Origin of the sequence: Prochlorococcus marinus str. MIT 9401 (assembly GCF_000760095.1) — a bacterium.
Classification (GTDB): Bacteria; Cyanobacteriota; Cyanobacteriia; order PCC-6307; family Cyanobiaceae; genus Prochlorococcus_A; species Prochlorococcus_A marinus_I.
Window position 1 is genome coordinate 1 of sequence record NZ_JNAR01000015.1, and the last position, 86981, is coordinate 86981.

Below are 86981 nucleotides of genomic sequence, written 5' to 3' on the forward strand. Positions count from 1 at the left end.
TAAAGCTAAAAGGGAAGCAGATGCTAAGAGGAGAGAAGAGGCTAAAGCTAAAAGGGAAGCAGATGCTAAGAGGAGAGAAGAGGCTAAAGCTAAAAGGGAAGCAGATGCTAAAAGGAGACAAGAGGCTAAAGCTAAAAGGGAAGCAGATGCTAAGAGGAGAGAAGAGGCTAAAGCTAAAAGGGAAGCAGATGCTAAAAGGAGACAAGAGGCTATTCAACCCAGATCGACTATTGATTATAAATCCAGGTCAAGTATTGAATTTTCAGATGATAGCGATTCAAATTTAATAGATTACTAAAAAAAAAGATCTGTCGTAATGACAGATCTTAAAATTGCTTGACTTAGGCTTTTATTAGAAACTAAATGATGTCTTAACCATTACACCGGTTTCGTCTTCAGTTCCTGAAGCAAACTCCTTTGTATAAATTAATGGTGTAACTGTCATTCCATCATTAATTTCGTAGGAGTAATATGCTTCATACATCAAGAGTTCATCATCAACTGCTGTTGAGTCAAAATCAACAGTATGTTGCTTTGTACCAACTGCTATACCAGCAGAACCTGGACCAATCTCATCCCATGAAAGGCCAACAAACCAAGCTGATGAATCAATATTAGTTGTAGTACTTAATTCTGGAATATCACTATTTGCAGTTTCATAACCAGCACTTATGGATGGCAAACCTGATCCACTAGGGATGAAATAAGCATTTAATCCATAAATATCTGTGTCAGTAACTGTTTGGGTGAAGGTTGGATTCTCTTTATAAGCATAAGTTAGAGATACACCGTAGTTATCGCCAGAGTAAGTTACTTGCGTTGCGTATGCGTCATCTCCCTCTTCAGTCATCAAACCAGTCGGACTACCTGTATAACCGAAAGCAGCAGTGAATCCGTTACCAATATCATAGCTTGCACCGAAGGCTGCTCCACCACCAGCATTTATAGCCGAGTAGTTATTACCGCAATCGTCTAGTGTGTTTGATGGACCTCCGTAAACACAAGCAGTGTCAAAAAGTAAGCTTCCATCTGTATTGTCTCCAAAGAAAGCTGTAGTTTTTGTTCCAATGGGGAAAGTATAAGAAACCCCATCTACAACAAGACCATCTCCACTACCATTGCCATCAAATTCAGCAACACCAGCTGAGCCAGAGTTACCAGCATCTATTGAAATATCAAGTGAATCTTCACCAGTAAAGCTAGAGTTTAAGTCGATTTGAAAGCTGTAAGCACCCATTACTGATTGCCCACCATGGCCTGTATTGCCAGTATCAGCTGTTGCTTCGTTATCAATAGCACCTAACATGAAGTCTGTGCTGAATGAAGCAGTTGTAGTCTCTGAGAAACCTCCATCATGACTACTACTTTGATCAACTAAGCCTTCTCCACCAGCAAGAAGAGTGTTTTTCTTTGAATCCTCTTTATTAAAAGAATTAGCAAAATCTATACTCTCTACGTCAGAGTAATTTGAAATCTCATTTAAATTTACTTCAGAAGCATTTGTAGATAATGGTGCTAAAAAGCCCAAAGCTGCTGGAGCCAATAGCAAACGCTGAAAAAGTTTCATAAAAATTCCTCACACAGAAATTAAATATAAACTAGCTTAAGCCATTGAAATTTAATTTTCAACCTACTGTAGACGAAAAAAAAGTTGTCATCAAAAAAAAGGCCTGCATATATGCAGGCCTTTCGTTGTGTATAAGAGGGTTTCTAAATTATTTTTATAAAATTTAGAAGCTGAATGATGTTTTAACCATTACACCAGTTTCATCGTCAGCACCTGCTGTTGAAACTTCTTTGATGAATACTAATGGAGTAATTGTCATACCATCGTTAACAGGATATGAGTAGTATGCTTCATACATGTACTGCTCATCTGTGTCTTCAACTGTAGGTGTTTTAGTACCCATAGCAATTCCAGCAGAACCTGGTCCTACTTCATCAAAGGTTAAACCAACGAAGAAACTTTCAAGTCCGTCAGCAGAAGTAGTTACACTACCATCTTCACCAGTTTCATAACCTACGCTAATTGAAGGGAAACCTTCAGGAGTGTAATAACCGTTGATAGCAGTAAATGTATCTTCCTCAGTACCTGTTTCAAGAACACCGTAAGTAAGTGATACACCATAGTTTTCACCAGTGTAAGCAGCATTAACTCCGTATGCGTCATCTGATTCTTCAGTCAAGATTCCACCTTCAGGACCTGCATAACCTACAGCAGCTGTAAATCCGTTACCGAAGTCATAGCTAGCACCTGCCATTGCACCACCGTTAGTGATAGCAGCATTTACATTACCGCAATCATCAAGTGTGTTAGATGGTCCGCCGTAAGCACAAGCTGTTGTAAAAAGTGCACTACCGTCAGTATTGTCACCGACCATAACAGTTGCATCACCTACAGGGAAGCTGTAAGAAACACCATCAACAAGAAGGCCATCTCCACTGCCATTGCCATCAAATTCAGCAACACCAGCTGTACCAGCGTTACCAGCATCTAAAGAAATATCAAGTGAATCATCACCTGTAAAACTTGTATTAAGGTCGATTTGGAAACTGTAAGCACCCATTAAGGACTGAGAACCTTCACCGGTATTACCAGTATCTGCAGTTGGAGTGTCATCAACAGCACCTAACATAAAGTCAGCGCTAAATGAAGCAGTTGTAGTTTCTGAGAAACTACCAGCTTCCATATTGTTCAATCTTGCTTCTAATCCATCAACGCGACTGTTAGTAACAGCAAGCTCTTTTGGATAGAATTCGCTGATGTTCTGCACTTCTTCAGAAGAAGAGTAACCAGATACTTCAGCAAGGTTAAGCTCATTAGCTGATACAGACATTGGTGCTAGAAGACCAAGTGTTGCAGGAGCTACAAGCAAGCTTTTGAAAAGCTTCATAAATTTCCTCACACGAAATTTAAAGGACACTTTAAGATAGTGTATTTTTACACACAAAATCAAGTATTAACCGATACATTTTTAGAAAAATTGTGCCAGTTTTTTTATTGCTACAATACTAATAACGAAATTATTAATGAAAAATCTGTATAAATATTTATTTTTAAATAAATTTAGTATTCAAAAACTTTCAACTTTTTTAGAAATTTTGAAAGAAACTTTTTTGGTTTTGTATTTTTTAGATTTGGTGTTTCCTATTGAATCTACGTACCATCCAGAAGCTAATCTTGAATCAATTTCCTCATAACTTTCAATACGGTTCATTTTATTCAAAGATTTTTTTTTGTAATCCATATCTACCTCCAAAGGAAAAACCTTCTAAAAATATAGCATTAAAAAAAAATATTACACTAACTTCTTGAAGTAAAACTAGGGAGTAAATTATCAAGTTTGTTATTTTGCAAAATTCAAACTTTTGAATTCTTTAGAAAAACGGAAAATTTCACTTTTTAAACCTCAACAAAAAAAATTATTAGTTATATTTTTAAAAATTTCATACCTGAGGAGCACAAGGTTAAATGACTCAACTAAATTTATTTGTCAATTCACTCCCAAGAGATCTAACTGAATTTGCATTTTTCTTAGTAGTTGGTTTTACAGCAGGATCTATTGGTCTAATTTGATTTTTAAAAGTTATTCAAATTCAGTCAATATGTAGCATACTAGGGAGATTTTATTGTTTTCCTTAAATTCCCAAAACAATGTAAAAAAATCCCTGTAGATAACAAAAATTCAAAAATTTCTTGATCGTTTCTAATTTGCTCGGTAGTTGATGCCCAAGAGATATCAAAATAAAAATAAAAAAGAGCGACAAATAAAAAATATAGAGACATTTCTTTTGGAGGGAAAGCGTCAATCCTTTTAAACTTTCTCCAACCAAACCAACCAAGGAAGATACAACCTATTTCAAAAACTGGGTCTAATAAGTAATTATGAAAAAAAGGTAAATTATGAAAATTAGTTTCACCCTGAACATTCAACTCAGATATGCTAGCAATTCCTAATCCAGTTAACCTCTCTCCCCAACTTATTTCCTCCCCTGCGACTAATAATGATAATAAAGCTATTAAGAGCCAAAAAAGAGAATTTATTTCCTTTTTTTTCTTTCTCCCTAAATAAATACGAAATGCAAAAAGTGAAGCCAAGGTATATTCAAAAAACTGGAGCCATTCAAGAGGGCCATCTTCACTCCTAAGCCAGTCAAACCAACTTACTCCTATCAAATTTTTTCCATACGGAATTATATATACAAAACCATATATAAACATTAAATAATAGATGGGGAATAGACTCACCTTTGGAGAAATTCTTCCGAAAGGTGTATTTATATCTTGATTCATTTGTTACTAAATAAAGTTAGAAAGTATTTGATTTCTAATTTTAGATTAAGCATATGATCTAGCCAAGTTTATATAAATATTAAAATTTATTTTAAATCAAATAGATATAGATGACTCAACTGGAAAATTAAATTTACCTCTTCCCTTCAATGAGGCTAATTCAACAACAGTTATTAACCCCAAAATTTTCTTGCTATTTCTTTCAAGTATATTTGCTACACAATCAACTGTTCCTCCAGTAGCTAGTAAATCATCCACAATGGCATAAGAATTATATTTTTTTAGAGATTTTTTTTGAATTGAGAGAGAATTTTTACCATACTCTAGATTATATTCTTCTGCCACTAACGCACCCGGTAGCTTACCTGGCTTTCTAGCTACAATCATTGGTTTGAAAGATTGGAGGGCAATTGCAGCGCCAAAAATAAATCCCCTTGCATCTATTGCAATTATTGCCTCAGATTGTTTTATGATTTTGCTGGACGACATTTTAGTAATCAATTTATTAAAAACTTCAGGCTCCTGAATTATTTCGAGTACATCTTTAAAATTAATACCTTTTCTAGGAAAATCTTTATAGGTCGATATAAGTTCTTCTAACTTTTTCATAGGCCTCATTTATGTTTTAAGGATAATCATCTAAAACAAATGTAATATCAAAAGTAGGAAAATAAAATAATTTATATTGTTAAAGTATTTTTAAAGGATTTATTTAAACGTTTTTGTATAAATTAATATATTAGATTAAAATTCTTACCGAGGCGTTTAGCAGCTTAGAAGTACAGGTGGTTTGGGAGTAACCGAATATCCAAGCCAAAAGAATTGCAAAGACTAGGAAGTATATAGTTTATTACAATCTGTTTAGCGAGCATTAGCGAGATTTTTTAAATATGTAGGGTGATTTCATATAAGCCGAACTTTTATTTACCAGTCAAACACTCATAACCACTATATTTTTCTCATGTTTAATGTTATTGCTATTCAGCCATGTACTTGCTTGCTCATTACTATACTTGCTTGCTCATTACATTGAGCCATACTTTCCATTTCAATCTTTTCAATCTCTACTCCTCCACTAATGTCAATTTCGACTAATAACCAATAACTTTAAGCATTAACAGCATTATGTAAAGCATGGGAAAGAAACTATTAGTGCAATTAGTAAGCATTTCATTTTCTTGTTCAGTCTTCATAATCCTGACAAAAACCGCCTGGGCTTTGGACATCTAGTTTTTCCTGAGCCTCTCGATAGCTAATTAGACCCCTGCCCATGAAGCACAGATATCTTTTTTAGTTTGACAACTATTCAAAAGTAATAAAATTAAAGGTGCAAGCAGTAATCTTTTCATTAAAAAAGAAGGTTTTTCCCTCTATGTTAGATCGACTGTCAATCAATATAAGTATTGGGTCGAGGTCTATTTTCTTCAATTAATAAATTCATCTAGTAAAGAGGGAGTAAAAGAGATTCCTTATTTATTCAAAAATCATTTAGCGACTGTTTAGCGAGGAATTAGAAAATTTTTCTTAAAAAATAGTTTTTTATCAATATTTTTAAAATTTGCTCTTTAACAGATGCATGTTATGAACTAAGATCTTATGAGCGGGGCGTGGCGCAGCTTGGTAGCGCGGGTGCTTTGGGAGCACTAGGTCGCAGGTTCGAATCCTGTCGCCCCGACTCTCTAAAACCAAGTCATAGACAGCATTCCCAAGCTGTCTTTTTTATTTTGTAAGTAGTCTCATATTTAGATTTGCCCCTCCAGTAGCCCCTCCTGAGCTATAGCTTGCTATTACTTGCACCTATTGGTGCTCCTTTTGCCCCTCTAGTCGTAAACTTTCTCCTGGTCTAATATCTCCCTCTTATATCCTTCCGATAGTTCATCATCATATCTACATTGCTCAATTATCTGGACTATCTCGGAGATAGCTAAATAAATTTTATTTAAAGTATCTACATGCACCTTCAAGCATTGCTTCACCATTTGAATTACGGACAACTGGAATCATTTCAACTTTATGTTCTGTCCCAGGATAATACTTGTACCACATTGGATGGTCTTCATTATCTAACTTTATATATTTTCTATCTGGCTTATTTTCCCCTACTGAACTATCTAATTTATCGTCATAATTATATTTTTCGGGATATCCATCAATTATCCTCTCAGGTGGATAGTATGAGCCGCTACCTCCCGTATATGCAGTAGCGCTAGTTCTATTCCTGCAATCATAGTATTGATCAAGGAAACTATAACCATAAATCCTCATTTGCGAGGGGTCTTTTTTTAATTGATATGAATTTCTTAGAGATCTCTCAATAACAACTACTTTAATAAGATTAGAACTTATTCTTCCTGACTTAGTTTCATTATAAAAAAAAGATCTATCATACTCTAAAAAATTAAACCATAAGTTATTTTTCCTTAATGCCCCTTCATACCAAAAAGCTCTTTTATATATCCCGCTATGTTTTGGAATCGCTCTTTCAGGAATTATTAATTTTTTTGGAGCAGAAAAAACTTCGTTACTATAAAATAATGTACTTAGTAGTATAAAAATAAATATATTTTTACTTGGTTTAAGTTTCATAAATATATTATTTTTGACAGATAAATTTAACAATTTTTTTGGAGCTGTACTTTATTTGATCTTTACCTTGTGTAATTGTGTTGTGAGAGAAACTTGCGTACAGTTCATCTCTATTGTCTAGGCTCTCTAATTTTTGAAAGCTTATCCATTTAGGTTTTGAACTTATTTGCCTTTTGGTATTTATATTATCTAAAAATAATTTTTTATTTTCGCAATCTAAAATGATAAATCTTTTACCATTTGAGAAATAATTTTTTCTTTTAATGAATTTATATGGTTTAAAGGTTGCTTGATTTTCTTCAAGAGGGAGAACTCTATAAATTCCAAATTTATACTTTCCAAAAGTAGTTAATGAAGCTTTATCAACTTGTGTAATAACTTTTTCATCATTATTTTTAAAACTTGAAATACTCTCCCATAATTCTGCTTGTGTGGGTAAATTACCTAACAGAAAAAAAATAGTAGAAGTATAAAAAAAAATTACTTTGCTTAACTTTCTTTTTAAAGACATAATTAATTAAAAAGATTTCCTGAATGATCTTCGCACATATAATTAAACCAATTTTCAATATGTTCGCTTACTTCTATTTCTATATCTTTTGATAATTTTTTACTTTTCAATAAATCATTGCAAGCCTGATTTCCGTCTCCCATTGTGTACCAACTATTAGCTCTGATTTCATAAAAACTAATCAATTTTTCAAAATCTTTTCTATGTTGAGGGTTTTGGATCGATTCAATTGCGGCGGTATAGTCAATAATACTTTTACCATCATTTTTGCTGGCTCTGTTTATACCTCCCCTAAAAGCATATAAGTCATAAATTTTTGGGGTTTCTAAAACAATTTCTCTTACTGCTCTATGGAGCATATCATTTGGATATGGAGAATGATTATTTTTTAAATTTAAGATTGCTTGGTCTAAATATTCTAAAGCAAGTTTATAATTTTTATCCCCATACTCTAAAGTTGCTAATTTATATGGAGCTATAACACTATTTGGTACAAGCTCTTTAAATTTCAAGACATCCAATTTAGATCCAAATACATCTCTGCTATATTCCTTTGCTCTAGACCTTCTTAAATAAGCTAACGAATATGAAGGATCAACTTTGATCGCTTTATCATAAAAGCCTATAGATTTTGCAGGATTAACTAAACTATAGTTTGCAACCCCAAGTAAGAGATAATTTTTCGGATTATAAGGATCTAGTTCTATAGCTTTTTTAAAATCAGATATAGCGGGTTCCCTAGTTATCCCATATTTTTTACCCTCTTTAAACCACAAGAAATAATTAGCAATGCCTCTATATGAAAAGTAATTCGCTTCTTTAGGATCGAGTTCTATTAAATAATCAAAGACTTCTTTTGCTTTTATTTGCTGATCTAAAAGTGAAAATATTTCCCCTTTTGTTTGAAGGTATTTTGTATTCTTAGGACTCATCTCAAGAGCTTTATTGAGGTCATTTAGAGCAGAATTATTTTCTCCAATATTGGATTTAGCGAGAGCCCTTACATAGTAAGCTTCATGATCTTCTTTTTTCAGAAGTGCAAGTGTTGATAATAAAATTACCTTTTGATCATCACCACCAAATTCAACAAAATTTTTGGCTCGTTGCAAATCCGAAATATTTTTTACATCTCTCTGTTTATTAGTATTTAAGTTTTTAACTGGAATATACTTACTCAAAAATCTAGAAGTAACCTTGCTAGAAATCGCAAAATTTAATCCTACGGAATCCTCTAGCTTAAAAGTATTTACTCCTACTACACAACCAAATTGATCAATCAAAGGTCCACCAGAGTTACCAGGATTAAGAGCTGTATCAGTTTGAATAATATTAGCGCTATCTCTCATACTGCTAATTACACCTTTCGTTAAGGAGAAATCAAACCCTTCAGGGGATCCTAAAGCAATAACATCTTCGCCAATTTCTGGTGCTGTTTCTTTTAATGGGAGCACTGTACCTAAAATACCTTCTACTTCAAGCAATGCTAAATCAGTTTTTTCAGTTCTTCCGCCTGCATTTAGAATAACTCTTGCAATGTCTTCATTACCATCTTCCCAAGATATAAGAACTTTTTTTTGAACCCCAATTACATGACTATTTGTGATAATTTGCGTTTTACCATCAAAATGACCAACAACAAAACCACTTCCACTAGAGTCTTTAGTTTTAATTACAACCACTCCAGGGAAAATTGATTTACTAATATTTTTTATTAATTTACCCGTACAAATTTTATTTTTGAAACTTGAATTTTGATTACTTTTTTTTCTTAAAAATAAATTTGGAAAACTAAACCCTTTGTTCTTTGAGTTGAATTTTATACATCCTGAATAATCGGCAGCTTTTAAACATTTCTGATGTAAATCATCTTCAATAGTGGCAAGTATGGGCAAGCTGTTAAATAAAATTATTGGAATTATTAATAACTTAGATTTCATTTTCTGCTGGTCTCAGAAACATCTTAATTGAATATTAATCAAATGTTTTATTATTCATAATTAAAAAAACAAGTAATCTTTTATCAAATCTTCTCAACTTTTATTTTAAGTAAAAAGATTTAAGCAGCTAAATTTCTATAACGTCCGAATTGTGGTTCAAACAACATTTTTACAGTCCCAACTGGGCCATTTCTATGTGTGGTGACAATCAACTCGGCGATACCCCTATCCTCTGTATCTGGATCATAATATTCATCTCTATAAAGCATTACGATGATATCTCCATAATCTTCAAGCACTTCAGAATCTCTAAGGTCAGATAACATTGGTCTGCAATTGTCTCTTTCTTCAACTCCTCGCGATATAGGAGCAGTAATTAAAACAGGTACATTAAGCTCTTTTGCTAAACTTTTAAGCTCCCTAGTATATGTATTTAATTGAGCTTGATAATTATCTAAGTTTAAACACTCCATCATGTGATAAGAATCAATTACTATTAGCCCTAAATTTTTCTCATCATTGGTCAAAGATATATTCCTACATCTATTTTTTATTTCATCAATTGAGATGGCTTTTTTATCCTCTAAAAATATTGGAAGAGCTTCAAGTTTTTTATTCTTTTTATGAACTAGTTCCCACTCCTCAGAAGTAAATCTTCCTGTTCTTATTCGACCAATTTCTATACCAACCTCCATGCCTAATAACCTGTATGCCAATTCTTCTTTACTTAAATCAAACCCGAAGAAACAAACTGGAAGATTTTGACCTGAAATATTTCTAGCTAATTGCAAAGCTAATGAGGTTTTCCCCATAGATGGGCGTCCCGCAAAAGCGATCAAATCTCCTCTTCTTAATCCTTGAGTCATCGCATCAAAATCTAAGAATGAGGTAGGTATACCAGCCGAAGCATTTCCTAATGAAATATTCTCAATTTCAGTAAAGTTTTTTTTAAGAAGATATTTTAAACTAGTTGTATCGCTAATTTCCTCTGAGTTTTCACTAGATTCTTCAGCATGCTTAGATTTGGATTTATCAGTTAAGTCTCTTAGTTTTTGTATATATTTAATTTCAATTAATTTCGCCTTACTAATTTCAATTCCTAGTTTTAATGCTATCTCCTTAAGAGTGAGAGGCTCTTCGCCATCAATTCCAAACCTCAATTTCACTACTTCTCTTTCTTCTTTAGACAAACTATCAAGCCAGGTAGTCAAATCTTTTTTATCCATTATTATTAAAATCTGTTTTACTTTTATAATTGACTTCTAGAAAAAAACAATAGCAATTATGAAAAATTATATTATTTCGGGCCAAGTCGATACCTACAGAGTAAAAGTAAATCTATTTGCTGGATCTCCAAATTCTGCCATAAATATTTTTAAGCAAAAATACCCCAAAGCAGAAGATATTTTCGTTATCCAAAATCTCTTTAAAAAAGGATAATTTAAATCCTAATTTCAAAGTGGCACTAGGTCGTTAAAGAGCCCCTCCGAGAGCCCCTCCCGACTAATATCATGCTATTTCAAGCAATATCAAGCCCCTTTTTCTGTCTCAAAAAAGATCAAACAACAAATAATTTTCTAGTGATACCAATGTTTCTTATCAATCTCTAAAAAAAATCTCTTGTGCTTTGGGAGCACTAGGTCGCAGGTTCGAATCCTGTCGCCCCGATCAGTTATAGCAGTAAGTCTCAGCTAATAATAAATTACACCAAAAAAGTCTGCACCCAAAATGCACCCAAAAGAATAAATTTTTTTAAAAAATAATGCGTTTTTACAATATAAATCTGTTTGAATAAGCTCATTTACAAAGTCTCACTTTAAAAAGTAGTGATAATATTATCAAAAATATTTTTTAATGAAAAAGCTTTTACTTACAACTTCTTTCTTATTAACTTCTTTAGCAGCCCCATTACTAGCTGAAGAATCAAAAAGTATATATTTATCTATTGGAGGAGGTATAGCTTCCCCAAGCGATGTAGAAGGTGATACTACTCTTGGTGGAACAAAATATGATGCAACCTTTCCTACCGATAATACTGGTTTCTATTCAGCCGCAATAGGAAAAAAATTCAATGATTTCAGAATTGAGTTTAACTATGCTCAAGCAGATGTAGATACAGATTCAATAACACTAACTACTGGAGGAAATGGAGTAACTGCTTCCATCTCACCAAACCTAGAAGTAGAAGTAAAAAGTTATATGTTTTATGGGTATAAAGATTTCCCAAATGAATCAAAATTCACTCCATATATCGGATTAGGCTTAGGTTCTTCAACTTTTTCTGCTAAAGATCAAACAGCAACAGTTTCTGGAACAAGATACAGTTTAAAAGGTACTGAAGAGTCTGTATTCTCATATGCAGCAAAAGGAGGTGCTGACTATGAAATATCAGATAACACTTCATTATATTCCGAAGTTACATATCAAAAATTTGCCTCATACGACGTTACAGAGCCTGGTTACGAAACAGTCAATTATGACTCACATGACTTGTTTGCTGTTTCTATAGGTTTAAAATTTAATTTCTAAATTTTTGCACCCAAAATACACCCAAAAAGAATAATTTTATTCTGATTTAGTCGATACTCTAATCGCCAAAACCCCTTCTTATAAATATAAGTCTCAGTCATAGCCATATTTTAGCGGGTTCTTTGGGAGCACTAGGTCGCAGGTTCGAATCCTGTCGCCCCGATCAGTTATAGCAGTAAGTCTCAGCTAATAATATATTTCCCTCAAAAATACTTTCCCTCAAAATTCCCTCAAATGACTTTTTAAATTCACCAACAAACTTATTTAATCTAAATTCCAGTTGATAATATTTTGATAATTTCTTTATTGTGAATATAAACCGTAAAGAATCATTGAAGGAATCGCAGCAACAATCGTAAGTAAAAGACCAATAATAATCGATTTAAATACTCCTATTTCTTTTTTATTACTTTTAAGAAAAAGCCATCTTTGATAAGGGAATGTATATCCATAAAACATACCAATTCCAATTCCTAAACCAGTATTTACATCAATATTAAAGGGTATAGCTACAAAAATATCTAAAAGAAAAGCAATTATTCCAACGAACCAAAAATAGCTCCAATGCCTAATTTGAGTGGCTAATGCAAATGGAAAGAAAAAAGCAATCCAAGAGAAACCTACAAGTGGATCATCGCCATATCTCCTACTAAAAGTATTTATCGATTTGCCTTGAGGTGAAATTAAATTGGGTATTAAAGTTCCTAATTGAGTTTTTAAACCATATCCTTTATCGATTAAAGAATCTATCTTCTCCATCTTCAATTTCATTTGAGGAGACAACGTCATATATAAAAAACAATTGAACTAACTCTACTATTTGATGTGGCTGGTTAGTTATTAGATAACTCTTGAAATAAAAGAACTAGAGTCCTGAATAATTTTATTTATCTTTTTCTTCAGAGTATCCTCTTTCTCTACCGTACTCTAATGATCCTATTGTATCTCCAGAATTTCTATAACCTTTACCTGTTACGTTACCAGCTATCGGATCAATAAGTGACTTGTTAGTGGGCCATACCGCCCATATAAAAGCTGCAAGCCAAGGTACTCCCGCTGCTATTGCAAAAGTATTTATTCCCAATATTACCCATTTGTAGGTATGCCTTCTCTGGAAAGCAATAAAAGTTGGGATAAAATAGATAGCTAATAATATTAAACCTACTATTAAAAATTCCATATACTTAAGCGTTTTATTGATTTTACAAAATTGTTTAAATATAGATGAAATTTGTTTAATTCCAAAACTTTAATTCCCTCAAATTTCCCTCAAATGAATCTCAATTAGACCGAATTAGTCCATACTTTATTCCTTAAAAGTCTTGATATAGCTATAAGTCTCAGTTATAGCCTTGTTGATGCGAGTGCTTTGGGAGCACTAGGTCGCAGGTTCGAATCCTGTCGCCCCGACTCTTAAAAACCAAGTCATACTAGCGAGTTACCCAGACTCGCTTTTTTAATGGGAAAATTGACATCACTCTCTTGATGTCAGTTTGATGTCAAAATTCCGCCAAAATATATATAAAAAGTTCTTTTTACTAGCTCCATTCAAAATAATTGTTATTACTTTAAACTGGGGGTCCCTTATATTTTCAAAATTTTGATAAGGATAAGTCCTAAAAAGAAAGTTTATGGAATAATTGAAGTTTAACTTTGCATTAAATTCGTCTTAGTAACTCACTGTGTGTTAGTTTAAGATCTGTTTTTTTTAATAAATTGTCTGATACCACAGAAAAAATTCTAAACTTTTCCAAAAAATGTCTTAAGGAAAGCCTTGTTTTTTATAAAGAAAAATCTATCTCTTTTTCAAAAAAATTTAATAAGTTAACTCCACCTAAACAACTAACCTTTTTCATTGGAGTTATTCTAATCTCCTCATTTTCGGGTTACTATTTAGGACAAAAAAATAGCACTGCTTATAGGAGAGTAATTCCAAATTCAGAGATAAATAAAAATTCATCTGTATCTTCATCTACCTCTAGAAATTCTTCAAAATGTGATAGTGAACTATGGGCACAAGCGGGTTATCGATGCAAGGGAGATAGAGACTGTCAAGGTAGAGTCTATGCCTCAATGGGTGGTTCTCTTAAGGGAATGACTGATTGCAATTTGAAAGTCTATAAAAGAAACATGGACGCTATTGATAATCTATCAATAGAAGATTTCACAGGTGGTATTAAAATTGATCCGAATTGGTAACTTCCAAATCAAATAAATGATTATGTAACTTTGAGTATTATTGAGGATTTTTAAATAAAAACATAGTTTAGGCTGAGAAATTTAACTTCTCAATATTAAAGATTTAAGATGTCATTCTGATGTCAATTCTTCTCATTTTTGATATAAGCAATAACGCAATACTATTCAAGATATGATTTATAGCTCGAAACCGTAGTGCTCGCTTTAGTATGTCGAGTGCTTTGGGAGCACTAGGTCGCAGGTTCGAATCCTGTCGCCCCGACTCTAATAATCCAAGTCATAGACAGGTTTCCCAGCCTGTCTTTTTTATTGATTGAAATATGACATATTCGTATTTATGTCATATTTATGTCATATTTATGTCATATGCGCGTATTTGCAAAGATATTCGTGGATATTCTTAGTTCTTCGATACGTTTTTCAAAGATAAATATTTTAAACGTGAGCTAACAGGATTCAAAGTGAGTTCTTCAAGTGGTTTAGGTGCAGCTTTACCCATCTTTTTTTTGAATATAATTATTTTATGGAATTTTTAACTAATCTCTGGAATAGCCAACCAACTACAGTTATGGGTGTTGGTGCAGCAATAGTTGCATTAATAGGAATTTATATATCTTTACTCCAAAAATATCAGTAAGTGGAAAAATTTACTCTAATAAATAAGGATAGATCAAGAATTAAGGTCTTTGAAACATTTGAAGATGTTTCCAAGCCTTCGCCAAGCATTGACGCAATGATGATTAGTTACGGCTGCATTTATAAAAGAAGTAGTAAACCAGTTATGAAAGGTAGTAGGGTAGAAACTATTGAAGCTGCAAGAAAAGAATATGCGGAGTTATTAAAAGAAGGTTGGAAGAAAACCAGTATTTTTAGAAGTTATTTTTAAGCGGTGCAATTAATAAGCGTTTCATTTAAGGATTAAAGTCTCTACATTTTGATCTTTCGCTTTCATAATCTTTTATCGCAGTATCCAATTCTGATAAATCTGCTTCTTTTCCAGAAATATATAATTCCATTTGTTTCGCATAGTTTGCTGATTCAATCCGACTATTGAATGAAGTACGACAAAAAATTATACTTCCAAATTTCTCATAGTCCGTATAATCCCTATTCGCGGCAAATTCTGCATTCGCCCTTTTCTTATCTAATGCTTTATATTCCAAATCCTCAATACTAGGTTTTGGACGGAGTAAGAATGCTTTATATTCCAAATTTTCAATACTAGGTTTTGGACGGAGTAAGGATGATTTATTTTGTGAATTTAGATATGCAATAAGGAAAAAACAAATAAGAACAACAGAAAATGCTCTAATTAACCAAGTGTTAATTTTATCCATTAATACTTAATAGCCATATGCCAATAAGAGAGCGGTGCAAGTAGTAAGCGTCTCATTTTATTTAAAAATCATCAATAATACTTAAAGTTAGATAATCATTTAATTGATCTACATTAACTAAATTTCTTGATGTAAAAATTTGAGGAATAAAGACGCAAGTTATGATTAATGAAGCAAAAGTTAGTCCATATACTTTCGGTTTTAAACAAAAACCTTTTAGCCTTTTTTGTAAAAAATCTAAGTTAAAATTTTTTGATTCTTGCTTATAAGAAAGTGCATTCTCAATCATTTGATTAAGACGTTCCTTTTTTAATTTAGACATACAGTAATTCCTCCAATAAATCCTTTGGCAAAATAATTTTTAATTTTTTGCGAGCCCGTATAATTAGGCTTTCAGTAGCTTTTTCGGTTTTTTTTAAAATATTAGACACTTCATTCTGTTTATAACCACAAAAATAATGTAGCAGGATAGCTTCTTTTTGATGTGTAGGAAGTTTTTGAATATTATTCAATAGTATTTTTCTTAATTCATAATTACTGTTGTTATTTGTAATTTCTAGATTGGAATAATTAACTTTAAATTCATTGGAGCTTTTATGTCTTCTAAGGAAATCCATACAAGTTGAAAAAACTATCTTATATACATATCCTTCAACACTTCCTTTATTTACCCAACGAGGAGCTGATTGCCAAATTTTAATTAAAGAAATTTGTACTACATCATCTGCATCGTCAAAATGCGATGAACCCAAAATTTTAATTGCTGTTGCATGCATTTTGTATCCCAAAGCATTTGCTATGAAACGGAAGGATTCCTTATCACCCTTAGCCGTTTTAACCATGTAAGAATTTAATTCCTCGGACATTCTTTACTTCTCTTCATTCCTAAATTTATTTATCCTTTTTCTTAATTCATACTTAAGTGCACGTAATTCTTTTTTTGATAATTTACTATCACCATTCTTATCAAATTTCATAAATATTTTATCTATTCGATCACTTTGAGCTGACATCATTTCGTCTTTTGAGAGAAGTCCATCACCATTAGTATCTATCTTTTGAAAACGCTCTCGCATCTTCATAAAATTATTCTTCTCATAAATTGGATTGGCATAAGAGGGCAGAGCAATAAAAAAGCTTAATGCCAAAATTAAAATTGAAGAGTTTTTCATAAAGGTAATTAATATCTATAAATCATTAACGCAGAAATTGATAAAATCCTTCGCGAAATCAATTAAGGCGCTAAATGCCCCTTATTTTAGATCGACTGTCAATTTTTAAAACTATCAACTTTCCGTTGCCATATCAATAACACCTATTTTCGCACAATAATTTAAAACAGCTGTACCTTCTAAACCAGAATATTCTTCTAATTTTTTTACCTTTTCTAAATTTAATTGGTCATTTTTAAGAGCAAGACAAAGCTGTTTCCCTTTAAAATTTTTATAAACAGGTGTCAAACCAATTAAGACAACTAAGCATAACGAAGCAAATAAGCGTTTCATTTACCCAATCAAAGAAATAATTAAAGTCATTATCTTTTCAGCAATAAATCTTTTATCCATTAAAAAAAAGAGGGTTCTATCCCTCTATGTTAGATCGACTGTCAATCAAAAAAATTATGTCATATTTATGTCATATGAGGGTATATTTGTCAGGATAAACTACGCAAGAGTACGCAAGAAAATAGATATAGCTTGAAAACGTAGTGCTCGCTTTGGGGTGTCGAGTGCTTTGGGAGCACTAGGTCGCAGGTTCGAATCCTGTCGCCCCGACTCTTAAAAACCAAGTTGTACTAGAGAGTTTCCCAGACTCTCTTTTTTTTGTTTACATTCTCACATGAGAAAGGGGCTCTAGGGGAGGCTCTAGGATCTTCGAAGATCTAAAAAAAGGCTTACCATTTAGGTTCAGTTACTTGCCATCCTGCTGTGATTAATTGTTGATATTCTTTCCTGGCTTCTTCTATTTTTATCTCTTTTCTTGTTTTCATAAGTGGTGGAGATTCGCCATTAGAACCAACAACAATTCCAGAATCTACAAACATATACTCAAAAAACTTATCTTTATTATTTTTATTCTTGATAAATCTTCTTACCTCAGTCCAGTTAGGACATATTAACCATGCTTCCTCAGTTACTTGCTTAGAATATTTATCCATACAGTTTTCATTTACTTAGTAAGGATTTGGTCAAAATATTTTGCATATAAAACATTATTCATTTGTTGGCTCATAGGAAGATAGGTCAAATACATTAGGATTTCCTTCTCATCGTTTTTTGTGATTATATATTGAGAATTTTGTTTCCTAATCCATAATTTACATTCAGCAAATGAGGGATAATTTGGTTCTTTATCAATAATCCAATCCGCTAGACCGTTAAATAATTTTTCTTTAACTTCCTTGTTCAAATCAAACACAAAATCAATACAGTTCCAATACTAAAATTTATGTCCCAAACCTGTGAGTTAATCTCCAACTAAAAAGTTTTATGCTCCTTTTATAACTACGTGCGAGGAAATAAAAGAAGCAATCTAAATCTACATTCTTTTTTGAGAAGTATTTATCACTTTTTTTACTTAAAACTATATCAAAAAGTTCAATATGAACATTTTGAGATGAATAAATTATATTTACCAACCCTATTAATCTTTATAACTTCATAGAAAAAATTTTAGTAAGGAAATTTGTATAAAGCACCTTAGGTTGTTTTATCAACAGCAAGAACAATCACCTTCTGATTGTGGGTGCACTGAAGTTAAAGCATCTGCGATATCTCTCAACATATCAGCGACATATTCTGGAGGGCATCCAAATTTATTTACATAAGCAACGCTTTGTTTTGCCATCTCCGTATATGCTGGCAAGATCATGCTATCAAGCTGTTCCTTTGTGGGTTGCCACTTTAATTCACAATTATCTGACATTATTTTTGGATATAATTACTTTCAATTTAATGGTTGATAGGATTAATAACAATGAAACTATTTACTTTTAAATGTATAAATTAGTAATTAAATATAAAGCTCATTTAAAAATGATTTTCATTTTCAAATATAGTTTTAGTATTTGCTAGAATATATTGAAGCAATTGACTTTCAGCAAAAAAATCTTTATATTTATAGAAGCTAATTTATCTTGTCATGTTTACTTCTTTTTTTAAAAATATTTATCTAAATAATTTATCTATTTCTGACAATAAAGTATGTAGTGGGTGTGGCTGCGCCTGTCCTTGCGAATGTAAAGATTGCGAAGAATGCTCAACTTGTGGCGGTGATTAAATATATTAACTTTGAAATGGAGGGGGCTCTAGAGGGGGCTCTAAGTTCTATAAACATCTTGTAGAATCTTCGAAGATTTAGCAATAAGCTGTCTCAAACTCGTTCCACCATCTATAATTAGTCTAGGCTATAACTAAAGACTCAAGGTTTTCTTAAAAATAACGCCCAGTGCTTTGGGAGCACTAGGTCGCAGGTTCGAATCCTGTCGCCCCGATCAGTTATAGCAGTAAGTCTTAGCTAATAATAATTTTCCCTCAAAAATTCTTTCCCTCAAAATTCCCTCAAAAGGGTTATTTACTGGTCTGGAATTAATTTTCAACTTTACATAAATATTGCAGACACCGCCCGACTTATTAGTATTAATACAGTTAAGTCTGATATGGACTTGGCTTCCCTCTAGTTGATGGAGTCTTAGCGGGGCAACTCATAAAAACTGGAAGAGAAGGCGGTAGAGCCATTATCGGAAAGGAGCTAGGAGACCGACCTATTGAGTCTGAATTTCAGACAATAAGTTGTAAGCATTTTTTATTGTTCTTAGTGCTTGCTTAGTGGTCATGTAGGAAAAGGATTCTTCTGCCCTTTTCTGAAAGAAATCATTTGATTCTCAGGAGTCATTAATCACATTCCCCAGAAATGGGGTTGCTTGTCGTCAAACTATTCACGCTAATTCCTAAAAAAATTAGAAGTTTGCAGGGCGTGCGCTAGAGGGAAAAAGTGAATCACATTCAACCTTTTGGGTTTGCTGTAATTTCACTTCTTGGCCATGTCAGATTTATTTGGACGTTTTGCAACGACTCGGCAAATTGAGCCGTTAATTGGGATAAAAGAAAAAACTTTATATCGACTTAGATTAAATGGTGTATTAGTAAAGGGTAAACATTACCGATTAAAAAATCCTTTAAATCCTAAATCTCATATTCTTTATGACGTTGAGGCGGTCATTGCAGAATTAACAAGAGCAGATTTAGAGGAGAGATTAATTGAAAAAGATAAATTAGAAAAAAAGCAGAAAAAAATTACTAAAAAGGAATTTGTAGCATGAAAAAACCCGCCATTGAGGGGCGGGCTAATTCACTTCGTACTGATATTCTACCCCAATTATGTTTGCTTGCTGATTCAGCCCAAGCGTTATGGATGTTGGATTTACTAGGCAAAAACGAAAGCACCGCCAGAATTAGAGCTATTGGTTTTAAAGGTTCAAAGTTACCAGTAATTAAAGGAAATTTTGCAGAATTACCAATTTTTACACAATGGAACGCCAGTAAGAGAGGAATTTATTTAGTTATTGGTAATGGCCATGATACTGATGACTCTATATATAATTGCCCTGCATTTTTTGTTGAATGGGATGATCTATCAGTAGAAATTCAGATTCAACAATGGCAAATATTAAAACTACCAAAACCCACTTTCCAACTTAAAACTAGCGGGAAATCGGTTCACTCATATTGGGTAACAAATGAGCCTGTAGCAAAGGAAAAATGGCAGCCAATCCAAACACGCTTAATAGATTATTGCAAGGCTGATAAGAATAATAAAAACCCTTCTAGGGTAATGCGTTTAGCAGGGTTCTACTACGTTAATAAACTTGGTGAAATTACTAATAAATCTAAAATTATTAATGTCTCCAATAGACGTTATTCTTTAACAGAATTTGTTGGTTATCTACCAGAACCAGTTAAGCCAACACCAAAGCCAATAGCTAAAACTATTGCTCCAGAACTAACAACTAATAGAACTCTTATTGATATAGAGAAGGCATTAAATTGCATACCCCAAAGAGTTGAAGGGTCTAATACTTATGACAAATACAGGAACATTGCTTGGGGTCTTAAAAAAGCTGTAGTTGCTGTTGGTCATAGTGAAGAAACTGCATTAACACTATTAGAGAATCATTCTCCTAGTAGTAGCTGCGGTTGGAATATTCCTCAGATATTAAGAAGTGGAGGAGAGAGTATTGGTGAAGGCACATTTTGGTATTGGGCAATGGAAGCGGGATATAAACCTAAAACTAATAAACCATCTAAAGACTTTTGTTCAACATTAAAGGGGTTCTATGAATAAACTCACTCAAATAATTATGGCCTATGAATCTGGTTGGAAGGCTGTTAGTAGAAATGGTGATGTTAAACAAGTAACCTCAAAACTTTATGTTGGGCAATGGTCGGCAAGGTTAAAACAAGACTTGGGGAGTCGGCTTAAATTTAATGATCTAACTATGTTGGCTGAAATAGATGGCCAACCAATCAAAGGGGATGAAATAAAAAACGTATATATAGACCTTTGTGAGAGAGGTTGGGAAATTAGTGATACTGATGCAAGGAATGGATTTATTAGGGCTGCTAAACACAATAGATATAACCCGCTTCAAGAGTATTTATTAAGGATAGAAAGTGACCCTAATGTTGTAGCTGCTGACATTGATAAATTATCCACTAATTACTTAAAAACAGAGAAAAAGTTATATGACTCAATGCTTGCAGCTTGTTTAATTGGTGATGTTAATAGAGCCTTTGAACGTGGCTGTCAAATGGATTATTTACTAACACTAAAGGGCGAGCAAGGTATTGGGAAAAGTACGTTCTGGCGTACATTGGCGGGTGATTGGTTCTGTGATAGTTACCAAGAAAGTGATAAGGATTTAAGGTTGGCTATTGGTACTTGTTGGATGTTTGAAATACAAGAATTGGAGACAATGACTACTAGAAAAGTTGCGGGCAAAGTTAAGGCATTAATAACAACTAGAGAAGATGTTTTTAGACCTCCATACGGAATACTTACTGAGAAATTTCCCAGAGGTTCAATATTTGTTGGTTCTGTTAATAGTGATGATTTTCTCAGGGATGATACTGGCTCAAGGCGGTACTGGATTATAGAAGTTGAATCAAGAATAGATATTGAAAAAGTTAGAAGTGATAGGGATGCTATTTGGAAAGCTGCTGTAATAGCTTGGCGTTCTGGAAGAAAACCTGACTTAGAACGTAAGGAGTTAGAAGAGTCAGAACAACTTAATAAAGGCTATGAGTCAGAACATCCTTTTCAAATGCCATTAATGGATTGGTTGGATTCACCAAAGGGGCAAAGTGAATTTACTGCACATACAGCACTAATTGAATCTGGTATTAGAACTCAAGAGAAAGTAACTAATCAAGATTTAAGGCAATGCCATATAGCTCTTAGAAGAATTGGCTATGAACCTGATAAAAACCAGACAAGAGTTGGAAAAAGTAGATTCAGATTATGGAGAAAGACTCAGACGACTCACTCATAATTTTTCTTCTGTGACACTCACACTCTCTCCCTTACAGTCGGTTTCACCATTTGTCTCATTAACTCAGTTAATTTTTTATATAAAGAGAGAAAATATTTTTTTCTATATATATAGTAATTTTTTAAAAGTGCCGAGACAAAACACTAAAAACCACAATGCGGAACTGTCGGCTAGGCAGAGTATCAGGACAGTTTGGGTGAGACTATGAGACTTGGTTATGTACTCAACTAAGGTTTTAGCTAGTGAGACAACAAGTGAGACAACTTTTTATAAATTTGGACAGAAAATAATTTTTGGACACGCCCCTAATCTCAATAGTTTTATAAGTCTTAGTGAGATTGGCATATTATCCTTTGTAATTCCCATGATAAGGATTTTTCTTTTGGGGTCGATCTTTCAAAGTCATTTCCCACAATAGGCGATATGCACCGACTGCACTAGCATACTGGCCATTTTGCTCAGCTAAAAATCCTAGACGTTGGACTCGGTTCAGCATCCAACCCATAACCTCCTTATTATCTGCTGTTTCCCATGCCTTTATTAGTTCTTTGTCAGCCCAACTCAAGTCCGACATAGCACTCCTTCGGCTGAGATCGTAGTTGCTGACTAGATAGTCTATTAAATCACCCCTACTCCGCCCATTTTTCATCTGTTGGAGAGCATCCATACGCCTTCTTTTACGTTCAGCCCTAGAAGTTGTTGCCATGTTGTAGCTCCATTTGATCTTCAGCTTCCCAAAGATAATTTTCCCAAATATCTCTATAAGTCCAAACAAAACAGGTTGCAAATAGTTCTACTGTTAGTGGGTTAGCTGCCATTAATAAATCATCATTAGCAATAATTGAAATAGCATCTGCCATAGCTTGAACCTCCTTAGAAATAGTTGGTTTATCAGTAATCATTCAGAACTAATAAGACTAGTTAAGTTGGTTTTTTTCTCCTCAAGTTCAGTTAATTTTTCCGATAGATAAGTATTATTTAGTTGCCTTCTAGTTGCTTCGATTGTTAATTCAAGTTGGTTTAAATGTTCTTGTATTTGTTTGGCATAAAAAGGGTCATTAGCTTTACTTTTTAAATCTTTCCAAGCCCAATCTCTAAAGCCTGTGGGCATACCCCCTGACAGGTTGCCCGCTTTAACATCATCATCACGCATTTCACAAAGTTTATTAAAAATGGTTCTGTAATGATCGGCCTGACAATGTAAATATCCAAAAGCGGGATGAAGTTTGCTAAATCTTGCCATTATTAATACCTCCTATGATCTACACCATGAGTTTGATTCCAGAGGATTCTTTTCTCTCTAGCTAATTTTTCTTGTTGGTTTAATTCTTTTAGTTTTTCTGTCTTTTCCTTAAAGGCATTTAGGTATGCTTCCCTCTCCTCCATTTCTTTATTTTTTTTACGCCAATAATCTAAGTCCAGACCTAAGAAAGCTGCTAATGGTTTATCACCTCTAACTATTAGAGATTGAACTGTTAGCCCAAAATCTTTTCCTTTATAAGATTGGCCATATTGTCTCTTTGGTAAATATTGTTTAGACATTCCAGGCACTTTTAAAATTCTTTCTTCAAGTTGCCTTGCAGTCTCCTCATTCTTTTCATAATCGAAGTGGGTTTTATCAATAAGTTCGTTTAAATCAGCCATTAAGAAACCTCCTTAATTAATCTTCTGGACTGTGGTGAAGAAAGACTATTTAAATTAGCCAATAGTAGGCAGTTATAGTCTTGACTTTTTAAGCCTAATTCTCTTTTTAATTTGGTCTTAATTAAAGTCACTAAATAATATTTAATTACTGAAATTATACAATAAAAATATAAATTAAGCTATTATTAAAATGTGGCAACACAATAGGTAACTACTAGGGAGTTGAGGGGTGCAGCCTTGACTCTCTTTTAATTTGACCAAACTTCCTCAGTTCTTCTCCAACCTTGCGAAATTAGTTTTTTCCATATCTCTCTAGCTTCTTCTAATTTAAATTCTTCTCGCCTTTGGAGTAATGGTGGCTCTTTGCCAAAAACGCCAACTATTTTTCCAGAGTCAACAAAAACATATTTATTAAATTGATCTTCACTAGCTCTATTCTCAGTAAACCTTCTAACTTCTGATCTATTGGAATTAATAAGCCAATATCCTCTAGCCATTATTAAATAAGCAATAAAAAAACAATAATTGATCCAATACTAAAAATTAAGCTCCACTCTTGGGATCTAATTTTCATTTAAAAAACTTGATTTTTCTTCCATTCTTGAAACCACTTCCACATTAACTTAGATTTTTCTTTTTCAGTCCTTTCCTCTGGTGGCCATTGATGAGGAACTAGCCCACCTAATGCAGCAATATTTCTTGGAGTATCTTTCCAGAATCCCGCATCACAATTTCTACAGCCCCAAGTTCTATCAATAGGCATATCTGGAATACAGCCAATTAAATAAATATTCTTATTATTAAAATCTTCTGGACTTGGATAACCTAAAACAGCTTTTCTCACTTCCTTCTTTTTGCATCTGGGGCAAATAGTTGGTTTTCTATCAGTAATAAACCAATCTTCTCTTTCTGGTATTGGGTTGCATTTCATATTGAAACTAATCCATTCGAGTTAATAAATAATTCCAATCAACAGTTCCACCATCTTTCTTTGCAGCTTGATCTTCTTCTCTTAATGCCTTACGAGCTATTTGTAATTCTTTAGGATATTTTTTATCGTTTGCCTCGTCTGGGTCAGAGGTGTAATTAATAATATTGTCTTTAGTCCAGATGTTCATTTTTTACCTCCTAATAATTGAGACATTGCATTAGCAAATGCAGCTTTGTTAGTTTTCTTGGTTGCCTTTTGGTAGGCTTCTTCGTGGGTTCTTTGTTCGTGACCCATTGATGCAGCAAGTGAACCAACATTAATATTTCTGGATGTACCTCTAACGCTATAACTATGTCGGAGACTATATAAACCAAAGTTTTCTCCTCTAGCTTTAACTATATTTTCAAGACTTACCCAAGCAACAACACTTCTAAGCAAGTCTCTAAGAACACCCGCAGCTCCTCCACTAGTTCCATGTAATGAGGGTAATTTAATATCTTTGAGTTGCCATCTTGAAATCATGTTCCATTCTTGAACATTTCCATCATCATCAATCAAAGGTAACTCATAAATTACTCTTGGTTTAGTCATACCTTTACTACTTTTCTTTTGATAACTACAGAACCAGTAAGGCTCACCATTTTCATCTTTTTTAACGTCTAAATGTAATAGCTCTACAGGTCTTAATCCAAGTAAAGAAATTAATTTAAGTGCATCTTTCAGCATTTCTCCACCATCAAAATTATTTATTAAATTGATAATTTCTTGATCGCTTACAGCGTGTTTCTTCTGGCTTTGCCAATTAGATGGTTTCTTACCAACGTGTTCTTTTTTATCAGTTTTAGGAAGCCAACTTGCAGGGAAATCCTCTCTCTTAAAGCAATACTCTAAGAAGGCAAATAATGAATTAACTTTTATCTGTCTTGATCGGCTGCCCGCTTCAAAATTAATAATGCACTTATCAATTAATTTTGCAGGGTCGTTTGGTGGTCTATTAGAAGTTAATAATTTAACAGCATCAGTTAAAACTGGTTCATAATCTTTTTTCCAAGTCTTAGGACTAATTGCATTATCAAATTTTGTTTTATAGATTTCAAAGTTATTTTTTGCTTCCTCCCAATTTAATTTTTCTACTAATTTTGGTGCATCACTTTCAGCTAATTTTGCAGCCTGTTTTAATGTATGCTCTCCATCTACCATTAAGGCACGAATATTTCTAACCCTTGCATAACCTTTACCAATTTGATCTTCTGACCACTTAAAAGGTAAAACTATCTCTTGAAATGGTTTATTTGGTTCTCTAATAACTAATGAAATTTTGTCGCTTTTTGATGCTTTTCTAATCGTCCAACCTTTGCCAAGTTTTCTTACTTGCTTCCTAGTAGTAGTTTCCCAATCCTTTTTGTTACTAATAACTGGCAACTAATTTTCCCTCAAATTTCCCTCAAATTCTACCAAACTAGTCCGAATTAGTCCACACTCTAAACCCTAAAAGTGTTGATATAGCTATAAGTCTCAATTATAGTCTTAATCTTGCGGGTGCTTTGGGAGCACTAAGTAGCAGGTTCGAATCCTGTCGCCCCGACTCTTAAAAACCAAGTTATACTAGCGAGTTTCCAGACTCGCTTTTTTATTGCCTGTCAGTCTCATAAGCCAAAAGGGATCTGTAGGGGGATCTAGAATCTTCGAAGATTCTAAAAAGGTGCTTGATTTATAGCAGCAGTGCAAGTAGTAAGCGTTTCATTGTTTTATCTCTTTTCTAATCTTTTTTGTCCTTCTTTTCTGGCGTTTTCGATTCCTTTTTTTGCAAGTATTGGCGTGGCCACTAATCCAATTAATGTTCCAGATTTTTCTAACTTCTTCTCATCATAATTTGGATTTACTATCGCAACAATAACTCCATAGGTAAATCCAATCGCAAAATTACCCAAAAAAACGAACAATAATGGTGTAGTAGTTCTGCGGGTAATGGCATAATATGGCCCTACAAAAGGTACTACATGAGCTATTGCATAACCCCATCCAACATCTTTTTGCCTGTTTTGAAATCCTTCTAATTTAGTTGTCATAAGTATTTAATTGATTTCCAGAGTTTATCTAATTAGCTAATTCCTATTTATTTTAGATCGAATGTCAATTATTTCTATTTATCATCAACAAAAAAAGGTACTCGGTCGCAAGGGGGATCTGTAGGGGGATCTAGAATCTATAAAGACCTTATATAATCTTAGAAGATATCCCTATATTGAATCTCAACCTAGTTCCACCTTCTACAAATAATTAAGACTATAACTAGGATTTTAAGTAAATCTTACTTGATAGATCGAGTCCTTTGGGAGCACTAGGTCGCAGGTTCGAATCCTGTCGCCCCGACTCTTAAAAACCAAGTTATACTAGCGAGTTTCCCAGACTCTTTTTTTTACTGCCAACTATAAGAAAAATAAGACTTAGCGATTATATAGCGATTATTTGCTATACCTTGCATAACCTTGCTGTCTTAATCGCTGGACATAATTAGGGGTAGCTCCTAAATATAGAAGTCTTTTTACACCCCTAATTCAAAAATTTTTAAATTCTCTTCGTTTAGCTTTAGAAAGTTTAGAAGAATTTAAAACTAGAACTACAGTTTTCTTTTATCCATTTTTCATTCTCTACGCTTTTATAACCAAGAGACTTTGCTTTTCTAGCATCTGTACAAGCACCTTTAATATCTCCAATTTCTGTTTTTGATATACTGCGAGCTAAGAAGGCATCACTATATTTCTTATTAATTAGTATGGCTTTACTGTAATCAGAAATGGCCTCGTAGTACTTACTCAAATTGTGCTTTTCAAGACCTCTGTTATAAAAAGCATTACCATTGTTTGGATTCAATTTAATGACTTCTGTATAGTCAGCAATTGATCCATATGAATTCCTAATCTTGCTCTTACTCCAGGCACGACCAAAATATGCATCCTCATATGAGGGATTTATATTCAATAATTGAGTGTAGTCTGCAATAGATCCATAGTAATTTCCTAATTTACTTTTGCTCAAACCAAGACCATAAAGGGCTTTCTCAAATGATGGATCAATATTTACAGCCATTTGATAATCCAAAATTGCTCCAGAGTGGTCATTAATCCGAGCTTTTGCCCAGCCGCGATTGTAGTATGCATCTACATTATTTGGATTTAATTCAATGGCAGATGTGTAATCATAAATTGATCCAAAGTAATCACCTTTCTCCCCTTTTTCAAAGCCTTTGTCAAAATATGTCTGAAAATCATTCGCATAAACTGCAGAGTAAGGAGAGCTAAAAAATGTAAAACCTGCAGTTATTGTTATTGGTTGGATTAGTGGAACTAACGATATTAATCTTCTAGTTGTTCTTTGAAACTTTTTGATCATCTTGCAAATATAGTTAGATTCAATCTTATAAAAATTGCATATTATCCACGTGAAACATAACAATTCCGAAACCTATAATTTTGGAAAAACTTCATTTTCAAAGACTAAATTGACGAGATGGTAAGATAAATTTTCAAACTAAATATCAAAAAATTGAATGACTGATAAAAAGAGTATTTCATCAGCTTTAGCTAAAAGAGATAAAAAAGAGAAATATATTATTTATTTCGTTGGTGCGGCAGTATTACTATTTGTGCTTGTAGGACTTAAAGAGATTAGCCAGTCAAACCCTTATTTATCTGCTCCTGCTTGGTTTGGATTTTTAGGTGGAATTTTTACACTTTGGAGATTTTGTAAAAAACAAACAGAAAATCCATTTGCATCTATTTTTAGAACATTAAAAGATGATTATGCCTTTGATAGATACATAACATTGCAATTGTTCAATATTTTCTATGCTATTGGTCAAGGTCTAGGCGTAGGAGCTGGATTTGGATTCTTCGTAGATTGGATTCATGCTTTGATATCTAATTCATACTTAAAAGGTGTTTACTTCTCAGGCTTCGTTGTTAGTCTTCTTTCCGTAGTAATTTTAAGAGTAACGATAGAAGTCTATTCAATAATTTATAAAGCAGCTATAGAATTCAGAGACTATATGAAAGCAAAAAAATAACATTCTTTTAATAAGCACTAGGTTGCAGCTTAGCGATTATTTAGCGATTAAATGCTTATCTTTGCAATACCATGATGCATTATCATTATGAGACTTAAACAAATCCCTGCAATACAAACTCATAAGCTATAGCCTTACTTGTTTCTTATGGGCATTGTCGCAAATTGCGTACTGGGTGCTTTGGGAGCACTAGGTCGCAGGTTCGAATCCTGTCGCCCCGACCATTTAAACCCAATTCATACTAGCGAGTCTCCTAACTCGCTTTTTTATTTCTCATTTGTCTTAAAATCTCTGCGGGCGAGGAATGGGCGAGGGTTTGTATTAGCTTTGGACAACTTTGGAAGGTACGTCGCCCGCTTTAACTACCATTTTGGCTCAGTAACTTGCCACCCTGCAGTAATTAATTATTTATAGCAATTAATCTAAAAATTAATGATTTGAATTATAAACCTCTAATCCTTAACACATATTTAATTGCGTTCTTAACATATTCTGGATCGTCCGTTTCCCATAACTTAGGGAACTTTTTTTTGAACTTTTCATCATCAAGTATCGATCTTTCTCCTGCCACATCGGCAATAGTTAATAACTCGTCATAAGCCTTTTCAAGATTTATGTGTCTGTAGGCATTCTGTACAGAATCAGAAGTCCATTTACCCGATAAAACAATTTGATCGTCATCATAGCAATGGAAGCTTTTCATAGATATAAGTATTGGTTTCATATCATTCCAACTAAAATATTCTGAATACACTTTCTGAAAGTTCTCAAAAGCTCTGAAATTTTGATCTTCTTGAATAATCTCTTCTTGAATAATCTCTTCTTGAATAATCTCTTCTTGAATACTCTCTTCTTGAATACTCTCTTCTTTGTTATTTGTATTTAAGGTCAATGTAGTAAAAAATTCACTGAATCTTTCAGCAGCCGCAAGTTTTAGTAATCCAATTTTTTCTGATAGAAATTTATCATCATCCTTATATTTTCGAACAGTAATTAAAGTTTCCCATGAACCAGGACCATTAATTCTAAATTTTGTACCACTACTTGGTGCTAGGCTACAATCTGATTTTTTCTCAGCAAATAAAGATCGAGTATTTAATGGTAAAAGCAAAACTAATCCGACCATTATTGAAATCTTGAATAAGCTTAAATATTTATTTGAATATTTATAGAATTTCAAAACCATGTTCTAATATTAATCTTTACTTTAATGGAAATACTTTAAAAATAATCTTCTACAAAGAATCATTCATTAGATTTAAATTTTTTGTTTAGATTAATTTTCTAGTTCTTTAAGAGCACTAAGTCGCAGGTGGGCGTCAAACGGGCGAGGATTTGTATATTTATAAAAGAATTTATTGAATGCTTAAGTTAATTTTTTACTTTGTCTTTGGCTTTAACTCAACTTATATGGTAGTAGTTCAATTAGTATCAAAAATTAGTAGATTTAAAATCATCTTAGTATCAAATCAACTACCTTCTTAAAACAAGAACCCCCTCCAGAAATTCCAACTACTGAAAGGGTTATTAAATCGACTCGCAAACTATATTGAATCAATCTATGTCTTGCAGCAAACGTAGAGTATGCTCACGAGGTTTGGCCTCATTTAATTTATAGCAAAAAATTTCAAACTCCCGCTACTTTTTTTTTCTCTAGTCTTTTTTTTAGGATTGAATAATTTTGTATAGCCCATTTTCGAGAAATATCTAATTCAAGATCTAACTTTTCTCTAAGTAATTTGCCAATTTTAAATACTTCTACGAAGCCTAGATAAATTATTACAAGCACCTTAATTATATTTATTGCTGAAGTTATTATCTTTTCAATTCTTTGATCTTGCATTTGAACTTATTAAAGCCAACTAAAATTAACAGAGTTAAGAAATTATGCAAATGCAATTAGTCATTGAGGGGGGGGGGTAGCTGTGGAGGTAGCTAGAGTATATAAAATACCTTATAAGATCTTCGAAGATGTCCCTATATTGAGTCTCAAACTCGTTCCACCCTCCACAAATAATTTAGGTTATAACTAGGCTTTTAAGGAAATGGCCTTTGATAGATCGAGTCCTTTGGGAGCACTAGGTCGCAGGTTCTAACCCTGTCGCCTCGACTCTTAAAATTCAAGTCACAGACAAGTTTCCCAGCCTGTCTTTTTTAATATCCATATTATGACCGCGATGGTTGAGGTCTAATTGTGGTCAAATATGCCTAATTGAAAGGTGAAGTGTTATTAGTAGGAGCTATTAGTAGGATTTCAAAAACAATTCCAGTCAAAGCAATAGGCAATACCCAAATACCAATAAATCTATGATCAAAAAATCTTAAATGATCTTCACCTCTGAAAACACTTCTTAAAGAAGTAAATAGGGTTTCTGGTTGTTTATAAGATGGCCCATTTACAGAAGGAGAATATGGCTTAACAAAGGCTGAAGAAGCAGAAAACTTTGCGATTTTTCTTAAAAAATAAATAGGTAAAACCCATATAGCAACGAATCTTCCACCAAGCCACTGTCTCGCATTAGGCAGAGCATACTCTTTGATAGATTTATTCTCTGGCATTCCAGATTCCAAATTATTATAAATTTTTTCTAATGTAGATTCATTACTTGATTTATTGATCATTTGATTTTCAGAAAAATTTCTTTAAAAGATGGAATAAATAAAAATATTCCTAACTACTAAAATAACTAAAACGTAGTTAGGAATATTTTCGTTGGCTAGGTTCATAAAGACGGAATCTATACCGTTGCAGATTCGCCAAATATCTACATATTCTTTATAAATAAAAAACTCTTTTTTAAAAAGTAAATAATATACATAAGAAGGAATAATATTTAATAATTTAGAGTTTTAATTAAGAATTTAATTTAATATTCATGACTATTAAAAAATATTTAAACCTCATTTTCTAAGATTGCGAAAAAAGAAAATGAGGTCAAAGGGAGGTTCTCATTACGAACCGCTTTATCAAAGCTAGCGGTTAGTAGATTGCCCTAATATCTACTTATATATTTATATAATGAGTTTTAAAATACAGGAAGATTAATTTTATACAAATAAGTGTTTAATATTTTATGTGATTGTTGCTTAGGAGAAGCTAATTAATGTACTTACTATAGTTATTGAAAGGTAAAAAAATGCATAAAGAGAAACTGCAAAAAACAAATATTGTTCTATTGGAATCATGAGAATGTATTAATTAAAAGGGTAAGTAAATTTGATTAATTTTTTGTTAAAAAGATATTCTCTAAAATATAACTTTGTTCTATTGATTCATTTTTAAGAGAAATATTTTTTGGCAAATTATTATTCGTAGAATTAAAAGCACCCCATTTTTTTAACCAAAATAAGGTATAAAAAAATGCGATTAAAAATGGTGCTCCAACAATTAAAAATCTAATGTCCATTAAAATTTCCTATTAATAAGTTTTAAACTGCATTGCCAATATTGCCCCAAGGAAGAAAACGGTTGGAATCCCTAGTGCATTGACTGCTGCAGTTCTTACAGTAAATACTGGATAACCTTCTGCTGGTCTACCAGTATCAGGAATTAATGCTGAATCTTCCCATACTTGATAATTTTTAAAAGGAGCTACTCCCTTCTTTGGCAATCCTAGTGGTGTTAATCTAAATACATCCCACCTACCTAACCAAAAGACTGTGAATATCCATGAGAATATTATTGGAGTAATAACAAGCACAATCCTAAAATCCATTTCAAAAAAGTAATTAATAAATGTGATTATTATTTTGTCTTTTTTAGTTAAATAAATGATTCGATCATTAACTTATATTTAAAGAAAAACTCCTAATAACATTGTCTCTAATCATTAGTAACATCATGAAATGATTAATTGATTTATTTCAAGTATATTTTTTTGGATTGCGATTTTTAGATATTTTTTCTGATGTAGATTTTAGTTAATTAAAAAACAAATATGGAAACCTTTAGATTCTTACTTTTTGGTTTTGCAGGAGTTAGTGTAGTTTTTTGGGTGGCAATAATAGCTTTATGGCATGCATATATGTTTCCAAGATTCTTCAATGAAGATAAAGGTTTAAATACTGTTATCAATCAAGAAATAAAAGTTTCAACAGATCCAATTTTAGGCAGTTTGGTTAACAGCAATAATTTCACAAATAGAGACAAATATTCAATGAAAAATTTGGTTATTGCAGACTTTTCACCAGCAAGTAATAATTTCAAACTAAATAAACTCTATACAACAGTAATGATTGGAGTTACTTTTGCAAGTTTTATTTTTCTCACTTATGGATTAAGTAGTTCAATAACAACTGTAAGTTAGATGGAATCTTTATATGTCATTGTTTTTATTACTTGCTTTGTTTATTTAATTTTTGACTCATTCAAAAATATAAATATGAAATAAATTACTAATGTTTTTTGCCAGCTAATAAAATTTTTCTTCTTATATAAAAAAATACTAATGTAGTTATTATCATTACAGGCGGATGAAATGATATTGAATTTAGGTATTCGAAGTAATCAAAGGATTCCAAAATTTTTACTCGTAATTTCCAAAAACTATAATCCAACTCTTTAATTTTTATTGATTTAAATAGATCAATATCTTGTATAAAATGCTATTCAAAATTTTCTTAACTAATATTTTGCGGACAAATTGTGGGCAAATATTACTTTATTTGTAACTATGAAACTCGCAGAACTAAGCAAGAAATTAGATATAGCTTGAAAACCTAGTGCAGCAATATGGCTGTTAAGTACTTTGGAAGCATTAGGTCGGGAGTTCAAAACTCCCCGCCCCGAGTGGCTTTTCAGAGCAGGTCAAAACCCACCTTGGAAAAAATTGGGGAAAAATGAAAGAAACTACTTACTTTTAAACCTAGATTGATTTAATTTAAATCAAAACTTTCTAAAATTTTCCAAAGATTAATATCCTCATCTACTTCAACCAATGCAATCTTAGACATTCTTATGGGTTGATTTAGTTCAGGTAAATTCGAGATCAATTCTTTTTTTGCTTTTATTTCATGATTTCCATAAGACAAACTAATGTGTGGAGAATAATTATTGGCCAAATCAAAATTATTTAATTCATAAATATTTCTTCTTAGTTCTTTTAGCCCTCGTGAGTTTTCAATTGAAATATAAAATGATTTAAATATTTCTTGTTTAAAGTCGTATCCACCAACATTCAATGTAATCGCAGAATTATTTTCAGCAAAATTTTTTAATTTATTTAAAAAAATATTATCAATATTTAAATAAGGCCCTGTAAGAGTTATGTGTGTCTCAAAAAATGGGCTTTTTAATTTACTTTGAACTTTAGCTTTTATTTCATCCAAAAAAAACTTCTCTACAGATGGGAATAATCCCCATAACCAATAACCTTTACTTATTCTCATTACATTAATTTAAGTAATTTTAGAACATATATATTTAAAAGTTGAAAAAAATAACTTTATTAGACCAAATTGGGAAAAATTTGTCCACGCCTAAAGTATACAGATAGTGGACAACTTCAATTCTGCTTGACGGTAATTTTCTTGCTTTTTTCATATATCTTCGTAAGTATGCGTATATAGGCACTAATTTGCTCTAAATAGGTCTATTACTGCCTTATTTGGGCTTATTTTCCTCTAAAAATGTCACATGGGGGTTGACGATTATGAAAAATTTAGACGAGATCATCAAAGAAATTAGAGAAAATGGATACAATCAAGAGCTTGTAGACAACTACATAACAGATAAAAGATTTATGAGAGAGCTTGTAGATAGGGATAAAGAATATGATTAACTTTACAATGTTTATAGAAGGTTTATTAATCCCTTTATTAGGTTTAGGAGTATTTGTTGTTTATAAAAAATCAAAGAGAAAGAAAAGAAAGTTTCATGCACCGCCCACCTATCAACTACCTAATTAGATAAAGTAGCTTTCCTTAGTTATTTATTTAAAGGTTATTATTTTTAGTAACTAACACTATTTTAAAAAAGATTAAACTTGCTATCGTTTTCTAACCAATAGTCTTTGTAATTATTTGGATGCTTTTCATTGGCCTAAATATAAATCAAATAAAAAAATTAATTATTAATTGATTTACAGTCGATCTAACATAGAGGTATAAAAGCCTCTTTTTTAATGGTTATGTTCATGCATACTGCATGGCATCCATTTATCTCCCATTTGATGAGCGCCTTCACAGTCAAATTTATAAGCTTCTTTTTCAGCCTGTTCTTTTGTATCAAATAACATTGGCATTTTCATTTCTTTTTTGACGGGTTTATTTGAACAACTTAACGAAAGAATTGACATGAAAAAAAAAGGAAGAAAAGAAATAAAGTGTTTCAAAATTTATTTATAAAACATAGGCAGCTTAGCATTAAATTTCTTTCGAAATATTTAAAAAATTGATTTCTTTACTTATATATTGATTGACAATCAAACTAAAATAAGGGGCAATAAGTTCCTTTTTTTATGTCTTGTTCAGTTACCTCCGTGTTTACTTTTAAAATTGAAAGCACTTTTGATGAATGGGCTGCAATATTTGATAGTGCAGAAGCAGATAAAAGGCATTCAGAATTTGATATTAAGCCGCTTTTCAGAGGAGTAAGCAAAGATGACCCTCAAAGAATAATTGTTATTCATCAAGCTCCAGAAGGTAATGTTCAAAAGTTTGTGGAAGCAAATGGTGAGTGGATGGCAACTCATAGAGTTGACTTATCAACAATGGAGGAATCCTCTTGGACTGCTTCATTAACAAAGGACGATTGCTGTGATTAACAAATGAAAAGACTGCTATTCCCACTAATATCGGCAATAACTTTATCTATTTATATTCAAATAAGAGCTCTTTATTAATTGAATCTTTTGTTTCATCCCAATTTTTATAGATAATTTTCCATGCTTTTACTGTTTCTTTTCCAATCTCATTAATTCTGAGACCTGTTGAACCATAACTAGAAATCATAATAAATGCCTTTCCATTTATAATTGGATAATCTGCTAAAGCATTAGCAACGGTTTTATTAACATCAAAAACACCATCGCATCCATTTACAACAACATAACTTCCATCATTTGTTAATAAGGCTAAGGAGGTGACATCATTTGAGCCTGTAGTTGATCTCCCTCCTAATCTTCCCTGAAAAATAGATTGTTCAGAGATTCTTATTTCGCTTCTGCCGAAAAATGATGCAACTCTAAAAGTTTTATTATAGTTCCTATCAAATACTGCTAATGTTTCTCCTTTAATTGGATTTTCAATTATTAAAGGTTCTGACAATGGGAATTCATCACTATCTAGCCCTTGTGTTCTCCAGTCTTCATCAATAATAAATCTTTGAATATTTGGGAATTTTCCATCTAGTTTTGTCTGTTTTATTTTTATGTATTCTTCTCTTCTTGTTGGAGTACATAAATGCAAATCATTTTCCTTCCCAAATATTTCTGGACCAGTTTCATAAGCAAACGATAAAGGAATAATTGATTGCAAAGCAATTAAAGTTAATAATTTAATTTTCATTAAGAAAAAATATTTTAGAAAATTATATACAAACTAGAATGACTTATTTTGTATAAATAAAGATGATTTAATAATTGAAATTTAATTTTTGTAAGGTGAGAAAAAAAATTTCATGATAAAAAAAGTCTGAGCTCCTCATAATCTATTTTACCTTTTTAGTTTATAGAATATTCGTATTTCAAATTTCTAAATAAATGGTTGATTTTAAATCCGAAAACATGTCAAGCCAAAGCTATTTTCCAGATAGCGATTTCTACAATCAAGACAATACCCCTGAAGAGAATACCCTTTCAGAAGGTCAAATATCTAATATTGAGGAAACTTTTGAATGGCCAAATAGCTATTGGTTTATTGCAGAAAGGACTAATGGTAGGCTTGCAATGATTGGATTTATGGCTGTGATTATTAATTACACCTTATTTGGTTGGATAGCATATCCAATTCTTTAAATGAGCAATTCAGATATTGAATAAAATTGGGTAAATAAGTCTGGTTTGCATTGGCTTCAATATGCAGCTTTATTTGTAACTTCATTTGCTATTTATTTTGATAGGGCATTTTTTAATTACGCTAACTTTAATTACTTTCTGTAAAAATATTTAAGTTCTGGAACTGCAATGGATATAACCCTTTAAGTTATTGCGTTATGCGTTGGGAAGTTGACTTACATCTTTAAAATAACTTTAGAATCTGAACCCATTTTTTTTACTACTTTGTGGCGTATTTAAAATCTTATTTAGTATTAGTTAAATTTTAGGGAATATTTTTGGAAAATCATTGGAGATACTTAAAATAATTTAGAAGAAAAAATAAATAATAACTCGATTTATAGATTCAAATCTTAGATATAGCTACTTTTGAGCTAGTGATTTAGGAGTTCTAGATCACAGGTTCAAATCCTCTCATACCGAATCTTATGAACTAATTCATCGATGATAGGTTTCTAAATTTTATTGTTTATTGGCTAATTATGACGTGATCGATTGCTGTAAGAAATTCTTCAAATGAAAAAATTTCAATCTAAAAAAATGAATTTGTAATTAGTCAAATGTTTTTGAAGAGTTTTCAAGTAATCTATTTAATTTCAAGAGTTCTTCTGTGGTAAATTCGCGATATTTTCCTGTTGGCACGTCTAATCTAATATTCATAATTCTTATACGTTTTAATGTTTTTACTTTGTACCCTAAGGAATTGCACATTCTTCTAATCTGGCGGTTAAGTCCTTGTGTAAGTATTATTTTGAATTTTTTCGGCCCTAATTGTTGTACAAAACAACTTTTAGTTATAGTATCTAATATTTTAACTCCATTACTCATGCTGTGAATAAAACCTTCACTAATAGTACGATTAACGCCCACTATATATTCTTTTTCATGGTTATTCCTAGATCTGAGTATTTTATTAACGATATCCCCATCATTAGTTAAAAAAATTAAACCCTCACTGGGCTTATCCAATCTTCCAATAGGAAAAACTCTTGTAGGATATTTAATAAAATCAATAATATTATTGGTTTCTACTTTTCTATCGGTGGTACAAACAATTCCTACAGGTTTATTAAAAGCTAAATATATGTTTTTTTGCTTAGTTGATTTTTCTATCCTTTGACCTTCCACTTCTACTTGATCACCTTCCACTACTCTGGTACCCAATTCTGAAATCTTTCCATTAATGGTTACTTTCCCTTGTTCAATTAGTTTATCTGCTGCCCTTCTTGAACAGTATCCGACTTCACTTAAATATTTATTTATTCTGGCAGACATTTTGTCAAATTAACCTTAATCTATTTTAAATTTAGTTTGCTTCGGATTAAAATCATAATAAAGTAATGCTAGTTGAATTTTCTCACTTAAAACAAACTCATTTGATCAGTTTCTTTTTTCTTTACGTCCTCTACTAGCCAACCATCAGGTGACCAACTCATCATGATTGGAAATAATCCTTTTAATTCATCTGAATCTTTAACTTGCTCTGTCCATTGTTCTTCATATCCATTGGGTACGATCACAGGCATACGGTGATGTAAAGGTTTAATTAAATCATTTGGTTCAGTTGTTAAAACACAGCAACTCTCAAGCTCTGCTCCATCTGGTGAGGTCCACTTACTCCAAATTCCTCCCAACCAAAAAGTTTCATAATTTACTTTTCGAACAAGATATTTTTTTTCAAAAAAACCACTCGCAGGTATTAGGCATCTTTTATGTTTCCAACTTCCACTAAATAATTTTTTTTCTTCTACGGTTTCTGATCTTGCATTAAATGGTCTTGGTCTCTCTTTATCAAATGGGTCTTTCGACCATGGGGAAATAAAGCCCCATGTCATAAAAGTAGTTTTAATTCTTCCTTCGTTTTTAATTACAAGCACAGGATCATTAGGTCTTATTAGATTTTGAGTCTCGTATTTAGAATCAAGTCCACTTGGATAGTCTTGTTTCAAAACCTTTGGCAACTTCTCAAATTTAGTTTTCAGCTCAAATCTTCCGCACATTGATTTTTGAAATATTTTTAAAACTCACATAAACAGCAAATTTTCCTTATTTTATATCTACTTTCAGTTTTCTCAAATAAAAAACAATTTTTGATCGTAGAAATTTTTTAATCTAAATAATTAAAAGAAAATATAGAAACTGAAAAGTTTCCTCAAATTTAAATTGAATGTTTCAAAATTGAGCTATGACAGATCCAATTCTTTATTTATCTATGTTATTGGCACTTGGAGGAGTATATGTATTAATCTCTTCCTTTCATGATGATGATGATGGTGATGATGATGGAGAAAAATATATTTATAATCTCGAAGCCACTAACTTAGCGAGATAATTAATGTGTTTGTGAATCTAAAGTTTTTGAAAGAAAGTTGTTAGCCGAAACAGGCGGCTTATGAATTTAGATTTTTACGTTAGTAGCTGAAATATTGTCTTATTTTCAAAATCATCCTAGTAATTATATTCATTTTTTAATTAAGTTGTTGGTCCTCTATCCGTATATGTTTGTGCCTTAAACCGTACTTCTTGATTAATCGGTTGATAAGCATCCCTAGTTAGAACTAAGTGGTAATAGGAATAAATTAAATGCCTTCAACACCGATAAAATCTTGTAATAAATATGTGTTGAGTTACAAAGATTCAACAAATAAAACACATGAAGTTGGTTTCTACGCTCGCGATGCATACGATTGCCTAATGCTTGCAAGAGAATTCAACTCTTACGTACATGACAATCCAGGATCTGTAATCAGAATCCAACAAAAATTTTAAGGAAATTAATTATGAATTTAAAAAGATCACCATTCGCAATTCAAGATAAAAATGCAAGAGATCTTGATAGTGCAAATGATTATCCAACAATTACAGATTTAATGAGAGAACAGAAAGTTCCACAAGAGGACTCAAATACAGTTCACCATCGTAGAGATTTAGACTCACTCGGTTAGTTTACGAGAGTGGCTATTTACTAATTTTTAAAATTAAAGTTCATGGTACATGGTATCTGCGATTTATTCATAAGATAATATTTTCTTCCTCAAGTTTTTTTTAGCTCTATTTGTATATATGCAATATCATTCTTTATTGAATTAATTGCGTCTATATACTTTTCAGTTTCAGCAAAAAACTTTTTTATTAAATTTATTGACTTTCAATTTCTTCAGAAGAAAATTTTCCCATAAAAATAGGAACCCCCTTTTATATTAAATCAACAGTCAAACACTAAAATGATTAACTATTAGTTAGAGGCTGCTGCAATTTCTTTATGGACAGAAAGAAACTCTTTATCGGTTAGAACTGGTGTAACTTCAATTTCTACACCAAAATTATCGACCCAGATACTACTCCATTTCCAAATGTTCTGATGATTTGAAGATTCAACTATTGCCCAACCATTAGCTCCCTCAGGATTTACGACTCGATTAAGAACTTTAAACCCATCAAATTCATCACCTTCGCATCCTCCTTCAACAAAACCAGCAAAAGCTTCGGCCCCTTGCATATGACTTTCTTGATCTGGGAATTGCCAATGTACTATGTAAGTTTGCATGAATAAAATTATTTTTTTAATTATTAATTATCGAATTTAAAAATTAAATAAAAAGTCTTTAAACACTAATTAAAAAGGGCTTAAGCCTAGAAGGGAAATAGCAAAAAAAAAAAGACTCTTTCGAGCCTAGGTGATGGGGACTCCTATAATGACAAATTAAACAGAAACAAACAACCCCATCAATAGGTAATTTTTAATACTTACAAACACCATATGTAGTGCTAAGATTTTTAAAAAGCTGGGTGGTGGGGATTATCCCGCTTTTTGATGGGGGCGAAGCTAACGCCCTTTTTTTATGGAAAAATTTACTTTAATCAATAAAGTCAGATCAAGGATTAAAGTATTTGAACCTTTTGAAGATAGTTCTAAGAACTCTTCTTTGGATAATGCAATTTTAATCTCTTAGGTTGCGTTTTTAAGCGATCAAGTAAGCCAGTTATGAAAGGCTCATGGGTTGAATCTATCGAAGAAGCGAGAAACGAATATAAAAAACTTTTAGTGGAAGGGTGGGAAAAAACTTATAGATTCAATAGTTTTTTTTAAATGGGGAATAGGTACTTTACCTAAAATTTGACATGATTAAAAATTAATTGCTAGATAAGCTTCAGAATGGAAGATTGAACATGAAGAATGATATTTATTCAAATATTAAAGATTCAGATGCTTTGGAAAATTTTTTTGAATGCATAACTTCTTGTAGCATCAATAGTGAGGGAGTAGATTGCACAACAGCATGTTATGTAAAACATTTAGAACCAAACAATATCGATTACCCTTTAAAATTTTCATAAACAGAGCTTAATGATAATTGTTATATTTCATTAATGTTATTCCCACCTCCTCAAGTTATTTTTGGTCTATTGCTTTTATCTATAGCAGTAGTTCTCATCTGGGATATTAGATACAATCCTTTTGGAGAAGACGAAGACGGATTTTAATCTTTAACTAGGAAGCTGATTTATAGGTGGTCCGTGAAATTGCCTTTTCTTTCTTTTGAGTATTTTGTAAGCGACTAAAGTGTCTAATAACAATGTAATAGCTATTGAGTTAATCATATCGAGAAGTTTTACATATATAAAAATAAATATGTTCTAAATATCAATGACTAAAGTTATTTTTTTAAAAAGTGATTAATTATGGACTAATTTTTAATATTTAGCTTTTTCATTAGGTACATAAAATAACCAAGACAAGTTACTTATCTGACCAAAAGTAATTGCTATGCAATAAGAATCATTTTTTCTTATTTCTCATTTGGTATTGCAGAACAGCTTTTAGATGTTGTACTTCTTTTTCTAAAGTCTCAATTCTTTTTTCTAGTTCTTCATTAGTTGCCATATTTTTTTTAGAGATAAATTCTTTGATATTTATAATATTAAAAAAGCGACTCATAACTCATGGTAAATGTCTAATAAGTAATAGAACCTATTGATGTGCATAATCTCTCTAGATAAATTATGCAGAGTATAAATTTAGGGGCAATTTATGAGCGGAGATTATGAGACACTAGAAAAAAATCAACCTAAAATTACATACTTTAAGAAAAGATCCGAAAATAATACAGAATGGTTAAATGAATTAATCAACCAGATTGAAGAATTAAAAAACAATATATCCAAATCTGCTTAATGACAGAAAAAGAGTTGAAAGAATTAGAGAAACTCGCAAAAGAAAATGGACACAATGAAGAGCTAAAAGATATATATTTAAGGGAAGTTATTGACGGAAATAAAGTATACGAATGAGATCAAATTTTCGACCAAATATTAGACTAGCAACAAATATCCTTCTAGTTATTGGTACTTTTAGTATAGCTTTCAAGATCACTCCTATAAGCAAGATATATCGTGAAAAAATTCTATGTATAAAATATTTAAAACATCAAATAGATCGAGACAAACTTATCAAAAGACTAAAAATAGTTAAACAAGCAAATCCATCTAGTATTTGTGACTCTATCCTTAAAAGTTAAAAATGAAGATTAAGTCATTTACCCCCTTAATTGCAGTCTTTGGTACTTCATTTCTGATAACCATTTCATTGCTTAAAAGTTTCCAAATTTTTATGGGGATATCAATTTGTCTTTTGGCGATGCTCAAGCTTATGGATATTGAAGCTTTTGGAACAAGTTATAAGAAATATGATTTAATATCTTCTAAATTTGATGGCTGGATATATATTTATCCTTTTTGCGAATTATTAATTGGAATAAGTTTTCTTAATTCTTCTCCACCCTCTTTAATTATTTTTATTGCCCTAATTTTAGGAATTTCTGGAATGATTTCAGTATTTAAGGCTGTTTATTTGGATAAATTAAAATTAAATTGTGCATGTATTGGTGGATATGCAAAAACTCCTTTGGGAATTATTAGTTTTATCGAGAATCTTTTAATGGCAATTATGAGTGTCTTAATTTTGATTAAATAGCAATTTAGTTAATTTTCATTATATGAATAACTTAAATATTAAATTTTATCTTCGAAATTAATGGTAATTAATAATATATTTATGAAAAGAGGATTTTTAAATTATCTAATTTTTTCTGGAATTTTTTTTACAAATTTAATTAATCCAAATAAGAGTATTGCTTTAACTCAAGAAAATATTGATATCCCAAAAGTTGTTTCTTACAGATCAACATCATGTGGTTGTTGCATAAAATGGATCAACCATTTAAGAAATAATGGATTACAAGTTATTGATAATATAGCTGAGGATGTTTCAGTAATTAAAAACCAATATCAAATTCCCAATAATCTGAGATCATGTCACTCTGCCCAAATAGCTAACTATATCATTGAAGGACATGTCCCGATTGAATCAATCAACAAACTTTTTAAAGAAAAACCAAATATCAATGGGATAGCAGTTCCTAGCAAGCCACTTGGCTCTGCAGGGATGGATATACATTCCCACAATTCGCACTCTCATGATTATGAAAACTACAAAGTAGTTTCATTTAGTAAAACTGGCAAAACAAAAATATTTGATAGAATCTCTTCTTAATACAAATACTTAATTTGAAATAATGCATATTTTTCTTAGAAATTTTAAACTTTTTATTTTTTTATTTTCCTTATCTCTAAATTTCAATAGTTATTCTCATGCACATATGAGGGGGACATTTCTTTCTGAAGAGGACGCCGAAAATAGATCTTTAGAACTTGGTTGCGAAGGTATACATAAGAATCAAGATAAATGGATGCCATGCAAAAACGAAAAAGAATTACATATCTTTTTGAGGAAATAGATGGAAAAATCAAAAGCAAATCAAAGAAAAATTCACAGAAAAATAACTGCAATTTCAGCAATACCTTTACTAATTACTATTGTATCTGGGACTATTTATAGTATTCTTCAACCATTAGGAATAGATGCTTTTTGGTTAATAAAATGGCATACAGGTAATTTTGGCATTATTAATTTGCAACCTTTTTACACAATATCTCTTGGTATATCTTCAATAATCTCAATAATATCTGGCGTTAAACTATTACAAAAAAAAGCTTAGATATATTCTAAGCCAAGCCAAAATCTAACTAATTAATACTATTTGCGCCCCCACTTACTAAGAAAATTATTGCTCCTAGTGCCATTGTTGCTACACCCATATAAGGATATTTCTTAATTCTTGATTTCGTAATTGGAAGCCATGAAAGGTATCTATCAGATTTATTTAATTCAACTTTTTTTCGTCTAGGTGGCAATCCTAATTCTTCTCTTCTTTTAGCTTCACCCATAATTTTAAATTTGTTTATGTATCAATATTAAAAATTATGTTCTACACCTGCGAGTAAACCTTATTAAAAACAGAGGTACTTTAAAGCTAAACAAATTATTTCAAATTTATTTGGCCTTCTTTAAATATAGATTCTTTGTGTTTGCCTGATCTGATGTAAATAACAAAATTAATATAGTTCCAACTAGAAATGAAAAAATCATTGTTAAACCAACAACTTCAACCATTTCACTAGGCAGATAATTTAGAAACATTAATGAATAAATCTCTTTTCCTAAACTTAGCAATTCTATTTTTTATGTAAAGTAAGTATTCCGCCTTAAAATTAATAAAGAACTTTGTTAGAGTTTATAATCTTTAATTAATTCTCTTTTTAGGAGAAATATTGTCCTGGTCCATTACAGTTTTTTTACTTTGCTATTCCTATTTTCTTAAGCAATTTCAGGTAAGGTAAGGCCCAATTACCAAAGGTAAAAGAGATTGTCATGTTTTTTGTAGATGACGATACCGTTTTTAAAAGTAGTGAGTTTAAGTTAGAGAATTTCTTAAAAGTCTCTGCTTCAAGATTATCCATATACAATTTTTTTTGAACACCTCTATCTTTCTTCTGGGGCAAATAATTTTCTATAAACCATAAGACTTGATCTAACTTTGATTTATGGGGCAAGTTATTAAATTGTTTATATTTCTTTCTAAACATTTTTAATTTAACTACTTAGTTAAAAGTGCCATTTATATACCTTATCGCAATAGTAAAAAATTAAAATTGTGTTCTTTTTAATAATCGATAATCGAGAAAATAAATTAATAATTACGTTGTTTTATAAAAAAAAAAAAAAGAGAGGGATTAAACCCTCTCGAATTAATTATTTTCAAAAAAAGAATTTAATTTTTTGAGTCCTTAAGTTTCATTTCTTTTTGTGTTTTCCTGATTCTTTCTTCAAAGACGGATCTTCTATATGGAGTAACTTCTCCACCTTTAGTTGCCAAAAGCTGGGCTTCATGTACCCTATTGGCTCTTTTGATTTTTTCTCTTATTTTTAAGAGGTTATTCATAGTCTTTTGCAGTTAATGAGAATCCCGTTCCCTACTCCCATGTCATGCGTCCAGAGATATAAACTTGGATGAACGTTAATGAACGATAACATCTTAAAAAAAATTCCGTGAGAGTATTTTTAACTAATTTTTCTCAAAAAAATAAATAATGAAAAAATAGGATAAATAATCTTTTAATACTTCGTAAATTATGATAAGAAAATTGTTTGCGACCCATCATTATTATCTTGAATCACTATTTTTTTATTTGGAAAAATATCTGATAATATTCTTTTCAAATTTGAATTATCTGAAGAAATTATATTACTCATATTTTTTGAATTAATTTTCCAATTTTCATCTACAAATAGTTCTTTATCATCACCTTTTTTATTCTCGAGTGATGTCTTATTTAGAATCTTAAGTAACAGTTCTGAATCATAATCTTTAAATTCTTCAGGAATCTCTTTTAGGTTTTCAATCATTATTTAGAAATCAAATGTTTCTAAATTTTGCTTGAGAAATTACCAGAATACAAGGTATTAATTACCTAAAAATTTCTTTCAAAATAAAAAATTCGTATTAAATTAAAATATTTTGCTTTAGAAAATTTAATTTAAAAAAATTAATTAATCATTTACAGAATTTATTTTCTTGTTAAGTTGCAATTAAGAAGTTCAGGAAAAATGCCAAGAGTAATTAACAAAAAAATTAGACTTTTAAGATGGTTAAACTCAGGCATGATATTACCATTTATCTTTATGGCTGCATCCTCATCTATTATTCTTTATTGTGTTTTATTTATCCTAATAAAATAGCTTTCTAATTTAAGCAGCTAAGTTTTCCTCTGATTTAGACATAATAATTGCAGCTTTTTTTAATAAACTAACGACTTCTTTTCTTCCAACTGCATTATCAGCTTGACGCATTATTTCAGCATATTTTTTATTTATTTTTTTCATAAAAAGTTTTGATTTACTCTAAAATTACAACACCATATGATGGTGTCAATCGTAAATAATTCACATATATCTTTTTTTTGATTATTTTTGCACAATAAAAATTTCTCATTTATTATCCTTCAAGTTTTTTAATTGATAATGCCAAAAAATTACAAATATAAAATTAATGATCCTATTAATTAAGCTACATTGAAGAATTTGAAAACATAAAATAAACCTCCGATTAGGATCAATATTGCAGCTCCATAAAAAAGAAAAGGGATAATTGGATATTTGTACAATGTAGACCTTACTTTTTGTTGTATGGCTTTTTTATCAAGTTGAGGCAACTTTATATCTTCAATTTTTTCTCTAGGCGGAATACCTAAATTTTTTCTTCTCTTTGCCTCTCCCATAATTAATCCTGAGGTATTCCCATACATTTTAAATAATTGTTATCAGCTAAATCTAAAATTTGATTCCATTCTTCATGAGATGTTTCCAAATTATTTTTAAAATCTTTTTCAAATTTAAGAATACATCTTTTTTCTATATTTTCAGGAGAATTATAATTTCTTAAAAAAGAAACACTCAAATAAGATAATGATGAAAAAACTACAATTATTTTTGCAATCCTAAAATTATTCATATCTTAGATAATATTGCCTCATAAATAAAAAAGGTACTTGTTGGTTTTATAATTAATTTAATCTATTAAAAACAATTATCAAATGATAAAATCGGTGAATTTTAACCATTTGCCTATTCAGGATTTGGTCGTTTCAGGGTTGATAATATTTATAATGTCGACGATAATTGCCAATATTTATGACCCATTATTAGGAATAACTTATGCATTTGGGAATATACTTACTCTTACTTTTTTGAGCTGGTTATACGAAGAGACTTGGAATGATCCAAGTAAATAAGAGCAATTAAGAAAAGATTAATATATATTTTCTACTTTTGTATTTTTAACTTTGAAGAATACTTTAAATTCACAATGTATGAAGCAACAAGAGATAGTATCAAGAAAAATAATAAGCTCTCTAAAGTAGATTGAGGCATAACCATAATTAGTACCAAAAATAATACATTTCTAGAAAAACGAATTCTGAAGAAAAATCAACCCTTTAATTATTTTTTATTTTCAAATTAATAAATCCCAATCCCAAAGAATGAATTTGCAATAAATAACAAACTAAATAATGTTAAGAAAATTAATCCTATCCAACTTATTGTTTTTAGAAATAATCCATATCTATTTTTAATTGGTACTAATTTGCTATTTATAGTATCCATTGCCATCCATGCAAATAAAGGTGCGGTTAGAAAACTTCCCGTCATTGCAGCAAATACAAAATCTTTTACCCCTATACCTCCAGACTTTGCAATCAGCAAAGCTATTAATGATGCAAATATATGTACAATCATCCAAAGTTGAAATCTATTTCGCTCTACCTTGGAATCCATATGTCCAAAATCAGTTCCTCTCAATAAACCTTGAATAGCAGAAATACTTCTTGGATATGCATCTAGGCAAGTAATTGTGGTACTAAACATTGCGGCAAATGCTGCAGGTATAATGATCCATTTAGCCCAACTGCCAATGGATTTAGTGTAAAGGAGTATTAACTTTTGAGCAAAGGAGACTCCACTTCCAGAAAGCATTCCATCGCCGGTACCATACATTGTTATGGCGCCAAGAGTAAGGAAGAAAATAGCAGTAACTACAGTTATTAAGTAACCGAGATTAAAATCAAATTCTGCTTCACTAATATTTGGTTTATAGTTTGAATCTTTTGCTCGAGAAAACATCCATAACGAAGGCCAAACACATAATTCTACTGGGCATGGCATCCATCCCATTAGGGGGATCAAAAAAGCTAAATTTGTTAACTTCCATGGACTGATTTCTGGTTGAAAAAAACTCATATTTAGAGACTCATTTATTGAACCTTTAAATAAAAGAGATAAAACTGCAAATAATGTTAAAAAAGTTAGGAGAGATACTAAAAATTTTGAAATTCTATCAAGGGCTTTATATTTACCAAGAATTAATATCATTCCAGAAACAATAAGGATTCCTATAGACAAATCCATGGCTGGAAAAGCTTTAAAAAAGGGAATATTAGTTAAAAGGACACCAGAAACAAAACTTACAGCCGCTATTGTGAAAGTACCAGTAATTAGACTAACTATTAGAAATAAAGGTAGATACAAAGAATTCCGCTCTTTGAAACCTTCTAATAATGATTTACCAGTAGATGCTGTAAATCTAGTCCCAACCAACAAGAAGGGATACTTTAAAAGATTAGTAAGAAGGATAAGGCCAACTAATGAAAATCCAAATCTTGCACCAGCAGTAGTAGATGACAATAAATGAGAACCTCCAATAGCCGCTCCAGCCAGCAAAATTCCTGGACCCAAACTTTTTTGTATTCCTTTTGTTAAATTCATGTCTTTAATCAAATGATTTAATTTACTTTTTGAGCACTTCTAAATTTATTTTTTAATACTTTTTTTTTAAACGCAAAATTAGATAATGAGTGAAAAATAAAAAGTATAATTAGTAATCCTATTCGAACTTTCATAAGATATCCCCTTCAAATATGCTTTTATCAGATATTTATTTTGTATTCGACCTCTTTTCTCCATAAGATCCTCAAAATCCTATCTAAAACATCTAATTCTTTTTTTTTAAAACTTTTTATTTTCTTTTTTTTTTGTTTTTGCATAAACTGTTACATAGGTATTTCAACTTTAAACTGAGCTAAAAAAAACACAATAAGCAAAACTTCTTAAAACTCAACGAAGTTTGGATTATTTTTAAATTGATATATATTTTTCTGCCCTTCTCAAGGCTTTTATTGCACCTCTATAGTCAAGATTTTTTAATTTTTCCTCACTTTTGCATTCCAACATTTTCACTATTTTATTGATCTTTTTTTCATCAATTTTCAGTTTATGATCGAATATAAGATCAAATTTTGATGAATACAAACTAGATAATTCTTTTCTATATTTTTGAATCGTTTTTTCATCACAAGATTTAGATTTCAATATTGCATTAGCCTTCATTTTGTCATCTAATGCCCCTTTAAAATTTCCAAGTTTAAATTTCTTTTCACTTGATCTGGTTAGCTTAATAAGATTTCCCAATATCAATCGCCCAGAATCTTCCATTTTTTTTGCTTACCTAAAATCAATACTATCAGCATAAAGATAAAACAACTTAATTTTTTAATACTCAAGTAATTAAATAATTAACCAATAACAAGTCCTTTTTCAAGAAGTAAATCGAAAACCTCCGCACTTTTCGTTTTCCCAAATTGTGGGGGCTTATGTAAATCTAATATTTCAGCAAGGCACATTATCCAATAAGTATCTTTTTTTAAATTAAGACTTTCGCAAATATGAGAGGGAGCAGATTTAAAACATCCAAATTCTGTTGATATATTAATGTTCATTATTTGAGTTTCAAGTTCAAGACTTAAGAGTTCTATTTCTTGCTCAGTAAGGGCTGAACCAAATGAATATGATTCAATTAAAAGTTGGTAATTCATTAAAGAATTATTTTTTTAAGAAACCCAGCGTGTTATTTTTGTACCCTCATAAATATGTCCTGAAGCTTCAACTATAGGTTTTGTTTCAGGATTCATAAAAATATCATATAAAACATTTTCTGGTCCTTGAAAAATTACAGTTGCCCTTTGAGGATCATCTAATGATTTACCAATATAAAATGTTTTAACTCCCATTTCTTTAAACATCGTCTGCTGTTCTTTTGCATTCATATGTGATTCATACTCCTCATAGGTATTACTTAGTTGAAAATCTAAAATAGTCGTTTCAATAGTCATAAGAATAATTAAATTTTTTTAATTCTAAATCTTTATCAAAAAAATTAATCTAAAAAAATTAGTTTTTATTAAGCAAAGTGTTAACTAATTTTCATTTATGAGTTATAAATCAACTATAAAAAACGATTTTAATTTTGGACTCAAAAATTTCTCAGAGAGAACAATGGACTAGTAAGCTAGGATTCATTCTCGCAGCTGCTGGTAGTGCAGTAGGTCTAGGCAACCTTTGGGGTTTTGCTTACAGAGCATCTCAGGGTGGAGGTGCGGCGTTTGTACTTTTATATATATTGATCGTTTTAATTGTATGTCTTCCAGTATTTGTTGCTGAAATGGCTCTAGGGAGAAACGCAATGGCAAGTACATTGCTTGCTCCTGTAAAGCTGGCAGGGAAGAATTGGTATCCATTAGGAATTCTTTTCTTTATAGCTCCTTTAGGAATAGCATCATATTATTCAGTGATAATGGGATGGACTGCAGATACCTTGTTCCATTCTTTATTTTTTGGATTACCAAAGAATTTAACTGAAGCAGAAACCTTCTTTGGCTCGATTAGTAGTGGCAGCAGTGTTTTGTTGGGCCACCTATTAAGTCTTGTACTTACAGCAATAATAGTTTCATCAGGTATAAAAAAAGGTATAGAAAAGGTTACTAGATATTTCATGCCAATCCTTTTCATAATTATTGTGATTCTTGCTATTTGGGCTACTTCACTTTCAGGTGCATGGGAAGGATATAAAACATTTCTACTTAAGTTTGACTTCAATGAATTGAGAAATCCTCAAACAATAAGAAACGCTTTTACACAAGCATTCTTTTCATTAAGTTTAGGGATAGGAATTATGGTTACCTACGCATCCTATTTAAATAAAAAAAGTAATCTTCCAAAATTAAGTGTAGGAGTTGCATCATTAGATACTTTGGTTGGACTAATGGCTGGATTTATAACTTTCCCAATAGTTTTAACATTCGGTTTAAGTGACGCTATTTCTGAATCCACTGTTGGTGCTTTATTTATCTCAATTCCAACAGGTTTAGGTTCATATGGTGCGGCAGGAAGAATTGTAGCTGTTGCATTTTTCGCATTAGCTTATATTGCAGCAATAACTTCCTCTGTTTCATTATTGGAAGTTCCAGTTTCCTCTTTAATGGATAAATTTGGTTTTAAAAGAGAAAAATCTGTTTGGCTGATAACTCTTTTCTTATTCTTAGCAGGCATTCCTTCTGCATTAAACTTAAACATTCTTGGAACTATTGATTCGATTTTTGGAGGTGTATTACTTATCTTTGGTGGATTCTTGGTTACTTTCTTTATGGGATGGGTAGTACCTGGAAAGTTTAATGAAGAACTTAGTGATTCAAAAGTTGGAATCAAAACGACACGTTATTTGAAATTCATGACAAGATGGGTTGCGCCACCAATTATTGGTTTTGGACTATTTATTAGTGTGTTTGATTTGCTTAAAGGTTGGGTAAGTTAAAAATAAATAAAATTATAATTTATAAAATTGAATAAATTTACTGCGATATAGTGCGGAAATAAGGGGAGGGTTGCAAGTCTAAAAAAGATAAAATAGTTTAACTTTTTCGCATTATTTTTGATCAAACTCAAAAAAATATTAGTCAATAATTAAGTATTTGCAATGGTTATTAATTAAAAAATTGATATGAAGACTAAGTGCTTTTTTCTATTACCAAATTCTAAATATTTTTCTCAAGAAAATGTTTTACTGCGGAACTTTTTTTTAATGAAGTATTAAAATTTAACTTATATTAAATCTCAAACGTATCGGCAAAAACCATCCCTAATAGAATCTATATAAAATAAATTTAGGTGTTTAATTTGAAGGAATTAGAGCGCCTAAAAGAATAGATAACAAATTTGATGTCAACCAAATCTGATTCATTAAAAGGAAAGCTTACAGAAAATTTTTCCGAATTTTCTCAACTATCTGACTATTCTTTTATGAATTCTCTTAAAGCAGATCCTCAATCAACAAAAGATGGAAATGATCATAAGCCGCGTTCAGTATATTCAGGTCATTACGTACCAGTTGTTCCAACTGCTATTCCAGAACCAGAATATATTTCCCATAGCAACAAACTTTTTAAAGAACTAAGGCTAAGCTCAAATCTTACTAAAGACCAGAATTTTTGTCGTTTTTTCTCAGGTGATATTTCTGTTGCTAATTATCCAATGAGTCCTGTTGGTTGGGCAACAGGTTATGCATTATCTATTTACGGGACTGAATATACCCAACAATGTCCCTTTGGCACAGGCAATGGTTATGGCGATGGCAGAGCAATTTCTGTTTTTGAAGGTTTATTCAATGGGAAAAGAATGGAAATGCAACTTAAAGGAGGAGGTCCAACTCCTTACTGTCGTGGAGCAGATGGTAGAGCTGTCTTAAGGTCTAGCGTACGAGAATTTCTCGCACAGGAATTAATGGATGCCTTGGGAATCCCTACCTCAAGATCTTTAACACTTTATGTCTCACGTTCAGAAATAGTTAGAAGACCGTGGTATTCCAAAGGGTCCAGATATTTTGAACCTGATATCATGATTGATAATCAAGCAGCAATTACTACGAGAGTCGCTCCATCTTTTTTACGTGTAGGCCAGATTGAACTTTTTGCAAGAAGAGTTCGCGATAATGCGCATGATGAGGCCCTCAATGAACTAAAGATGATAGTTCAACATCTAATTGATAGAAATTATAAAGATGAAATTGAATATGAGATTTCGATTCAAAGTAAAGTAATAAAACTGGCTTCTTTATACAGATCAAGACTTATATCACTCATAGCCAACTGGATGAGAGTTGGTTATTGCCAGGGTAATTTCAATAGTGATAATTGTGCTGCTGGAGGTTATACCTTGGATTATGGCCCCTTTGGATTCTGTGAATTATTTGATCCAAGATTTCAACCATGGACAGGTGGAGGTGAACATTTCTCATTTTTTAACCAGCCTTCTGCAGCGGCAATCAATTTTAAAACATTCTGTTCCTCTCTTAGTCCGTTACTTTCAAAAAGCAAACAAGATCAAGAAAAGTTAGATCAAATCGAAAAAGACTTTTCTGAATTAATGAATAAGGAATTAATGAAAATGTGGGCAAACAAGCTTGGTTTAGAACATTACAACGAAACTCTAATAAATGAATTTTTTAATCTCATGGTTATTTCAAAAGCAGACTATACAATTTTGTTCCGTAAACTCTCTGAAATCCCTGATAACTTAGATTCTTTAAAAGACTGTTTCTATTTACCAATTAATGACGAGCTCAATAATAGGTGGGAAGTATGGCTTGAAAACTGGCAATCAGTGTTGAAGAAAGAGGGAAATATTAAAGCAAAATCGGCATCAATGAAATCCCTTAATCCAGTCTATACTTGGCGCGAATGGATGGTCGTTCCTGCATATGAAGAAGCTGAAAAGGGAAATTACAAGAAAATAAAAGAGTTACAGGATATCTTTAGCAATCCATATGTAGAACAACCCGCAGAAATAGATCAAAAATATAATCGACTAAAGCCAAGCCAGTATTTTAACTATGGAGGAGTATCTCATTACAGTTGTTCTTCGTAAAAGGTAAATCCTAAAAATGCAGATTAAATAACTTAGAGAAAATTTTATTCATTTATGGCCGTAGGCATTCCAACTACTGATACAACTCCCACATGAAGTATGGCCGGCTTCTTCCCAACATTTTTCACATAGTGGGGCCCCCCATTATTACTCTCTATAAATGCATCACCCGCTTTAAAGAAATTAATTTCTTCACCCCTAACATGTTTTAATCTTCCTCTGGTGACATGAATCAACATTGGGGAAGGATGAGTATGAATTGGAGTTTTCAAGCCAACTGGAATCTTGACTTTTAAGAGTCTTAATTCAGGCTTACCCTCGAGATAATTAAAATTTTTACCACTAAGTCCTTTTGAACTTTGAATAATAGGTATAACTTCAATTTTTTCTTCAGCAAGAGAAGGTTGTGGTAAAGCTAAAGTCCCAATAAAAAGGAAACAAAATGGAATAAATGTTTTTATTTGCATTAGATATTTAAGTTTCACTAATAATAGGTAGTTTGCAAAAATAATAAACTAATTTATTTCTTATATAACTTTTCTAATTGCTTAATTTCCTCTCTTAAATCCTTACCTCTCCTATTTAATTTATTATTTTTAATAACTATTGGAATAATCCACCAGGCTTGAAGACCTAAAAAGATAAATACTAGGATCAATAATTCAAAAGTACCAGGCTGCATTTGATAAATAACCCTTCTTTGTTAGTAAAACTATTCTAAAAGTTGTTAAACATTCCTGAGATATTCAATATTTCTAGGCTGCCTCTAGTTCAATATTAAGTTCAATTCCCTTTGAAATAATTGCTTCTTTAAATTCAATAAGTTTGGAAATTATTCTTTGCTTCTCTTGATCAGTTTTATAGATATCCTCAACAACTTCCTGCATTGCAAGTATTACTTTTTGTAGTTTGATTTCTAAATCTTCTCTGTAATTCATAAGCTGAAAGAAATTGCCTTTTTTATTAAAAAACAAAATCATTACAAGTAAATAAGTACTTAACCTTAAAAGGATTGACAGTTAAACATGCAGGATATAATTTATAGTACAAATGTATTAAAATCAGTTAGCTTTTAACGGAAACCATGGGGCCCAAGTACTCATTTGGATGTAGCACTAGCAAACCAAACGGCTGCCTACTAAATCCCGAAGGCAGCAGAATGATCTTTTTCGAAGAATGCGGAAATACTCCTAAACCTAATCCAAAAATTCATACTCATCTTTTTTATGTAAATCACCTTGGAGAACCTGGAGGGTACAAATCCTCAGAAAAACTAAATATATATGCAGCATGGGAAAAGTGGCACGAACTTCACCAAAAAGGTTGGACGGAGGTCTATTTCCATTACGGATGAGTATTTCCCGTCAAGAAAATACTCAAAATATCAATTATTTGATCCTATGTAACGAAATTGGTACATACTTGCAACATATATCTTGAAAATAACTTATTTTTGACTAATTACTTTACATTTGTTAATAGTAGTGTTACATTAATTAACAATTACACAACCTCAATGGCTAATTCAAACGTTACTAATGAATCAGGCGGCAGACAGAATATGTTTCCTACTGAGACACGTCCTTACATAGATGAGTCTGTTTCTTACGACAGCTACCCACAAAATGCAGAAAAAGTTAACGGTCGTTGGGCAATGATTGGGCTTGTTGCGTTAGTAGGTGCTTACGTTTCAACCGGACAAATTATTCCTGGCATTTTTTAATGAGTCCACTTTCAGGTTTCTTAGCCGTAATTGTATTCTTTACAGCCATCCTCGTTGCTTATTTAACCAAGCAATTTCAAAACGAAAATTTAAACTATTCATCTTCTAATCAAATGAAAAACACAAACACAAAAGTCAAAACAATCGAAAAAGAAAAAGTTGTTGCTGAAACTCTTAACGGCAGATTCGCAATGCTTGGATTAATTGCTGCTGTTGGAGCATACCTAACAACAGGTCAAATAATTCCTGGTTTCGTTTAAAAACCTACAATTTAACAATTCTACAAATCAGAAAAATGGAAAATTCAAAAACAACTTATTGGCAAAACGCCGAGAGAACTAATGGAAGAATGGCAATGATGGGCTTATTTGCATTAGTTGTAAATTATGGCTTATTCGGATGGATAATCCCAGGAATTTTTTAAAATGAATTTAGGCTTACTTTTTCTTAAAGTAAATACTTTGGGAGTTATAACTCTTTCTGAACTTGATTGGATAACTAACCATCAATCTGAATTTTCAAGGTTAGATATGGCTTTAGTTATAAAGATCGGTCGTCTTATGGATTCTGGAGTGGTAGAAATTGATAATAGATTGCCTGTTTAATTTTTAAAAAATGATCATTATGAATGTTTGTCAATAGGGATACTGACAAACACTTTTTTATGAGAAAAAATATTCATAAAAAAAAAGAGATCGTTTATTAGCTAAAAACAATCTCTCAATTACCTAATTCTTACATGAAAACTTCAAGTAAGCTTTTAGATCTTAACTGATTTATTTTTATAGTAAATCCGTAAAAATGCTTTTGTAATTTATCTTTTTAAACCACCTCTTTTTATCCAAAGGAACCATGTAACCCAAATAGGTGGAAGGAATCTGATTAAAAAAGAAATTTTATATATATAAAATGGGGCATTTTCACGTTGAAATAAATTCATCAAAAAGGAAGATATAGTTACCCAAAGTAAAATTATGAATATATTTGCTCCCAACAAAGCGAACTTATTTTGTTTGAATATTTTTGGCATAAAGTAAATTTTTTATATCCTTAATTTTAAATAATCTTGGGAAATTAATTATACATTTTCAAAAAAACTTCAAATTTAAAATCCATATCCAAATAAAAAAAGTACTGAATTTCAATCCCTCACCAAATAACAATCCAAAAACGATAGGAGGAAAAAATATTAAAAAAAGAATAGATAATAAACTAAATAACGCAAAAGATCCTCTTAGAAAAAAATTCTTTCTTTTTGTTCTTCTTAAATTTTTTAAAGTATTCCACTCCCATTCGATAAACCTGTAGAACTTTTCCGATAATAAAAAAAAATACTTCATTAATATAATTAATTTCTATCGGCTTTTCTTATTTATAAAATTAATTTCACCTGCTAGCAATAAACCTTATCCCCTTCTTCAGAAAGATAGTAAATTTTATTTTCTGAACTTACGAAGAAAGTTAATCCCTTATATTGTGATCTTTTAAATTTATCTAATCTAAGTTTGTGTAAATCCCAATTATCAGTACTTATGTCAGGATTAAATTCTTGTTCTTTTAAGAAAGGTACATAAGTTGGACTAATTGTTGTTTTTTGGGCTAACCCTCTATTTCGTTTTGAATAAAAAAGTAATAAAAATAAAAGTACAAAAAAAAGAATTAATAATATATTTGTCATTGTCAATTTTTCTAATTTGAAAAAACTTTATTTGGAGAATCAAGAACTTTTCACAATAAATTTCTTATTAAGTAAAAAATCCTATTTTTATATTCTTGTATTTTTGAATACTTATCAAGGGGTTACCTAAATCAGATTATAAAATGAGTCGCATTTTCAACATGACTCAAAATTCCATGAACACTCCTTATGCAAAAAGAGTAGCTGAAAAATTTAGAGAGGCTCAAAACTATTTAAAAACTAATGGTTTTAGTAGATCAACTAAACATTTACTGGAAGATATTGAAAATTCTGTTGAAAAATAATGCCAATACCTCCTCACTTACCACAACTACAATATGGCTACGATGATGGCTTTACAACCATTGTTTTTGGGTTAATAGGAAGTTGCTTAGGATGTATCTTAATTTTATTAATTTCATTTTTTGAATTTAAATTCAAAAAGCAAAATAGTAAGCCTTAAGAGACTTACTAAACGTTAAATAAGAACTCCATTACATCACCTTCGTTAACAATATATTCCTTACCTTCACTTCTTAAAAGACCTTTAGTTTTTGCATTGGCAATTGAACCTGAATCAATTAAATTTTGATACGAAATAGTCTGAGCTCTTATAAATCCTTTTTCAAAATCAGTATGAATTACTCCTGCTGCCTGTGGCGCAGTCATCCCATCTTTTATTGTCCAAGCTTTTGTCTCCTTTTCTCCGGTAGTGAAATAAGTTTTTAATCCCAATAATTTATATGTTGATCTAATTAATGAACTTAATCCCCCTTCTTCTACTCCTAAGCCAATAAGGTAGTCTTTTTTATCTTCTGGTTCTAACTCTATTAATTCAGATTCGACTTGCGCTGATATTTTTATACATTCTGCATTTTCATTGCTTGCAAAACTCTGAACTTTTGATGAAAAATCATTACCTTCAGCTAAGTCATTTTCATTCAAATTAGTTGCGTAAATAATTGGTTTAGCAGTAAGGAAGCCTAATTGCTTAATTATTAAATTTTCTTCTTCATTCAAAGATATTGATCTAACTGAAAGGCCTTTCTCTAGCTCTTCTTCAATTTTTTCTAGTAAGGTATCTTCTTTTGCTGCCTCTTTACTAGTTCTAACCTGTTTTTTAATTCTTTCTCTTCTTTTTTGGAGTTGAGATAAATCAGCTAAATTCAATTCCAGATTAATTATCTCAATGTCATCCAGGGGATCTACCTTTCCAGAAACATGAATTACATCACTATCTTCAAAGCACCTCACAACATGAACTATTGCATCAACCTCCCTAATATTTGATAAAAATTTATTTCCCAAACCTTCGCCTTTACTAGCTCCTTTTACTAGTCCTGCGATATCTACAAATTCAATTTTTGTTGGGATAATATTTTGGCTAGAACTTAAATTACCTAACTCTTGCAACCTTTGATCTGGGACTGAAACTATGCCTTTATTAGGTTCTATAGTACAAAAGGGAAAATTAGCCGCTTGGGCCTTAGCATTTTCTACAAGTGCATTAAATAGAGTTGATTTTCCAACATTTGGTAATCCAATAATACCTGCTTTTAACATTTGAAAAAACTTATGGAAAAATTATCAAGAAAACATCTTCTAGTAATATAGTATTTACTTAACCAATCTTGGATAAGTTAATTATAATCGTCTTGATTATTTATTTAGTTCCTAAATATTCTCTAATTCTGCTTTTAAAAAGAAATGTTTGATTTAATAAAAAAAAATATAAATCTAAGAAGTGGAATTATATTACTTTCTTTAACTATATTTTTCGCTTTCATAACTAATTCCTTCAAGAAAAATAAATCAAGAGACATTTCTGATTTTGTAGTTCAAGTTAAAAAAGGAATCCTCTCAGATTCAATTAATACAAGTGGTGAAGTAAAAGCAATCAGGACAAGCAATATTGGACCTCGGAAGCAAGGTTTAATAAAAGAAATCAAAGTAGATGAGGGCGATCTTGTAAAAAAAGATCAGGTTTTAGCTTCACTTGATGATGAAGACTTTATCTATAAAATTGAAGAACTTGAATTAAATGTAGAAAAACAAAAATCTGAATTTTTAAGAAGAGAATATTTATATCAAGAAGGTGCTGTAAGCAAAGAAGATTACGAAAGTTATAAAAATAACTACAACATTAGTAGCGCCAAACTTAATGATGCAAAAGCTGAAAAAAGTTTCTATCTAATTAAAGCTCCTTATGGAGGAAAGATAACTGCAAAATATGCGGAGATAGGATCTTATGTCACACCAAGTACAAACTTAAGTTCAGACTCTAAAACCAAAAACTTTATTTTTGAACTATCAGAGGGCCTAGAAATTGTTGCAAAAGTTCCTGAGAGTGACATTGGCAGAATAAAAATAGGTCAAGAAGCCTCAGTAAGAATTGAGGCTTATCCCTCAAAAAAATATAGTGCCATAGTTAAAAAAATAGCTACAAGAGCTGTAAAAGATAATAATGTAACCTCATTCGAAGTAACTTTAAATTTTAAAGATATTTCTGAAGAAATTAAAATTGGAATGACTGCTGATCTTGAATTTAGAGTCGAAGGTAATGAAGAAAAAATCTTAGTACCAACAGTTTCTATTGTCACTGAAAAAGGTGAAAAAGGAATTTTGAAAGTTGATAAAAACAATTCTCCCAAATTTGAAAAAATCGAAATTGGTATTAGTAGTGGAAATAAAACTTCAGTAATTAATGGATTAGAACCTGGAGAGCAAATCTTTATTGATATTCCACCTTGGGCTAAGAAGAGAAAATGAGTTTAAAATCTGAAAACTCTAAAAAACCAATTTTACTTTTAGTCGATGGCCACTCACTTGCTTTTAGAAGCTTCTATGCATTTAGCAAAGGGATTGATGGAGGTTTAACTACCAAAGAGGGATTTCCAACAAGTGTCACTTATGGATTTCTAAAAAGCCTTCTGGATAATTGTAAAAATATTAGTCCTGAGGGTGTTTGTATTACGTTTGATACCGAAAAACCTACTTTCAGACATGAATTAGATCCAAATTATAAGGCCAATAGAGATGTAGCACCAGATGTTTTTTTTCAGGATATTGAACAACTAGAAATCATTTTAGAAGAAAGCCTTAATTTACCAATTTTTAAATCTCCAGGATACGAAGCAGATGATCTCCTAGGCACAATTGCAAATGATGCTTCTTCTAAAGGATGGTGCGTGAATATTCTTTCTGGAGATAGGGACTTATTTCAATTAGTAGATGATCAAAAAGATATTTATGTACTTTATATGGGTGGTGGTCCATATGCGAAAAGTGGAAATCCAACTCTTATGGATGAAAATGGAGTAAAAGAAAAATTAGGTGTTGCGCCAGAAAGAGTAGTTGATCTCAAAGCCCTAACTGGTGATAGTTCTGATAATATTCCAGGTATTAAAGGAGTAGGGCCAAAAACTGCAATTAATCTACTAAAAGAGAACGATACGCTTGATGGAATCTATCAGGCTTTGGACAAGATTCAGCAGAACAACGATAAGAAATATAAAGGATTCATCAAAGGTTCAGTTATAGAAAAGCTCAGAAACGATAAACATAATGCTTTTCTTTCCAGGGATTTAGCAAAAATAAATACTGAGGTGCCTTTAATTTTAAGTAACGGTTATGAATTAAAAAATATAAATCAAGAACTACTTTCAGAGTCACTGAAAAAATTAGAACTATCAACACTACTTAGACAAATTGATATTTTCAATTCAACTTTCAGCAAAGGTGGTTTTGACAAAAATAATGTAGCTAAAGAGGAGGAGAAGGCACCAAAATTCGCAGGCAATAATAAATTAGAAAATAGTGAAAATAAAATCCCTAAAATCAAAGTAACTGTTGTAAATGATTTCGAATTACTTGATAAATTAATTCAGAGATTAGACAAGACTAATCAAATAGTTTCTTTAGATACAGAGACCAATAGTTTGAATCCAATCGATGCGGAACTTGTTGGGATAGGGTTATGTCTTGGAGAAGAAAATGATGATTTATTTTATATACCCCTTGGTCATCAAACAAAAAAGGAGACCCCCAATCAATTATCAATTGAAGATGTTTTCTCAAAGCTAAGAAATTGGATAGAAGATCCAAAAAAAGAAAAGGCACTCCAAAATTCTAAATTTGATAGGCAAATATTTTTTAATCATGGACTTGATCTTAAAGGCGTAACCTTTGACACCTTGTTAGCAGACTACCTTCTTAATAATCAGGAGAAACATGGGTTAAGTGAAATTAGTTTTAGATTATTTGGATTTAAGCCTCCCTCATTTAAGGAGACAGTTGGGAAAAATAAAGACTTTTCATTTGTTGATATTGATGAAGCAAGTATTTACTGCGGTTATGATGTTTTTCTAACTTTTAAGATTGTCAAAATTTTTAAAGAAAGTTTTTCAAAGGAAAAAGATGAATTAATCAAATTGTTCGAAGAAATCGAGCTACCTTTAGAGCCGGTATTGTCCCAAATGGAGATGAATGGCATTACCATCGACATCCCTTATTTGGATAAACTCTCAAAAGAATTAAAAAGTACCTTAGAAGATATTGAAAGTAAAGTTTATGAGTTAGCAGAGGAAAGTTTCAATCTATCTTCACCAAAACAACTTGGTGAGATCTTGTTTGAAAAATTAAATTTGGATAAGAAAAAATCACGGAAAACAAAAACAGGATGGAGCACAGATGCAGTAGTTCTGGAAAGATTAGTCGACGAACATGAAATAATCCAACATTTAATAAAACATAGAACTCTTAGCAAATTACTTAGCACCTATATTGATGCTCTTCCAAATCTTATTAACGAAAAGACAGGAAGAGTTCATACAAACTTTAATCAAGCTGCTACAGCGACTGGGAGACTAAGTAGTAGCAATCCTAATCTTCAAAATATCCCTGTTAGGACTGAATTTAGTAGGAGAATCAGAAAAGCATTCTTGCCTGAAAAAAATTGGAAACTTTTATCAGCTGATTATTCTCAGATCGAATTAAGAATACTCGCTCACTTAGCGGATGAAGAAATACTAATAAATGCATTTCATAAAAATGATGACATTCATTCTTTGACCGCAAGATTAATTTTTGAGAAAGAAGAAATTTCTACTGATGAGAGGAGAGTTGGGAAAACAATAAATTTCGGAGTTATCTATGGTATGGGAATTAAAAAGTTTGCACGTTCTACAGGAGTTAGTACTCCAGAAGCAAAAGAATTCCTAATAAAATACAAAGAAAGATATTCAAAAATTTTCAAATTTCTTGAACTTCAAGAAAGGCTTGCCTTGTCAAAAGGTTATGTAAAAACAATTTTTGGTAGAAAGAGAGAATTTAAGTTTGATAAAAATGGACTTGGAAGACTAATTGGAAAAGATCCTTACGAAATTGACTTGCAATCCGCAAGAAGAGCTGGCATGGAAGCACAGTCACTAAGAGCTGCAGCCAATGCCCCAATTCAGGGTTCAAGTGCAGATATTATTAAAATTGCAATGGTTCAACTAAATAAAAAATTCATAGAAATGAATGTTCCAGCAAAAATGCTTTTACAAGTACATGATGAATTATTGTTTGAAGTTGAACCAGATTCTTTGGAAATTACTACGAAATTAGTAAAGAAGACTATGGAAGATTGTGTAAAATTAAATGTGCCTCTTTTAGTTGATATTGGAATTGGAGACAATTGGATGGAGACAAAATAAACCTTATGAAATACTTATTTTAAGATGATCAAACTTTTTAATACTTTAAGCAAAAAAGTTGAGGTTTTTAAGCCTATTGATGATGTAGTAAAAATTTATTGTTGTGGGGTAACTGTTTATGATTTATGTCATCTTGGTCATGCCAGAAGTTATATCGCTTGGGATGTATTGAGAAGATTTTTAATTTACAGTGATTTCAAAGTGAAGTATGTTCAAAATTTTACAGATATTGATGACAAGATCTTAAAAAGAGCGAAAGAAGAAAGCAGTTCAATGAAGGAAGTATCTGAAAAGAATATCATTGAATTTCACAAAGATATGGATTCTTTAGGGATAATGCGTCCGGATAGCATGCCAAGAGCAACGAATCATATATGCAATATCTGTTCCTTCATAACAATCCTTGAGGACAAAGGTTATGCATACTCTAGGGATGGAGACGTTTATTATTCTGTTTTCAAAAATAAAAATTATGGAAAACTAAGTAATCAAAATTTACAAGAACAAAATATCAATCAGCAAGGAAGAATGGTTAATGAGGAAAATAGTAAAAAACTTAATCCGCAAGATTTTGCACTATGGAAAAAAGCTAAAGATGATGAACCATTTTTTGATTCGCCATGGGGTAAAGGTAGGCCAGGATGGCATATTGAATGTTCGGCGATGGTTAAAGATGAATTAGGCGATACTATCGATATCCATTTAGGTGGTTCTGATTTGATTTTTCCACATCATGAGAATGAAATCGCCCAATCAGAAGCAGCCAATGGCAAAAAGCTAGCGAACTATTGGTTACACAATGGGATGGTCAATGTAAATGGACAAAAGATGAGTAAATCCCTCAAAAATTTTAAAACTATCAGAGAGCTAATTAAGTCAGGTATAAGCCCTATGACTTTGCGATATTTTGTTATGACTGTGAATTATAGAAAACCACTTGATTTTACTGAAGAAGCCTTAAGGAGTGCTTCAGAAGCTTGGAAAAATATTAATATAGCCCTTTCTTTTATTGACCTTACAAAAGATGCTTTTAAATCTATTAATAAAAATGAATCTATCGAAGAAGAATATAAAGAGAAAATAAGTTTTGAATTATCTCAAAAAAAGCTTAAATTTTCTGAGGCTCTGGGAAATGACCTTAATACAGCAGGTGCAATTGCTATTATTTACGATTTAGCGAAACCATTAAAAAACTTTTTAAACCAATTTCAAAGGGTTGAAGGTTTTAAAATAGACCTAAATCAAAAATTCTTTCTACTTGAGAATTTTAAAACCCTTGAAAAGTTGACTGAGGTGCTTGGTCTTAAAAAAGAGGTTTTAGTAAAAGAAAGTAGAATAACAGAAGAAGAAATATCATCGCTTATTAATGAAAGATTGAAAGCAAAAAAGGAAAAGAATTATGCAAAGGCTGATGATATCAGGAATTTATTAAAAGAAAAAGGTATTGAACTTATTGATCAATCAAAGGAAATAACAACATGGATAAGGGTCTAAATTTTAAGAAAAAAACCAATTTGATATTTTTGTTTTTTAAATACACCTTTAAATGGGAAGATATTAGAAATATCAGCGAAAATTGAAATACATTACTGTGCTCGGTTCTACTGGTTCAATAGGGACTCAAACTCTCGAAATTGCTAGTGAGCAGCCTGATAAGTTTAAAGCCGTAGCTCTTTCTGCAGGAAGAAATATTAATTTATTAACTGAACAAGTTAAAACACATAAACCAGAGGTAGTTGCTATTGAGGATGAAAGTCTTATAGAAGATTTAAAAGATAATATTAATAACTTAGATTTGGATGATGCTCCCTTGGTTTTAGGTGGAAAGCAGGGGATTAACGCAGTTGCAGCATGGGAAAAGGCAGATACTGTGGTAACAGGGATAGTAGGCTGTGCAGGCTTAATTCCAACAATGTCAGCAATTAATGCGGGGAAAAATATTGCACTTGCTAACAAAGAAACTTTAATTGCGGCAGGACCAATTGTTATTCCTGCATTAAAGAAACATAATAGTAGGCTTTTACCTGCTGATTCAGAACATTCTGCTATCTTTCAATGTTTACAAGGATTACCTAATTATGAAAATGCAGATTTTTCAACAGGAGAGATGCCTAAAGGTTTAAAAGCCATACATTTAACAGCTTCTGGTGGTGCTTTCAGAGATTGGGCCGTTGAGGATTTAAAGCATGTCACAGTGGAAGATGCGACTTCACATCCTAATTGGGATATGGGAAAAAAAATAACTGTAGATTCTGCAACTCTCATGAATAAAGGATTAGAAGTTATAGAAGCGCATTATTTATTTGGGACCTCTTACGAAAATATCGAAATAGTTATCCACCCTCAAAGTATTATTCATTCAATGATTGAGATGGAGGATTCTTCAGTATTAGCTCAATTAGGTTGGCCAGATATGAAGCTACCTATTTTATATGCGATGAGTTGGCCTGAAAGATTTAAAACAAATTGGAAAAGATTAAACCTAAGTGAAATTGGAAAATTAACTTTTAAAGAGCCAGACGAGTTTAAATATCCATGTATGGGACTTGCCTATGCCGCAGGAAAATCTTCTGGAACTATGCCTGCAGTCTTAAATGCTGCTAATGAAATGGCTGTTGAACAATTCCTAAAAGAAAAAATTTCTTTTCAAGAAATTCCAATATTTATAAGTAAAGCTTGTGAATCACATATGGAGAATTTGAATTTGAGTCCAGAATTAGAAGATATTCTTGAAGTAGACAATTGGGCCAGACTTTTTGTTAAGCAAGAAATTAAAAAAGGAAAAAAATACGTAAGTATTGGATAAAAGTGAATATAAAAAAACATCTTCTACTATGCGCAACACCCACAAAACAGAAATGCTTTAAAGGCAATGAAGGTCAAAAAGCATGGGAATGTCTGAAAAAGACTTTAAAAAAATTTGAGAATGATCCCTCTACAAAAAACGTTCATATATTAAGATCAAAAGCTGACTGTTTAAGGGTATGTAAGAACGGTCCAATTCTTCTTATTTGGCCTGATGGTATTTGGTATGAGAAAGTTTCTCCAGAAAAAATTTCAGAAATTTTTACCTCACATATTATTAACGGTAAGCCAATAGAAAAATGGATTTTTAAAAAAACACCATTTTTAAATAGTCCTAGATACTAATAAACCAGTTTTTTACGACTTCGTCTGACCAGCAGCCATTAATCGAGTGAAAACCATTATGACCTCCTTTTTCAGTTATAAAAATAGTAAATTTATCACTAAATTTTCCTCTTAAATTCAAAGTTGCATTATATGGGACCCAAGGATCATCCTTGGCATGAATAAAAAGCATTTGAGGTAATTTTTTTATTGATTTTTGGATTCTAAATATTGGAGAAGCTTTAACATAATAATCTTCTAAAGAATTAAATCCCCAACTAGGAGCTGTAAATTTCTGATCAAATTCCCTTATACTTTTTAAATTTCTAATTTCTTTTCTTAATATCTCATTATTAAAAATTTTGCCTTCATCATTAAGTCCCTCCCATAACTGATTTTTTAAGCGGTGAAGTAACCATTTTTGGTATATGTAATTTCTAGATTTTTCAATACAGAGACTACATGAAGATAAATCTAAAGGGCTACTCACACAGGCTAGGCCATCTAATAGTTTTTCTCCTTTATTTTCATCGTAATCTAAGCAGGCATTTAAAAGAATTGTTCCGCCTAAAGATAATCCAACTCCATAAATTGGAAGATTATTCATCTTCATGAGATCTTTAAACTTTAAATTAATCAATTTTTTAAAATAATTAATTGCTGAAATAACATCACTGGAGCACCTAGCACAATAATTTCCTTTAGCTAAATATCTCGCAGATCCAGATCCTCTTAGATTTAATTTAAGAACTCCAAAACCATTATTTGCTAATTTCCTAGAGATTCTTCTTAAACCAAACCGTTTAGTTGAGCCCCCTAAACCATGTGTAACGATTACAAAACCCCTAAGTGAGTCTAAGTTTTCAGGTAATTCTAAAAACCCTAGAAGATAATCACATTCAAATTTTTTAGAAAGAATTTTATTAATCGGAAAGAATATTTTTTTATTTTTTTTTGATTTACCAAAATCAATAACAAAAGTATCTCTCAAAGTTTGTAAGTCGCCACCTATCCAAGGGAAGACTTCTCGAAATGGCTTATTTTTTAAGTAATCTGAAAAACTTAAAGATATACTATTATTTCTCCCCAACTCCAAGATCCTTTAATTCTCCAATCAAATCATTCAGTACCTTTTTTGCATCACCAAAGACCATTGAGGTATTTGGCAGATCAAATAAGTCATTTTTTATTCCGGAGTAACCTGCACTCATACCACGTTTAATTACAAATACCGTTCTTGCTTCCTGCACATCAAGAACTGGCATGCCATATAAAGGAGAAGAGCTATCATTTTTAGCTTGAGGATTAACCACATCGTTTGCTCCTAAAACTAAAACAACATCCGTTGCTGGAAAATCAGGATTTACAACGTCCATCTCTTTAAGTTGTTCGTAAGGAACATCTGCTTCTGCTAAAAGTACATTCATATGTCCAGGCATCCTCCCTGCTACGGGATGAATTGCGTAAACAACTTCAATACCATTTTGCTCTAGTTTTTTTGTCACTTCCCTTAAAGTATGTTGAGCTTGAGCTACTGCTAGACCATAACCAGGAACAATAATTACCTTGTTGGCTGCCTCTAAAGTCAATGCACATTCTTCAACACTGCAAGAAGTTATATTTGTATATTCTCCTGAACCAGAAGAGGCTGTACTTTGTGCAGATAAAGATCCTCCAAAAAGAACTGAGACCAATGATCTATTCATACCCTTGCACATTACTTGAGTAAGTATTAGACCTGCCGCTCCAACCATTGCGCCAGCTACTATCAAAAGCTGACTATCTACAACAAAACCTGCTGCTGCTGCTGCAATCCCTGAATAGCTATTTAATAAAGATATAACGACTGGCATATCAGCTCCACCAATTGGCAAAGTAACTCCAATACCTAATAAAGAAGAAACTATAACTAAAAGCCAAATAGAACTTGTATTGCCGTTTATTAAATCAAAAAAGGCTATTAAGGAAGCAACTGCAAAAACAATATTTACAAAATGTCTAACTTTGCTCTGAGTCCATCCTGGAGTTGACAGCCAACCCTGTAACTTTGCCATCGCCACAATTGAACCTGTGAAAGTTATAGCACCAACAAATATAGAAACAGATATTGAAACTTCGTTAATCAGTGACTTAAAAAAATCAAAATTTTCTTGGCCACCAGATATAGGGAAAATAGCTACTCCTAAGGCCACTAAAAGTGATGACATTCCTCCACAACCATTGAATAATGCCACTGTTTCAGGCATGGAGGTCATAGGTACTTTTTTTGCAAGTATTGCTCCGAATAAACTACCTATGATTGATCCAATTAATATCCAAATCCAAGACTGAATAGCAATTCCAGAAGTGCCTAAATAATAAGAAAGTAACCCTACTACTGATAGCGACATTGCAAATGCAGCTAATCTATTAGCATCCCTTGCCGATTTTACTTTTGACAATCCTTTTATTCCCAAAGCCAGCAAAAGTACTGCTAGAAGGTCAATAACGAATTTAATGATTACAGGTAGATTCATGTTAAAAATTACTTCTTATTTGATGGTTTACGACTAAACATAGCGAGCATTCGATCAGTTACAAAGAAACCACCTACAACGTTGAAAAGAGCAAATCCAAGAGAAACTGAACCAATTATTAAAAGTGGTACGTTACCTTCTGCTTTTACAATTAAAGTCAAGGCTGCAAGCATTGTTATTCCTGAAATTGCATTTGCTCCACTCATTAGAGGTGTGTGAAGAGTAGGAGGAACTTTTCCAATTAACTCAAGGCCTAATAAACTACCAAGTAAAAGAACCCAAAGAAGACTTATAAAAGACATAATTTTAAAACCTCAATTTTCAAAAACTTTATTTTGAAGAACAACTCCTTCATCGCTTAATAAACATCCAGAAATGAGTTCATCTTCCCTATCTAATTTAATTACACCATCTTTTATAAATGGTGTAATCAAAGATGTTAAGTTCTTAGCATAAAGTGAACTTGCATCATAAGGAACCGAAGAGGGTAATTCGCCCGCTCCAATAAGTTTTACACCATCTTTGATGATAGTTTCATTTGATTTTGTTCCTTCGCAGTTCCCTCCCTGAGAAACTGCTAAATCAATAACTACTGCACCAGGTCTCATTTTTTCAATCATGGGAGAATCTATTAAAACAGGTGCCTTTTTACCTAGAACTTGTGCAGTACATATAGCAACATCAGCTTCAGATAAATATTTAGTTAAAGTTACCTTCTGTTTTGAGAGAAATTCAGGTGTTACAGCTTTTGCATAACCTCCTGACTCTCCAGGCTTTTCCTCAACTTCAGGAAGTTCTATAAATCTTGCTCCGAGGGACTCTACTTGTTCTTTAACAGCAGGTCTAATATCAGATACAAATACTATTGCTCCAAGTCTTTTTGCTGTCGCGACTGCCTGTAATCCTGCAACACCTCCACCAAGAACCACTACTTTGGCAGGTTGGACTGTCCCTGCTGCAGTCATAAGCATTGGGAAATATCTATCTAACTCACTTGCAGCCAAAAGAACTGCTTTATATCCAGCAATATTGGCCTGTGAAGAAAGAACATCAGAAGATTGAGCCCTACTAATCCTAGGAAGCAACTCTAGTGATAAAGCTGAAATCTTATTACTATTTATAATCCTAAGAAGCTCCTTATTACCATATGGGTTAAGAAGACCAAGAAGAACAGCGCCTTTTTTTAATTTAGTTAAATTATCCTCTGATGGAGTTTGAACACAAAATATTAAGTCCGCTTCACCCCAAATTTTTTGATCTAAGTAATTTATTATTGTTCCGCCCGATTCTTCATAGGATAAGTCACTAAATCCTGATAATTTTCCTGCCGAACTTTCAATATAAACATCACAACCAAGGCTTTTTAATTTTTTTACCGCTTCTGGTGTAGCTGAAACTCTCCTTTCACCAGAGCTTGTTTCGGAAGGAATAAGTATCTTTGTCAATTTATTTATTTTTTAAACATATTAAATATAGGTTGAAGAAAGTCAAAAGTCTTGGAATTTTGTTAAAAATATATTTTCTTTTCTATAAAAAATAGCTATCTAGAATATATAAGTACTAAATAATCAAATGAGTATAAAAGCAATCGAATGTCCTGATGGAGTATGCCACAGCCACCATGGTGGTCATGCCGTTCCAAGGCAAGCTATGCAGAAAAATCTAGAAAAGCATGGAAAAGACTGGTGCGAGAAATTAGCAGAGAGAATTTATGAAATGTCCGTCGATACTTATTCACAGACAGTTATGCCCAGCCTCCACTCGGCAGGTTGGCAAAGGCGACACTTAGATTGGGAATTTAAGCTGGCAGAAAACGATTCTGAACCTGATGAAGCTCTTGTTGAAGGAATTATTAATGCTACGGAAAGCTTTTTAAGGAGTAGTGAGGTGCATCGATTATTTATTCAGGAATTAGTTCAGGGCACATTTGAGGAAGCTAATGATAAAAGAATAATTTCTAAAGCAATAAAATCTATTATTGAAGAAGAAATTGTTATTTCATTAAGAAAAAAGAAAGAAACTCTTTTAAAGAAAATATCCGCAAAATTAATATCAGAAGAAAAAGTTAGCGAGGAGCTTGCAATAAATTCAGCTAAAGAGGGTTTTGAGGAAGTAGAGAGGCTACTTGCAAATCATAGTGAGGCAGTTTAACCGTATTTCTTTATATTTTCTTTATAATTACCTCAATAATTGGCTCAAATATAAATTAAAGATTAAATTATTGTTTGGAAGTACAAAGTTGTAACTTATTAGACAATACATATACCTTTTTTTGTGTTTATCTATATACAACTTTTAAGCTTCGATGAACAATTTCATTAGAAAAAGGATTGACATTGCTACCTGCTGGGCTACCAACAGAATTTCTGCAATGGACACTTTAGAAAGATATGAAGACAGTTATGCAATTGCTGAAGAATTTAGAGAGTGGATATTACATATTGGAGAAAAGAACGAAAATTTAAAAGATTCTGTTTTAAATTTTCCAAAAGAATTAAAAAAGTTATTAGACCAAAAAGTCAACGACTAAATAATAAATTGATCATGTGAAATCCGCCCTACATTATTTGGGTTTGTTTATTATTATTGGTAATGATATTTGCACATAAATGGAAAATAAAGAAAAAAATCCTAACGTAGAAAATGTTGTAATTATTGGCTCAGGGCCTGCAGGATATACAGCTGCAATATATGCAGCAAGAGCAAATCTTCAACCATTGCTAGTCACAGGATTTAATTCTGGTGGGATACCTGGTGGGCAATTAATGACCACAACATTTGTTGAAAATTTTCCGGGTTTCCCAGATGGAGTACTTGGTCCTGAATTGATGGATCTAATGAAGGCTCAAGCAGAAAGATGGGGCACGAATTTATACGAAAGTGATGTTTTATCAATAAATACTGATTCACATCCCTTCGAATTAAAAACTTTAGAAGGAACTATAAAATCGAACTCAATTATTATTGCAACTGGAGCAAGTGCAAATAGATTAGGCGTGATAAATGAAGATAAATTCTGGAGTAAAGGAATAAGTGCTTGTGCAATTTGTGATGGAGCAACCCCTCAATTTAGAGATGAAGAATTAGCTGTTGTTGGAGGGGGCGACTCTGCGTGTGAAGAAGCGGCGTATCTTACAAAGTATGGAAGCAAAGTGCATTTGATTGTTAGATCAGAAAAATTAAGAGCGAGCGCAGCAATGGTAGATAGAGTAAAAGCTAACCCAAAGATAGAAATTCATTGGAATACAAAAGTGGATAAAGCGGATGGTTCTGAATGGCTTGAGAGAATAGAAACTAATCACTCTCAAGAAGGTAAAGGGGAAATCAATATAAAAGGTCTTTTTTACGCGATTGGTCACACACCAAATACGAAGTTCTTAGGCAATAAAATTGATTTAGATAATAAAGGATACATTGCTTGCAAATCAGGAAGACCAGAAACATCTATTGAAGGCATCTTCGCAGCAGGTGATGTTGTTGATTCTGAGTGGAGGCAAGGAGTTACTGCTGCAGGGACTGGATGCATGGCAGCATTAGCTACCGAAAGGTGGCTAGCAGAGAAAAACTTAGCAAAAACTATTGTAAGAGAAACACCCGAACCAGAGAAAAAACTTAATTCATCAGATTTTAATGAAGAAGAAGTTAATGAAGATACTTTTGATTCAAATTCTGAATGGCAAAAAGGTAGTTACGCATTAAGGAAACTTTATCACGAGAGTAAAAAGCCTATCTTAGTTATTTTTAGTTCCCCAAGTTGCGGTCCATGTCATGTTTTAAAACCTCAGTTAAAAAGGATAATTAAAGAACTTGATGGTGCAGTTCTTGGCGTTGAAATAGATATTGATAAAGATCAAGATATTGCAAAACAAGCTGGTATTAAAGGCACGCCAACAGTTCAACTTTTTAAAGAAAAACTATTAAAAAAACAATGGCAAGGTGTTAAACAAAGAAGTGAGTTTAAAGAAGCGATAAAAAAAATTATGTAAAGTAATTTTTTATTTATTATTTCTCTTAGGATTATTTTTATTAGTAGTAGGTTTAGCACCACCTGCATTTCTTTCTCTATAAGTTATCCTCCCTCTAGAAAGATCATAAGGACTTATCTCAACTAACACTTTGTCTCCAGCTAATAATTTAATTCTAAATTTAGTTAATTTACCTGCAGCTCTACATAAACATTGATGTCCTTCAGGCTGTTCTAAGGTAACCAAATAAAATCCATTACCCTGCTCTTTTTCTATTACACCTGAAGTTTCAATCATTAATTAATCTTTTACTAAGTTCATATTATCAGAAAAAGATTGGCCAAAATTGATTTAAGAAAAATTAAATACGTAAAAATATTAAATTCAATTCAAATTGAAAATTTAATTTCATTAATTATTTGAAGTTGACCATAGTAAAAATTTGCTTTCGCAATTTTTTCAGAATCTTCTAATTGATCAAAAAAAACAAACCCGAGGCTTTCCCATAATGAAGATCCGCAAACATTATTCAGTTCATTTCTTGCTTCTTTTGCAAAATTATCTAATTTTCGTTCAAGATTTTTAGACTTAGAAACAGACATAGTTAACTATAATTTATAGTACAAATATACTATGAATGTCTAAAATTGCAATATTAAAAAGGTAATCTCTTTTTTTCTTCAATATTTAAATCTGCTTCCATTTCCCTTAATCTCTTAAGAATTTGTTGGTAGTACTCTTTTATATAACTCTCAAGTGATGTCATATCGTCTTTTTTAAGTTCCAATATTTCGTAAGTATTGCTCATATCAGCATCTAATGATTCACCACTACTTGTTACTTCAGCAAAAGCCAATCTTTCAGCGACATTTAAAGAATCTTGAAAAAAGGAAACTACTTTTTGAGTGACACTAATTAGAAAGGGGGAAACTCTAAAAATTTTAGCCTTCTTTTCGCTAAATTTTTCGCATAGCGATATGACTTCGTTTGAATCCCATGCTTTGGGACCAACTAGTGGCAATGATGTTCTATGAGTTTTTGGATTATTAACTGCTGCAACAATAATCTTTGCCATGTCTTGAGTATTCATGTATGCGATTTTAGTTGGAGTTCCACTCATCCATACTGCTTGACTATCTAAAATTGGAATAGCGAATTGACCTATAATTCCTTGCATAAAAGCTGCACATTTGAAGATCGTATAATCTAAATCAGATTTCTCAAGAAGTTTTTCAGTACAATATTTAATATCCATTAATGGAACATTTCTAAATTTCTCTGTTAAAAGAATTGAAAGGAATATGACTCTTTTTACATTTAAAGTTTCACAAGCATTAAATAAGTTTAGTTTTCCATCCCAATCTATTTCGTAAATACTTTTAGGATCATCTGGTTTACTAGTAGCAGCATCAATAACTGCTTCAATATCTTGTAATGCATATTCAATATCAGAAGAATTCAACAAGTTACCTTTTGTCAATTCACAACCCCACTCTTGTAGAAAGGAAGCTTTCCTTGGGTTTCTTACAAAGCACCTAACTTCATGTCCATCCTCTATAGCTTGCTTAGCTATCTGTCTTCCAAGTGTTCCTGTTGCTCCTACTAAAAGAATCTTCATATTTTAAGATTTACTTAACCTGTAGACCATAACTCAATTTGTTACATGTTCGTGAGAATCAATCTCCCTGAAACTTTAATAATAATGCACCACCAACTAATCCTATTGGTATCAGAATCCAAAAAACTGCCGCAATACTAAAAATTTCTTTAGCCATAGTAAAATTTAATCATTACTTTAATTTACATTCAATATACATTTATTTGTTAAAAATGTAGATAATGCAAATATCTTGAAAATTTTGAATATATGAATAATAACTTTAAAGAAAAAAATATTAATTTTCCTAATTACTGGAATTGGAATGGTTTTAAAATTTGTTGGAGTGTTACAGGCGAAGATAATAAAATTCCAATTATCTTTCTCCATGGATTTGGCGCAAGTCGAAAACATTGGAGAAACAACTTGGAATATTTTGCAAAAAGGAATTGCGCCTCTTATTCTTTAGATTTAATAGGTTTTGGAGATTCAGATCAACCTGGGATAAGACAAATTGGAAAATTAAATAATGAGATTTGGTGTAATCAAGTGAAAGACTTTATTGCACAGGTGATAAGACCAAAGAATTCTGGGAAAGTAATTCTTATCGGCAATTCTCTAGGATCATTAGTGGCTTTAACTTGTGCTGTTTCATTGGAAGATCAGATTGCAACGGTTATTGCATCACCTCTGCCAGATCAAATTCAAAAAAATAAAAAGTCGATAACAAAAAAATCATCATTTAAAAAATTTCAAGATAGATTTATAAAAATATTTTTTATGTTTTTCCCTCTGGAGATTATTTTATTTTTAATAGCCAAATTAGGGGTTATAAAACTGGGGCTGAATTCTGCCTATTTCAAAAAAGACAATATTGATCGCGAACTAATAAATTTAGTGACTAAACCAGTTTTAAGGAAAACTTCAGCTAGATCATTAAGAGCAATGTGTATTGGAATGTCTTCAAGAGATGAAAAATTTCAAGCTTCTTATCTTTTGAGAAAACTTAGCACCTCAAAAAAAGTGCCTTTTTTATTGATTTGGGGAGAAAAAGATAATTTCATACCTCTTTTTGTTGGTAAAAAGATTGCAAATTTCCATAGATGGGTAAAATTAAAAATAGTACCCAATTCGGGGCATTGTATCCATGATGAAGACCCTTCAGTATTCAATAAAATTTCCTATGAATGGATTAAAGATTTAAAAACCTTTTAAAAATATGAAACATACATTATCAGTTCTTGTAGAAGACGAATCTGGAGCCTTGAGTAGGATCTCAGGTCTCTTTGCTAGAAGGGGATTCAACATAGATAGCCTTGCAGTAGGACCCGCAGAATCTAAGGGGATTTCAAGGTTAACAATGGTAGTAGAAGGTGATGATGAAACCCTTCAACAAATGACTAAGCAGCTAAATAAGTTATTTAATGTTCTGGGAGTTGTAGATTTTACTAATCTCGCAGCGGTTGAGAGGGAATTGATGTTACTAAAAGTTTCTTCGAAAGAAGATACCAGGAGTAATATCCTTGATATAGTTCAGATTTTCCGTGCAAAAGTTGTTGACGTATCAGATACGGCCTTAACTCTTGAGGTAGTTGGAGACCCTGGGAAGTTAGTTGCTTTAGAGAAATTACTCGAGCCATACGGCATCCTCGAGATAGCGAGGACTGGTAAGGTAGCTCTTAAACGCTCTTCGGGAGTTAATACAGAGATGTTGAAAATAAACAAATATTCTCTAGAAATTTAATTAGTTATCTGGACTGACTTTATGTAGTCTTCTTTATTGATTTTTTTGAGTACATCTAATCCTTTAATAATTTTTCCAAAAATAGAATATCTTCCATCTAGTTCTGGGATATCATTTGTTACAAAAAAGAATTCAGTAGATGAAGACATATTCTTACCACTCTTAACCATGGCGATTGAACCATTCTCAAAGGTATTTAATAAATTTTCAGTTTCATTAGGATTTTTTATCTGATAGTTATATCTTGGTTTGATTTCTTCTTTGAATTTTATTTCAAGAGGTATTGATGGACTTATCTTATTTAGGTTTTGTTTTAGCTCAATATAAAGTTTATTTTTTGGATTAACACCAACATGTATAAATTTTACTTGAGGGTAATTTATTATTTTATAAAATTTTTGATTTACGTAAATATTATTATCAATATTTTCGAGAAAGTTTGATACTGTTACTGGATTGTCTTTGCCAAATAGTTTAACCTCAAAATCACCTTTTGTAGTTTTAAAATAAACTATCTTATTACTATAAATACAATTAAATTTAAGTTTTTGGCAGTAATAATTTGAATCAATCTTAATTTGATAACTACAAGCTTGCACAAATAACAAAATCTGAATAAAAGATAATGTTTTTAAAAAATATTTTTTTTTTATTTTAATCCCTCCAAATTAACATCCAAAAATTTAGCCAGACGAGCTCCTTCTTCTTCAACTTGAAGTAGTGGTTTAAGTTCACCTGCTCCGCTTAAAGGGAGAGGTTTTTTTCTACCTTTTAATACTAAAGCAATTCTTCTTCTAGGATTAAATCCCTCACTTATATCCAACTTAACAGATTTAATTTCATCAAAATTTAATTTAACTTCAACATCTTTAAATAATCCCTTTCTTTTTATTTCTACAGATTTTGAGGATTTGTCAAAATAATTACTTCCTGAACCAAAGTTAATATAAACCAAATACCATAAATAGAAATTTAATAAATTGGCTATTACTCCATAAGCACCCATTATTATTCCTTGAGGTATAAAAAGCAAAGTTGAGGGATTCCCCAAAGGTAGTAAATCCCTGCCTGTGTAGCTAGATAAAGAGGCCAAAAGGAATCCAACTCCTCCAATAGTTAACATCCCTCCAATAATATAATTCGAAATTTTTCTTGATCCACCAATTTTTTGTTCGATTTTATCGAAAGACCTTAGATCTGAATTCATTTTTTATCTTTTTAGAACCTAGTTAAGACAATTTAACAAACTTAGAGAGTATTCTTACCTATTTTTTAATAAAAAAGTCAGGAAAGCTTTACAAGGCGTTTCAGATATACAAAAATTTCCCCACATTACTCTCAATCTTTGTTACAGTCACTGCGTATCCCGAAGCTAAAAACGATTTCTCATGACGATCGCAGTTGGTAGCGCCCCACAAAGAGGATGGTTTGATGTCCTTGATGATTGGTTGAAGCGCGACCGCTTTGTATTTATTGGTTGGTCCGGACTACTTTTACTTCCTTGTGCATATCTAGCTATAGGTGGTTGGTTCGTCGGAACAACATTTGTTACCTCTTGGTACACACACGGAGTTGCAAGCTCATACCTTGAAGGTTGTAACTTTTTAACAGCAGCTGTAAGTACCCCTGGTGATGCCATGGGACACAGTCTTCTATTTTTATGGGGTCCTGAAGCCCAAGGTAGTTTCGTAAGATGGCTACAACTTGGTGGTCTTTGGAACTTCGTTGCATTACATGGAGTATTTGGCCTTATTGGTTTTATGCTTCGTCAGTTTGAAATTGCTGGCCTTGTTGGAATTAGACCATACAACGCATTAGCTTTCTCAGCAGTAATTGCAGTATTCACAAGTATTTTCCTTATTTATCCTTTAGGACAGCATAGTTGGTTCTTCGCACCTTCATTTGGTGTAGCAGCAATCTTCCGTTATATTCTGTTCATTCAAGGTTTTCACAATATTACTTTAAATCCATTTCACATGATGGGTGTTGCTGGAATTCTTGGTGGTGCTCTACTTTGCGCTATTCATGGAGCTACAGTACAAAACACCTTGTATGAAGATACAAGTATTTATACAGATGGTAAGGTTCAAAGTTCAACATTTAGAGCTTTTGATCCAACTCAAGAAGAAGAAACTTATTCAATGATTACAGCGAATAGATTCTGGAGTCAAATCTTCGGTATTGCTTTCTCAAACAAGCGTTTCTTACATTTCTTGATGCTATTTGTACCTGTTATGGGTATGTGGACATCTTCAATTGGTATTGTCGGCTTAGCACTAAACTTAAGAGCTTATGATTTCGTAAGCCAAGAAATACGTGCAGCAGAAGATCCAGAATTTGAAACTTTCTATACAAAAAATATACTTTTGAACGAAGGTATGCGAGCATGGATGTCTTCTGTGGATCAACCACACGAAAACTTTGTATTCCCTGAGGAGGTTCTACCACGTGGAAACGCCCTTTAATAGTTTACTTAGAGCCCCTAACCAGAGTATTGAAGAAACTGGTTACGCTTGGTATGTAGGTAACGCCAGATTAATTAATTTATCTGGCCGTTTACTAGGAGCTCACATTGCTCACTCTGGACTAATAGTCTTTTGGGCAGGTGCAATGATGCTATTCGAAGTAAGTCATTTCACATTTGATAAACCAATGTGGGAACAAGGCTTAATTTGTATGCCTCATGTGGCAATGTTTGGGTTTGGAGTTGGACCTGGTGGCGAAATTACTGATGTTTATCCCTTCTTTGTTGCAGGTGTAATGCACTTAGTTTCTTCAGCAGTTTTAGGATTTGGTGGTGTTTATCACTCTTTAGCCGGTCCTGAAAAACTTGAACAAGATTTCCCTTTCTTTTCTACAGATTGGAGAGACAAAAATCAGATGACTAATATATTGGGTTATCACCTAATTGTTTTAGGAGTCGGTGCTCTTTTCTTCGTTTTTAACTGGATGTTTGTAGGTGGCGCTTATGACACATGGGCACCAGGTGGTGGAGAAGTCAGACTAGTCAGTCCAACATTAGATCCTAGAGTTATTCTTGGATATCTATTTAGATCTCCATGGGGTGGAGCTGGTTCTATAATCGGTGTTAACTCCATTGAAGATATTGTTGGTGGACATGTTTATGTGGGTATTACTGCCATTATTGGCGGCTTATTTCACATCTTCACAAAACCTTTTGGATGGGCAAGAAGAGCTTTTATCTGGAACGGTGAAGGACTGTTAAGTTATGCTCTTGGAGGAATTTGTGTAGCAAGTTTTATTGCTTCAACATTCATCTGGTTTAACAATACTGCTTACCCTTCAGAATTTTATGGTCCAACTAATGCTGAAGCTTCACAGGCTCAAAGCTTTACTTTCCTAGTGAGAGATCAAAGAATTGGCGCTAATGTAGGTTCAACAATGGGACCAACAGGTCTTGGTAAGTATCTCATGAGATCTCCTACTGGTGAAATTATATTTGGTGGTGAAACAATGAGATTTTGGGATTTCAGAGGCCCATGGTTAGAGCCTTTAAGAGGACCTAACGGATTGAGCCTAGAGAAAATCCAAAATGATATTCAGCCTTGGCAGGTAAGAAGAGCAGCTGAATATATGACTCATGCTCCAAACGCTTCTATCAACTCTGTTGGTGGAATCATTACAGAGCCTAATGCTGTTAACTTCGTTAACTTAAGACAATGGTTAGCTGCAGCTCAATTCTTCCTAGGATGGTTTACATTCATTGGTCATCTTTGGCATGCTGGACGTGCTAGAGCAGCCGCTGCTGGTTTCGAAAAAGGAATCGACAGAAAGAGTGAACCAGCTCTAGAAATGCCTGATCTAGATTAATTTCTATATCATCTTAAAAAAACCCCTATCTTTAGATAGGGTTTTTTTTTGCTCAATTTTATTATCTATATAAATTTTCTCTTAGCCATGGCAAACTTAAACCCATTACATTACTGAAACAACCCTCTATTTTTTCTATATATTTACCGCCTATACCTTCCAAAGCAAATCCCCCGGCGCAATATAAAGGTTCATTTGTATCTACATAACTTTTGATTTCCCAATCTTCCAAATTAGAAAAATAAACCCTTGAACTTACTGTTTTTTTTATTATTTCATTGATTTTAAAAATTTTGGAAGCTGAATCAAAATTCCCAAATATTAGAGTATGGCCAGTATGAAGAAATCCAAATTTTCCAGACATTTTTCTCCATCTAATAAATGCCTCCTCTTTATTGGATGGTTTTCCATAAGCTTCTCCTTTAAATTCAAAAATTGAATCGCACCCAAGTATTTCCAAAGGACCATAATTAAATTCTTCGGGCAATGTTATGTTCTGAATATTTTCAGATAAACTATTAGCCTTTTGAAAAGATAATTCTAAAGCTAAATTAAATATATTCTTTTCTTGGATAGTAGTTTCATCAAAGTCACTTGATATTTGTATAAATTCGATTTGACAATTTTCTAGTAATTTCTTTCTAGATTGAGAAGCAGAGGCTAGAATTAACACAAATTTTTTACCAAATTATAATTCAATTTAATAATTAATAAATTTTAAAATTAATATAAATTACTAATGGATATAGAAGCAAAATTACATGAAAGAAAGAAACCAATAATGGTCCTAGGCACTTCCAGTGGAGCAGGGAAATCGTTAACCGTTACTGCTATTTGCAGGATTCTTAAAAATTTAGGAGAAGAACCAATACCTTTTAAAGGACAAAATATGAGCAATAACGCTTGGGTTGATGGGGAAGGTGGAGAGATGGCATATTCACAAGCACTTCAAGCTTTTGCTTGTGGTATTAATCCCTCTGCAGAGATGAATCCCATTTTATTAAAACCACAAGGGAACTCAATAAGCGAGGTGATTCACCTAGGCAAAAGCATAGGGACCACAACCGCGCAAAATTACTATAAAACTTGGTTTATTCCAGGCTGGGAAGTAATTAAAAAAAGTTTAAAGTCTATTTATAAACGAAATCCGAATTGTCGTTTAATTATCGAAGGGGCTGGGAGTCCGGTAGAGATGAATTTGATTCATAGAGATCTGACTAATTTAAGAGTTGCTAAATATTTAAATGCAAATTGCATTTTGGTTACTGATATTGAAAGGGGAGGCGTATTTGCGCAAATAATAGGTACTCTTGAATTAATGAAGCCTGAAGAAAAGAAGCTTATTAAGGGAATTATTATCAATAGATTCAGAGGAGACCTTTCATTATTTGCAAATGGGAAAAAATGGATTGAGAATAAGACTCAAATCCCTGTTATTGGAATTATTCCATGGTTAAATGATTCATTTCCTCCAGAGGATTCATTAGATTTAATAGAAAAAAAATTACTTTCTAAAAATCCTGAAATCAAAGTTGGAATTATAAAATTACCATCTATTAGCAATTTTTCAGATTTTGATCCATTAGAAAATGAAGAATCAATTTTTATTGAATGGATTAAAGAATCACAAAACTTGAATAATTATGACTTTATTATTATTCCGGGTAGTAAACAAACTTTTAAAGATCAAATTTTTCTTGAAAATACTGGTTTATCTCATGATATAAGGGCATATTCAGAAAACAAGGGCAATATTATTGGAATTTGTGGAGGGTTACAAATGTTAGGGGAAACACTTGAAGATCCACATTTTAAAGAGGGTTCCAAAAATTATTCGGACCAAAAAATTAGAGGGATTGGATTACTTCCACTAAAAACTATTTTCTTTGAAAAAAAATTAACCCGGCAAATCATTTCAGAATCTTTATGGCCATGCCAAACCAAAATTAATGGTTTCGAAATTCACAATGGCCAAACCGAATTAGTTAAGACTCAAAACCCATTTAAGATTAACCCTATCTTCAAAGAATTGAATCTAGGTTGGTACAAAGAAAATAAAGAAGGGGGGACTATTGCAGGTACATACATTCATGGAATATTTGAAAATGATATTTGGAGAGATCAATATATAAATTTGATAAGAGAGAGAAAAAAATTGCCCCCATTAAAGAAAAAAACAAAATCTTATAAAGTCAAGAGAGAATCAATAATTGAAAATCTCGCAAATGAATTTAATAAGCATTTAAATCTCTCCTCTTTATTAAATTGAAAAACTCAAAAATAAAAATTGTTTGGGAAAATAATGCTGAAACATTCGTTTCTGAAGGAGAAGACTGGTTTTCTGCTGCAGAAAAAGCAGGTTTAGAAATCCCTACTGGCTGCCTAACAGGAAGTTGTGGAGCGTGTGAAATAGATGTAAATGGTAAAACGGTAAGGGCATGTATAAGTAATATTGAAAGTAAAAAAAATTCTCCATTAAAAGTTTCTCTGACTAAAGACCCTTTCTGGGGAGACTAAATAATATTTTGCTTTAATATAAAAAATTTAATTTAATTCCAAATCTATGTTCCTTATCTTCAAGAAGTTGTCCAATATCCTGGATACCTGCAGCATTAGAATAATATAAATCAACTGATGCTTCAGGGGAATAGCGATATCTGAACGCTAGGCCAGAGTTAAAGTCAGATCCTTTTGCAAAAGATGTATTTATTTCTGGAATAAGCTGCAAATTATCCAATAAATTTATGTAACTCGAGACCCCAAGCCCCCCAAAACTTTCTACCGCACTAGAAAAGTACTTTGGACTTATATTAAAGGCTAGCCAGTTATTTATCTTAAAAGTATTTATCAATTCAGAAAACAAATATCCTTGATGATTTTCACCTTCATTCCTACCTAAAGATGTTCTAAATGTCATCCAAAAAGAATCATTCTTTTGAGGGCTAAAAATTAATAATTTGCCTCCAAACCTGTAACTAAAAGTATTTTCATTCAAATATACGCTTTGCAATGAAGATTTTTTTTTATTGATTAAATTAGCATCATTAAAAGACCCAGTAGTTAATTCTAATTGAAATATATTAGACAAAGAATATCCATAAAAAGCAAATAAATTCCCTTTTTCGTCATAATTTAAATTTATCTGATTAACGCCTCTTTCGGGGAATAATGCATTATTAACCGTCAATCCTCCAAAAAGTAAAAGCTCATTTTCTTCCTTTAGAGGAACAAATTGAGTATCAATCAATAAAGGATTATATTTTCCGCCAAGATAATAGAGTGGTTTATTATCAGAGGGAATTGTTAATAAAGACGTAGATGGTGTGCTTCCATATCCATTAGTAATTTTGCCTTCAATTCCAATGATAGGATTTACATCCCAATTAAAACCGTAGCTATAAATTGGATGCCTGTGGAAATTCAAATTCTCATCGAAGCTATTATGACCTGGACCAAATATATATGAATATGAACCGATTAATTGAACATTAGTTGCAATATCAAAGTTTATGCCTGATGCTAAAAAATAATTATTTCCGTAAAAGTTTTTTCCGATATTTTTATCACCCAATATATCTGGAATAAAAGTAATTCCTGGAACAATGGAAATTTCTACTTGATTAGTTAATTGACTTGTGAAGGGTAAAGAAAATGAATAAATAAATTTCTCGTATCTATCAAGGCCAACAGAATTATCGATCTCGTTATATATACTTCTTTTATTACCATTTCCACTACTAACAACCCAATACTCTAAAGAACTTGAGAAAGATAATGAATTTTTAAAATTTTCAGATTCAAAAATTTGATTCTTGTAAGCTAAGGCAATACTAGCCCAATTATTTGGAATCAATTCTCCTCTAATTAAATTATAGAGTGGATCATCAGTCTCAGATAAATAAAGTGTAAATAAAGAGTAATCACTTAAACCATAATGAAATTTGAGACCATAGTTTTGATGTCCAGTTCCACCTCCTGCACCTCCACTAAAAGCTGAGACCAAATTACTAGAAAAAATAAAATCCCCAGAATTCAGAAAATTATTTAAAGGAATATGAGGTTGTATTTCTAATACTTTTTGTTTCTTTTTTTGTTGATTTATAAATTTATTTTTTCCTTTTTTATCATTAAAAATATTTCTATCTGAGTTTTTCTCTTGGTTTTTTAAATATTTGTCTTCAAAATAACTTTCATCTCCATTATAAGATTTCCAAATAATTTTTTTTAAATTGTTTGATTTTTTTTTATCTATTCTCTCCCATTTAATTTTATAGCTTGGTTCTTTTTTAATTTTCTCTGCTAAAACATCAAGTAAATTAAATAACTGACTGAAAACAAATATATAAAATATTAACCTCATCTTAACAATCTTGTATTTAGAATAAACCACTAATTATATGATACCCTTGAAGAACTTTACCTATCAATTTTGGATATTTAGGCAAATAGAATGAATTTTAGAGAACAACTCATATTACCAACTATCACTTTTTAGTATTTTCAAGAAATACCTGAGACGATATTAGGAAAGTCAATAAATATGGTAAATATGCATAAAATAAGGCCTCTATTACTAGAGACCTTTATGGTTTACTAAATCAAGTGTTTCCTTGTTTCCACCGTTTCAGTAAACCACTCCTTCACACATATATAATTATTCCATAAATATCTCTAATGTGGAGAAGACGAATGGAATGTTACTAAACTGTCACATGTGACAGTTTTACACCTTTGACTAATTTTCATCAAAAAAGACAAACTAATTCTAAGAAAAGAGCGTTTACTTATCAGAAGTTAGTGTGTTGGGAATTTTTTGATGAAAAAATTTGAATAACCATATCAAATATATAAAGTATTGCTTACTATTTCTTTTCCCAAAATAAAGATTTGAAAATTGATTTTTAATATCCAATATTGCGGTACTTGTTGAGATCAACTTCCATCCTACAGAATTACGTTTTTTCATAATTGCTGCAATTTCGTTTCCTTGTCTTTGAGTATTTGCATTTCCAATTGCGTAATATATATCAAGACCATTTGCTACTTTTGCCATTTTTTAAGGTGATGCTTTATTAAGAGTTAATATTACTCAATCTTTCATCGTTACTGCTAAAGATTAGATAGGGTAGTCGAAAATAATAATTGTATGGTATTACCCTCACCCCAAATTGCGATTGGATTACTACTTATAAGTATTGGAATAGTGGTTACTTTTGATATCAAAATTGATCTATTTAAAAGTAAAGAGTAAAAGAAAAGAATTGGATATCTGGAAAAATATCTATATTCATTTGATCAAATAATAAAAAATCTTAATTAGATTAAGAATAAAAAACATCCTGCAATAAATCCATTTAAATGACCTAATAAACTTACCCCTGGTAAAAAAGAGAAAATCAAACCTATAAAGCATATTGTCTTTGACATTTTTTGAACTTCATAATTGGACTTAAGACCAATTTCTTTACCTAAAAAATATTTTTTACCATAATAAGAAGTTAATAGTAAGAATCCAAATAAAGCATAAATTATTCCACTAAATCCTAAAGCGGCATAATTGGGATAAATATTAAAATACGATAATATTTTTTCGTAAACCCAGATAATAAAAAAATTTAAAAAGGAACAAATTAAAATAAATTTTAAATAAAAAAATCTGCTTTTAATTCCAAGTCTCATCAAAAAATATCTTGTGATAATTATTCCACCGAGATTACTTAATAAATGATTTAAATCTGCATGAGTTAGAATAGATGTCAATATCCTATAGGGTTGAGTACTAATTAATCTTGGTACAAAGTAAAAATATTCTTTTTCAATAACTCCAATTAAATCTGTAAAAATAAAAACCGAAATTAAAAAAAATCCAATTACAAGGTACTGCCAATCATATTTTGATATTGAATTATTAAAAGGCATTTTAGTTTTAAATTAAAAAATATCTTCTTTAATAGAAGCAAAGACCCTGAAAAAGGTTTTAATTATTTTAATTTATATTATCTTTAGTAAACTTTGCAATGAGAACTTGTTGGGTGGTCTTTGCATTCTTTTTCCCAATAATCTTGTCTATGATCTTTAGGTAATTGATAATTAAAATCATGCATTCTCCAAATATCTGAAGTTGCATTTCTAAGCGCAGTCAATGGAGTGGTGAGTCTCATAAACCTCCTATATCTCTACTAACCGATTATCCGCCTATTCGATTAAAATTAAAAGAGTATTAATACCAGAGTATTAGTACTTTGTGATTGTCGTGACTATCTTTTCCCATCCAGAAGAAGTAGAAATAATTTAAGAGTCAAAATCACTTCATCGACCTTATGGACAACGAGGTGCATAATACCTGGAGAAGGCAAACAAATGCCGTCTAATTTTTTTTAATTTTATTAGTTCTTTTTGTAAAAGAATTATACCTATAAGGTAAAACACACTATTTCTTATTCTAGGGATAATGATTAAAATCTCTTTGGAACAGTTCAAAAAGTATGCAGGGAAAGTATGAGCACTAAATGGAATGATAAATCTTGGCAGAAAGATTTCTTAAACATGAAATCACATTCTCCTTTAGATGCAAAACTCTTAATGGGAGGTGTAAAAGGATTAAAAGATGCATGGCGTTTAGGCGTTCTTCATGTTGAATACGAAAAACTGAAAAAAATAGAGAAGGAACAGCAACAGCAATGACAGAAAAAATAAACTGGCAGAAAGAATTATTAGAAAGTAGAAAATTTAATGATAAATTTTCGAAAAATCTTCTAGAACATGGAGCAAAAAACTTTATGCAAGGAATATATCTTGGATATATGTATTCAAGATGGAGAAAGATAAGATGTTTAGATAAAGATGATCCATTAGAAAATACAGGTCAAATGCGATCATCATTCAAAGAGTTTGAGAAGAAAATCAGAAAGAAATAAGAAAAATTATCCCCTCTTTATAAATGTTTAGAACCGAGAGGGTATTGGTTGAAATGAATTCCTTAGACACTCATAGACACTTGCTAGCACATATATATTTGCAGACGGATAAAATTCTTCCAACATTTTTTATTTCTAAAATTAAAAATATTACCTCCAATTCATCCCTCATATAAGTAAATAATTATTGTTATCGCAGACATGAAAACAATACCAAAATTCCATATATTTGTAGATTTCCTTTCAAGATTTTGAACCCAAGAAGGAATACCTTCATTCATAAACAGAAATGTTAATACTAAAAGCAAAATTAAAAATATACCAAATACTTTAAAAATCAATTCCATAACTTGAAAAAATAGTATTTATATTTACTGAATTTGTAATTCTCAATTTCGTATCTAATTATAAGACTTCAAAACTCAATTTTTAAAACTAAAAACTTTAAGATTTATTTTAAAGTAATCAATAACTGATAGTTTATTATCTCCAAAAATCAAATAATTTGAATGAAAAGAATAATATTTTTTATTTTTGCGGGATTAATATTTTCCCACCTCAATTTTGCCTTTGGACATAAAGAATTACACAAATTTGAAACAACAAATGAATGTAAAAGATGTGATTTCAAAAATATTGATTTTTCTGGGCAGGATTTATCAGAATTAGATTTTTATCTTGCAAATTTTATTGGTGCTGACTTAACTAACACTAATTTATCTAAATCTTATTTATCTCTGACAAATTTATCCGGTGCTAATTTATCTGGCGCAAACCTATCTGATGCAAATTTATCTGGCGCAAACTTATCTGATGCAAATTTATCTGGGGCAAATTTATCTGGTGCAAACTTATCATATACAGAGTTATCCGGAGCAAATTTTGGTGGAGCAAAT

124 protein-coding genes, 1 tRNA gene and 1 pseudogene are annotated in these 86981 nt (G+C 31.7%); 53 read left to right on the plus strand and 73 right to left on the minus strand.

The annotated features are described in order from the left end of the window. Positions 1–298 (plus strand): hypothetical protein (locus tag EV01_RS0108960; protein ID WP_032523296.1); only part of this gene is annotated, 298 nt, incomplete at its 5' end. Between the two features lie 54 nt (positions 299–352). Here the strand turns inward: EV01_RS0108960 and EV01_RS03800 are convergent. Both EV01_RS03800 and EV01_RS10065 read right to left on the minus strand, forming a co-directional pair. Further along, positions 353–1567, minus strand: a complete 1215-nt coding sequence (locus EV01_RS03800; RefSeq protein ID WP_032516881.1) for a hypothetical protein — start codon at positions 1565–1567, stop codon at positions 353–355. A gap of 163 nt (positions 1568–1730) precedes the next feature. Continuing rightward, positions 1731–2381 carry a hypothetical protein gene (locus EV01_RS10065; RefSeq protein ID WP_342625994.1) on the minus strand — a complete coding sequence of 217 codons (651 nt, stop codon included), beginning with the start codon at positions 2379–2381 and terminating at the stop codon, positions 1731–1733. A gap of 232 nt (positions 2382–2613) precedes the next feature. On the opposite strand from EV01_RS10065, the gene EV01_RS10070 reads away from it, so the two are divergent. Beyond that, entirely contained in the window at positions 2614–2754 is a 141-nt protein-coding gene (locus EV01_RS10070; RefSeq protein WP_342625995.1) for a hypothetical protein, read from the plus strand. Positions 2755–3074: 320 nt separating this feature from the next. Here the strand turns inward: EV01_RS10070 and EV01_RS09765 are convergent, their stop codons facing one another. From EV01_RS09765 to EV01_RS03785, 3 genes are all read right to left on the minus strand, one after another. Next, positions 3075–3248, minus strand: a complete 174-nt coding sequence (locus EV01_RS09765) for a hypothetical protein (protein ID WP_193741466.1) — start codon at positions 3246–3248, stop codon at positions 3075–3077. A 368-nt stretch (positions 3249–3616) separates the two neighbouring features. Continuing rightward, positions 3617–4294, minus strand: a complete 678-nt coding sequence (locus tag EV01_RS03790; protein WP_032516883.1) for a hypothetical protein — start codon at positions 4292–4294, stop codon at positions 3617–3619. A 96-nt stretch (positions 4295–4390) separates the two neighbouring features. Continuing rightward, complete coding sequence (locus tag EV01_RS03785) at positions 4391–4903, minus strand: adenine phosphoribosyltransferase (protein ID WP_032516896.1); 513 nt, start codon at positions 4901–4903, stop codon at positions 4391–4393. A 992-nt stretch (positions 4904–5895) separates the two neighbouring features. On the opposite strand from EV01_RS03785, the gene EV01_RS03780 reads away from it, so the two are divergent. Then, positions 5896–5969: transfer RNA gene (locus tag EV01_RS03780), tRNA-Pro, on the plus strand. Positions 5970–6229: 260 nt separating this feature from the next. Here the strand turns inward: EV01_RS03780 and EV01_RS03775 are convergent. From EV01_RS03775 to EV01_RS0108970, 4 genes are all read right to left on the minus strand, one after another. After that, entirely contained in the window at positions 6230–6880 is a 651-nt protein-coding gene (locus EV01_RS03775; protein ID WP_152556876.1) for a hypothetical protein, read from the minus strand. Between the two features lie 7 nt (positions 6881–6887). After that, positions 6888–7391, minus strand: a complete 504-nt coding sequence (locus EV01_RS03770) for a hypothetical protein (RefSeq protein ID WP_032523298.1) — start codon at positions 7389–7391, stop codon at positions 6888–6890. 2 nt (positions 7392–7393) lie between these two features. Beyond that, positions 7394–9328: a trypsin-like peptidase domain-containing protein gene (locus tag EV01_RS09285; protein ID WP_050496408.1), complete on the minus strand. Its 1935-nt coding sequence runs from the start codon at positions 9326–9328 to the stop codon at positions 7394–7396. Positions 9329–9447: 119 nt separating this feature from the next. Beyond that, positions 9448–10554 (minus strand): DnaB-like helicase C-terminal domain-containing protein, encoded by a 1107-nt coding sequence (locus EV01_RS0108970; protein ID WP_050496409.1) that lies wholly within the window; start codon positions 10552–10554, stop codon positions 9448–9450. Positions 10555–10612: 58 nt separating this feature from the next. On the opposite strand from EV01_RS0108970, the gene EV01_RS09770 reads away from it, so the two are divergent. Continuing rightward, complete coding sequence (locus tag EV01_RS09770) at positions 10613–10768, plus strand: hypothetical protein (RefSeq protein WP_193742574.1); 156 nt, start codon at positions 10613–10615, stop codon at positions 10766–10768. Positions 10769–11182: 414 nt separating this feature from the next. After that, positions 11183–11857 (plus strand): outer membrane protein, encoded by a 675-nt coding sequence (locus EV01_RS03765; RefSeq protein ID WP_032516884.1) that lies wholly within the window; start codon positions 11183–11185, stop codon positions 11855–11857. Positions 11858–12160: 303 nt separating this feature from the next. Here EV01_RS03765 and EV01_RS03760 read toward each other — a convergent pair whose 3' ends face one another. Then, entirely contained in the window at positions 12161–12616 is a 456-nt protein-coding gene (locus EV01_RS03760; RefSeq protein WP_032516885.1) for a hypothetical protein, read from the minus strand. Positions 12617–12740: 124 nt separating this feature from the next. Continuing rightward, on the minus strand, positions 12741–13037 hold the full coding sequence (locus EV01_RS03755; RefSeq protein ID WP_032516886.1) for a superinfection immunity protein: 297 nt from the start codon (positions 13035–13037) through the stop codon (positions 12741–12743). Positions 13038–13573: 536 nt separating this feature from the next. Between EV01_RS03755 and EV01_RS03750 the strand changes: the two genes are divergently transcribed. Continuing rightward, positions 13574–14056 (plus strand): hypothetical protein, encoded by a 483-nt coding sequence (locus EV01_RS03750; protein WP_032516887.1) that lies wholly within the window; start codon positions 13574–13576, stop codon positions 14054–14056. A 637-nt stretch (positions 14057–14693) separates the two neighbouring features. Next, positions 14694–14942, plus strand: a complete 249-nt coding sequence (locus EV01_RS03745; RefSeq protein ID WP_032516888.1) for a DUF1651 domain-containing protein — start codon at positions 14694–14696, stop codon at positions 14940–14942. A 25-nt stretch (positions 14943–14967) separates the two neighbouring features. Here the strand turns inward: EV01_RS03745 and EV01_RS03740 are convergent, their stop codons facing one another. The 8 genes from EV01_RS03740 to EV01_RS03715 all read right to left on the minus strand — a co-directional run bounded on the left by EV01_RS03740 (position 14968) and on the right by EV01_RS03715 (position 18318). Continuing rightward, complete coding sequence (locus tag EV01_RS03740; protein ID WP_032516889.1) at positions 14968–15393, minus strand: hypothetical protein; 426 nt, start codon at positions 15391–15393, stop codon at positions 14968–14970. A 61-nt stretch (positions 15394–15454) separates the two neighbouring features. After that, positions 15455–15715, minus strand: a complete 261-nt coding sequence (locus tag EV01_RS03735; RefSeq protein ID WP_032516890.1) for a hypothetical protein — start codon at positions 15713–15715, stop codon at positions 15455–15457. Continuing rightward, the gene (locus EV01_RS09290) at positions 15708–16259 is read right to left on the minus strand and encodes an RNA polymerase sigma factor (RefSeq protein WP_080725746.1); all 552 of its coding nucleotides are present in this window, start codon (positions 16257–16259) and stop codon (positions 15708–15710) included. The genes EV01_RS03735 and EV01_RS09290 overlap by 8 nt, the downstream gene beginning before the upstream one ends. A gap of 3 nt (positions 16260–16262) precedes the next feature. Next, positions 16263–16565, minus strand: a complete 303-nt coding sequence (locus EV01_RS03730; RefSeq protein WP_032516891.1) for an EF-hand domain-containing protein — start codon at positions 16563–16565, stop codon at positions 16263–16265. Between the two features lie 114 nt (positions 16566–16679). Then, the gene (locus EV01_RS0108980) at positions 16680–16898 is read right to left on the minus strand and encodes a hypothetical protein (RefSeq protein ID WP_032516892.1); all 219 of its coding nucleotides are present in this window, start codon (positions 16896–16898) and stop codon (positions 16680–16682) included. A 389-nt stretch (positions 16899–17287) separates the two neighbouring features. Continuing rightward, the gene (locus EV01_RS03725; protein WP_032516893.1) at positions 17288–17551 is read right to left on the minus strand and encodes a DUF1651 domain-containing protein; all 264 of its coding nucleotides are present in this window, start codon (positions 17549–17551) and stop codon (positions 17288–17290) included. Between the two features lie 11 nt (positions 17552–17562). Further along, positions 17563–17811, minus strand: a complete 249-nt coding sequence (locus EV01_RS03720; protein ID WP_241433417.1) for a hypothetical protein — start codon at positions 17809–17811, stop codon at positions 17563–17565. Between the two features lie 294 nt (positions 17812–18105). Then, on the minus strand, positions 18106–18318 hold the full coding sequence (locus tag EV01_RS03715; RefSeq protein WP_032516895.1) for a hypothetical protein: 213 nt from the start codon (positions 18316–18318) through the stop codon (positions 18106–18108). Between the two features lie 216 nt (positions 18319–18534). On the opposite strand from EV01_RS03715, the gene EV01_RS09775 reads away from it, so the two are divergent. The 4 genes from EV01_RS09775 (at position 18535) to EV01_RS03700 (ending at position 21943) form a co-directional block, all read left to right on the plus strand. After that, positions 18535–18672, plus strand: coding sequence for a hypothetical protein (locus tag EV01_RS09775; protein WP_193741440.1), 138 nt, complete (start codon positions 18535–18537; stop codon positions 18670–18672). Positions 18673–19435: 763 nt separating this feature from the next. Next, positions 19436–19714, plus strand: a complete 279-nt coding sequence (locus EV01_RS03710; protein ID WP_032518573.1) for a hypothetical protein — start codon at positions 19436–19438, stop codon at positions 19712–19714. Beyond that, a complete protein-coding gene (locus tag EV01_RS03705) occupies positions 19711–20736 on the plus strand; it encodes a hypothetical protein (protein WP_050496411.1) in 1026 nt (341 codons plus the stop codon). Before EV01_RS03710 ends, EV01_RS03705 begins: the two co-directional genes overlap by 4 nt. Continuing rightward, on the plus strand, positions 20729–21943 hold the full coding sequence (locus EV01_RS03700; RefSeq protein ID WP_032518572.1) for a VapE domain-containing protein: 1215 nt from the start codon (positions 20729–20731) through the stop codon (positions 21941–21943). The genes EV01_RS03705 and EV01_RS03700 overlap by 8 nt, the downstream gene beginning before the upstream one ends. 346 nt (positions 21944–22289) lie before the next feature. Here the strand turns inward: EV01_RS03700 and EV01_RS09510 are convergent, their stop codons facing one another. The 10 genes from EV01_RS09510 to EV01_RS0108990 form a co-directional block, all read right to left on the minus strand. Further along, a complete protein-coding gene (locus tag EV01_RS09510) occupies positions 22290–22517 on the minus strand; it encodes a hypothetical protein (protein ID WP_152556877.1) in 228 nt (75 codons plus the stop codon). Positions 22518–22632: 115 nt separating this feature from the next. Continuing rightward, positions 22633–22845 carry a hypothetical protein gene (locus tag EV01_RS03695; RefSeq protein WP_032518570.1) on the minus strand — a complete coding sequence of 71 codons (213 nt, stop codon included), beginning with the start codon at positions 22843–22845 and terminating at the stop codon, positions 22633–22635. Then, positions 22842–23186, minus strand: coding sequence for a hypothetical protein (locus EV01_RS03690; RefSeq protein WP_032518569.1), 345 nt, complete (start codon positions 23184–23186; stop codon positions 22842–22844). The genes EV01_RS03695 and EV01_RS03690 overlap by 4 nt, the downstream gene beginning before the upstream one ends. A 2-nt stretch (positions 23187–23188) precedes the next feature. Beyond that, positions 23189–23587, minus strand: coding sequence for a hypothetical protein (locus tag EV01_RS03685; protein WP_019478688.1), 399 nt, complete (start codon positions 23585–23587; stop codon positions 23189–23191). Positions 23588–23835: 248 nt separating this feature from the next. Continuing rightward, on the minus strand, positions 23836–24084 hold the full coding sequence (locus EV01_RS03680; protein WP_032518568.1) for a DUF1651 domain-containing protein: 249 nt from the start codon (positions 24082–24084) through the stop codon (positions 23836–23838). A 77-nt stretch (positions 24085–24161) separates the two neighbouring features. Beyond that, positions 24162–24518 carry a hypothetical protein gene (locus EV01_RS03675; RefSeq protein WP_032518567.1) on the minus strand — a complete coding sequence of 119 codons (357 nt, stop codon included), beginning with the start codon at positions 24516–24518 and terminating at the stop codon, positions 24162–24164. Between the two features lie 7 nt (positions 24519–24525). Then, a complete protein-coding gene (locus EV01_RS03670; protein WP_032518566.1) occupies positions 24526–24705 on the minus strand; it encodes a hypothetical protein in 180 nt (59 codons plus the stop codon). After that, on the minus strand, positions 24702–25940 hold the full coding sequence (locus EV01_RS03665) for a hypothetical protein (RefSeq protein WP_050496412.1): 1239 nt from the start codon (positions 25938–25940) through the stop codon (positions 24702–24704). The genes EV01_RS03670 and EV01_RS03665 overlap by 4 nt, the downstream gene beginning before the upstream one ends. Before the next feature lie 326 nt (positions 25941–26266). Then, entirely contained in the window at positions 26267–26587 is a 321-nt protein-coding gene (locus EV01_RS03660; protein ID WP_050496413.1) for a hypothetical protein, read from the minus strand. A 529-nt stretch (positions 26588–27116) separates the two neighbouring features. Then, a complete protein-coding gene (locus EV01_RS0108990) occupies positions 27117–27911 on the minus strand; it encodes a tetratricopeptide repeat protein (RefSeq protein WP_050496414.1) in 795 nt (264 codons plus the stop codon). A gap of 157 nt (positions 27912–28068) precedes the next feature. Between EV01_RS0108990 and EV01_RS03655 the strand changes: the two genes are divergently transcribed. Beyond that, a complete protein-coding gene (locus EV01_RS03655; RefSeq protein WP_032518429.1) occupies positions 28069–28584 on the plus strand; it encodes a DUF4282 domain-containing protein in 516 nt (171 codons plus the stop codon). Between the two features lie 442 nt (positions 28585–29026). On the opposite strand, the gene EV01_RS03650 is transcribed toward EV01_RS03655, so the two are convergent. The 5 genes from EV01_RS03650 to psbF form a co-directional block, all read right to left on the minus strand. Further along, positions 29027–29710, minus strand: coding sequence for a hypothetical protein (locus EV01_RS03650; RefSeq protein WP_152556878.1), 684 nt, complete (start codon positions 29708–29710; stop codon positions 29027–29029). A 501-nt stretch (positions 29711–30211) separates the two neighbouring features. Next, positions 30212–30427, minus strand: a complete 216-nt coding sequence (locus tag EV01_RS03645) for a hypothetical protein (protein WP_032518427.1) — start codon at positions 30425–30427, stop codon at positions 30212–30214. 365 nt (positions 30428–30792) lie between these two features. Continuing rightward, on the minus strand, positions 30793–31206 hold the full coding sequence (locus EV01_RS03640) for a hypothetical protein (RefSeq protein ID WP_032518426.1): 414 nt from the start codon (positions 31204–31206) through the stop codon (positions 30793–30795). A gap of 599 nt (positions 31207–31805) precedes the next feature. Continuing rightward, on the minus strand, positions 31806–31991 hold the full coding sequence (locus EV01_RS03635) for a hypothetical protein (RefSeq protein WP_032518424.1): 186 nt from the start codon (positions 31989–31991) through the stop codon (positions 31806–31808). Positions 31992–32003: 12 nt separating this feature from the next. Further along, a complete protein-coding gene (gene psbF, locus EV01_RS03630; protein ID WP_032518423.1) occupies positions 32004–32300 on the minus strand; it encodes a cytochrome b559 subunit beta, long form in 297 nt (98 codons plus the stop codon). Positions 32301–32522: 222 nt separating this feature from the next. Between psbF and EV01_RS03625 the strand changes: the two genes are divergently transcribed. Continuing rightward, positions 32523–32891, plus strand: coding sequence for a hypothetical protein (locus EV01_RS03625; RefSeq protein WP_032518422.1), 369 nt, complete (start codon positions 32523–32525; stop codon positions 32889–32891). A gap of 568 nt (positions 32892–33459) precedes the next feature. Here the strand turns inward: EV01_RS03625 and EV01_RS03620 are convergent. Next, positions 33460–33972: a 2'-5' RNA ligase family protein gene (locus EV01_RS03620; RefSeq protein ID WP_032518421.1), complete on the minus strand. Its 513-nt coding sequence runs from the start codon at positions 33970–33972 to the stop codon at positions 33460–33462. A 263-nt stretch (positions 33973–34235) separates the two neighbouring features. Here EV01_RS03620 and EV01_RS10020 point away from each other — a divergent pair, with 263 nt between their 5' ends. Further along, complete coding sequence (locus tag EV01_RS10020) at positions 34236–34364, plus strand: hypothetical protein (protein WP_275040839.1); 129 nt, start codon at positions 34236–34238, stop codon at positions 34362–34364. Next, complete coding sequence (locus EV01_RS10025; RefSeq protein ID WP_275040838.1) at positions 34357–34491, plus strand: hypothetical protein; 135 nt, start codon at positions 34357–34359, stop codon at positions 34489–34491. The genes EV01_RS10020 and EV01_RS10025 overlap by 8 nt, the downstream gene beginning before the upstream one ends. Positions 34492–34703: 212 nt before the next feature. Here EV01_RS10025 and EV01_RS09375 read toward each other — a convergent pair whose 3' ends face one another. Further along, the gene (locus EV01_RS09375) at positions 34704–34880 is read right to left on the minus strand and encodes a DUF3721 domain-containing protein (protein ID WP_072013481.1); all 177 of its coding nucleotides are present in this window, start codon (positions 34878–34880) and stop codon (positions 34704–34706) included. Between the two features lie 162 nt (positions 34881–35042). Here EV01_RS09375 and EV01_RS03615 point away from each other — a divergent pair, with 162 nt between their 5' ends. Continuing rightward, complete coding sequence (locus EV01_RS03615; RefSeq protein ID WP_032518420.1) at positions 35043–35348, plus strand: DUF3764 family protein; 306 nt, start codon at positions 35043–35045, stop codon at positions 35346–35348. A 46-nt stretch (positions 35349–35394) separates the two neighbouring features. Here EV01_RS03615 and EV01_RS03610 read toward each other — a convergent pair whose 3' ends face one another. After that, the gene (locus EV01_RS03610; RefSeq protein ID WP_032518419.1) at positions 35395–36090 is read right to left on the minus strand and encodes a hypothetical protein; all 696 of its coding nucleotides are present in this window, start codon (positions 36088–36090) and stop codon (positions 35395–35397) included. Between the two features lie 194 nt (positions 36091–36284). On the opposite strand from EV01_RS03610, the gene EV01_RS09780 reads away from it, so the two are divergent. After that, the gene (locus EV01_RS09780; RefSeq protein ID WP_032518418.1) at positions 36285–36539 is read left to right on the plus strand and encodes a high light inducible protein; all 255 of its coding nucleotides are present in this window, start codon (positions 36285–36287) and stop codon (positions 36537–36539) included. A 591-nt stretch (positions 36540–37130) separates the two neighbouring features. Here the strand turns inward: EV01_RS09780 and rluF are convergent. Then, positions 37131–37853 carry a 23S rRNA pseudouridine(2604) synthase RluF gene (gene rluF, locus EV01_RS03600; RefSeq protein ID WP_032518417.1) on the minus strand — a complete coding sequence of 241 codons (723 nt, stop codon included), beginning with the start codon at positions 37851–37853 and terminating at the stop codon, positions 37131–37133. A gap of 86 nt (positions 37854–37939) precedes the next feature. After that, complete coding sequence (locus EV01_RS03595) at positions 37940–38578, minus strand: SOS response-associated peptidase (RefSeq protein WP_032518416.1); 639 nt, start codon at positions 38576–38578, stop codon at positions 37940–37942. Between the two features lie 185 nt (positions 38579–38763). Here EV01_RS03595 and EV01_RS09785 point away from each other — a divergent pair, with 185 nt between their 5' ends. The 3 genes from EV01_RS09785 to EV01_RS09790 all read left to right on the plus strand — a co-directional run bounded on the left by EV01_RS09785 (position 38764) and on the right by EV01_RS09790 (position 39523). After that, on the plus strand, positions 38764–38910 hold the full coding sequence (locus tag EV01_RS09785) for a hypothetical protein (RefSeq protein ID WP_193741438.1): 147 nt from the start codon (positions 38764–38766) through the stop codon (positions 38908–38910). 251 nt (positions 38911–39161) lie between these two features. Continuing rightward, positions 39162–39347: a hypothetical protein gene (locus EV01_RS09380; protein WP_072013480.1), complete on the plus strand. Its 186-nt coding sequence runs from the start codon at positions 39162–39164 to the stop codon at positions 39345–39347. Positions 39348–39358: 11 nt separating this feature from the next. Beyond that, a complete protein-coding gene (locus EV01_RS09790) occupies positions 39359–39523 on the plus strand; it encodes a hypothetical protein (protein ID WP_193741437.1) in 165 nt (54 codons plus the stop codon). Positions 39524–39813: 290 nt separating this feature from the next. On the opposite strand, the gene EV01_RS03590 is transcribed toward EV01_RS09790, so the two are convergent. Then, on the minus strand, positions 39814–40125 hold the full coding sequence (locus tag EV01_RS03590; protein ID WP_011818695.1) for a DUF3303 domain-containing protein: 312 nt from the start codon (positions 40123–40125) through the stop codon (positions 39814–39816). A 623-nt stretch (positions 40126–40748) separates the two neighbouring features. On the opposite strand from EV01_RS03590, the gene EV01_RS09795 reads away from it, so the two are divergent. Further along, entirely contained in the window at positions 40749–40916 is a 168-nt protein-coding gene (locus EV01_RS09795; RefSeq protein ID WP_193741436.1) for a hypothetical protein, read from the plus strand. A 442-nt stretch (positions 40917–41358) separates the two neighbouring features. Here the strand turns inward: EV01_RS09795 and EV01_RS09800 are convergent, their stop codons facing one another. Continuing rightward, positions 41359–41517: a hypothetical protein gene (locus EV01_RS09800; protein ID WP_193741443.1), complete on the minus strand. Its 159-nt coding sequence runs from the start codon at positions 41515–41517 to the stop codon at positions 41359–41361. A 93-nt stretch (positions 41518–41610) separates the two neighbouring features. Between EV01_RS09800 and EV01_RS09805 the strand changes: the two genes are divergently transcribed. The 5 genes from EV01_RS09805 (at position 41611) to EV01_RS03575 (ending at position 43636) form a co-directional block, all read left to right on the plus strand. Then, positions 41611–41754, plus strand: a complete 144-nt coding sequence (locus EV01_RS09805; protein ID WP_193741435.1) for a hypothetical protein — start codon at positions 41611–41613, stop codon at positions 41752–41754. Between the two features lie 345 nt (positions 41755–42099). Beyond that, positions 42100–42552, plus strand: a complete 453-nt coding sequence (locus tag EV01_RS0109005) for a MauE/DoxX family redox-associated membrane protein (protein ID WP_032518413.1) — start codon at positions 42100–42102, stop codon at positions 42550–42552. A gap of 81 nt (positions 42553–42633) precedes the next feature. Next, entirely contained in the window at positions 42634–43131 is a 498-nt protein-coding gene (locus tag EV01_RS03580) for a DUF411 domain-containing protein (RefSeq protein ID WP_241433450.1), read from the plus strand. A 106-nt stretch (positions 43132–43237) separates the two neighbouring features. Next, entirely contained in the window at positions 43238–43375 is a 138-nt protein-coding gene (locus EV01_RS0109010; RefSeq protein ID WP_032518467.1) for a DUF3721 domain-containing protein, read from the plus strand. Then, positions 43376–43636, plus strand: a complete 261-nt coding sequence (locus EV01_RS03575) for a hypothetical protein (RefSeq protein ID WP_032518411.1) — start codon at positions 43376–43378, stop codon at positions 43634–43636. Between the two features lie 28 nt (positions 43637–43664). On the opposite strand, the gene EV01_RS03570 is transcribed toward EV01_RS03575, so the two are convergent. The 7 genes from EV01_RS03570 to EV01_RS03545 form a co-directional block, all read right to left on the minus strand. Beyond that, positions 43665–43865 (minus strand): DUF2839 family protein, encoded by a 201-nt coding sequence (locus tag EV01_RS03570; RefSeq protein WP_032518410.1) that lies wholly within the window; start codon positions 43863–43865, stop codon positions 43665–43667. Between the two features lie 408 nt (positions 43866–44273). After that, entirely contained in the window at positions 44274–44564 is a 291-nt protein-coding gene (locus EV01_RS03560) for a hypothetical protein (RefSeq protein ID WP_032518408.1), read from the minus strand. 185 nt (positions 44565–44749) lie between these two features. Continuing rightward, complete coding sequence (locus EV01_RS09810; RefSeq protein ID WP_193741434.1) at positions 44750–44920, minus strand: hypothetical protein; 171 nt, start codon at positions 44918–44920, stop codon at positions 44750–44752. A gap of 188 nt (positions 44921–45108) precedes the next feature. Next, complete coding sequence (locus tag EV01_RS03555; protein ID WP_032518407.1) at positions 45109–45384, minus strand: hypothetical protein; 276 nt, start codon at positions 45382–45384, stop codon at positions 45109–45111. 342 nt (positions 45385–45726) lie between these two features. Then, positions 45727–45861, minus strand: a complete 135-nt coding sequence (locus tag EV01_RS10030) for a hypothetical protein (RefSeq protein WP_275040837.1) — start codon at positions 45859–45861, stop codon at positions 45727–45729. 179 nt (positions 45862–46040) lie between these two features. Then, entirely contained in the window at positions 46041–46283 is a 243-nt protein-coding gene (locus tag EV01_RS03550; protein WP_080725745.1) for a DUF2839 family protein, read from the minus strand. Further along, positions 46259–46489 (minus strand): hypothetical protein, encoded by a 231-nt coding sequence (locus tag EV01_RS03545; protein ID WP_032518405.1) that lies wholly within the window; start codon positions 46487–46489, stop codon positions 46259–46261. The genes EV01_RS03550 and EV01_RS03545 overlap by 25 nt, the downstream gene beginning before the upstream one ends. A gap of 154 nt (positions 46490–46643) precedes the next feature. Here EV01_RS03545 and EV01_RS10035 point away from each other — a divergent pair, with 154 nt between their 5' ends. Continuing rightward, entirely contained in the window at positions 46644–46769 is a 126-nt protein-coding gene (locus EV01_RS10035) for a hypothetical protein (RefSeq protein ID WP_275040836.1), read from the plus strand. A gap of 226 nt (positions 46770–46995) precedes the next feature. Here the strand turns inward: EV01_RS10035 and EV01_RS03540 are convergent, their stop codons facing one another. From EV01_RS03540 to EV01_RS0109015, 4 genes are all read right to left on the minus strand, one after another. Further along, on the minus strand, positions 46996–48300 hold the full coding sequence (locus EV01_RS03540) for an NRAMP family divalent metal transporter (protein ID WP_032518404.1): 1305 nt from the start codon (positions 48298–48300) through the stop codon (positions 46996–46998). A gap of 369 nt (positions 48301–48669) precedes the next feature. Next, positions 48670–49026, minus strand: coding sequence for a hypothetical protein (locus tag EV01_RS03535; protein ID WP_032518403.1), 357 nt, complete (start codon positions 49024–49026; stop codon positions 48670–48672). A gap of 80 nt (positions 49027–49106) precedes the next feature. Continuing rightward, positions 49107–49406 (minus strand): hypothetical protein, encoded by a 300-nt coding sequence (locus tag EV01_RS03530; protein WP_032518402.1) that lies wholly within the window; start codon positions 49404–49406, stop codon positions 49107–49109. Between the two features lie 15 nt (positions 49407–49421). Continuing rightward, positions 49422–49703 carry a DUF3764 family protein gene (locus EV01_RS0109015; protein ID WP_011818722.1) on the minus strand — a complete coding sequence of 94 codons (282 nt, stop codon included), beginning with the start codon at positions 49701–49703 and terminating at the stop codon, positions 49422–49424. A 134-nt stretch (positions 49704–49837) separates the two neighbouring features. On the opposite strand from EV01_RS0109015, the gene EV01_RS03525 reads away from it, so the two are divergent. Further along, the gene (locus tag EV01_RS03525) at positions 49838–51181 is read left to right on the plus strand and encodes a sodium-dependent transporter (RefSeq protein WP_011818723.1); all 1344 of its coding nucleotides are present in this window, start codon (positions 49838–49840) and stop codon (positions 51179–51181) included. Between the two features lie 404 nt (positions 51182–51585). Then, entirely contained in the window at positions 51586–53289 is a 1704-nt protein-coding gene (locus EV01_RS03520; protein WP_032518401.1) for a protein adenylyltransferase SelO family protein, read from the plus strand. A gap of 44 nt (positions 53290–53333) precedes the next feature. On the opposite strand, the gene EV01_RS03515 is transcribed toward EV01_RS03520, so the two are convergent. The 3 genes from EV01_RS03515 to EV01_RS03510 form a co-directional block, all read right to left on the minus strand. Then, positions 53334–53756, minus strand: a complete 423-nt coding sequence (locus tag EV01_RS03515) for a cupin domain-containing protein (RefSeq protein ID WP_011818725.1) — start codon at positions 53754–53756, stop codon at positions 53334–53336. A 53-nt stretch (positions 53757–53809) separates the two neighbouring features. Further along, positions 53810–53971 (minus strand): hypothetical protein, encoded by a 162-nt coding sequence (locus tag EV01_RS09815; protein WP_193741433.1) that lies wholly within the window; start codon positions 53969–53971, stop codon positions 53810–53812. Positions 53972–54044: 73 nt separating this feature from the next. After that, on the minus strand, positions 54045–54227 hold the full coding sequence (locus EV01_RS03510; RefSeq protein WP_032518466.1) for a hypothetical protein: 183 nt from the start codon (positions 54225–54227) through the stop codon (positions 54045–54047). Between the two features lie 146 nt (positions 54228–54373). Here EV01_RS03510 and EV01_RS03505 point away from each other — a divergent pair, with 146 nt between their 5' ends. The 5 genes and pseudogenes from EV01_RS03505 to EV01_RS03490 all read left to right on the plus strand — a co-directional run bounded on the left by EV01_RS03505 (position 54374) and on the right by EV01_RS03490 (position 55617). After that, positions 54374–54643: a DUF1651 domain-containing protein gene (locus tag EV01_RS03505; protein WP_032518399.1), complete on the plus strand. Its 270-nt coding sequence runs from the start codon at positions 54374–54376 to the stop codon at positions 54641–54643. 162 nt (positions 54644–54805) lie between these two features. After that, positions 54806–55012, plus strand: coding sequence for a high light inducible protein (locus EV01_RS0109020; protein ID WP_032518397.1), 207 nt, complete (start codon positions 54806–54808; stop codon positions 55010–55012). After that, positions 55012–55272, plus strand: a complete 261-nt coding sequence (locus EV01_RS03500; RefSeq protein WP_002805301.1) for a chlorophyll a/b-binding protein — start codon at positions 55012–55014, stop codon at positions 55270–55272. Before EV01_RS0109020 ends, EV01_RS03500 begins: the two co-directional genes overlap by 1 nt. Before the next feature lie 56 nt (positions 55273–55328). Further along, a pseudogene (locus tag EV01_RS03495) lies at positions 55329–55436 on the plus strand (chlorophyll a/b-binding protein); the annotation flags it as partial. A gap of 1 nt (position 55437) precedes the next feature. After that, positions 55438–55617 carry a hypothetical protein gene (locus EV01_RS03490; RefSeq protein WP_011818732.1) on the plus strand — a complete coding sequence of 60 codons (180 nt, stop codon included), beginning with the start codon at positions 55438–55440 and terminating at the stop codon, positions 55615–55617. Positions 55618–56405: 788 nt separating this feature from the next. On the opposite strand, the gene EV01_RS03475 is transcribed toward EV01_RS03490, so the two are convergent. Continuing rightward, positions 56406–56690, minus strand: a complete 285-nt coding sequence (locus tag EV01_RS03475; protein ID WP_025891036.1) for a hypothetical protein — start codon at positions 56688–56690, stop codon at positions 56406–56408. Positions 56691–56851: 161 nt separating this feature from the next. Here EV01_RS03475 and EV01_RS09820 point away from each other — a divergent pair, with 161 nt between their 5' ends. Together EV01_RS09820 and EV01_RS09825 are read left to right on the plus strand one after the other, a co-directional pair. Beyond that, positions 56852–56995, plus strand: a complete 144-nt coding sequence (locus tag EV01_RS09820) for a hypothetical protein (protein ID WP_011863263.1) — start codon at positions 56852–56854, stop codon at positions 56993–56995. Then, a complete protein-coding gene (locus EV01_RS09825; RefSeq protein WP_011818737.1) occupies positions 56995–57153 on the plus strand; it encodes a hypothetical protein in 159 nt (52 codons plus the stop codon). Before EV01_RS09820 ends, EV01_RS09825 begins: the two co-directional genes overlap by 1 nt. 8 nt (positions 57154–57161) lie before the next feature. On the opposite strand, the gene ychF is transcribed toward EV01_RS09825, so the two are convergent. Then, entirely contained in the window at positions 57162–58253 is a 1092-nt protein-coding gene (ychF, locus tag EV01_RS03470; protein WP_032518393.1) for a redox-regulated ATPase YchF, read from the minus strand. 144 nt (positions 58254–58397) lie between these two features. On the opposite strand from ychF, the gene EV01_RS03465 reads away from it, so the two are divergent. From EV01_RS03465 to EV01_RS03445, 5 genes are all read left to right on the plus strand, one after another. Beyond that, positions 58398–59459, plus strand: coding sequence for an efflux RND transporter periplasmic adaptor subunit (locus EV01_RS03465; RefSeq protein WP_032518392.1), 1062 nt, complete (start codon positions 58398–58400; stop codon positions 59457–59459). Then, the gene (polA, locus tag EV01_RS03460) at positions 59456–62386 is read left to right on the plus strand and encodes a DNA polymerase I (protein WP_032518391.1); all 2931 of its coding nucleotides are present in this window, start codon (positions 59456–59458) and stop codon (positions 62384–62386) included. The genes EV01_RS03465 and polA overlap by 4 nt, the downstream gene beginning before the upstream one ends. Before the next feature lie 24 nt (positions 62387–62410). Beyond that, entirely contained in the window at positions 62411–63880 is a 1470-nt protein-coding gene (gene cysS / locus EV01_RS03455) for a cysteine--tRNA ligase (RefSeq protein WP_032518390.1), read from the plus strand. 82 nt (positions 63881–63962) lie between these two features. Then, entirely contained in the window at positions 63963–65192 is a 1230-nt protein-coding gene (locus tag EV01_RS03450) for a 1-deoxy-D-xylulose-5-phosphate reductoisomerase (RefSeq protein WP_032518389.1), read from the plus strand. A gap of 2 nt (positions 65193–65194) precedes the next feature. Further along, positions 65195–65536, plus strand: a complete 342-nt coding sequence (locus EV01_RS03445) for a (2Fe-2S) ferredoxin domain-containing protein (protein ID WP_032518388.1) — start codon at positions 65195–65197, stop codon at positions 65534–65536. Here the strand turns inward: EV01_RS03445 and EV01_RS03440 are convergent. Genes EV01_RS03440 through EV01_RS03425 form a run of 4 tightly spaced genes read right to left on the minus strand, consistent with a single transcriptional unit; the run spans position 65526 to position 69476 of the window. Next, positions 65526–66611 carry a YheT family hydrolase gene (locus tag EV01_RS03440; RefSeq protein ID WP_032518387.1) on the minus strand — a complete coding sequence of 362 codons (1086 nt, stop codon included), beginning with the start codon at positions 66609–66611 and terminating at the stop codon, positions 65526–65528. The genes EV01_RS03445 and EV01_RS03440 overlap by 11 nt on opposite strands. After that, the gene (locus EV01_RS03435; protein WP_032518386.1) at positions 66592–68031 is read right to left on the minus strand and encodes an NAD(P)(+) transhydrogenase (Re/Si-specific) subunit beta; all 1440 of its coding nucleotides are present in this window, start codon (positions 68029–68031) and stop codon (positions 66592–66594) included. Before EV01_RS03435 ends, EV01_RS03440 begins: the two co-directional genes overlap by 20 nt. 8 nt (positions 68032–68039) lie before the next feature. Then, complete coding sequence (locus EV01_RS03430; RefSeq protein WP_011863273.1) at positions 68040–68333, minus strand: NAD(P) transhydrogenase subunit alpha; 294 nt, start codon at positions 68331–68333, stop codon at positions 68040–68042. Between the two features lie 12 nt (positions 68334–68345). Continuing rightward, positions 68346–69476 (minus strand): Re/Si-specific NAD(P)(+) transhydrogenase subunit alpha, encoded by a 1131-nt coding sequence (locus EV01_RS03425; protein WP_032518385.1) that lies wholly within the window; start codon positions 69474–69476, stop codon positions 68346–68348. 127 nt (positions 69477–69603) lie between these two features. Here EV01_RS03425 and EV01_RS03420 point away from each other — a divergent pair, with 127 nt between their 5' ends. From EV01_RS03420 to trxB, 3 genes are all read left to right on the plus strand, one after another. Then, a complete protein-coding gene (locus tag EV01_RS03420; protein ID WP_032518384.1) occupies positions 69604–70182 on the plus strand; it encodes a hypothetical protein in 579 nt (192 codons plus the stop codon). 154 nt (positions 70183–70336) lie between these two features. Then, a complete protein-coding gene (locus EV01_RS03415) occupies positions 70337–70561 on the plus strand; it encodes a hypothetical protein (RefSeq protein WP_032518383.1) in 225 nt (74 codons plus the stop codon). 79 nt (positions 70562–70640) lie between these two features. After that, complete coding sequence (gene trxB / locus EV01_RS03410) at positions 70641–72017, plus strand: thioredoxin-disulfide reductase (RefSeq protein ID WP_032518382.1); 1377 nt, start codon at positions 70641–70643, stop codon at positions 72015–72017. A 9-nt stretch (positions 72018–72026) separates the two neighbouring features. On the opposite strand, the gene infA is transcribed toward trxB, so the two are convergent. The 4 genes from infA to petM all read right to left on the minus strand — a co-directional run bounded on the left by infA (position 72027) and on the right by petM (position 73771). Continuing rightward, entirely contained in the window at positions 72027–72293 is a 267-nt protein-coding gene (gene infA, locus EV01_RS03405) for a translation initiation factor IF-1 (RefSeq protein WP_025928595.1), read from the minus strand. 92 nt (positions 72294–72385) lie between these two features. Next, positions 72386–72598, minus strand: coding sequence for a hypothetical protein (locus tag EV01_RS03400; protein ID WP_032518379.1), 213 nt, complete (start codon positions 72596–72598; stop codon positions 72386–72388). A 53-nt stretch (positions 72599–72651) separates the two neighbouring features. Continuing rightward, a complete protein-coding gene (locus EV01_RS03395; protein ID WP_032518377.1) occupies positions 72652–73614 on the minus strand; it encodes an NAD(P)H-binding protein in 963 nt (320 codons plus the stop codon). Positions 73615–73672: 58 nt separating this feature from the next. Continuing rightward, the gene (gene petM, locus EV01_RS0109025; RefSeq protein ID WP_011132786.1) at positions 73673–73771 is read right to left on the minus strand and encodes a cytochrome b6-f complex subunit PetM; all 99 of its coding nucleotides are present in this window, start codon (positions 73769–73771) and stop codon (positions 73673–73675) included. 92 nt (positions 73772–73863) lie between these two features. Between petM and EV01_RS03390 the strand changes: the two genes are divergently transcribed. Together EV01_RS03390 and ilvN are read left to right on the plus strand one after the other, a co-directional pair. Then, positions 73864–74808 (plus strand): alpha/beta fold hydrolase, encoded by a 945-nt coding sequence (locus tag EV01_RS03390; RefSeq protein WP_032518376.1) that lies wholly within the window; start codon positions 73864–73866, stop codon positions 74806–74808. Positions 74809–74812: 4 nt separating this feature from the next. Next, positions 74813–75337, plus strand: coding sequence for an acetolactate synthase small subunit (gene ilvN, locus EV01_RS03385; RefSeq protein WP_032518375.1), 525 nt, complete (start codon positions 74813–74815; stop codon positions 75335–75337). On the opposite strand, the gene EV01_RS03380 is transcribed toward ilvN, so the two are convergent. Together EV01_RS03380 and EV01_RS03375 are read right to left on the minus strand one after the other, a co-directional pair. Next, complete coding sequence (locus EV01_RS03380; protein ID WP_152556204.1) at positions 75334–75945, minus strand: peptidylprolyl isomerase; 612 nt, start codon at positions 75943–75945, stop codon at positions 75334–75336. The two genes, ilvN and EV01_RS03380, sit on opposite strands and share 4 nt — an antisense overlap. Before the next feature lie 41 nt (positions 75946–75986). After that, the gene (locus tag EV01_RS03375; RefSeq protein WP_032518373.1) at positions 75987–76544 is read right to left on the minus strand and encodes a photosystem I assembly protein Ycf4; all 558 of its coding nucleotides are present in this window, start codon (positions 76542–76544) and stop codon (positions 75987–75989) included. Positions 76545–76725: 181 nt separating this feature from the next. On the opposite strand from EV01_RS03375, the gene psbD reads away from it, so the two are divergent. Both psbD and psbC read left to right on the plus strand, forming a co-directional pair. Continuing rightward, positions 76726–77802, plus strand: coding sequence for a photosystem II D2 protein (photosystem q(a) protein) (gene psbD / locus EV01_RS03370; protein ID WP_002807316.1), 1077 nt, complete (start codon positions 76726–76728; stop codon positions 77800–77802). Next, entirely contained in the window at positions 77786–79168 is a 1383-nt protein-coding gene (psbC, locus tag EV01_RS03365; RefSeq protein ID WP_032518371.1) for a photosystem II reaction center protein CP43, read from the plus strand. The genes psbD and psbC overlap by 17 nt, the downstream gene beginning before the upstream one ends. A 61-nt stretch (positions 79169–79229) precedes the next feature. On the opposite strand, the gene EV01_RS03360 is transcribed toward psbC, so the two are convergent. Next, entirely contained in the window at positions 79230–79841 is a 612-nt protein-coding gene (locus tag EV01_RS03360) for a nucleoside triphosphate pyrophosphatase (protein ID WP_032518563.1), read from the minus strand. 66 nt (positions 79842–79907) lie between these two features. Between EV01_RS03360 and EV01_RS03355 the strand changes: the two genes are divergently transcribed. Together EV01_RS03355 and EV01_RS03350 are read left to right on the plus strand one after the other, a co-directional pair. Next, on the plus strand, positions 79908–81437 hold the full coding sequence (locus EV01_RS03355; RefSeq protein ID WP_032518369.1) for a cobyric acid synthase: 1530 nt from the start codon (positions 79908–79910) through the stop codon (positions 81435–81437). Continuing rightward, positions 81434–81685, plus strand: a complete 252-nt coding sequence (locus tag EV01_RS03350) for a 2Fe-2S iron-sulfur cluster binding domain-containing protein (protein WP_032518368.1) — start codon at positions 81434–81436, stop codon at positions 81683–81685. Before EV01_RS03355 ends, EV01_RS03350 begins: the two co-directional genes overlap by 4 nt. Positions 81686–81698: 13 nt before the next feature. On the opposite strand, the gene EV01_RS03345 is transcribed toward EV01_RS03350, so the two are convergent. The 4 genes from EV01_RS03345 to EV01_RS09830 all read right to left on the minus strand — a co-directional run bounded on the left by EV01_RS03345 (position 81699) and on the right by EV01_RS09830 (position 85329). Beyond that, positions 81699–83528 carry a hypothetical protein gene (locus tag EV01_RS03345; protein ID WP_032518367.1) on the minus strand — a complete coding sequence of 610 codons (1830 nt, stop codon included), beginning with the start codon at positions 83526–83528 and terminating at the stop codon, positions 81699–81701. A gap of 420 nt (positions 83529–83948) precedes the next feature. Beyond that, the gene (locus EV01_RS0109030) at positions 83949–84221 is read right to left on the minus strand and encodes a hypothetical protein (protein WP_072013478.1); all 273 of its coding nucleotides are present in this window, start codon (positions 84219–84221) and stop codon (positions 83949–83951) included. A 263-nt stretch (positions 84222–84484) separates the two neighbouring features. Then, positions 84485–85087: a rhomboid family intramembrane serine protease gene (locus EV01_RS03340; RefSeq protein WP_032518365.1), complete on the minus strand. Its 603-nt coding sequence runs from the start codon at positions 85085–85087 to the stop codon at positions 84485–84487. Positions 85088–85170: 83 nt separating this feature from the next. Continuing rightward, positions 85171–85329, minus strand: coding sequence for a hypothetical protein (locus EV01_RS09830; protein WP_193741432.1), 159 nt, complete (start codon positions 85327–85329; stop codon positions 85171–85173). Positions 85330–85666: 337 nt separating this feature from the next. On the opposite strand from EV01_RS09830, the gene EV01_RS03335 reads away from it, so the two are divergent. After that, complete coding sequence (locus EV01_RS03335) at positions 85667–85852, plus strand: hypothetical protein (RefSeq protein ID WP_032518364.1); 186 nt, start codon at positions 85667–85669, stop codon at positions 85850–85852. Then, complete coding sequence (locus EV01_RS03330; RefSeq protein ID WP_032518363.1) at positions 85849–86085, plus strand: hypothetical protein; 237 nt, start codon at positions 85849–85851, stop codon at positions 86083–86085. Before EV01_RS03335 ends, EV01_RS03330 begins: the two co-directional genes overlap by 4 nt. 161 nt (positions 86086–86246) lie before the next feature. On the opposite strand, the gene EV01_RS09950 is transcribed toward EV01_RS03330, so the two are convergent. Next, positions 86247–86432: a hypothetical protein gene (locus EV01_RS09950; protein ID WP_032518362.1), complete on the minus strand. Its 186-nt coding sequence runs from the start codon at positions 86430–86432 to the stop codon at positions 86247–86249. 162 nt (positions 86433–86594) lie between these two features. Here EV01_RS09950 and EV01_RS0109035 point away from each other — a divergent pair. After that, the coding region (locus EV01_RS0109035) for a pentapeptide repeat-containing protein (protein ID WP_032523299.1) at positions 86595–86981 on the plus strand (387 nt) is incomplete at its 3' end.

Bases quoted from the DNA above. Each gene is read 5' to 3' on its own strand.
- EV01_RS03800 (WP_032516881.1), bottom strand. From the start codon at position 1,567: ATGAAACTTTTTCAGCGTTTGCTATTGGCTCCAGCAGCTTTGGGCTTT.
- EV01_RS10065 (WP_342625994.1), bottom strand. From the start codon at position 2,381: ATGGTCGGTGACAATACTGACGGTAGTGCACTTTTTACAACAGCTTGT.
- EV01_RS09765 (WP_193741466.1), bottom strand. From the start codon at position 3,248: ATGGATTACAAAAAAAAATCTTTGAATAAAATGAACCGTATTGAAAGT.
- EV01_RS03790 (WP_032516883.1), bottom strand. From the start codon at position 4,294: ATGAATCAAGATATAAATACACCTTTCGGAAGAATTTCTCCAAAGGTG.
- EV01_RS03785 (WP_032516896.1), bottom strand. From the start codon at position 4,903: ATGAAAAAGTTAGAAGAACTTATATCGACCTATAAAGATTTTCCTAGA.
- EV01_RS03775 (WP_152556876.1), bottom strand. From the start codon at position 6,880: ATGAAACTTAAACCAAGTAAAAATATATTTATTTTTATACTACTAAGT.
- EV01_RS03770 (WP_032523298.1), bottom strand. From the start codon at position 7,391: ATGTCTTTAAAAAGAAAGTTAAGCAAAGTAATTTTTTTTTATACTTCT.
- EV01_RS09285 (WP_050496408.1), bottom strand. From the start codon at position 9,328: ATGAAATCTAAGTTATTAATAATTCCAATAATTTTATTTAACAGCTTG.
- EV01_RS0108970 (WP_050496409.1), bottom strand. From the start codon at position 10,554: ATGGATAAAAAAGATTTGACTACCTGGCTTGATAGTTTGTCTAAAGAA.
- EV01_RS09770 (WP_193742574.1), top strand. From the start codon at position 10,613: ATGAAAAATTATATTATTTCGGGCCAAGTCGATACCTACAGAGTAAAA.
- EV01_RS03765 (WP_032516884.1), top strand. From the start codon at position 11,183: ATGAAAAAGCTTTTACTTACAACTTCTTTCTTATTAACTTCTTTAGCA.
- EV01_RS03760 (WP_032516885.1), bottom strand. From the start codon at position 12,616: ATGGAGAAGATAGATTCTTTAATCGATAAAGGATATGGTTTAAAAACT.
- EV01_RS03755 (WP_032516886.1), bottom strand. From the start codon at position 13,037: ATGGAATTTTTAATAGTAGGTTTAATATTATTAGCTATCTATTTTATC.
- EV01_RS03740 (WP_032516889.1), bottom strand. From the start codon at position 15,393: ATGGATAAAATTAACACTTGGTTAATTAGAGCATTTTCTGTTGTTCTT.
- EV01_RS03735 (WP_032516890.1), bottom strand. From the start codon at position 15,715: ATGTCTAAATTAAAAAAGGAACGTCTTAATCAAATGATTGAGAATGCA.
- EV01_RS09290 (WP_080725746.1), bottom strand. From the start codon at position 16,259: ATGTCCGAGGAATTAAATTCTTACATGGTTAAAACGGCTAAGGGTGAT.
- EV01_RS03730 (WP_032516891.1), bottom strand. From the start codon at position 16,565: ATGAAAAACTCTTCAATTTTAATTTTGGCATTAAGCTTTTTTATTGCT.
- EV01_RS0108980 (WP_032516892.1), bottom strand. From the start codon at position 16,898: ATGAAACGCTTATTTGCTTCGTTATGCTTAGTTGTCTTAATTGGTTTG.
- EV01_RS03725 (WP_032516893.1), bottom strand. From the start codon at position 17,551: ATGGATAAATATTCTAAGCAAGTAACTGAGGAAGCATGGTTAATATGT.
- EV01_RS03715 (WP_032516895.1), bottom strand. From the start codon at position 18,318: ATGTCAGATAATTGTGAATTAAAGTGGCAACCCACAAAGGAACAGCTT.
- EV01_RS09775 (WP_193741440.1), top strand. From the start codon at position 18,535: ATGTTTACTTCTTTTTTTAAAAATATTTATCTAAATAATTTATCTATT.
- EV01_RS03710 (WP_032518573.1), top strand. From the start codon at position 19,436: ATGTCAGATTTATTTGGACGTTTTGCAACGACTCGGCAAATTGAGCCG.
- EV01_RS03705 (WP_050496411.1), top strand. From the start codon at position 19,711: ATGAAAAAACCCGCCATTGAGGGGCGGGCTAATTCACTTCGTACTGAT.
- EV01_RS03700 (WP_032518572.1), top strand. From the start codon at position 20,729: ATGAATAAACTCACTCAAATAATTATGGCCTATGAATCTGGTTGGAAG.
- EV01_RS09510 (WP_152556877.1), bottom strand. From the start codon at position 22,517: ATGTCGGACTTGAGTTGGGCTGACAAAGAACTAATAAAGGCATGGGAA.
- EV01_RS03695 (WP_032518570.1), bottom strand. From the start codon at position 22,845: ATGATTACTGATAAACCAACTATTTCTAAGGAGGTTCAAGCTATGGCA.
- EV01_RS03690 (WP_032518569.1), bottom strand. From the start codon at position 23,186: ATGGCAAGATTTAGCAAACTTCATCCCGCTTTTGGATATTTACATTGT.
- EV01_RS03685 (WP_019478688.1), bottom strand. From the start codon at position 23,587: ATGGCTGATTTAAACGAACTTATTGATAAAACCCACTTCGATTATGAA.
- EV01_RS03680 (WP_032518568.1), bottom strand. From the start codon at position 24,084: ATGGCTAGAGGATATTGGCTTATTAATTCCAATAGATCAGAAGTTAGA.
- EV01_RS03675 (WP_032518567.1), bottom strand. From the start codon at position 24,518: ATGAAATGCAACCCAATACCAGAAAGAGAAGATTGGTTTATTACTGAT.
- EV01_RS03670 (WP_032518566.1), bottom strand. From the start codon at position 24,705: ATGAACATCTGGACTAAAGACAATATTATTAATTACACCTCTGACCCA.
- EV01_RS03660 (WP_050496413.1), bottom strand. From the start codon at position 26,587: ATGACAACTAAATTAGAAGGATTTCAAAACAGGCAAAAAGATGTTGGA.
- EV01_RS0108990 (WP_050496414.1), bottom strand. From the start codon at position 27,911: ATGATCAAAAAGTTTCAAAGAACAACTAGAAGATTAATATCGTTAGTT.
- EV01_RS03655 (WP_032518429.1), top strand. From the start codon at position 28,069: ATGACTGATAAAAAGAGTATTTCATCAGCTTTAGCTAAAAGAGATAAA.
- EV01_RS03650 (WP_152556878.1), bottom strand. From the start codon at position 29,710: ATGGTCGGATTAGTTTTGCTTTTACCATTAAATACTCGATCTTTATTT.
- EV01_RS03645 (WP_032518427.1), bottom strand. From the start codon at position 30,427: ATGCAAGATCAAAGAATTGAAAAGATAATAACTTCAGCAATAAATATA.
- EV01_RS03640 (WP_032518426.1), bottom strand. From the start codon at position 31,206: ATGATCAATAAATCAAGTAATGAATCTACATTAGAAAAAATTTATAAT.
- EV01_RS03635 (WP_032518424.1), bottom strand. From the start codon at position 31,991: ATGGACATTAGATTTTTAATTGTTGGAGCACCATTTTTAATCGCATTT.
- psbF (WP_032518423.1), bottom strand. From the start codon at position 32,300: ATGGATTTTAGGATTGTGCTTGTTATTACTCCAATAATATTCTCATGG.
- EV01_RS03625 (WP_032518422.1), top strand. From the start codon at position 32,523: ATGGAAACCTTTAGATTCTTACTTTTTGGTTTTGCAGGAGTTAGTGTA.
- EV01_RS03620 (WP_032518421.1), bottom strand. From the start codon at position 33,972: ATGAGAATAAGTAAAGGTTATTGGTTATGGGGATTATTCCCATCTGTA.
- EV01_RS10020 (WP_275040839.1), top strand. From the start codon at position 34,236: ATGAAAAATTTAGACGAGATCATCAAAGAAATTAGAGAAAATGGATAC.
- EV01_RS10025 (WP_275040838.1), top strand. From the start codon at position 34,357: ATGATTAACTTTACAATGTTTATAGAAGGTTTATTAATCCCTTTATTA.
- EV01_RS09375 (WP_072013481.1), bottom strand. From the start codon at position 34,880: ATGTCAATTCTTTCGTTAAGTTGTTCAAATAAACCCGTCAAAAAAGAA.
- EV01_RS03615 (WP_032518420.1), top strand. From the start codon at position 35,043: ATGTCTTGTTCAGTTACCTCCGTGTTTACTTTTAAAATTGAAAGCACT.
- EV01_RS03610 (WP_032518419.1), bottom strand. From the start codon at position 36,090: ATGAAAATTAAATTATTAACTTTAATTGCTTTGCAATCAATTATTCCT.
- EV01_RS09780 (WP_032518418.1), top strand. From the start codon at position 36,285: ATGGTTGATTTTAAATCCGAAAACATGTCAAGCCAAAGCTATTTTCCA.
- rluF (WP_032518417.1), bottom strand. From the start codon at position 37,853: ATGTCTGCCAGAATAAATAAATATTTAAGTGAAGTCGGATACTGTTCA.
- EV01_RS03595 (WP_032518416.1), bottom strand. From the start codon at position 38,578: ATGTGCGGAAGATTTGAGCTGAAAACTAAATTTGAGAAGTTGCCAAAG.
- EV01_RS09785 (WP_193741438.1), top strand. From the start codon at position 38,764: ATGACAGATCCAATTCTTTATTTATCTATGTTATTGGCACTTGGAGGA.
- EV01_RS09380 (WP_072013480.1), top strand. From the start codon at position 39,162: ATGCCTTCAACACCGATAAAATCTTGTAATAAATATGTGTTGAGTTAC.
- EV01_RS09790 (WP_193741437.1), top strand. From the start codon at position 39,359: ATGAATTTAAAAAGATCACCATTCGCAATTCAAGATAAAAATGCAAGA.
- EV01_RS03590 (WP_011818695.1), bottom strand. From the start codon at position 40,125: ATGCAAACTTACATAGTACATTGGCAATTCCCAGATCAAGAAAGTCAT.
- EV01_RS09795 (WP_193741436.1), top strand. From the start codon at position 40,749: ATGAAGAATGATATTTATTCAAATATTAAAGATTCAGATGCTTTGGAA.
- EV01_RS09800 (WP_193741443.1), bottom strand. From the start codon at position 41,517: ATGAGTCGCTTTTTTAATATTATAAATATCAAAGAATTTATCTCTAAA.
- EV01_RS09805 (WP_193741435.1), top strand. From the start codon at position 41,611: ATGAGCGGAGATTATGAGACACTAGAAAAAAATCAACCTAAAATTACA.
- EV01_RS0109005 (WP_032518413.1), top strand. From the start codon at position 42,100: ATGAAGATTAAGTCATTTACCCCCTTAATTGCAGTCTTTGGTACTTCA.
- EV01_RS03580 (WP_241433450.1), top strand. From the start codon at position 42,634: ATGAAAAGAGGATTTTTAAATTATCTAATTTTTTCTGGAATTTTTTTT.
- EV01_RS0109010 (WP_032518467.1), top strand. From the start codon at position 43,238: ATGAGGGGGACATTTCTTTCTGAAGAGGACGCCGAAAATAGATCTTTA.
- EV01_RS03575 (WP_032518411.1), top strand. From the start codon at position 43,376: ATGGAAAAATCAAAAGCAAATCAAAGAAAAATTCACAGAAAAATAACT.
- EV01_RS03570 (WP_032518410.1), bottom strand. From the start codon at position 43,865: ATGGGTGAAGCTAAAAGAAGAGAAGAATTAGGATTGCCACCTAGACGA.
- EV01_RS03560 (WP_032518408.1), bottom strand. From the start codon at position 44,564: ATGTTTAGAAAGAAATATAAACAATTTAATAACTTGCCCCATAAATCA.
- EV01_RS09810 (WP_193741434.1), bottom strand. From the start codon at position 44,920: ATGAATAACCTCTTAAAAATAAGAGAAAAAATCAAAAGAGCCAATAGG.
- EV01_RS03555 (WP_032518407.1), bottom strand. From the start codon at position 45,384: ATGATTGAAAACCTAAAAGAGATTCCTGAAGAATTTAAAGATTATGAT.
- EV01_RS10030 (WP_275040837.1), bottom strand. From the start codon at position 45,861: ATGAAAAAAATAAATAAAAAATATGCTGAAATAATGCGTCAAGCTGAT.
- EV01_RS03550 (WP_080725745.1), bottom strand. From the start codon at position 46,283: ATGTATGGGAATACCTCAGGATTAATTATGGGAGAGGCAAAGAGAAGA.
- EV01_RS03545 (WP_032518405.1), bottom strand. From the start codon at position 46,489: ATGAATAATTTTAGGATTGCAAAAATAATTGTAGTTTTTTCATCATTA.
- EV01_RS10035 (WP_275040836.1), top strand. From the start codon at position 46,644: ATGTCGACGATAATTGCCAATATTTATGACCCATTATTAGGAATAACT.
- EV01_RS03540 (WP_032518404.1), bottom strand. From the start codon at position 48,300: ATGAATTTAACAAAAGGAATACAAAAAAGTTTGGGTCCAGGAATTTTG.
- EV01_RS03535 (WP_032518403.1), bottom strand. From the start codon at position 49,026: ATGGAAGATTCTGGGCGATTGATATTGGGAAATCTTATTAAGCTAACC.
- EV01_RS03530 (WP_032518402.1), bottom strand. From the start codon at position 49,406: ATGAATTACCAACTTTTAATTGAATCATATTCATTTGGTTCAGCCCTT.
- EV01_RS0109015 (WP_011818722.1), bottom strand. From the start codon at position 49,703: ATGACTATTGAAACGACTATTTTAGATTTTCAACTAAGTAATACCTAT.
- EV01_RS03520 (WP_032518401.1), top strand. From the start codon at position 51,586: ATGTCAACCAAATCTGATTCATTAAAAGGAAAGCTTACAGAAAATTTT.
- EV01_RS03515 (WP_011818725.1), bottom strand. From the start codon at position 53,756: ATGCAAATAAAAACATTTATTCCATTTTGTTTCCTTTTTATTGGGACT.
- EV01_RS09815 (WP_193741433.1), bottom strand. From the start codon at position 53,971: ATGCAGCCTGGTACTTTTGAATTATTGATCCTAGTATTTATCTTTTTA.
- EV01_RS03510 (WP_032518466.1), bottom strand. From the start codon at position 54,227: ATGAATTACAGAGAAGATTTAGAAATCAAACTACAAAAAGTAATACTT.
- EV01_RS03505 (WP_032518399.1), top strand. From the start codon at position 54,374: ATGGGGCCCAAGTACTCATTTGGATGTAGCACTAGCAAACCAAACGGC.
- EV01_RS0109020 (WP_032518397.1), top strand. From the start codon at position 54,806: ATGGCTAATTCAAACGTTACTAATGAATCAGGCGGCAGACAGAATATG.
- EV01_RS03500 (WP_002805301.1), top strand. From the start codon at position 55,012: ATGAGTCCACTTTCAGGTTTCTTAGCCGTAATTGTATTCTTTACAGCC.
- EV01_RS03490 (WP_011818732.1), top strand. From the start codon at position 55,438: ATGAATTTAGGCTTACTTTTTCTTAAAGTAAATACTTTGGGAGTTATA.
- EV01_RS03475 (WP_025891036.1), bottom strand. From the start codon at position 56,690: ATGACAAATATATTATTAATTCTTTTTTTTGTACTTTTATTTTTATTA.
- EV01_RS09820 (WP_011863263.1), top strand. From the start codon at position 56,852: ATGACTCAAAATTCCATGAACACTCCTTATGCAAAAAGAGTAGCTGAA.
- EV01_RS09825 (WP_011818737.1), top strand. From the start codon at position 56,995: ATGCCAATACCTCCTCACTTACCACAACTACAATATGGCTACGATGAT.
- ychF (WP_032518393.1), bottom strand. From the start codon at position 58,253: ATGTTAAAAGCAGGTATTATTGGATTACCAAATGTTGGAAAATCAACT.
- EV01_RS03465 (WP_032518392.1), top strand. From the start codon at position 58,398: ATGTTTGATTTAATAAAAAAAAATATAAATCTAAGAAGTGGAATTATA.
- polA (WP_032518391.1), top strand. From the start codon at position 59,456: ATGAGTTTAAAATCTGAAAACTCTAAAAAACCAATTTTACTTTTAGTC.
- cysS (WP_032518390.1), top strand. From the start codon at position 62,411: ATGATCAAACTTTTTAATACTTTAAGCAAAAAAGTTGAGGTTTTTAAG.
- EV01_RS03435 (WP_032518386.1), bottom strand. From the start codon at position 68,031: ATGAATCTACCTGTAATCATTAAATTCGTTATTGACCTTCTAGCAGTA.
- EV01_RS03430 (WP_011863273.1), bottom strand. From the start codon at position 68,333: ATGTCTTTTATAAGTCTTCTTTGGGTTCTTTTACTTGGTAGTTTATTA.
- EV01_RS03420 (WP_032518384.1), top strand. From the start codon at position 69,604: ATGAGTATAAAAGCAATCGAATGTCCTGATGGAGTATGCCACAGCCAC.
- EV01_RS03415 (WP_032518383.1), top strand. From the start codon at position 70,337: ATGAACAATTTCATTAGAAAAAGGATTGACATTGCTACCTGCTGGGCT.
- trxB (WP_032518382.1), top strand. From the start codon at position 70,641: ATGGAAAATAAAGAAAAAAATCCTAACGTAGAAAATGTTGTAATTATT.
- infA (WP_025928595.1), bottom strand. From the start codon at position 72,293: ATGATTGAAACTTCAGGTGTAATAGAAAAAGAGCAGGGTAATGGATTT.
- EV01_RS03400 (WP_032518379.1), bottom strand. From the start codon at position 72,598: ATGTCTGTTTCTAAGTCTAAAAATCTTGAACGAAAATTAGATAATTTT.
- EV01_RS03395 (WP_032518377.1), bottom strand. From the start codon at position 73,614: ATGAAGATTCTTTTAGTAGGAGCAACAGGAACACTTGGAAGACAGATA.
- petM (WP_011132786.1), bottom strand. From the start codon at position 73,771: ATGGCTAAAGAAATTTTTAGTATTGCGGCAGTTTTTTGGATTCTGATA.
- EV01_RS03390 (WP_032518376.1), top strand. From the start codon at position 73,864: ATGAATAATAACTTTAAAGAAAAAAATATTAATTTTCCTAATTACTGG.
- ilvN (WP_032518375.1), top strand. From the start codon at position 74,813: ATGAAACATACATTATCAGTTCTTGTAGAAGACGAATCTGGAGCCTTG.
- EV01_RS03375 (WP_032518373.1), bottom strand. From the start codon at position 76,544: ATGAATTCAGATCTAAGGTCTTTCGATAAAATCGAACAAAAAATTGGT.
- psbD (WP_002807316.1), top strand. From the start codon at position 76,726: ATGACGATCGCAGTTGGTAGCGCCCCACAAAGAGGATGGTTTGATGTC.
- EV01_RS03355 (WP_032518369.1), top strand. From the start codon at position 79,908: ATGGATATAGAAGCAAAATTACATGAAAGAAAGAAACCAATAATGGTC.
- EV01_RS03345 (WP_032518367.1), bottom strand. From the start codon at position 83,528: ATGAGGTTAATATTTTATATATTTGTTTTCAGTCAGTTATTTAATTTA.
- EV01_RS0109030 (WP_072013478.1), bottom strand. From the start codon at position 84,221: ATGGCAAAAGTAGCAAATGGTCTTGATATATATTACGCAATTGGAAAT.
- EV01_RS03340 (WP_032518365.1), bottom strand. From the start codon at position 85,087: ATGCCTTTTAATAATTCAATATCAAAATATGATTGGCAGTACCTTGTA.
- EV01_RS09830 (WP_193741432.1), bottom strand. From the start codon at position 85,329: ATGAGACTCACCACTCCATTGACTGCGCTTAGAAATGCAACTTCAGAT.
- EV01_RS03335 (WP_032518364.1), top strand. From the start codon at position 85,667: ATGAGCACTAAATGGAATGATAAATCTTGGCAGAAAGATTTCTTAAAC.
- EV01_RS03330 (WP_032518363.1), top strand. From the start codon at position 85,849: ATGACAGAAAAAATAAACTGGCAGAAAGAATTATTAGAAAGTAGAAAA.
- EV01_RS09950 (WP_032518362.1), bottom strand. From the start codon at position 86,432: ATGGAATTGATTTTTAAAGTATTTGGTATATTTTTAATTTTGCTTTTA.